Annotated in this window: 111 protein-coding genes, 3 tRNA genes, 14 pseudogenes and 1 riboswitch (2 of these 129 cut by a window edge); of the genes and pseudogenes, 73 read left to right on the forward strand and 55 right to left on the reverse strand. The window is 61.6% G+C overall.

All coding sequences use genetic code 11. From position 1 onward, the window contains the following. The 5 genes and pseudogenes from ACZ1HK_RS21265 to cobO all read right to left on the reverse strand — a co-directional run. A pseudogene (locus ACZ1HK_RS21265) lies at positions 1–1,356 on the reverse strand (cobyric acid synthase) (it extends 94 nt beyond the left edge of the window). Next, positions 1,353–1,568, reverse strand: a complete 216-nt coding sequence (locus ACZ1HK_RS21270) for an HAD-IA family hydrolase (RefSeq protein ID WP_472630373.1) — start codon at positions 1,566–1,568, stop codon at positions 1,353–1,355. Before ACZ1HK_RS21270 ends, ACZ1HK_RS21265 begins: the two are co-directional and overlap by 4 nt. A gap of 17 nt (positions 1,569–1,585) precedes the next feature. Further along, positions 1,586–1,897, reverse strand: coding sequence for a hypothetical protein (locus ACZ1HK_RS21275; RefSeq protein WP_472630374.1), 312 nt, complete (start codon positions 1,895–1,897; stop codon positions 1,586–1,588). Positions 1,898–1,944: 47 nt separating this feature from the next. Further along, on the reverse strand, positions 1,945–2,400 hold the full coding sequence (locus tag ACZ1HK_RS21280; RefSeq protein WP_472630375.1) for a cupin domain-containing protein: 456 nt from the start codon (positions 2,398–2,400) through the stop codon (positions 1,945–1,947). Between the two features lies 1 nt (position 2,401). Beyond that, positions 2,402–3,019 (reverse strand): cob(I)yrinic acid a,c-diamide adenosyltransferase, encoded by a 618-nt coding sequence (gene cobO, locus ACZ1HK_RS21285; RefSeq protein WP_472630376.1) that lies wholly within the window; start codon positions 3,017–3,019, stop codon positions 2,402–2,404. 89 nt (positions 3,020–3,108) lie between these two features. Beyond that, positions 3,109–3,290: riboswitch (cobalamin riboswitch) on the forward strand. 36 nt (positions 3,291–3,326) lie between these two features. Here cobO and ACZ1HK_RS21290 point away from each other — a divergent pair. The 6 genes and pseudogenes from ACZ1HK_RS21290 to cobJ form a co-directional block, all read left to right on the forward strand. Continuing rightward, positions 3,327–3,680: pseudogene (locus ACZ1HK_RS21290) on the forward strand (DUF1636 family protein); the annotation flags it as partial. Between the two features lie 48 nt (positions 3,681–3,728). Then, a pseudogene (gene cobW, locus ACZ1HK_RS21295) lies at positions 3,729–4,783 on the forward strand (cobalamin biosynthesis protein CobW). Positions 4,784–4,789: 6 nt separating this feature from the next. Continuing rightward, a pseudogene (gene cobN, locus ACZ1HK_RS21300) lies at positions 4,790–8,030 on the forward strand (cobaltochelatase subunit CobN); the annotation flags it as partial. An 897-nt stretch (positions 8,031–8,927) separates the two neighbouring features. Beyond that, positions 8,928–9,557: a precorrin-8X methylmutase gene (locus tag ACZ1HK_RS21305; protein WP_472630909.1), complete on the forward strand. Its 630-nt coding sequence runs from the start codon at positions 8,928–8,930 to the stop codon at positions 9,555–9,557. Then, positions 9,554–10,279 (forward strand): precorrin-2 C(20)-methyltransferase, encoded by a 726-nt coding sequence (locus ACZ1HK_RS21310; RefSeq protein ID WP_472630377.1) that lies wholly within the window; start codon positions 9,554–9,556, stop codon positions 10,277–10,279. Before ACZ1HK_RS21305 ends, ACZ1HK_RS21310 begins: the two co-directional genes overlap by 4 nt. Further along, positions 10,276–11,013: a precorrin-3B C(17)-methyltransferase gene (cobJ, locus tag ACZ1HK_RS21315; RefSeq protein ID WP_472630378.1), complete on the forward strand. Its 738-nt coding sequence runs from the start codon at positions 10,276–10,278 to the stop codon at positions 11,011–11,013. The genes ACZ1HK_RS21310 and cobJ overlap by 4 nt, the downstream gene beginning before the upstream one ends. On the opposite strand, the gene ACZ1HK_RS21320 is transcribed toward cobJ, so the two are convergent. Next, positions 10,989–11,738: a cobalt-precorrin-6A reductase gene (locus ACZ1HK_RS21320; RefSeq protein ID WP_472630379.1), complete on the reverse strand. Its 750-nt coding sequence runs from the start codon at positions 11,736–11,738 to the stop codon at positions 10,989–10,991. The two genes, cobJ and ACZ1HK_RS21320, sit on opposite strands and share 25 nt — an antisense overlap. Here ACZ1HK_RS21320 and cbiE point away from each other — a divergent pair. From cbiE to cobF, 7 genes and pseudogenes are all read left to right on the forward strand, one after another. Next, entirely contained in the window at positions 11,737–12,420 is a 684-nt protein-coding gene (gene cbiE, locus ACZ1HK_RS21325; RefSeq protein ID WP_472630380.1) for a precorrin-6y C5,15-methyltransferase (decarboxylating) subunit CbiE, read from the forward strand. The two genes, ACZ1HK_RS21320 and cbiE, sit on opposite strands and share 2 nt — an antisense overlap. Then, positions 12,417–12,926: a precorrin-6Y C5,15-methyltransferase (decarboxylating) subunit CbiT gene (gene cbiT, locus ACZ1HK_RS21330; RefSeq protein WP_472630381.1), complete on the forward strand. Its 510-nt coding sequence runs from the start codon at positions 12,417–12,419 to the stop codon at positions 12,924–12,926. The genes cbiE and cbiT overlap by 4 nt, the downstream gene beginning before the upstream one ends. Then, positions 12,923–13,276, forward strand: a complete 354-nt coding sequence (locus tag ACZ1HK_RS21335; protein ID WP_472630382.1) for a cobalamin biosynthesis protein — start codon at positions 12,923–12,925, stop codon at positions 13,274–13,276. The genes cbiT and ACZ1HK_RS21335 overlap by 4 nt, the downstream gene beginning before the upstream one ends. After that, entirely contained in the window at positions 13,273–14,067 is a 795-nt protein-coding gene (gene cobM / locus ACZ1HK_RS21340) for a precorrin-4 C(11)-methyltransferase (protein ID WP_472630383.1), read from the forward strand. Before ACZ1HK_RS21335 ends, cobM begins: the two co-directional genes overlap by 4 nt. Further along, a pseudogene (locus ACZ1HK_RS21345) lies at positions 14,060–15,364 on the forward strand (cobyrinate a,c-diamide synthase). The gene cobM and the pseudogene ACZ1HK_RS21345 overlap by 8 nt, the downstream one beginning before the upstream one ends. Next, complete coding sequence (cobA, locus tag ACZ1HK_RS21350; protein WP_472630384.1) at positions 15,361–16,083, forward strand: uroporphyrinogen-III C-methyltransferase; 723 nt, start codon at positions 15,361–15,363, stop codon at positions 16,081–16,083. Before ACZ1HK_RS21345 ends, cobA begins: the two are co-directional and overlap by 4 nt. Then, positions 16,080–16,818: pseudogene (cobF, locus tag ACZ1HK_RS21355) on the forward strand (precorrin-6A synthase (deacetylating)). The gene cobA and the pseudogene cobF overlap by 4 nt, the downstream one beginning before the upstream one ends. Here the strand turns inward: cobF and ACZ1HK_RS21360 are convergent. The 3 genes from ACZ1HK_RS21360 to nthA are packed head-to-tail and all read right to left on the reverse strand — an operon-like array spanning position 16,815 to position 18,382. Then, positions 16,815–17,123, reverse strand: coding sequence for a nitrile hydratase accessory protein (locus tag ACZ1HK_RS21360; protein ID WP_472630385.1), 309 nt, complete (start codon positions 17,121–17,123; stop codon positions 16,815–16,817). The pseudogene cobF and the gene ACZ1HK_RS21360 overlap by 4 nt on opposite strands. Beyond that, the gene (nthB, locus tag ACZ1HK_RS21365; RefSeq protein WP_472630386.1) at positions 17,120–17,734 is read right to left on the reverse strand and encodes a nitrile hydratase subunit beta; all 615 of its coding nucleotides are present in this window, start codon (positions 17,732–17,734) and stop codon (positions 17,120–17,122) included. The genes ACZ1HK_RS21360 and nthB overlap by 4 nt, the downstream gene beginning before the upstream one ends. A gap of 45 nt (positions 17,735–17,779) precedes the next feature. Further along, on the reverse strand, positions 17,780–18,382 hold the full coding sequence (gene nthA, locus ACZ1HK_RS21370; RefSeq protein ID WP_472630387.1) for a nitrile hydratase subunit alpha: 603 nt from the start codon (positions 18,380–18,382) through the stop codon (positions 17,780–17,782). Between the two features lie 129 nt (positions 18,383–18,511). Here nthA and ACZ1HK_RS21375 point away from each other — a divergent pair. The 6 genes and pseudogenes from ACZ1HK_RS21375 to ACZ1HK_RS21400 all read left to right on the forward strand — a co-directional run bounded on the left by ACZ1HK_RS21375 (position 18,512) and on the right by ACZ1HK_RS21400 (position 26,534). Next, a pseudogene (locus tag ACZ1HK_RS21375) lies at positions 18,512–20,127 on the forward strand (alpha-glucosidase family protein). Between the two features lie 36 nt (positions 20,128–20,163). After that, positions 20,164–20,237, forward strand: a tRNA-Gly gene (locus ACZ1HK_RS21380). A gap of 90 nt (positions 20,238–20,327) precedes the next feature. Further along, positions 20,328–22,142 (forward strand): ABC transporter transmembrane domain-containing protein, encoded by a 1,815-nt coding sequence (locus ACZ1HK_RS21385; RefSeq protein WP_472630388.1) that lies wholly within the window; start codon positions 20,328–20,330, stop codon positions 22,140–22,142. A 103-nt stretch (positions 22,143–22,245) separates the two neighbouring features. Further along, a pseudogene (locus ACZ1HK_RS21390) lies at positions 22,246–24,138 on the forward strand (acyl-CoA synthetase). Then, a pseudogene (locus tag ACZ1HK_RS21395) lies at positions 24,139–25,346 on the forward strand (winged helix-turn-helix domain-containing protein). It begins immediately after the preceding pseudogene. A gap of 108 nt (positions 25,347–25,454) precedes the next feature. Then, entirely contained in the window at positions 25,455–26,534 is a 1,080-nt protein-coding gene (locus ACZ1HK_RS21400) for a CapA family protein (protein WP_472630389.1), read from the forward strand. Here the strand turns inward: ACZ1HK_RS21400 and ACZ1HK_RS21405 are convergent. From ACZ1HK_RS21405 to ACZ1HK_RS21465, 13 genes and pseudogenes are all read right to left on the reverse strand, one after another. Further along, entirely contained in the window at positions 26,531–27,028 is a 498-nt protein-coding gene (locus tag ACZ1HK_RS21405) for a DinB family protein (RefSeq protein WP_472630390.1), read from the reverse strand. The genes ACZ1HK_RS21400 and ACZ1HK_RS21405 overlap by 4 nt on opposite strands. After that, complete coding sequence (locus ACZ1HK_RS21410) at positions 27,012–27,944, reverse strand: cupin domain-containing protein (protein WP_472630391.1); 933 nt, start codon at positions 27,942–27,944, stop codon at positions 27,012–27,014. Before ACZ1HK_RS21410 ends, ACZ1HK_RS21405 begins: the two co-directional genes overlap by 17 nt. Positions 27,945–28,104: 160 nt before the next feature. Then, on the reverse strand, positions 28,105–29,304 hold the full coding sequence (locus tag ACZ1HK_RS21415) for a 3-hydroxybenzoate 6-monooxygenase (RefSeq protein WP_472630392.1): 1,200 nt from the start codon (positions 29,302–29,304) through the stop codon (positions 28,105–28,107). Positions 29,305–29,407: 103 nt separating this feature from the next. Next, entirely contained in the window at positions 29,408–30,892 is a 1,485-nt protein-coding gene (locus ACZ1HK_RS21420) for a mannitol dehydrogenase family protein (RefSeq protein ID WP_472630393.1), read from the reverse strand. Continuing rightward, positions 30,892–31,672 (reverse strand): annotated as a pseudogene (locus ACZ1HK_RS21425) (L-iditol 2-dehydrogenase). The gene ACZ1HK_RS21420 and the pseudogene ACZ1HK_RS21425 overlap by 1 nt, the downstream one beginning before the upstream one ends. Continuing rightward, positions 31,669–32,673, reverse strand: a complete 1,005-nt coding sequence (locus tag ACZ1HK_RS21430; protein WP_472630394.1) for an ABC transporter ATP-binding protein — start codon at positions 32,671–32,673, stop codon at positions 31,669–31,671. Before ACZ1HK_RS21430 ends, ACZ1HK_RS21425 begins: the two are co-directional and overlap by 4 nt. An 11-nt stretch (positions 32,674–32,684) precedes the next feature. Next, the gene (locus ACZ1HK_RS21435) at positions 32,685–33,515 is read right to left on the reverse strand and encodes a carbohydrate ABC transporter permease (protein WP_368474467.1); all 831 of its coding nucleotides are present in this window, start codon (positions 33,513–33,515) and stop codon (positions 32,685–32,687) included. Positions 33,516–33,528: 13 nt separating this feature from the next. Beyond that, positions 33,529–34,458 carry a carbohydrate ABC transporter permease gene (locus ACZ1HK_RS21440; RefSeq protein ID WP_472630395.1) on the reverse strand — a complete coding sequence of 310 codons (930 nt, stop codon included), beginning with the start codon at positions 34,456–34,458 and terminating at the stop codon, positions 33,529–33,531. Between the two features lie 121 nt (positions 34,459–34,579). Continuing rightward, positions 34,580–35,899: an ABC transporter substrate-binding protein gene (locus tag ACZ1HK_RS21445; RefSeq protein ID WP_472630396.1), complete on the reverse strand. Its 1,320-nt coding sequence runs from the start codon at positions 35,897–35,899 to the stop codon at positions 34,580–34,582. A gap of 95 nt (positions 35,900–35,994) precedes the next feature. Beyond that, the gene (locus ACZ1HK_RS21450) at positions 35,995–37,026 is read right to left on the reverse strand and encodes a LacI family DNA-binding transcriptional regulator (RefSeq protein WP_472630397.1); all 1,032 of its coding nucleotides are present in this window, start codon (positions 37,024–37,026) and stop codon (positions 35,995–35,997) included. Positions 37,027–37,412: 386 nt separating this feature from the next. Further along, positions 37,413–38,030, reverse strand: a complete 618-nt coding sequence (locus ACZ1HK_RS21455; RefSeq protein ID WP_472630398.1) for an NYN domain-containing protein — start codon at positions 38,028–38,030, stop codon at positions 37,413–37,415. A gap of 226 nt (positions 38,031–38,256) precedes the next feature. Further along, a tRNA-Thr gene (locus tag ACZ1HK_RS21460) sits at positions 38,257–38,331 on the reverse strand. 25 nt (positions 38,332–38,356) lie between these two features. After that, on the reverse strand, positions 38,357–38,596 hold the full coding sequence (locus ACZ1HK_RS21465) for a hypothetical protein (RefSeq protein WP_472630934.1): 240 nt from the start codon (positions 38,594–38,596) through the stop codon (positions 38,357–38,359). On the opposite strand from ACZ1HK_RS21465, the gene murA reads away from it, so the two are divergent. The 8 genes and pseudogenes from murA to ACZ1HK_RS21505 all read left to right on the forward strand — a co-directional run bounded on the left by murA (position 38,595) and on the right by ACZ1HK_RS21505 (position 45,913). Beyond that, positions 38,595–39,854 carry a UDP-N-acetylglucosamine 1-carboxyvinyltransferase gene (gene murA, locus ACZ1HK_RS21470; RefSeq protein WP_472630399.1) on the forward strand — a complete coding sequence of 420 codons (1,260 nt, stop codon included), beginning with the start codon at positions 38,595–38,597 and terminating at the stop codon, positions 39,852–39,854. The two genes, ACZ1HK_RS21465 and murA, sit on opposite strands and share 2 nt — an antisense overlap. Then, entirely contained in the window at positions 39,851–40,318 is a 468-nt protein-coding gene (locus ACZ1HK_RS21475) for a DUF2948 family protein (protein WP_472630400.1), read from the forward strand. Before murA ends, ACZ1HK_RS21475 begins: the two co-directional genes overlap by 4 nt. Next, the gene (locus tag ACZ1HK_RS21480; RefSeq protein WP_472630401.1) at positions 40,315–41,463 is read left to right on the forward strand and encodes a GNAT family N-acetyltransferase; all 1,149 of its coding nucleotides are present in this window, start codon (positions 40,315–40,317) and stop codon (positions 41,461–41,463) included. Before ACZ1HK_RS21475 ends, ACZ1HK_RS21480 begins: the two co-directional genes overlap by 4 nt. Then, positions 41,369–42,682 carry a histidinol dehydrogenase gene (gene hisD / locus ACZ1HK_RS21485; RefSeq protein WP_472630402.1) on the forward strand — a complete coding sequence of 438 codons (1,314 nt, stop codon included), beginning with the start codon at positions 41,369–41,371 and terminating at the stop codon, positions 42,680–42,682. Before ACZ1HK_RS21480 ends, hisD begins: the two co-directional genes overlap by 95 nt. Continuing rightward, positions 42,679–43,146 (forward strand): annotated as a pseudogene (locus tag ACZ1HK_RS21490) (UPF0262 family protein); the annotation flags it as partial. The gene hisD and the pseudogene ACZ1HK_RS21490, both read left to right, overlap by 4 nt. A 6-nt stretch (positions 43,147–43,152) precedes the next feature. After that, a complete protein-coding gene (locus tag ACZ1HK_RS21495; protein WP_472630910.1) occupies positions 43,153–43,608 on the forward strand; it encodes an arsenate-mycothiol transferase ArsC in 456 nt (151 codons plus the stop codon). Positions 43,609–43,736: 128 nt separating this feature from the next. After that, positions 43,737–44,423 (forward strand): hypothetical protein, encoded by a 687-nt coding sequence (locus ACZ1HK_RS21500; RefSeq protein ID WP_472630403.1) that lies wholly within the window; start codon positions 43,737–43,739, stop codon positions 44,421–44,423. Further along, a complete protein-coding gene (locus tag ACZ1HK_RS21505; protein ID WP_472630404.1) occupies positions 44,420–45,913 on the forward strand; it encodes a hypothetical protein in 1,494 nt (497 codons plus the stop codon). The genes ACZ1HK_RS21500 and ACZ1HK_RS21505 overlap by 4 nt, the downstream gene beginning before the upstream one ends. Before the next feature lie 116 nt (positions 45,914–46,029). Here the strand turns inward: ACZ1HK_RS21505 and ACZ1HK_RS21510 are convergent. Further along, positions 46,030–47,059, reverse strand: a pseudogene (locus ACZ1HK_RS21510) (zinc ABC transporter substrate-binding protein). A gap of 56 nt (positions 47,060–47,115) precedes the next feature. On the opposite strand from ACZ1HK_RS21510, the gene ACZ1HK_RS21515 reads away from it, so the two are divergent. The 11 genes and pseudogenes from ACZ1HK_RS21515 to ACZ1HK_RS21565 all read left to right on the forward strand — a co-directional run bounded on the left by ACZ1HK_RS21515 (position 47,116) and on the right by ACZ1HK_RS21565 (position 53,556). Continuing rightward, positions 47,116–47,613 carry a transcriptional repressor gene (locus ACZ1HK_RS21515; protein ID WP_472630405.1) on the forward strand — a complete coding sequence of 166 codons (498 nt, stop codon included), beginning with the start codon at positions 47,116–47,118 and terminating at the stop codon, positions 47,611–47,613. Beyond that, positions 47,610–48,356 (forward strand): ATP-binding cassette domain-containing protein, encoded by a 747-nt coding sequence (locus ACZ1HK_RS21520; RefSeq protein WP_472630406.1) that lies wholly within the window; start codon positions 47,610–47,612, stop codon positions 48,354–48,356. The genes ACZ1HK_RS21515 and ACZ1HK_RS21520 overlap by 4 nt, the downstream gene beginning before the upstream one ends. After that, positions 48,356–49,200, forward strand: a pseudogene (locus ACZ1HK_RS21525) (metal ABC transporter permease). Before ACZ1HK_RS21520 ends, ACZ1HK_RS21525 begins: the two are co-directional and overlap by 1 nt. A 53-nt stretch (positions 49,201–49,253) precedes the next feature. Further along, entirely contained in the window at positions 49,254–49,658 is a 405-nt protein-coding gene (locus ACZ1HK_RS21530) for a ketosteroid isomerase-related protein (RefSeq protein WP_472630407.1), read from the forward strand. Continuing rightward, positions 49,655–49,936 carry a hypothetical protein gene (locus tag ACZ1HK_RS21535; protein ID WP_472630408.1) on the forward strand — a complete coding sequence of 94 codons (282 nt, stop codon included), beginning with the start codon at positions 49,655–49,657 and terminating at the stop codon, positions 49,934–49,936. Before ACZ1HK_RS21530 ends, ACZ1HK_RS21535 begins: the two co-directional genes overlap by 4 nt. 52 nt (positions 49,937–49,988) lie before the next feature. Beyond that, a complete protein-coding gene (locus tag ACZ1HK_RS21540) occupies positions 49,989–50,246 on the forward strand; it encodes a hypothetical protein (RefSeq protein WP_472630409.1) in 258 nt (85 codons plus the stop codon). Then, positions 50,237–51,178 carry a carbon-nitrogen hydrolase family protein gene (locus ACZ1HK_RS21545; RefSeq protein WP_472630410.1) on the forward strand — a complete coding sequence of 314 codons (942 nt, stop codon included), beginning with the start codon at positions 50,237–50,239 and terminating at the stop codon, positions 51,176–51,178. The genes ACZ1HK_RS21540 and ACZ1HK_RS21545 overlap by 10 nt, the downstream gene beginning before the upstream one ends. A 2-nt stretch (positions 51,179–51,180) precedes the next feature. Beyond that, entirely contained in the window at positions 51,181–51,399 is a 219-nt protein-coding gene (gene infA / locus ACZ1HK_RS21550; RefSeq protein WP_011455993.1) for a translation initiation factor IF-1, read from the forward strand. Then, a complete protein-coding gene (locus ACZ1HK_RS21555; protein WP_472630411.1) occupies positions 51,396–51,953 on the forward strand; it encodes a hypothetical protein in 558 nt (185 codons plus the stop codon). Before infA ends, ACZ1HK_RS21555 begins: the two co-directional genes overlap by 4 nt. Then, on the forward strand, positions 51,950–52,519 hold the full coding sequence (locus ACZ1HK_RS21560; RefSeq protein WP_472630413.1) for a Maf family protein: 570 nt from the start codon (positions 51,950–51,952) through the stop codon (positions 52,517–52,519). Before ACZ1HK_RS21555 ends, ACZ1HK_RS21560 begins: the two co-directional genes overlap by 4 nt. Next, positions 52,516–53,556 (forward strand): ribonuclease E/G, encoded by a 1,041-nt coding sequence (locus ACZ1HK_RS21565; RefSeq protein WP_472630414.1) that lies wholly within the window; start codon positions 52,516–52,518, stop codon positions 53,554–53,556. Before ACZ1HK_RS21560 ends, ACZ1HK_RS21565 begins: the two co-directional genes overlap by 4 nt. A 35-nt stretch (positions 53,557–53,591) precedes the next feature. Here ACZ1HK_RS21565 and ACZ1HK_RS21570 read toward each other — a convergent pair whose 3' ends face one another. Beyond that, positions 53,592–54,974, reverse strand: a complete 1,383-nt coding sequence (locus tag ACZ1HK_RS21570; RefSeq protein ID WP_472630415.1) for a lytic murein transglycosylase — start codon at positions 54,972–54,974, stop codon at positions 53,592–53,594. A gap of 136 nt (positions 54,975–55,110) precedes the next feature. On the opposite strand from ACZ1HK_RS21570, the gene ACZ1HK_RS21575 reads away from it, so the two are divergent. Both ACZ1HK_RS21575 and ACZ1HK_RS21580 read left to right on the forward strand, forming a co-directional pair. Next, positions 55,111–55,293: a DNA gyrase inhibitor YacG gene (locus ACZ1HK_RS21575; protein ID WP_472630416.1), complete on the forward strand. Its 183-nt coding sequence runs from the start codon at positions 55,111–55,113 to the stop codon at positions 55,291–55,293. 100 nt (positions 55,294–55,393) lie between these two features. Then, positions 55,394–55,468: transfer RNA gene (locus ACZ1HK_RS21580), tRNA-Phe, on the forward strand. 31 nt (positions 55,469–55,499) lie between these two features. Here ACZ1HK_RS21580 and ACZ1HK_RS21585 read toward each other — a convergent pair. Genes ACZ1HK_RS21585 through ACZ1HK_RS21595 form a run of 3 tightly spaced genes read right to left on the reverse strand, consistent with a single transcriptional unit; the run spans position 55,500 to position 57,070 of the window. Then, positions 55,500–56,612, reverse strand: coding sequence for a tyrosine-type recombinase/integrase (locus ACZ1HK_RS21585; RefSeq protein ID WP_472630417.1), 1,113 nt, complete (start codon positions 56,610–56,612; stop codon positions 55,500–55,502). Continuing rightward, complete coding sequence (locus tag ACZ1HK_RS21590; protein WP_472630418.1) at positions 56,612–56,806, reverse strand: hypothetical protein; 195 nt, start codon at positions 56,804–56,806, stop codon at positions 56,612–56,614. The genes ACZ1HK_RS21585 and ACZ1HK_RS21590 overlap by 1 nt, the downstream gene beginning before the upstream one ends. Positions 56,807–56,863: 57 nt before the next feature. Next, positions 56,864–57,070, reverse strand: coding sequence for a hypothetical protein (locus ACZ1HK_RS21595; RefSeq protein WP_472630419.1), 207 nt, complete (start codon positions 57,068–57,070; stop codon positions 56,864–56,866). Between the two features lie 170 nt (positions 57,071–57,240). Here ACZ1HK_RS21595 and ACZ1HK_RS21600 point away from each other — a divergent pair, with 170 nt between their 5' ends. From ACZ1HK_RS21600 to ACZ1HK_RS21645, 10 genes are all read left to right on the forward strand, one after another. Then, a complete protein-coding gene (locus ACZ1HK_RS21600; RefSeq protein ID WP_472630911.1) occupies positions 57,241–57,630 on the forward strand; it encodes a helix-turn-helix domain-containing protein in 390 nt (129 codons plus the stop codon). Between the two features lie 374 nt (positions 57,631–58,004). Further along, positions 58,005–59,726 carry a DNA (cytosine-5-)-methyltransferase gene (gene dcm, locus ACZ1HK_RS21605; RefSeq protein ID WP_472630420.1) on the forward strand — a complete coding sequence of 574 codons (1,722 nt, stop codon included), beginning with the start codon at positions 58,005–58,007 and terminating at the stop codon, positions 59,724–59,726. 29 nt (positions 59,727–59,755) lie between these two features. Beyond that, positions 59,756–60,634, forward strand: coding sequence for a hypothetical protein (locus tag ACZ1HK_RS21610; protein ID WP_472630421.1), 879 nt, complete (start codon positions 59,756–59,758; stop codon positions 60,632–60,634). Then, positions 60,634–61,107: a hypothetical protein gene (locus tag ACZ1HK_RS21615; protein ID WP_472630422.1), complete on the forward strand. Its 474-nt coding sequence runs from the start codon at positions 60,634–60,636 to the stop codon at positions 61,105–61,107. The genes ACZ1HK_RS21610 and ACZ1HK_RS21615 overlap by 1 nt, the downstream gene beginning before the upstream one ends. Before the next feature lie 84 nt (positions 61,108–61,191). Continuing rightward, the gene (locus ACZ1HK_RS21620; protein ID WP_472630935.1) at positions 61,192–61,428 is read left to right on the forward strand and encodes a hypothetical protein; all 237 of its coding nucleotides are present in this window, start codon (positions 61,192–61,194) and stop codon (positions 61,426–61,428) included. Beyond that, the gene (locus tag ACZ1HK_RS21625; RefSeq protein ID WP_472630423.1) at positions 61,379–61,591 is read left to right on the forward strand and encodes a hypothetical protein; all 213 of its coding nucleotides are present in this window, start codon (positions 61,379–61,381) and stop codon (positions 61,589–61,591) included. Before ACZ1HK_RS21620 ends, ACZ1HK_RS21625 begins: the two co-directional genes overlap by 50 nt. Before the next feature lie 207 nt (positions 61,592–61,798). Continuing rightward, on the forward strand, positions 61,799–62,125 hold the full coding sequence (locus ACZ1HK_RS21630; protein ID WP_472630912.1) for an ATP-binding protein: 327 nt from the start codon (positions 61,799–61,801) through the stop codon (positions 62,123–62,125). Then, entirely contained in the window at positions 62,118–62,993 is an 876-nt protein-coding gene (locus ACZ1HK_RS21635; RefSeq protein WP_472630424.1) for a response regulator receiver domain, read from the forward strand. Before ACZ1HK_RS21630 ends, ACZ1HK_RS21635 begins: the two co-directional genes overlap by 8 nt. Positions 62,994–63,060: 67 nt before the next feature. Beyond that, complete coding sequence (locus ACZ1HK_RS21640; RefSeq protein WP_472630425.1) at positions 63,061–63,522, forward strand: hypothetical protein; 462 nt, start codon at positions 63,061–63,063, stop codon at positions 63,520–63,522. Between the two features lie 143 nt (positions 63,523–63,665). Further along, entirely contained in the window at positions 63,666–64,019 is a 354-nt protein-coding gene (locus tag ACZ1HK_RS21645; RefSeq protein WP_472630426.1) for a hypothetical protein, read from the forward strand. A 13-nt stretch (positions 64,020–64,032) separates the two neighbouring features. On the opposite strand, the gene ACZ1HK_RS21650 is transcribed toward ACZ1HK_RS21645, so the two are convergent. The 10 genes from ACZ1HK_RS21650 to otnC all read right to left on the reverse strand — a co-directional run bounded on the left by ACZ1HK_RS21650 (position 64,033) and on the right by otnC (position 72,339). Next, complete coding sequence (locus ACZ1HK_RS21650) at positions 64,033–64,713, reverse strand: hypothetical protein (protein ID WP_472630427.1); 681 nt, start codon at positions 64,711–64,713, stop codon at positions 64,033–64,035. Next, positions 64,710–64,943, reverse strand: coding sequence for a hypothetical protein (locus tag ACZ1HK_RS21655; RefSeq protein ID WP_472630428.1), 234 nt, complete (start codon positions 64,941–64,943; stop codon positions 64,710–64,712). The genes ACZ1HK_RS21650 and ACZ1HK_RS21655 overlap by 4 nt, the downstream gene beginning before the upstream one ends. Positions 64,944–64,960: 17 nt before the next feature. Then, positions 64,961–65,521 (reverse strand): relaxase/mobilization nuclease domain-containing protein, encoded by a 561-nt coding sequence (locus ACZ1HK_RS21660; protein ID WP_472630429.1) that lies wholly within the window; start codon positions 65,519–65,521, stop codon positions 64,961–64,963. A gap of 70 nt (positions 65,522–65,591) precedes the next feature. Beyond that, a complete protein-coding gene (locus ACZ1HK_RS21665) occupies positions 65,592–66,062 on the reverse strand; it encodes a plasmid mobilization protein (protein ID WP_472630430.1) in 471 nt (156 codons plus the stop codon). Next, entirely contained in the window at positions 66,059–66,466 is a 408-nt protein-coding gene (locus ACZ1HK_RS21670) for a hypothetical protein (protein WP_472630431.1), read from the reverse strand. The genes ACZ1HK_RS21665 and ACZ1HK_RS21670 overlap by 4 nt, the downstream gene beginning before the upstream one ends. Then, positions 66,426–66,821: a hypothetical protein gene (locus ACZ1HK_RS21675; RefSeq protein WP_472630432.1), complete on the reverse strand. Its 396-nt coding sequence runs from the start codon at positions 66,819–66,821 to the stop codon at positions 66,426–66,428. The genes ACZ1HK_RS21670 and ACZ1HK_RS21675 overlap by 41 nt, the downstream gene beginning before the upstream one ends. Positions 66,822–67,341: 520 nt before the next feature. Next, entirely contained in the window at positions 67,342–68,472 is a 1,131-nt protein-coding gene (locus ACZ1HK_RS21680; protein ID WP_472630433.1) for an aminotransferase, read from the reverse strand. A gap of 65 nt (positions 68,473–68,537) precedes the next feature. Continuing rightward, on the reverse strand, positions 68,538–69,842 hold the full coding sequence (locus ACZ1HK_RS21685) for an HlyD family type I secretion periplasmic adaptor subunit (RefSeq protein WP_472630434.1): 1,305 nt from the start codon (positions 69,840–69,842) through the stop codon (positions 68,538–68,540). Continuing rightward, the gene (locus tag ACZ1HK_RS21690) at positions 69,839–71,608 is read right to left on the reverse strand and encodes a type I secretion system permease/ATPase (protein ID WP_472630435.1); all 1,770 of its coding nucleotides are present in this window, start codon (positions 71,606–71,608) and stop codon (positions 69,839–69,841) included. Before ACZ1HK_RS21690 ends, ACZ1HK_RS21685 begins: the two co-directional genes overlap by 4 nt. Before the next feature lie 80 nt (positions 71,609–71,688). Next, positions 71,689–72,339, reverse strand: a complete 651-nt coding sequence (gene otnC, locus ACZ1HK_RS21695; RefSeq protein ID WP_472630436.1) for a 3-oxo-tetronate 4-phosphate decarboxylase — start codon at positions 72,337–72,339, stop codon at positions 71,689–71,691. A gap of 43 nt (positions 72,340–72,382) precedes the next feature. Between otnC and ACZ1HK_RS21700 the strand changes: the two genes are divergently transcribed. Next, on the forward strand, positions 72,383–72,697 hold the full coding sequence (locus tag ACZ1HK_RS21700) for a hypothetical protein (RefSeq protein WP_472630437.1): 315 nt from the start codon (positions 72,383–72,385) through the stop codon (positions 72,695–72,697). Between the two features lie 23 nt (positions 72,698–72,720). Here ACZ1HK_RS21700 and denD read toward each other — a convergent pair whose 3' ends face one another. Beyond that, on the reverse strand, positions 72,721–73,686 hold the full coding sequence (gene denD, locus ACZ1HK_RS21705; RefSeq protein WP_472630438.1) for a D-erythronate dehydrogenase: 966 nt from the start codon (positions 73,684–73,686) through the stop codon (positions 72,721–72,723). Then, on the reverse strand, positions 73,686–74,735 hold the full coding sequence (gene ltaE, locus ACZ1HK_RS21710; RefSeq protein ID WP_472630439.1) for a low-specificity L-threonine aldolase: 1,050 nt from the start codon (positions 74,733–74,735) through the stop codon (positions 73,686–73,688). The genes denD and ltaE overlap by 1 nt, the downstream gene beginning before the upstream one ends. Before the next feature lie 131 nt (positions 74,736–74,866). Between ltaE and ACZ1HK_RS21715 the strand changes: the two genes are divergently transcribed. After that, on the forward strand, positions 74,867–75,637 hold the full coding sequence (locus ACZ1HK_RS21715; RefSeq protein ID WP_472630440.1) for a GntR family transcriptional regulator: 771 nt from the start codon (positions 74,867–74,869) through the stop codon (positions 75,635–75,637). After that, positions 75,624–76,343, forward strand: coding sequence for an aminotransferase-like domain-containing protein (locus ACZ1HK_RS21720; RefSeq protein WP_472630441.1), 720 nt, complete (start codon positions 75,624–75,626; stop codon positions 76,341–76,343). Before ACZ1HK_RS21715 ends, ACZ1HK_RS21720 begins: the two co-directional genes overlap by 14 nt. 29 nt (positions 76,344–76,372) lie before the next feature. On the opposite strand, the gene ACZ1HK_RS21725 is transcribed toward ACZ1HK_RS21720, so the two are convergent. The 6 genes and pseudogenes from ACZ1HK_RS21725 to xsc form a co-directional block, all read right to left on the reverse strand. Further along, the gene (locus ACZ1HK_RS21725) at positions 76,373–77,713 is read right to left on the reverse strand and encodes a glycine cleavage T C-terminal barrel domain-containing protein (RefSeq protein WP_472630913.1); all 1,341 of its coding nucleotides are present in this window, start codon (positions 77,711–77,713) and stop codon (positions 76,373–76,375) included. Between the two features lie 60 nt (positions 77,714–77,773). Further along, positions 77,774–78,812, reverse strand: a pseudogene (locus tag ACZ1HK_RS21730) (NAD(P)/FAD-dependent oxidoreductase); the annotation flags it as partial. A 69-nt stretch (positions 78,813–78,881) separates the two neighbouring features. Beyond that, positions 78,882–79,433 carry an aminotransferase class III-fold pyridoxal phosphate-dependent enzyme gene (locus ACZ1HK_RS21735; RefSeq protein WP_472630442.1) on the reverse strand — a complete coding sequence of 184 codons (552 nt, stop codon included), beginning with the start codon at positions 79,431–79,433 and terminating at the stop codon, positions 78,882–78,884. Further along, entirely contained in the window at positions 79,321–80,217 is an 897-nt protein-coding gene (locus ACZ1HK_RS21740) for an aminotransferase class III-fold pyridoxal phosphate-dependent enzyme (RefSeq protein ID WP_472630443.1), read from the reverse strand. The genes ACZ1HK_RS21735 and ACZ1HK_RS21740 overlap by 113 nt, the downstream gene beginning before the upstream one ends. A gap of 211 nt (positions 80,218–80,428) precedes the next feature. After that, a complete protein-coding gene (pta, locus tag ACZ1HK_RS21745) occupies positions 80,429–81,424 on the reverse strand; it encodes a phosphate acetyltransferase (protein ID WP_472630444.1) in 996 nt (331 codons plus the stop codon). 1 nt (position 81,425) lies between these two features. After that, positions 81,426–83,207 (reverse strand): sulfoacetaldehyde acetyltransferase, encoded by a 1,782-nt coding sequence (gene xsc / locus ACZ1HK_RS21750; protein WP_472630445.1) that lies wholly within the window; start codon positions 83,205–83,207, stop codon positions 81,426–81,428. Between the two features lie 363 nt (positions 83,208–83,570). On the opposite strand from xsc, the gene ACZ1HK_RS21755 reads away from it, so the two are divergent. From ACZ1HK_RS21755 to ACZ1HK_RS21790, 8 genes are read left to right on the forward strand one after another with little or no spacing between them, the layout of a single operon-like run. After that, entirely contained in the window at positions 83,571–83,864 is a 294-nt protein-coding gene (locus ACZ1HK_RS21755) for an STAS domain-containing protein (RefSeq protein ID WP_472630446.1), read from the forward strand. Continuing rightward, positions 83,861–84,241, forward strand: coding sequence for a response regulator (locus ACZ1HK_RS21760; protein ID WP_472630447.1), 381 nt, complete (start codon positions 83,861–83,863; stop codon positions 84,239–84,241). The genes ACZ1HK_RS21755 and ACZ1HK_RS21760 overlap by 4 nt, the downstream gene beginning before the upstream one ends. Beyond that, positions 84,238–85,167, forward strand: a complete 930-nt coding sequence (locus tag ACZ1HK_RS21765; RefSeq protein WP_472630448.1) for an Hpt domain-containing protein — start codon at positions 84,238–84,240, stop codon at positions 85,165–85,167. The genes ACZ1HK_RS21760 and ACZ1HK_RS21765 overlap by 4 nt, the downstream gene beginning before the upstream one ends. Positions 85,168–85,178: 11 nt before the next feature. After that, a complete protein-coding gene (locus ACZ1HK_RS21770; protein WP_472630449.1) occupies positions 85,179–86,381 on the forward strand; it encodes a chemotaxis protein CheA in 1,203 nt (400 codons plus the stop codon). Next, a complete protein-coding gene (locus tag ACZ1HK_RS21775; RefSeq protein WP_472630450.1) occupies positions 86,368–86,835 on the forward strand; it encodes a chemotaxis protein CheW in 468 nt (155 codons plus the stop codon). The genes ACZ1HK_RS21770 and ACZ1HK_RS21775 overlap by 14 nt, the downstream gene beginning before the upstream one ends. Next, on the forward strand, positions 86,832–87,683 hold the full coding sequence (locus ACZ1HK_RS21780) for a CheR family methyltransferase (RefSeq protein ID WP_472630451.1): 852 nt from the start codon (positions 86,832–86,834) through the stop codon (positions 87,681–87,683). The genes ACZ1HK_RS21775 and ACZ1HK_RS21780 overlap by 4 nt, the downstream gene beginning before the upstream one ends. A 13-nt stretch (positions 87,684–87,696) precedes the next feature. Beyond that, positions 87,697–88,083, forward strand: coding sequence for a response regulator (locus tag ACZ1HK_RS21785; protein ID WP_472630452.1), 387 nt, complete (start codon positions 87,697–87,699; stop codon positions 88,081–88,083). Continuing rightward, a complete protein-coding gene (locus ACZ1HK_RS21790) occupies positions 88,080–88,424 on the forward strand; it encodes a hypothetical protein (RefSeq protein WP_472630453.1) in 345 nt (114 codons plus the stop codon). Before ACZ1HK_RS21785 ends, ACZ1HK_RS21790 begins: the two co-directional genes overlap by 4 nt. Positions 88,425–88,445: 21 nt before the next feature. Here ACZ1HK_RS21790 and ACZ1HK_RS21795 read toward each other — a convergent pair whose 3' ends face one another. Then, on the reverse strand, positions 88,446–88,868 hold the full coding sequence (locus ACZ1HK_RS21795) for a tetratricopeptide repeat protein (protein WP_472630454.1): 423 nt from the start codon (positions 88,866–88,868) through the stop codon (positions 88,446–88,448). 398 nt (positions 88,869–89,266) lie between these two features. On the opposite strand from ACZ1HK_RS21795, the gene ACZ1HK_RS21800 reads away from it, so the two are divergent. Then, complete coding sequence (locus ACZ1HK_RS21800) at positions 89,267–90,976, forward strand: hypothetical protein (RefSeq protein ID WP_472630455.1); 1,710 nt, start codon at positions 89,267–89,269, stop codon at positions 90,974–90,976. Next, on the forward strand, positions 90,976–91,941 hold the full coding sequence (locus tag ACZ1HK_RS21805) for an SUMF1/EgtB/PvdO family nonheme iron enzyme (protein WP_472630456.1): 966 nt from the start codon (positions 90,976–90,978) through the stop codon (positions 91,939–91,941). Before ACZ1HK_RS21800 ends, ACZ1HK_RS21805 begins: the two co-directional genes overlap by 1 nt. Positions 91,942–92,221: 280 nt before the next feature. Here ACZ1HK_RS21805 and ACZ1HK_RS21810 read toward each other — a convergent pair whose 3' ends face one another. The 7 genes from ACZ1HK_RS21810 to ACZ1HK_RS21840 all read right to left on the reverse strand — a co-directional run bounded on the left by ACZ1HK_RS21810 (position 92,222) and on the right by ACZ1HK_RS21840 (position 97,800). Then, complete coding sequence (locus tag ACZ1HK_RS21810; protein ID WP_472630457.1) at positions 92,222–93,700, reverse strand: hypothetical protein; 1,479 nt, start codon at positions 93,698–93,700, stop codon at positions 92,222–92,224. A 197-nt stretch (positions 93,701–93,897) separates the two neighbouring features. Beyond that, positions 93,898–94,632 carry an SDR family oxidoreductase gene (locus ACZ1HK_RS21815; RefSeq protein ID WP_472630458.1) on the reverse strand — a complete coding sequence of 245 codons (735 nt, stop codon included), beginning with the start codon at positions 94,630–94,632 and terminating at the stop codon, positions 93,898–93,900. Beyond that, positions 94,629–95,930, reverse strand: coding sequence for an FAD-binding protein (locus ACZ1HK_RS21820; protein ID WP_472630459.1), 1,302 nt, complete (start codon positions 95,928–95,930; stop codon positions 94,629–94,631). The genes ACZ1HK_RS21815 and ACZ1HK_RS21820 overlap by 4 nt, the downstream gene beginning before the upstream one ends. Beyond that, positions 95,927–96,337 (reverse strand): GtrA family protein, encoded by a 411-nt coding sequence (locus ACZ1HK_RS21825; RefSeq protein WP_472630460.1) that lies wholly within the window; start codon positions 96,335–96,337, stop codon positions 95,927–95,929. Before ACZ1HK_RS21825 ends, ACZ1HK_RS21820 begins: the two co-directional genes overlap by 4 nt. Further along, a complete protein-coding gene (locus ACZ1HK_RS21830) occupies positions 96,334–96,738 on the reverse strand; it encodes a hypothetical protein (protein WP_472630937.1) in 405 nt (134 codons plus the stop codon). Before ACZ1HK_RS21830 ends, ACZ1HK_RS21825 begins: the two co-directional genes overlap by 4 nt. After that, positions 96,662–96,931, reverse strand: a complete 270-nt coding sequence (locus ACZ1HK_RS21835; RefSeq protein ID WP_472630461.1) for a UbiA family prenyltransferase — start codon at positions 96,929–96,931, stop codon at positions 96,662–96,664. The genes ACZ1HK_RS21830 and ACZ1HK_RS21835 overlap by 77 nt, the downstream gene beginning before the upstream one ends. Next, on the reverse strand, positions 96,814–97,800 hold the full coding sequence (locus ACZ1HK_RS21840; protein WP_472630462.1) for a haloacid dehalogenase-like hydrolase: 987 nt from the start codon (positions 97,798–97,800) through the stop codon (positions 96,814–96,816). Before ACZ1HK_RS21840 ends, ACZ1HK_RS21835 begins: the two co-directional genes overlap by 118 nt. 145 nt (positions 97,801–97,945) lie before the next feature. Here ACZ1HK_RS21840 and ACZ1HK_RS21845 point away from each other — a divergent pair, with 145 nt between their 5' ends. Next, complete coding sequence (locus tag ACZ1HK_RS21845) at positions 97,946–99,553, forward strand: tetratricopeptide repeat protein (protein ID WP_472630463.1); 1,608 nt, start codon at positions 97,946–97,948, stop codon at positions 99,551–99,553. Positions 99,554–99,557: 4 nt separating this feature from the next. Here the strand turns inward: ACZ1HK_RS21845 and ACZ1HK_RS21850 are convergent, their stop codons facing one another. Together ACZ1HK_RS21850 and ACZ1HK_RS21855 are read right to left on the reverse strand one after the other, a co-directional pair. Then, positions 99,558–100,130, reverse strand: coding sequence for a peroxidase-related enzyme (locus tag ACZ1HK_RS21850; protein ID WP_472630464.1), 573 nt, complete (start codon positions 100,128–100,130; stop codon positions 99,558–99,560). A gap of 50 nt (positions 100,131–100,180) precedes the next feature. Next, the gene (locus ACZ1HK_RS21855; RefSeq protein WP_472630465.1) at positions 100,181–101,044 is read right to left on the reverse strand and encodes a helix-turn-helix domain-containing protein; all 864 of its coding nucleotides are present in this window, start codon (positions 101,042–101,044) and stop codon (positions 100,181–100,183) included. Positions 101,045–101,175: 131 nt separating this feature from the next. Between ACZ1HK_RS21855 and ACZ1HK_RS21860 the strand changes: the two genes are divergently transcribed. From ACZ1HK_RS21860 to ACZ1HK_RS21900, 9 genes are all read left to right on the forward strand, one after another. Beyond that, a complete protein-coding gene (locus ACZ1HK_RS21860) occupies positions 101,176–101,805 on the forward strand; it encodes a phytanoyl-CoA dioxygenase family protein (protein ID WP_472630466.1) in 630 nt (209 codons plus the stop codon). After that, positions 101,792–102,013, forward strand: coding sequence for a hypothetical protein (locus ACZ1HK_RS21865; RefSeq protein ID WP_472630467.1), 222 nt, complete (start codon positions 101,792–101,794; stop codon positions 102,011–102,013). The genes ACZ1HK_RS21860 and ACZ1HK_RS21865 overlap by 14 nt, the downstream gene beginning before the upstream one ends. A gap of 148 nt (positions 102,014–102,161) precedes the next feature. Next, positions 102,162–102,842: an MBL fold metallo-hydrolase gene (locus ACZ1HK_RS21870; RefSeq protein WP_472630468.1), complete on the forward strand. Its 681-nt coding sequence runs from the start codon at positions 102,162–102,164 to the stop codon at positions 102,840–102,842. 59 nt (positions 102,843–102,901) lie between these two features. Continuing rightward, positions 102,902–104,641 carry an ABC transporter substrate-binding protein gene (locus ACZ1HK_RS21875; protein ID WP_472630469.1) on the forward strand — a complete coding sequence of 580 codons (1,740 nt, stop codon included), beginning with the start codon at positions 102,902–102,904 and terminating at the stop codon, positions 104,639–104,641. Positions 104,642–104,784: 143 nt separating this feature from the next. Next, positions 104,785–105,963 carry a cytochrome P450 gene (locus tag ACZ1HK_RS21880; RefSeq protein ID WP_472630470.1) on the forward strand — a complete coding sequence of 393 codons (1,179 nt, stop codon included), beginning with the start codon at positions 104,785–104,787 and terminating at the stop codon, positions 105,961–105,963. A 1-nt stretch (position 105,964) separates the two neighbouring features. Then, on the forward strand, positions 105,965–106,972 hold the full coding sequence (locus ACZ1HK_RS21885; protein ID WP_472630471.1) for an ABC transporter permease: 1,008 nt from the start codon (positions 105,965–105,967) through the stop codon (positions 106,970–106,972). Positions 106,973–106,976: 4 nt separating this feature from the next. Next, a complete protein-coding gene (locus tag ACZ1HK_RS21890) occupies positions 106,977–107,930 on the forward strand; it encodes an ABC transporter permease (RefSeq protein WP_472630472.1) in 954 nt (317 codons plus the stop codon). A gap of 94 nt (positions 107,931–108,024) precedes the next feature. Beyond that, the gene (locus ACZ1HK_RS21895) at positions 108,025–109,746 is read left to right on the forward strand and encodes an ABC transporter ATP-binding protein (RefSeq protein WP_472630473.1); all 1,722 of its coding nucleotides are present in this window, start codon (positions 108,025–108,027) and stop codon (positions 109,744–109,746) included. A gap of 3 nt (positions 109,747–109,749) precedes the next feature. Then, positions 109,750–111,633: the 5' portion of an alpha-mannosidase gene (locus tag ACZ1HK_RS21900; RefSeq protein ID WP_472630474.1), read on the forward strand. Its footprint extends 1,230 nt past the window's final position; the window shows 1,884 of its 3,114 coding nt (coding positions 1–1,884); its start codon is at positions 109,750–109,752; the stop codon falls past the right edge of the window.

The following is a 111,633-nucleotide window of genomic DNA, read 5'->3' on the forward strand; positions in this document are numbered from 1 at the left end:
TTGGTTGTGGCTTTCGGTGTTGAACTGGGCGAGCCAGGCGGCGCGGAATTGGTCGTCGCGGAAGAGGCCGTGGAGGTAGCTGCCGGTGATCTTGCCCGAGGCGCTGCGTGCGCCTTCGGGGTGGCCTGTCGATATGGGCGAAGGGGCGGGCGCGGTCGGGGCCTTGGGTCTCGCCGATATGGATCTCGTAGCCGCGCACGGGGAGATTGGTGCCGGCGTAGGTGGCGGTGACTTCGGTGAGGGTTTTCCTGGGTGTCATCGTGGTGGTGACGTCGAGGAGGCCCAGGCCCTGATCGCTGCCGGGCGCGCCTTCGATGCCGTCGGGATCGGCGATAGATTGGCCGAGCATCTGGTAGCCGCCGCAGATGCCGAGGACGTGTCCGCCGCGACGGATATGGGCCTGCGAGGTCGGTGTCCCAGCCTTGGGCACGGAGGAAGGCGAGGTCGCCGCGCGTGGATTTGGAGCCGGGGATCACGACGATGTCGGCGTCGCCGGGGATCGGCTGGCCCGCGTTCAGCATGGTGAGGCGGACGGACGGGCTCCTGGGCGAGCGGGTCCATATCATCGAAATTGGCGATGCGGCTGAGGCGCAGGCAGACGATGTGGAGGCCTTGTGCGCGGTTCGGCGTGGCGATGTCGAGGGCGTCTTCGGCGGGGAGTTTGTGGGCATCTTTGAACCACGGGATCACGCCGAAGCCGGGCCAGTCGGTGTGGGATTTGATGAGGTCGTAGCCGTCATCGAAGAGGCTGGGATCGCCTCGGAACTTGTTGATCATGAAGCCTTTTATGAGGGCAGCGTCAGCGGGGTCGATGACGGCCTGGGTGCCGACGATCTGGGCAATGACGCCGCCACGGTCAATGTCGCCGCAGAGGATGACGGGCGTGTCGGTGGCGCGGGCGAAGCCCATATTGGCGATGTCGCCGGGGCGCAGGTTGACCTCGGCCGGGGAGCCCGCGCCTTCGACGAGGATGAGGTCGTGTTGCGATTTGAGGCGTTTGAAGCTGTCGGTGACGGCTTCGAGGAGTTGGGGTTTGAGCTTGGTATAGTCGCGGGCTTTGACGGTGGTGAGGCGTTTGCCTTGGACGACGACCTGGGAGCCGGTGTCGGTTTCTGGCTTTAGGAGCACGGGGTTCATGTCGGTATGGGGTTCAAGGCCGGAGGCCAGGGCTTGCAGGGCCTGCGCGCGGCCGATTTCGCCGCCGTCGGACGTGACGGCGGCGTTGTTGGACATGTTCTGCGGTTTGAAGGGCGCGACGGAGAGGCCGTTCTGGCGCGCGATCCGGCAGAGGCCCGCGACGAGCATGGACTTGCCGACATTTGAGCCGGTGCCCTGAATCATGAGGGCGCGGGTCATGTGAGGGCCTGCGGCAGGCGGTGCCGAGTTGCGTCGGTGAAGTGGAAGACGCGCCAGCCGAGGGCGTTTGCGGCGTCGCAATTGGGCGCGTTGTCGTCGACGAGGAGGGTGTTTTCTGGGGCGACGCCGGACCATTCGGTGATGGTCTGGAAGTAGGCGGAGTCGGGCTTGGCGCGCTTTGAGGCGGCCCGAGGCGAAGACGTGTTCGACAAGCGCGGAGAAGCCCATTTCAGTCTCTGATATAGGCGGCGCGGCTGGCGGGGTTGTTGGTGCCGATGACGTGCCGCGCGGCGTGGGTTTTTAGGTGCGCGATGACCTCCGCATCGGGGTGGGCGTCTTTGGCGAACCAATAGGCGATGAAGGCGTCGGGCGTGATGTCGGTGGCTTGGGTTGCCAGCCATTCGGCGGAAACATCGACGAGTTCTTCCTCGCCCCGGATCACCGAGCGGATGCGGCCGGATTTGAAGATGTAGTCTTGCAGGCTTTCGAGGCTGAGGCCCAGATCGCGCCTCCAGATCGTCGGCCCAGATGAAGCGTCCATCAACGATGTTGCGGTTCAGGACGCCGTCGAAATCCCAGACGATCAGCTCAGGCGCCATGGTAGGGCTCGACCTTCGTGATATTGCCCTCCGCGTCGCGGTAGACCTTTTCGTCGGCGATGATGGTGACGGTCTCGCCGGTTTTGGAATAGGTCACGGTGTCGTCGTGGGAGCGGGTGCCGATCACGAGGTAGCGGCAGGGCGCCTGCGTTCGGTTTTCCAGATGGTGGCCGATGGGCACGCCCGCCTTGAAGGTGGCTGTATCGCCCTGGATCAGGTCGGTTTCCGCGTCGCCTTCGATCAGCGTTACGGTGCCGGAGAGGACGTGGATCATCTCATCCTCATTGGCGTGCCAATGGGTCTTGGAGGCGGCGGAGCCGGGGTAGAGGGTCTCGATGAAGGCGCCGAATTGGGTGAGGCCGCCGGCATCTGAGAGGAGTTCCGCGCGGTAGCGGCCGATCTCGTCCGCGCCTTCGTCGATTTTCGGGCTTTCGACCTTGGGCATCTTAGAACTCCACGCCTTTCTGCGCCTTCACGCCGTCGCGGAAGGGGTGCTTGATAAGGGTCATTTCGGTGACCAGATCGGCGGCCTCGATCAGTTCGGGCTTGGCGTTGCGGCCCGTGAGGCAGACATGGGTCATTTGCGGTTTCTGGTGGAGGAGGAAATCGACGACCTCGTCGATGTCGAGATAGTCGTAGCGGAGTGCGATGTTGATCTCGTCGAGCAGGACAAAGTCGATCTCGGGGTCGAGGATTTGCTCCTGCGCGATTTTCCATCCGTTCTGGGCGGCGGCGATGTCGCGTTCGCGGTCCTGGGTTTCCCAGGTGAAGCCTTCGCCCGAGACGAAGAAGCGGCATTCATCGGCGAAACGTTCGCGGAGGAAGGATTTCTCGCCGGTGTCCCAATTGCCCTTGATGAACTGGACCACGGCCACGCCCATCTGATGCTGGATCGCGCGCATGACCATGCCGAAGCCGGAGGAGGATTTGCCCTTGCCGGGGCCGGTATGGACCATGATCAGGCCCTTCTCCTCGGTCTTGGTCTCCATCATCTTGTCGCGGGCCGCCTTGATCTTTTTCATCTTCTCATTGTGGCGGGCGTTTTCATCGGCGTGTTCGGTCATGGCATCCTCCGGAGTTGCGCTAGGGGTGGCACCGGCGCGACCCGCCGTCAATGTCCTCGCCTTGTGATTGACAAGCCGGGCGGGGCGTGAGCAGTGTTTTCGCCGATGGTGCGCCGTTTGGCGCCGAAGAGGGAACGGGGTCAGATGCCCCGGCTGCCCCCGCAACTGTGAGTGGTTTGCTTTGTATCACATGGCCACTGGGCACTGCCCGGGAAGGCGATGCAAAGCGCGGGCCACAAGCCAGGAGACCTGCCATCGCATATGGGAACTTTTGATCCGGGCGGGGTGCCTCGGGCTTGGGGGATGGATGGATACCGAAAAGGCTCCGGTCGAGCTGCTGGTCTGCGTGAAATGCTTGCGCGGGGGCGAGGCGACCGAGGATGGCGAGCGGCCCGGCACGCGGCTGTATGAAGGGTTGCGCGCGGGCGGCATGCCTGAGGGCGTGACGCTGACGCCGGTGGAATGCCTACAGAATTGCGATTACGGATGCTCTGCCGTGATGCGGGGCGGGGCGGCGCGCTGGACCTATGTGTACGGAAACCTCGACGAGGGGTCGCAAATCGACCTTCTGCGCGACGGCATCGCGCTATACCGGGACGCGAGCGATGGGGTGATCCCGTGGCGGCAGCGGCCCGAACACTTCAAACGAAATTGCATTGCGCGCATCCCGCCGGTTGCCCCGGCTGCGCCGAAACTGGGGAGTAGAGACATGGGCGATTTGGCGAAACTGCCGGTGACGATTGTGACGGGGTTTCTGGGGTCTGGGAAGACGACGCTGATCGGCCAGCTGATGCAGAACCCCGGCGGGAAACGTCTGGCGATTGTTGTCAACGAGTTTGGCGATGTGGGTGTGGATGGCGAGATCCTGAAAGGGTGCGCCATTCCCGATTGCCCGGCGGAGAACATCATGGAGCTGGCGAACGGCTGCATCTGCTGCACCGTGGCCGATGATTTCATTCCGACGATTGAGGCGCTGATGAAGCTGGAGCCGCGGCCCGAGCATATCGTGATTGAGACGTCGGGTCTGGCGCTGCCGAAGCCGCTTTTGAAGGCGTTTGACTGGCCGGATATCCGCTCGAAGATCACCGTGGATGGCGTGATTGCTTTGGCCGATGCGGAGGCTGTGGCCGCGGGGCGGTTTGCGCCGGATGTGGCGCGTGTGGATGCGCAGCGGTTGGCGGATGAGTCGATTGATCACGAGACGCCTCTGAGCGAGGTGTTCGAGGATCAGATTTCCTGCGCGGATATTGTGTTGCTGACGAAGCCCGATTTGGCAGGGCCGGAGGGCGTAGCAAAGGCGCCGCGCGGTGATCGAGGCCGAAGCGCCCAGGGCTTTGCCGATTGTGGAGGTTGCGGAGGGGAAGGTTGATCCGCGGGTGATCCTTGGGCTGGAAGCGGCGGCGGAAGATGACATGGACGCGCGGCCCTCGCATCACGACGGGCATGACGACCATGAGCATGATGATTTCGAGAGCATCGTGGTGAACATCGCGCCTGTTGAGGATCCGGCGGAGTTGGTTGCGCGGATCGAGCGGCTGGCGAATGAGCAGAATATTCTGCGCGTGAAGGGCTATGCCGATGTCGCAGGCAAGCCGATGCGCCTGCTGGTGCAGGCGGTGGGCGCGCGCGTGCGGCACCAATATGACCAGCCTTGGGGCGAGCGGCCCCGTGATGGGTCGTCTGGTGGTGATTGCCGAGCATGACGACGTCGATGCGGCGGCGATCCGTGCGGTCCTGGCACCGGAACTGGCGGCTGCCGAGTAGCATGACATGCACGTCATCTTCCGCGAAAGCCATGGGTTAGAAGAGACCGAGACCCCACAGGATCTGGCGCAGACGCCCGCCGATCTTGTGGTGCTGTCGCTGTCGGATTCTGATCTGGGGGCCTTTGCGGAGGGGTGGAAGCGGTCTGGCGGGTGCGCTGCCAAGCCTGCGGCTCGCCAATATCGTGGCGCTGAAACATCCTTTGTCTGTCGACACTTACGTGGAGCAGACGCTGGAGGGCGCGAAGGGCATCCTGATCCGTTTGATCGGCGGAGTGCCCTATTGGCCCTATGGGTTGCAACAGATTGAGGCGCTGTGCCGAGCGCGTGGAATTGCGCTGGCCGTGCTGCCCGCCGATGGGCGCGAAGACAAGCGGCTCGGATGAGATCTCGACGCTGCCGGTGAGCACTCTGCGCCGGTTGCAGCATTTGTGTGATGCGGGCGGAGCGGTGGCCGCACAGGCGGCGTTGCAGCAGATGGCGCTGGCCTCGGGGCTTTACGCAGGGCCGGTGCAGGGTGCCAAGGGTGTGGCGCAGGTGGGCGGCTGGACGCCGGAGGACGCGGTGTGCTGCCCGGTGCTGGCGGGGGCTGACAAGCTGGTGCTGGTGACATTTTACCGCTCGTATCTGTTGGCCGCCGATCTCGCCCCGTTTGATGCGCTGTTCGGCGCGTTGCGGGCGCAGGGCTTCACGGTGATGGGCCTGTTTGCGCCGTCGCTGAAAGCGCCGGGCGCGGCGGAGTGGATGGCGCGGATGGTCGCGCATTTGCGGCCCGTGGCCGTGGTGAATGCGACATCGTTTTCGGGCAAGGGGGCGTCGGGGGCCTCTCCGCTTGATGCGGGAGACGTGCCGGTGTTCCAGGTGGCTTTGGCGACCTCGACCGAGGCGGCCTGGGCCGAGGCCGAACGCGGGCTTGTCGCCGGCTGATTTGGCGATGCATGTGGTTTTGCCGGAAGTGGATGGGCGGATTTTCGGTGGTGCTGTCAGCTTCAAGGAACCGCAGGCGCGGGACGAGGATTTGCAATTCGCGCGGTTTGTGCACCGGGCGAATGCGGGCCGGGTTGAGGCCGTGGCAAAGCGGGTTGCGGCTTGGCATCGGTTGGCGGTGTCCGAGCGGCGACGGGTGGCACTGGTTCTGAGCACTTATCCGGGACGGGAGTGGAACCTGGCGCATGCGGTTGGGTCTGGATGCGATTGCCTCGGCTGGGGCGATTTTGGAGGATTTGGGGGAAGACGGGCTGTCCGTCGATGATCTGCGCGGCGCGCGGATGGTCTGGCCGTTTGCGGAGTACAAGACGGCTTTGTCGCGCCTTCCCAAGGCTTTGCGCGATGATCTTGAAGCCGCATGGGGGGCTTGCGAGACGGACGCGGATGCGACCGAGGCGGGGCTGGCCCTACCGATCGTACAGCGTGGAAATGCGTGGGTCGCGCTACAGCCCGAGCGCGGCAATCCAAAGCTGCGCGATGCCGAATATCACGACCTCGCCCGCGTGCCACGCCATGGTTATGTGGCGTTTTACCTGTGGATGCAGGCGCATACCGACGCGCTGATCCATATTGGGGCCCATGGCACGCTGGAATGGTTGCCGGGCAAGTCGGTGGCGTTGTCCGAGGCGTGTTGGCCCGAGGCGCTGACCGGCGATTTGCCGGTGATCTATCCGTTCATCGTGAACGATCCGGGTGAGGCCGCGCAGGCCAAGCGGCGCATCGGGGCGGTAACGTTGGGCCACATCCCGCCGCCTCTGCGGGCGTCCGAGACGCCGACACGGTTGGTGCGGTTGGAGGCGCTCTTGGATGAGTTCTCGAACGCGGACGGGCTGGACCCGAAGCGGCGCGACCGGCTGCAGGAGGATATCCGCGCGGAGGCGCAGGCGCTTGGGGTCGGAGGACGATCTTGGGCTGGACGCGGCGTCGTGTTCAGCCGAAGCGATCACGCGGATCGACCGGTTTGTTTGCGATGTGAAGGACAGCCAGTTCGGCGATGGGCTGCATGTCTGGGGGCGGGAAGAGGCCGGGCAGGAGGCTTTTGACAGTCGCTCCTCGGCGGTTGCGGAACGCGCCAGTATTTTGGATGCATTGGCAGGCAAGCGGATCGCGGCGGGGCCGAGCGGGTCGCCTTACCGGGGGCGGACGGATGTGCTGCCCACGGGGCGGAATTTGTACACGACCGATCCGCGCTCCGTGCCGTCGCGGGCGGCCTATGCGCAGGGGGAGGTGCTGGCGGACGAGCTGATCCGGCGGCACTTGCAGGATGAGGGCGATTATCCCAAGGGGCTGATCGTGGACCTTTGGGGGTCTGCGACGATGCGCACGGCGGGCGAGGAATTCGCGCATGGCGCTGGCGCTGTCTGGGCGTGCGGCCAGTGTGGGATGAGGGCAGCGAGCGGGTCAGCGGCATTGAGGTGTTGCCGATTGCGGAGTTGGAGCGGCCCCGGATTGATGTGACCTTGCGGGTGTCGGGCCTGTTCCGCGATGTGTTCCCGACTTTGTCGGCGTTGTTTCAGCAGGCGGTGCGGGCCTTGGCCGCGCGGGACGAGGCGGCGGATTGGAACCCATTTGTGGGCCGTGAGGGTGCTCGGGTCTACGGGCCTGCGCCGGGGTCGTTTGGGGTTGGGATTGGCCAGCATCTGGGTGACTACAGCGAGGAGGCGAAGCGCGCTGTCGGGGACGCGTGGCTGGCGGCCTCGGCCTATGCGTTGGACGGTGAGAAGGTCGAGAAGAACGCGGAAGGGATTGCCGCACGGGTGGCTGCGGCGGACGCCTTTGTGCACCTGCAGGACCTGCCGGAAACGGATATCCTGCTGGCCGAGGATTACGCCACCCATGAGGCGGGCTTTGCCGCCGCGCAGGGTGTGACGGGCGGGCAGGCGGCGCTCTATCATTTGGACGTGACGGACCCGGATCGCCCCCGCGCGCGGGGTTTGACCGAGGAGGTGGCGCGGGTTGTGCATGCCCGCGCGGCGCATCCGGGATGGATTGTAGGGATGCAGCGGCATGGCTTCCGGGGCGCGGCGGAGATTGCTGCGACGTTGGAAAACATGGCCGCGTTTGCGCAACTGGCCGGTGTCGTGCCCTCACACCTGTTCGATTTGTACTACGATGCAACGCTCGGCGACGACGCGGTCGAGGCGTTTCTGGCCGATGCCAATCCCGAGGCGCTGGCTGCGATGCGGGATCGGTTCGCGGCTTTGCATGCGGCGGGGCTGTGGGTGTCGCGGCGCAACTCGATCCGGGCGGACACTGGAGGCGGCGGAATGAGCGTGGACCGCAAGGCCTGGGGCTGGTGCCCCAGCGTGCTGCGGCCCATGCCGCTGGACGATGGGTTGATGGTGCGCATCCGGGTGCCGGGTGGAGCGTTGTCAGCTCGGAGCAAGCGGACGGACTTGGCGGTTTGGCGGGGCGGTACGGGGCGGGGGTCATCGAGGTCGACGAACCGTGCGAAACCTGCAACTGCGGGGCTTGAGCGCGGTCGGAGCACGCAGCGCTGGTGCCGGAGTTGGATGCGCTGGGGCTGGCCGAAATCGACCACACGCCGAGCGGACGGGTCAACATCGCACAGAGCCCGTTTCGCGATGGACAAGACACCGAGCTATTGCCGGAGCGGTTGGCGGAGAACTTTGGCGCGGGCGGAATTCAAGGCGCTGCCGCAGAAGTTTGGGTTTGTTGTGGATGCTGGGCGCGGCGCGCGTTCTGGCGGACGTGCCGGGGGATGTGCGGATCGAAGCCGCGGGCGCGGCGCTGATCTTGCGGGCCGATGGGGCGGAGACTGGTCTGCGTCGCTGGCGATCCCGTGGCCGCGTCGCTGGACCTGGCGCGATGGTTCATCGGCGATCGGGTCTGATCGGTGCGGATGGCCGCGGGCGGATGTCCGACCATGCGAACGCCATGTGCCGCGAGCACTATGGCGCGGCACGATGCGCGCCCGAACGCGATGCCGTTACGGTGCGCCGACGGACGGGCCGGGCTATGGATTGCTTGGCCGAGCGGCGGGCGCCTGTCAGCCGGATGCGTTGCGCGCGGCGTTGATCGCGATGATCGTGACCGATGCTGCGTGTCGCCATTCTAGGCGCTCTATCTGCCGGAGCTTGCGCTCGGGAACGGCAACGATAAAAGCGCCGAAACGGCTTTGCGGGAGAGCGGCGCACATGCCGTATGAATACGAAAAGAACGGGCAGGCGATTTATGACGAGAGCTTTGCCACGATCCGGGCGGAGGCCGATTTGGGCCGCTTTGATGCCGATAGCGAGCAGGTCGTTGTGCGCATGATCCATGCCGCCGGCATGGTGGGGCTGGAGGCCCATGTGAAGGTCTCGGACGGGATGGTTGCGGCGGCCCGGGCGGCGTTGCAGGCAGGCGCGCCGATCTTTTGCGATGCGTACATGGTCAGCGAAGGGGTGACGCGGAAGCGGTTGCCGGCGGAAAATGACGTGATCTGCACGCTCCGCGATGAACGGGTGCCGGGGATGGCGGCGGAGCTTGGCACGACGCGGTCAGCGGCGGCGCTGGAGTTGTGGCGGGATCGGCTGGACGGTGCGCTGGTTGCCATTGGGAATGCACCGACGGCATTGTTTCACCTGCTCGAGATGCTGGAAGACCCCGATTGCCCGCGTCCGGCGGCGATCATCGGCTGCCCGGTGGGTTTCGTCGGCGCGCGGGAAAGCAAGGATGCCTTGTGGGAGGCGCTGCCTGTGCCGTCGATCATCGTTGAGGGTCGGCTGGGTGGCTCGGCCATCACGGTTGCCGCCATCAACGCCATTGCGAGCCGCGCGGAATGAGTGGGGTGATTTACGGGGTTGGATTGGGGCCGGGGGATCCGGACCTGATGAGCGTGAAGGCGGACCGGCTGTTGCGGAATGCCAAGCATGTGGCGTTCTTCCGCAAGGCGGGTCGGGCGGGGCGTGCGCGCAAGATCGTGGAAGGGATGCTGCGTGCGGATGTCGTTGAATTCGCGATGGAATATCCCGTCACGACCGAAATTCCGCTGAGCGACCCGCGTTACAATGAGGTGCTTTCGGGTTTCTATGCGGAGGTGACGGCGCATCTGTGCAAGCTGGCCTCCGGCGGTGAGGATGTGGTGGTTTTGTGCGAGGGCGATCCGTTCTTTTACGGCTCGTTCATGCATCTCTATGAGCGGCTGAAAGACACCTGCGACGTGCAGGTTGTGCCCGCGATCACCGGCATGTCGGCGGCGTGGACGGCGACGGGCGCGCCGATCACCTGGGGCGACGATATCTTATCGGTTGTTATGGGAACCTTGGGCGAGGACGCGTTGGCAGATGCCATGGCGCGGGCCGATGCGCTGGTGGTGATGAAGATCGGGCGCAATCTGGCGAAGGTGCGCCGCGCGTTGGAGGCAGCGGGCAAGGCAGACCGCGCGGTGCTGGTGCAATACGCGGCGATGGAGGGGGAGAGTGTCTGCCCGTTGTCGGAATATGACGGCGAGACCTTGCCCTATTTCTCGATCATCGTGGTGCACGGGCAGGGGCGCAGGCCGTGAGCGGCTGGGTGGTTGTTGCGGGCCTTGGGCCGGGGGACGAGGCGATGGTGACGCCCGAAGTTTCCGCCGTTTTGGCCGAGGCGACCGATGTGGTGGGCTATATCCCCTACGTGCGGCGGGTTGCGGCGCGCGAGGGGCTGACCTTGCATGAAAGCGACAACCGCGTGGAGTTGGACCGCGCGGCGCACGCTTTGGGCATGGCGGCGGAGGGCAAGCGGGTGGTCGTCGTCTCCTCCGGCGATCCGGGTGTGTTTGCGATGGCGAGCGCCATGTTCGAAGCGCTGGAGGCGGGGCCTGAGGAGTGGCTTGGGTTAGACGTGCGCGTGCTGCCGGGCATCTCGGCGATGTTTGCGGGATCGGCGCGGGCGGGTGCGATCCTGGGTCATGATTTCTGTGCGATCAACTTGAGCGATAACCTGAAACCCTGGGATCTTATAGAGAAACGGTTGCGGCTGGCGGCGGAGGCGGATTTCGCGATGGCGTTCTACAATCCCCGCTCAAAGGCGCGGCCCGAAGGGTTCGGGCGCGTGTTGGAGGTTTTGCGGGAGGCCTGTGAGCCGGAGCGGTTGATCGTCTTCGCGCGGGCGGTCTCGACCGAGGACGAAGCGCTGCAGGTGGTCACGCTGGCCGAGGCGGAGCCTGAGATGGCGGATATGCGGACGGTTGTTCTGGTCGGCTCGTCGCTCACGCGGCGCGTGGGCGATTGGGTTTATACGCCGAGGTTTGTCGAATGAACCCATGCAAGGACATCGCCGGGGGCCGCCAGTTCGAGCCGCTTGGGTTGGGCAGGGCGGTCGATCATGATCACAGGCAGACCCAGCGCGCGGGCGGCGGCGAGTTTGGCATAGGCACCTGTTCCGCCGGAGTTTTTGGAGACGACGAGGTCGATTTTGTGGGTCTGCATCAGGGCTTTGTCGGAGGCTTCGGAAAATGGGCCGCGATCCACAATGATCTCGGTTTGCGGCAGCGGAAGGGGCGCTTTGGGCGGGTCGACAAGGCGCAGAAGGTAGCGGTGCTGCGGGTTTGGCGCGAAGTCGGCCAGATGCATCCGCCCCACGGCGAGCATGACTTTGCAGGCGGGACGGTCGAGGGCCGCGACAGCAGCGGGGATGTCGGAGACGTGGGTCCAGTTATCGCCGGGCTGTGCCTCCCAAGCGGGCCGGGTGAGCGCGACCATGGGCACGGTCGCAGCATCGGCGACGGCGACGGCGTTGCGGCTCATCGCAGAGGCGAAGGGGTGTGTGGCGTCGATGAGATGGGTGATTTTGTGATCGCGCAGGTATGCGGCCAAGCCGTCAATGCCGCCGAAGCCGCCGATGCGTTGGGGCAGGGGCTGTCGCACCGGGCGATCGACGCGGCCCGCGAAGCTGACGGTGCCGTTGAGGCCCGCTTCCGCCACCGCGCGGGCGAGGGCCGTGGCCTCGGTCGTGCCGCCAAGGATCAGGAGGTTGGGGTGCATGGCTGAGCCTTGGATCACGATCATCGGTCTGGGCGAAGATGGACCGGAGGGCTTGCCCTCTGCAAGCCGGGAGGCTCTGGAAAGCGCGGACGTTGTCATGGGGCCGGCGCGGCATCTCGCGCTGGTGGACGCAGGCGAGACGGTGGAATGGCCGGTGCCGTTCGCGGATGGCTATTCGGTGCTGGAGGGGCTGCGCGGACGGCGGGTTGCGGTTCTGGCCTCGGGCGATCCGTTCTGGTTCGGGGCAGGGCGCGGGATTGCGGCGCATTTTCCGGGGCAGTGGCGGGCGTTGCCCGGCGTTTCGATCTTTGGGCTGGTCGCGGCGCGGCTGGGCTGGTCCTTGGAGGATGTGGCCTGTGTCGGGCTGCATGCCGCGCCCTTCGCGCGGATGCGGGCAGAGCTTGCGCCGGGCGCGCGGGTGATTGCGACCTTGCGCGATGGCGCGGCGGTCTCGGCCTTGGCGCGGTACTTGGCTGATCTGGGCTTTGGCGGGTCAGAGATATTCGTTTGCGAAGCCATGGGTGGCCCGCGCGAACACGTCGCCCGTGTCAGCGTGGCGGAGGCAATGAAGGGGGCTTCGCGCATCCGGTGGCCGTTGGGCTTTCCGTGGCCGGGACCGGCGCGGTTGTGCCGAAAGCATCGGGTATTCCAGACGATTTGTTCGAGACCGATGGCGTTATGACGAAGCGGCCCTTGCGGGCCATGACCCTGTCGGCGCTAGCCCCGCGCCATGGAGAGCATCTGTGGGACATTGGCGGTGGGTCCGGGTCGATTGCGGTGGAATGGCTGCTGGCCGATGCGTCGTGCTGGGCGACAATTGTCGAGCCGCGCGAAGAGAGGTGCGCGATGATCCGGGCCAATGCAGCGGCGCTGGGCGTGGAGCATCGGTTGGAGGTTGTCCAAGGCCGCGCGCCGGAGGTGTTTACAGGCCTGGAGGCCCCCGATGCCGTCTTTGTCGGCGGGGGATTGGACGCGCAGATGCGGCTGGCCCTATGGGCGGCCCTGGCCGAGGGCACACGGATTGTGGCCAATGCCGTGACGTTGGAAACCGAGGCGCTGCTGGTTGGCTGGCAGGCGCAATATGGCGGGGACTTGATGAAGGTGGAGATTTCGCAATCGGCGCCAATGGGCCCCAAGCGGGGCTGGAAAGCGGCCTATCCGGTGGTGCAGTGGAGCGTGGTGCGATGATCGTGGCGGGGTTCGGATTTAGAGGCGCGGCGACGGCAGAGAGCCTTGCGGACGCCTATGCGAAGGCTGGTGCGGCGCAGGTTGCGGCGACGGTCGCCGACAAGGTCCCGGGTCTGTTTTCGGACTTTGCCGAGGCGCAGGGGCTGACAGTGACGACGGTGACGGCGGAGGTTTTGGTTGTGCAGGAAACGGCGACGCAATCCTTCACCTCACTGGCCGAACGCGGCACAGGCTCGGTCGCCGAAGCGGCGGCCCTGGCGGCGGCAGGCGCGGGCGCGCGGTTGGTGCAGGCGCGCGTGATCTCGGATGATGGATGCGCGACCTGCGCGCTGGCGGAGTCGGTTCAATGACGGTGCATTTCATCGGGGCAGGTCCAGGAGCAGCGGACCTTCTGACATTGCGCGGGCGCGACCTGATCGCGGCCTGTCCGGTGTGCCTTTACGCAGGCTCGCTGGTGCCGGAGGCGGTGCTGGACCATTGCCCCGAAGGTGCGCAGATCGTGAACACCGCGCCGATGTCGCTCGATGAGATCATCGGCACCATCGCCGTGGCCCATGACGCGGGCAAGGACTTGGCGCGGCTGCATTCCGGCGATCTGTCGGTCTGGTCCGCGATGGGCGAACAGGTTCGGCGGCTGGAGGCGCTGCGCATCCCCTACACTGTGACACCCGGCGTTCCGTCCTTTGCGGCGGCGGCGGCCTCGCTAGGGCAGGAGCTGACGCTTCCGGGCGTGGGGCAGTCGCTGATCCTGACGCGGACGGAAGGCAAGGCAAGCGCGATGCCCGAAGGCGAGAGCCTTGGCAATTTCGGGCGGACGGGGGCGACGCTGGCCCTGCATCTGTCGATTGGCCAGATGGCGAAGGTGGTGGCCGAGCTGATGCCGCATTACGGGGCGGATTGCCCGGTGGCCGTGGTCTACCGCGCGTCCTGGCCGGATGAGCGGGTGATCCGCGCGACGCTTGGCACGCTTGAGGCATCGGTGGACGCCGGGATCGCGCGGACGGCGTTGATCTTTGTGGGACCGGCGATTGGGGCGTCTGACTTCGCCGAGAGCCGCCTTTACGCGGCGGATTATGACAGGCGCTATCGGCCCCAAAGTGCGGATAGCCCGTGGAGTGAATGGCAGCATGGCGATGATTGATCCTGTTGGGCTGATGGTGTCTGCGCCCGCCTCGGGTACCGGCAAGACGACTGTCATGCTTGGCCTGTTGCGCGCCCTGCGCGAGGACGGGCTGGAGGTGCAGCCGTTCAAGAGTGGGCCGGATTATATCGACCCGGCCTTCCATCTGGCCGCAGCTGGCCGCGCCTCGTTCAACCTCGACACCTGGGCGATGGATGGCGGGCTGCTGGACGGCATCGCGGCGCAGGCGGCAGGGGCTGAAATCTGCGTCGCCGAAGGCTCCATGGGTCTCTACGATGGGGTTGCGACGGAGGGGCAGAGCGGGCTTCGGCTCCAGCGCCGAGACGGCGCGGCGGATGGGCTGGCCCGTGGTCCTGGTGATTGACGCAGGCGGGCAGGCGCAATCGGCGGCAGCCACGGCCTTGGGGTTTCAGGCCTATGCACCCGAGGTGCCCTTTGCGGGCGTGATTGTGAACCGCGTGGCTTCCCCCGCCACGAACGGTTGATCCGGCGCGGCATGGACGCAGCGGGGCTGACGGTTTTGGGCGTGCTGCCCCGGCGCGGGGACCTGGCCTTGCCTGAGCGGCATCTGGGATTGATCCAGGCAGTCGAGCATCCGGATCTGGAGGCCGCGATTGCGGGTTATGCGACGTTCCTGCGGGAGAATGTGGACCTCGACGCGATCAAAGCGGCGGCGCGGGGTGGGGCCTTGCCTTCGGGTGCGTTGCCCAAGCCGCCTGCGCAGCGGATCGCCCTGGCCCGCGATGCGGCGTTTTCCTTCACCTATCCGCATTTGCTTGAGGGCTGGCGCGCGGCGGGGGCGGAGATTTTGCCGTTTTCGCCACTGGCCGATGAAGCGGTTCCAGATGCCGATCTGGTTTGGCTGCCGGGTGGGTATCCTGAGCTTCATGCCGGCCGGCTTGCAGCGGCAGAGACCTTCCTATCGAGCCTGCGCCGCCATGCGGAGACGCGCGCGGTGCATGGAGAGTGCGGCGGCTACATGGCGCTTGGCGAAGGCTTGGTCGACAAGGCGGGTGTGCGCCACCAGATGGCCGGGCTTTTGGGCGTCTCCACCTCCTTCGAGAAGCGGAAGTTTCATCTGGGTTATCGGCGTGCTGTGCTGAAGGCCGGGATGATGGGGTTTGATTCGGGCACGGTCCTGCGCGGGCATGAATTTCACTATACCGTTGTGGTGGACGAGCCTGACGCGCCGTTGGCCGACGTGGCGGATGCCGATGGCAATCCGGTGCCCGAGACGGGCGCGATCCGGGGCAATGTGACGGGGACGTTCTTTCATATGATTGCGGAGGAACGGTGAAGGGATTTGTGAGTTTCGTTGGGTCTGGCCCGGGCGATCCCGAGCTTCTGACGCTGAAGGCGGTGGACCGGCTGAAGCGCGCCGACGCGGTGCTGTTTGATGACCTGTCCAGCGGCCCTCTGCTGACCCATGCGCGGGCCGGGGCCGATCTGGTGGGCGTGGGCAAGAGGGCCGGGCGGCCGTCACCCAAGCAGCGGCATGTCTCTCAACTGTTGGTGGAGTATGCGCAGCAAGGCGGGCGCGTGGTGCGCCTCAAGTCCGGCGATAGCGGGCTGTTCGGGCGGCTGGAGGAGGAGCTGGTCGCCCTGCGCGAGGCGGGCATCGCATATGAGATCATCCCCGGCGTGCCGAGCGCGATTGCGGCGGCTGCGGCCCATGGCATCCCGCTGACGCGGCGGCTGACGGCGCGCCGGGTACAGTTTGTGACGGGCCATGATGCGAGCGGTGAGCTGCCCGACGATATCTCGCTTGAGGCCTTGGCCGATCCAAGTGCCTCGACGGTGGTTTTCATGGGCAAGCGGACCTTTCCGAAACTGGCGGCGGCTTTGATTGCGCGGGGGCTGCCGGCTGACACGCCTGCGCTGTTGGCCGAGGGGGTCAGCACGCCCGAGCAGGCCCTGCACCGGATGACCGTGGGCGCGTTGGTCGAACGGCTGTCGGGGGAGTTGGGCAGTGCGCCTGCCTTGATCCTGTACGGCCCGCTGGCGGAGCCGGAGTGATGGATCTGTGGCTGATCGGGATTGGCACGGGCAACCCGGACCATGTCACGCTTGAGGCGCAGCGCGCGCTGCGGCAGGCGGACGTGATCCTTGTGCCGCGCAAGGGTCCGGGCAAGGATGATCTGGCAGAGCTGCGCCATCGCATCCTGGCGGATGCGGCCGCGACGGGCCGCGTCGTGGAATTCGAATACCCCGTTCGGGATGAGGCGCTGCCCTACAAAGACCGTGTGATGGCCTGGCACGACGAGATCGCGCGGCGTTGGCTGCGCGCGGTTGACGGCATTGAGGGCAAGGTAGCCTTGCTCGTCTGGGGCGATCCGTCGCTTTACGACTCCACCCTGCGCATTGCGCAACGGCTGGATCCGGCTCCGCGCATCCGGGTCATTCCAGGGATCACGGCGCTGAGTGCTCTGACGGCAGCCCATGGGATGACCTTCAACACCCTTGCCGGGGCCGTTGTGGTCACGACGGGGCGGCGTTTGCGCGACCATGGCTGGCCGAAGGACGCCGAGACTGTCGTCGTCATGTTGGACGGGTCGTGCAGTTTTCAGAGCCTGGAGCCCGCCGGATTGCGGATCTGGTGGGGCGCCTATCTGGGCATGGACGAGCAGATTATTGAGGCCGGTCCGCTTGGCGGAGGCGGGCCCGCGCATCGTTGCGCGCCGCGCCGAGGCGCGGGCGCAGCATGGGTGGATCATGGACACCTACCTGCTGCGGCCAGACGGGCTGGATTAAGCCTGCGGTTTACCCTCTGAAAGCTGGATGGGTGCGCCATGGGGCGTTCGCGCGGCGGCATCTTTCCACGCCTCTGCGGTGGCGCTCAGGTCTTGGGCCGAGGACAGGCCTTTTTCTGCGATCAACGTCTCCAGCGCCGTCAACCAATGGCCATAGTAGGCGCGCTCAACGCCCGAATGGATCTGAGCAGACAGCGCCTCGGCCCATTCGGACCATGTGAAATGACCCTGTTCGTGCATGTGAACGGTCAGTGCGAAGGCCTGGGCCTGCCACGGCTCCTCAAAGGGTTGATCGGGCGTGGTCATGGCGTAGGCCGCAAATAGGGCTCCCACAGGTCAAGCGTGACCGTGTCGCCGGGCGCGGCGCGCTCGCCCCACAGGGCCTGGGCGGAAAAGCTGACTTTGTAGAGCCATGTAGGCTGCTCCCCTTCGCCACGCGCGTTGGTGTCGGGGAAGACATGGTGGCCGTGCACACGGTCGATCACGCCAACCTTGTCACGGGCATAGCGGGGCAGGCGGGTATGGCTTTCGGGATGAATGTTGAGGGTGCGCACGCTGTCGCCGGGGCTGAAGGCGGGCTGCGTTTGCGCGGGCCGGTCCACGGGGCCACCCTTGGCGAGCGCCGCTGGGACATCGGTGGGCGAAAGGGTGCGCTTGACGGCAATGGGGTCCGTGATCACGCGGCCCTCGGAGAGTTCGGCCTCCGTCACCATGCCACGCTCGACCATCAGCTTGGTCGCGGCCTTGAGCCAGATCTCGTAATAGCTGTTGCTGAGGTAATCGGCAGGCGGAAGGCTTTCGCGGGCAAAGCGGGATTGGTCGAGGTTCCACTGCCCCGCCGCGCCAAGGGCCACGACGATGCCCATCACGCGGGCCTCCCACTCGGCGTGGAAGTTGGGTTCACCTGGTTCGGGCATCGACCGGGCCGAAGCCCATCATGCCGCCAAGATCCGCGCCGCCGTTCATACCGGTGTATCCGCCAGGGCCGTGCCGATCATGCTGTCGCGATTGACCAGCGTGGCGAGCTGGTCCTCGGACCATCTGTCAGTGCCTGCGGGGCGCTCAGGGATCACCAGATAACGCATCTCGGCCGTGGAATCGTGCACGGTGATGGCGGTGCCCTCTGGCAGCGTCAGCCCGAAATCGGCCAAGACGCCGCGCGGGTCGATCACGGCGCGCGATCGGAACGGCGGGGATTTGTACCAGACCGGCGGCAGGCCAAGCACGGACCAGGGGTAGCAGGAGCAGAGCGTGCACACGACAAGGTGGTGCTGGCCGGGGGCGTTGAAGACGGCCTGCATGTGTTCGCCTTGGCGCGAGGCGTAGCCGAGCGAATGGATCGCGGCGGTGGCATCCTCCGCCAGCCAGTCCCGGAACGCCGGGTCGCTCCACGCCTTGGCCACGACACGGGCGCCGTTCCTTGGGCCGATCTCGGTCTCGTAGGTCTGGATGATCGCATCGACGGCCGCAGGGTCGATATACCCTTTCTCGGTCAGCACGGTTTCCAGGGCACGCACGCGGGCCTCGATATCGCTCATATGGGAATGGTCGGCATGGTCGTGCATGGCGGGCCTATGAAGACGTTGCTTTGCCGCTACACTGCCCGGGATCAGGCGGATTGGCCAGCCATTCGCGCCGTGCGGGGGCGGCGCGTGGCTGCTAGGGTCAGCGTTCGAATCTGCAGGAGCTTTCCGATGTCCGACTGGTGGCGCAATGCCGTGATCTATCAGGTCTACCCGCGGTCCTATCAGGACGATAGCGGCGATGGCGTCGGCGATTTGCCCGGTATCACGCGGCGTCTGCCGCATATCGCCTCGCTCGGGGTGGATTGCATCTGGATCAGCCCGGTCTTCACCTCGCCGCAGAAGGATATGGGATATGACGTCTCGGACTATTGTGATGTCGATCCTCTGTTTGGGACGTTGGCGGATTTCGATACCCTGATTGAGGCCGCCCATGGGCTTGGTCTGAAGGTCATCACCGATCAGGTCTTGTCCCACACCTCGGACCAGCACCCATGGTTCAAGGAGAGCCGGGTCAGCCGCGATAACCCGCGCGCCGATTGGTATGTCTGGGCTGATCCGCTGCCCGATGGCAGCCCGCCGACCAACTGGCACAGCCATTTCGGTGGCCCGGCATGGGAGTTCGACCCCCAGCGCGGACAGTATTACCTGCACAACTTTCTGGCCGAGCAGCCGGACCTGAACTTCCACAATCCTGATGTGCAGGATGCGATCCTTGAGACCTGCCGCTTTTGGCTCGACCGGGGGCTGGATGGCTTCCGGCTGGATACGGTGAACTACTATGTTCACGACCAAAAGCTGCGCTCGAACCCGCCGGCGCAGAAGGGGCCGCAGGTGATGGCCACGGACCTCTATGGGATGCAGGACAACATCTACAACAAGAACCGGCCCGAGAACCTTGATTTCATTGAGCGTTTGCGCGCGCTGACCGACGCATATGACGACATCATGATGGTGGGCGAAGTGGGGGATATGGGCGACCGTTCCATCAAGCTGATGGGTGAATACACCGAAGGCAAAACGCGGCTTCACATGGCCTACAGCTTTGCGATGCTCAGCCCCGAATTCAGCGCCGACCACTTTCGCACCTGCATCGAAGGCTTCCAGCAAGGCGCGCCCGAGGGGCATCCGAAATGGTCCTTCTCGAACCATGATGTGCCGCGCCATGTCAGCCGCTGGGCCGATCATGCGGTGTCCGACGATGATATGGCCCGACTGGCGATCACCATGCTGATGTCGTTTGAGGGGGCCATCGGCATCTATCAGGGGGAGGAGCTTGGCCAGACCGAGACCGAGCTGGTCTATGAAGAGCTGACCGACCCACCCGCCTTGCGATTCTGGCCCGGTGTGAAGGGCCGCGACGGGTGCCGTACGCCGATGGTCTGGGAAGCGGAGGCCGACAATGCAGGGTTTTCAACCGGCACACCCTGGCTGCCCGTCAAACCCCCGCAGGCCGCGCGCGCGGTTGATACGCAAGACGCGCCGGACAGCATTCTGGCCTTCTACCGGGAGGCTATTGCCACACGCAAAACCAACCCGGCGCTGCAAAGGGGCGCACGACCTTCCTGACTTTGCCAGAGCCGCTGCTGGCGTTCCGGCGAGAGGCGGACGGCCAGACGATCACGTGTGTCTTCAACCTGTCGCCCGAGCCTCAGACGCTGTCACTCAGCGGAGCGGCGACGCTGATGGGCGCGCACTACGGTGATTTGACGGACAATGTGCTGACCTTGCCGGGCAACGGCTTTGCGCGCCTCGGCCATGCGGGTGAGGTGCGGCTGTCGGCTTGACGGCACGGCGATCATTTCATAGGCACACGGTGCAACGCGGGCGTTGTGTAATGGTAAGACCTCAGCCTTCCAAGCTGATGATACGGGTTCGATTCCCGTCGCCCGCTCCATCCCTTCCTCTGTTGACGCGGCGCCACCGACCCTTGCGGCGGGCACGGGCTGGTTGTACCCCTTTGAAATCTTGAAGCGACCTCAGTGACATGGCCAGCGACCAGACCAATCCAAGCGCGCCGCCGCCCTCCGCCAATGAGGAGCGTGAGCGGTCAAAACGCATCGGCAGCCTGAAGGGGCTTTTGCCGTTCATGGCGCCCTACAAGTTGATGCTGCTGGGCGCGGGTGCGGCGTTGGTGCTGACGGCCATCGTGTCGCTGACCTTGCCGCTGGCCGTGCGCCGCGTGGTCGATGGGTTTGAGACGGAGAGCGTCGAGCTTCTGGATCAGTATTTCCTGGCCGCGCTGGGTATCGCCGGGCTTTTGGCGATTGGCACGGGCCTGCGCTATTACCTGGTGACGCGGCTGGGCGAGCGGGTGATCGCAGATATCCGCAAATCGGTGTTCGACCGCATGATCGGGATGAGCCCCGCGTTTTACGAACGCATCATGACGGGCGAAGTGCTCAGCCGGATCACCACCGACACAACGCTTCTGCTTAGCGTGATCTCGTCCAGCGTGTCGGTCGCCTTGCGCAATGTGTTGATCCTGTTGGGCGGCATTGCCCTGATGCTGTGGACGTCCCCGAAGCTGACAGGGGCGGTTCTGCTGATCGTGCCGGCTGTGATTGTGCCGATCGTGGTTCTTGGGCGCCGGGTGCGCAAGCTGAGCCGCGAGAACCAGGATTGGATCGCAGAAAGCTCAGGCAATGCATCAGAGGCGCTGCTGGCCGCCCAAACGGTGCAGGCCTTTACCCATGAACGCCCCTCCGCCGCGCGGTTTGACGATGTGACGGAAAAGTCTTTTGGCTCGGCCAAGCAGCGGATCGGCGTGCGCGCGGTGATGACCGTCATCGTCATTTCGCTGGTTTTCACCGGCATCGTCGGTGTGCTGTGGGTTGGCGCACGCGATGTGCGGGCTGAAGAGATGTCAATCGGTGCGCTGATCCAGTTCCTGATCTACGCCATCATGGTTGCGGGATCGGTTGGCGCCCTGTCCGAGATCTGGGGCGAGTTGCAGCGCGCCTCGGGCGCGACAGAGCGGTTGATTGAACTTCTCGACACCGATGACAGTGTTGAGGATCCCTTGAACGGTGCCGCCCTGCCGATGGGCGGGCGCGGCGAGATCTCTTTTGACAATGTCGAATTCCGCTACCCCACGCGCCCCGAAACCGCAGCGCTGGATGGGGTGAGCTTTACGATTACGCCGGGGGAAACGGTTGCCCTTGTCGGGCCATCCGGTGCGGGCAAATCCACCGTGTTTCAGCTTCTTATGCGGTTCTACGACCCGGTATCCGGGCAGGTGTCGGTTGACGGGATCGCCCTGCCAGAGATGCAGCGCGAAACCTTCCGCGCCGCCATGGCTCTGGTCCCGCAGGATCCGGTCATCTTCGCCGCCTCGGCCCGCGAAAACATCCGCTTTGGCCGGCCGGATGCGACCGATGCCGAGGTTGAGGCCGCCGCCAAAGCGGCTGCGGCCCATGAATTCCTCAGCGTTCTGCCACAGGGCTATGACACCTATGTCGGCGAGCGCGGCCTGATGCTGTCGGGCGGCCAGAAGCAGCGCATCGCCATTGCGCGCGCGATCCTGCGCGATGCGCCCATCCTGCTGCTGGATGAAGCAACAAGCGCGCTTGACGCGGAATCCGAGCGGGCGGTGCAAGACGCCGTTGGTGAGCTGTCGAAAACCCGCACGACCCTGATCGTGGCGCACCGTCTGGCGACGGTGAAACAGGCCGACCGCATCCTTGTGTTCGACCAGGGCCGCATCGTTGCAGAAGGCACCCATGATGCGCTTGTGGCCCAGGGCGGCCTGTACGCGCGTCTTGCGCGCCTGCAGTTCACCGCCGGGTTGGCAGCAGAATAGCCCCACAACGCCGCGTCATAGTTGCACGCGACACGACTTTCCCCGATGCTCCCCGGACGAGGCGCCGCCCAACGGCGCCCACAGGGAGAGAAGGGAGGACGCGATGGGACGGTTTGCCACGCTGGACGACATCAAGGTGCTTGAGCGCGAGCAGCCTTGGCCACAAAGCCAGCCAGCGACGACGCTGTATGAGCTGTTGACCAAGACGAAGGATGCCCATGGGCCCCTGAACGCGATCACCTTCCAGCTTTTGTCCGGCCCGACCGACCATGCAGAAACGCTGACCTGGAATGAATTCCACGCCCAGGTGACGCAGGCCGCGAACCTGTTCCGGTCGCTGGGTGTCGGACCGAACGACACGATCGCGTATATCCTTCCCAATTGTAACGAGACCGCCGTGACCCTTTTGGGCGGTGCCGTCGCGGGCATCGTCAACCCGATCAACCCGCTGCTGGAGGCCGAGCAGATCGGCTCCATCCTTCGGGAAACAAACGCAAAAGTTGTCGTCACGCTCAAGGCCTTCCCCAAGACGGACGTGGCGCAGAAGGTGGCAGAGGCCCTGACCCACGCGCCAAATGTGCAGACCGTGCTGGAAGTGGATCTGCTGCGTTACCTGACCGGGCCTGAAGAAGTTCATCGTGCCCCTGATCCGGCCCAAGAACCCGGTCGCGCACAGCGCGCGCGTGATGGGGTTCAACGCCGAATGCGCGAAGCAGCCCACCACGCTGGCGTTCGACGATCCCAAGGAGGACCGCGTCGCCTGCTACTTCCACACCGGCGGCACCACGGGCATGCCGAAGGTCGCGCAGCACAAATATTCCGGCATGATCTACAATGGCTGGATCGGCCATACGCTTCTGTTCACCGAGCAGGACAATATCATCTGCCCCCTGCCGCTGTTCCATGTCTTTGCCTGCCATGTGATCCTGATGGCCTCGGTCGCGTCGGGCGCGCATGTCGTCTTCCCGACGCCGCAGGGCTATCGCGGCGACGGCGTGTTCGACAATTTCTGGAAGTTGGTGGAACGCTGGCAGATCAGTTTCATCATCACCGTGCCCACCGCGATCTCGGCCATGATGCAACGCCCGGTGAATGCCGATGTCTCCTCGGTCAAGACGGCATTCTCGGGCTCTGCACCTCTGCCGGTCGAGCTTTTCAACAGGTTTGAGAAAGCCACGGGCGTGACCCTGATCGAGGGCTATGGCTTGACCGAGGCGACCTGCCTTGTGTCGTGCAACCCCGTGGAGGGGAGAAGAAAATCGGCTCCATCGGAGTGCCGTTCCCGCACACGGACGTCAAAATCGTCTGCGAGACGCCGGCTGGACCCACCGAGTGCGGGCCTGACACCGTGGGCGAAATCTGCATCTCGAACCCCGGTGTGTTTGCCGGGAATACCTATACGGAGACCGAAAAGAACAAGGACCTGTTCTACTACGACGACTATCTGCGCACCGGCGATCTGGGCCGGATTGATGAAGACGGCTATCTCTGGATCACGGGCCGCGCCAAGGACCTGATCATCCGCGGGGGCCACAACATTGACCCTGCCGAGATCGAAGAGGCGCTCGCGGGGCATGAGGCCGTGGCCTTCGCCGGGGCCATCGGTCAGCCCGATGCCTTTGCCGGGGAATTGCCGTGTGTCTATGTCGAGCTGGTAGACGGCGCAGATGTGACCGAGGCTGACCTTATGGCCTATGCGTCCGAGCATATCCACGAACGGGCGGCGATCCCCAAGCATCTGGAAGTATTGGATGAATTGCCGAAGACGGCGGTTGGAAAGGTATTCAAGCCAGACCTGCGCAAACGGGCCATCACCCGCATTTACAACGCGGCACTCGACAAGGCCGGGCATTCCGCGCGCGTCGTTTCGGTGACGGAGGACAAGAAGCGTGGGCTGGTGGCGCATATCGCGCGCAACGGCGAGGCGGATGAAGAGGGCGTGAAGACGGTCTTGGGTGAGTTTACGCGCCCCTGGGATTGGCACGACGCCGCTTGAATGGCCCTTACCCTTAGCAATGATCAGGCGCGGCGGCTGTTCCTGCACCGCCATGCCTTGCTGGAGCCGCCCGCAGGTCCGGCCAAGGGGCGGCGCTGGCCGAATTGGTGCACCGATTGGGCTTTGTGCAGGTCGACAGTGTCAACACCTTCGCCCGCGCGCATGACCTGATCCTTTGGTCGCGCCGGCAGACATATCGCCCCGAAAGCCTGCGCTGGATCAACGACCGGGGCCGCGCCACGTTTGAACATTGGACGCACGACGCCTCCAAAATCCCGATGGACTTCTACCCGATGTGGCGGATGCGGTTTGACCGCGATCGCGCCCGCCTGCACGGGCGCTGGAAGGATTGGCATGGGCAGGGATTTCATTCCGAAATCGACAAGGTGCTGGCCCATGTCGCTGACAACGGCCCGTGCTGCACGACGGATCTAGCTGAAGATGAGGCCGAGAAATCAACAGGTTGGTGGGATTGGCGCCCCTCGAAAGTGGCGTTGGAATATCTGTGGCGCGCAGGCGATCTGGCGGTCACCAAACGGCAGGGCTTCCGCAAATTCTATGATCTGTCCGAGCGGGTAATCCCACCGGAACAACTGAATGCGCGCCTGACGGATGAAGAGATCATCGACTGGGGCTGTTCGGCGGCGCTTGACCGTTTGGGCTTCGCCACCAGCGGCGAACTGGCCGCCTTCTTTGACCTTGTCCGCCCGCAGGACGCAAAGGCTTGGGTGGCGCGCGCCTTGGCGGACGGGCGGGTGATCGAGGTGGATGTGACATGTGTGGACGGTCGCTTGCGCCGCTCCATCGCATGGCCGGATGTGGAGGCGCGGCTGGACGATCTGCCAGAGCCAAGCCCGCGTGTTCGGGTGCTTTCGCCCTTCGATCCGGCCTTACGGGACCGTAACCGCGCGGAACGGCTTTTCGGGTTTCACTACCGGATCGAGATCTTCGTGCCCGCCCTCAAACGCCGCTACGGATACTACGTGTTTCCGGTGATGGAAGGCACGCGCCTGATCGGACGGATCGACATGGCGCGCGAAGGCGAGGTGCTGTCGGTGCGCGCGTTCTGGCCCGAGGCCAAGGTCCGGATGGGGCAGGGCAGGGTCGCGCGGCTGACTGCTGAGCTTGAGCGCGCGGCCCGTTTTGGCGGGTGCGGCGCGTTGCGTCTGGGTGACGGCTGGCTGAAAGACCCGCTGCCTGCCGATTGACAGACCACCTGCCGCTCCGCTTTGGTGGATGGGTTATCCACAATCAGGCGAACGGGTTTGCTGTTTCAAAACAGGTGGTTCCAGCGCAGTCTTCATGTGCTTTCGGCTATGCTGATTACGTCCTGCACACCCGCAGGACCAAGCGGCGGGTCGTGCGCACGGCCAGATCTGGCCTTTGCGGGCGACGTGCTGCTGCATTCGCTGATCCAGTCTGACGCGGCCGGGCGGGCCGAAGGGTTCGCACCCGCCTTTGCCCCCATCACCGCGGCCCTGTCGCGCGCCGAGGCGACGGTCGTGAACCTTGAGGGGCCTGCGGCGCGCAATATCGGCCTGGGAAACCGGGCCATCGCCGATCCCGGAACGCTCTACGACGCCCGGGCCCATACCGGGTTTCCCAGGTTCAACTACCATCCCTCCATCGCCGGCGTTCTGCGCAATGCCGGGGTGGATGTGGTCCAGACCGCGAACAATCACGCCCTGGATCGCGGCGCCCTTGGCGTCGATCTGACGCTTCAGGCCTTGGCGGAGGCCGGATTGCCCGCAACGGGCACGATCCAGCGTGGATCAGAGCCTGTTTGGCACATCACGCGGCAGGTTTCGGGCAGGTCGGTTGCTTTTCTGTCTTGCACATACTCAACCAATGGCTTGACGAATGGACGCAATCAGGTGCTCGGATGTTATGGAAATCGCCCGTCTATCCCCAACCTTATCCAAAGTCTGTCCAACACGCCTGGAATTGACGCTGTTATCCTGCTTCCGCATTGGGGAACCGAGTATTCTTCCCGCCCAACAGCACGACAGGGCCGTCTGGCACAGGCCGCAGCGGAGGCCGGGGCCACGGCAATAGTGGGCGCGCATCCACATGTCTTGCAACCTATCGAATTGCTGATCACCCGCGACGGACGGCAGGTGCCGGTCGCCTATTCACTGGGCAATCTGATCTCCAGCCAATGGGCGCTGCCACGGCGCACGGGCGCGATCCTTTATCTCGACCTTTCCCAAGATGAAGCCGGGCGCACGGTCGCGGTGAATGCCCGCCACCTGCCAACCCGGGTCGAACGGTTCGCTCAAAGTGGGGTCGCAGTCTCGCCGGCGGCGGTCTTGCCCAATGGCGGCGCATCCATCGCCCATGCGCGCGCAATCCTTGGCCCGCGCGTGGTTGGCCCGGATGGCTGCCTGTCGGATTAACGCAATTCAGCAGGCAGGTCCCGGCTACGGCCACCGATCCGGATCGCAGCGCGCCACACAAACTCTGCGCGCAGCAATGGCGTCTGAAACGCCTCAACAGCAAAATATGGGACGCGCACGTCCCAAAATGCGCCCGGCAAATCACGCCATTCCACGTCCAGATGCACGGCAGAGTGCTGAAACAGCCCACGCAGCGCCCGCGCTGGCAGGCTTGCCGCGTCTTTTGCCACGCGCGGCGGATCCGGCGGCTGACCTGTGCGCAATCTGGCTAACGCCTCAGCCAACCCACGGGCGTGATAGCCCGTTTCCGCAACGGCCCCTGCACGCTCAGCCACCATCAGCTCATCATCCGTCAAGCCATTCAGAACACGCGCAAAATAGGCCGTGCCACGCCGTGCCAACAGCAAGGTCTCAGACGGGGCTTCCGGCGCGTCATACCGCGCGCCAACGCCTTGCCGCGCCTTCAATGCGGCGCGGTCAGCGTCCGTCGACATGGGTGCGCATGAAGGCAAGCCGCTCCATGATCGGCGCGTCGGAGAAGCGGAAAAGATCGAATTGCGTCTCCGCCTGAAGCTGCCATGGCACCCACGAGGGGATGGTGAACAAATCGCCTTTCTCCAGCCGGTGTTCCACGCCGCCCATCACGACCGCGCCCCGCCCTTCAAAGACCTGGAAGACCGTTGCGCCGACCTCTTGGCGTTGTGGCGTTTCGCATCCTTCGCGCAGGCGGTGGAATTCGCAACGGATCGTCGGCATGACGTCTCCGCCCGTGGTCGGGTTGGTGTAGCGGATCGCGGCATGCCCCTGCTCGACGGTGGCAGGCTGCCCCTCATCCTCCAGCAAAAGCTGCTCGGTCAGGGCGCGGTCCGTATGTTCCCAACGGAAGGCACACAGGGGCGAGGCCACGGTATCCTGCAAGCCTGAAAGCGGCCGCAAGCCGGGATGCGCCCAAAGCCGTTCGCCGCGCGAAAAGTTGGGCGTGGCATAGTCCGTGACCCGCTCGGACCCGAACTCAAAGAACCCAACATCCATCTGTTGGGAAAAGGGAATATCCAGCCCATCGATCCACGCCATGGGCGCGTCGCGGTCATTGTGATGCCCGTGAAAACGCCAGCCGGGCGTCAGCAACAGATCGCCACGGGACATCCGAACCGGATCGCCATCCACAACCGTCCAGACCCCTTCGCCTTCCACGACAAAGCGGAATGCGTTCTGGGCATGGCGGTGTTCCGGCGCCGTCTCACGCGGGCCGAGATATTGGATCGCGCACCAGAGCGTGGGGGAGATGTAGGCGTTCGGTGCCAGCCCCGGATTGGCCAGACCAATGGCGCGGCGTTCCCCGCCACGCCCCACCGGCACCAACGCGCCTGAGGCTTCCGCAAGGGGCAGCAGATCTGCCCATTTCCACACATGCGGCACGGCTTTGGGGCAGGGGACATCGGCATCAGATCCCCCAATTGCGTCCAAAGCGGGATCAGCGATTGGGCGGCGAAGCCTTCATAAAGCGCGCGCAGTTCCGGGCTGTCCTCGGGCTGCATCCCGTGCGCCACGGTGTCGTGCGTTTCCTCTGTCATGGCGCGATCCCTCCCATATCCGCTGGCAATCCGTTTGAGCGGTAGATCCACGTCAGTTGATCATACCAGTCTTGCGGGCCCATGGCTTGCATCACCTCGTTGCGGACGGCGGCCTTGGCGTCATCGGGGTGGTAGATATAGTCGCCGATCAGGCGGGAATTCATCTGCACCCGCGCCGTGCGCGTCGCGCGCATGGACTGATAGTGCAGCAGGGCGGCCTCCACATCCTTGGCGCCGTCCAGTGCCGCGGCCAGCGCGACGCCGTCCTCCATCGCCATGCAGGCGCCTTGTGCGAAGTATTGCAGCATCGGGTGAGCGGCATCGCCCAGAAGCGCCACGCGTCCGTCCGTCCAGCGGCTTACCGGCTCGCGGTCACACAGGACCCACAGCTTCCAATCGCGGCCATGTTCGATGACGGCGCGGGCGGTCGGATGGACATGCTCGAACCCGACGGCGACCTCCTCATGGGTCACCGGGCGGCCCGAGACGGCCTCGTCCACGTCCCGGTGATAGGTGACGACCAGATTGAACACGGTACCACCCTTCAACGGGTAATGCACGATATGGCACTTCGGCCCGGCCCAAAGGGTCGCGGCATTCATCCGCAGATCTTCTGGCATGACCTCCCGCGGGATGACGGAGCGATAGGTGGTGTGGCCGGACACCACGGGTTCCCCATCTGACAACATCTGCGCCCGGATCGGGGATCGCAGCCCCTCAGCCCCGATAAGCGCGGCGCCAGTGACATCCGGCTGGTCGCGGATATGCAGCGTCACGGTTGCGCCATCCTGGGAATAACCCGTCACCGCATGCTGCGTGCGGATATCGACCAGCCCGCTGTCCCGGCAGCGCTCCAGCAAAAGCTGGTGCAGTTCCGCCCGATGCACCACGGCATAGGGGTTGCCGAAATGCGTGCGGAAATCCTCTTCCAGGGGAATGCGCGTGATCTCTTCCGCGGTTTGGGCATCCATCAGGCGCAAGGCGTCGATGAAAACGGCTGTCTTGCGCATCTGCGGGCCAATCCCCAGTGCATCGAAACAGTGAAAACCGTTTGGACCAATCTGGATGCCCGCCCCGATCTCCCCCAATCGGCTGGATTGTTCCACCACGACCGAACGTATCCCTTTGCCAGCCAGCGCTGCCGCAGCCGCCAAGCCGCCAATGCCGCCACCAGCGATCAGTATCGGATCGCGCATGATCTCACCCTTTCGTAAGTATACATACTAAAGGGTGAGACAGGCCGGTCAAGAGAGCGCCAAGCGCCCTCTCTGCGCGAAAATCCGTTCCATCATCAAAGGGTCAGGCGGCAAAAGCCTTCAGCGTGGCGCGGGTGCCATCGGCCCAGATCTTTGCAAGCCAGTGCTCAAACGCGGTTGCGAAATCAGCGTGATCTGCGAGTTCACCGTAGATATTTTGCTGTGCCAGCCAATCCGCAGGGCGGTCTTTTGCGGCAATGGCTGCGGCAGTCAACGCGTCCCAGGCTGGATCGTTCGGCTCAATGGCTGAGCCATCGTCGCGGGTGCCAAAGCACATGCGTGCCCATAGCGCCTCCACCAGCGCCAGCGCCTCAACCGATTGCCCGGCTGCAATTGCTTCGCGCAGGATTGGCAACACGAACCCCGTATGGCGGGAAGATCCGTCAAACGCGACGCGCCGCGTGGTGTCCTTGATGGCAGGGTTCGCAAAGCGGCGCTCAATTAACTCGACATAAGCAGCAGGGGTCATGCCGGGGACGGGGTCGACATATGGTGCGATCCCGTCGGCCTCGACCTTGCGCCAGAAGGGCGCGATATCGGCATCATTCATGCAGTCGGCAATCGTCTCGCACCCGAGCAGCTCACCTGCATTGGCCAGAACCTGATGGCCCGCGTTCAGGATGCGGATCTTCATCGCCTCATAGGCGTGCACCTCCGGGGTAATGGTTGCGCCCACGTCCTCCCAACGGGGGCGCCCCGCGCAGAAGGCATCTTCGATGACCCACTGGCGGTAATTCTCATGGGTGACAGGGGCCGCGTCCTGCACCCCAAAACTCTGCGCCAGCGCCAGTTCGTCCGGGCCGGTGGCCGGCACAATCGAGTCGACCATGGAATTTGGGAAGCTGACATTGGCGTCGATCCAATCCGCCAGGTCCGGATCGGACAGGCGGGCAAGGCCCACAATGGTCTGCCGCAGGATCACGCCATTGCCCTGCAGGTTGTCACAGCTTTGGCCGGTGAAGGGCCCATGGCCTGCGTCACGGCGCAGGCGGAGGGCTTCAACCATAGCCCCAAATGCCGTCACCGGCGCTCGCGGAACGGCGGCATCATGGGCGATGTCCGGATGGGCTGCATCGAACCCGCCGGTGACAGGGTTCAGGTAGTAGCCGCCTTCGGTCACCGTCAGCGATACAATGCGGATCGCGGGGTCGGCCATTTGTGCGATCAGGGCGCCGTTTCCGTCTTTGATCGGCAGATAGTCGATCATCGCCCCCGTGACTTCGGCCTTGGAGGATGTCGGTGACAGCTCAATCAAGGTCGTCAGGCAATCCTGCCCCAAAAGCCGTTCGCGCATCGCGGCATCATAGGGGCGCACGCCTGCGCCGATGATCGCCCAATCCAATGCCTGTCCCTGCTGCATCAAGCGATGCAGATACCAGGCCTGATGCGCCCGGTGAAAATTGCCCAATCCGATATGAACGATCCCCGGCGACAGGTCCGCGCGCGTGTAATTAGGCACGTCGATGTCAGACGGTAAGGCCCCAAGCGTTTCAAGGGACAGGGGAAGGGCAGGGGTCAGGTCTTTCATCAGCTCATCCATTGTCCGCCATCCACGTTAAAGCATTGGCTGACGATATAGTCGGCCTCGGACGTCGCAAGGAAGACGGCCATGCCGGTCAGATCTTCGGCAACCCCCATGCGCCCGAACGGGACCGCTTCGCCCACTTCGCGCTTCTTCTGGCCGGGGGCCTTGTTCTCGTATTTTGCGAAAAATGCGTCGACGCCGTCCCAGTGTTCGCCATCGACCACACCTGGCGCGATGGCGTTCACGTTGATCCCGTGTTCGATCAGGTTCAGGCCCGCCGACTGCGTCACGCTGATGACGGCCGCCTTCGTGGCACAATAGACGCCGACCAATGGCTCGCCGCGGCGGCCCGCCTGGCTGGCCATATTGATGATCTTGCCGCCTTTGCCGCGCGCAATCATGTGCCTGGCGACGGCCTGCATCGTGAAAAGCGTGCCTTTGACGTTGATGTCAAAGCAGCGGGTGTAATCAGTCTCGGTGATCTCGACCAACGGGGCCGCCGTGAAAATGGCGGCATTGTTGATCAGGATATCTATCGGCGCGAAACCGTAGCTTTCCGCGGCACCCAACGCATCCTCGATGCTGGAAATGCTGGTGACGTCCATCTCGACCGACAAGCGCGTTGTCCGGATCCAGCTCCATGGCAGTTTCGGACGCGCGTTTCGCGTCAATGTCCGCGATAATGACGCGCGCGCCTTCGCGCAAATAGGCCTCGGCAAACGCACGTCCGATGCCGCGTGCGGCACCGGTGATCAACGCGCATTTGCCGGCCAGTCTTGTCATGCGATGCGCAGTCCTTGCGTATCGAAACGGTGCAGATGCTCGGCCTGCGGCGTCAGGTAGATCGTGTCGCCATGTTTGACGTCCACATCCCCTCCGGCCCGCACCGTCATCGGGTCACAGCCCGCGACGCCGTGGACGTGGATGAAGGTGTCAGACCCCAGATGCTCGGCCACGCCGACCGTTCCCTGCCATTGTCCGGCAGTTGTCGATACGTCGAGATGTTCCGGCCGGATGCCGATGGTCTGGGCGTTGTGCTCCGCTGCGGCGGCGCCTTCGATGAGGTTCATCTTGGGCGACCCGATGAAGCCCGCAACAAAGGTGTTGCGCGGGGTCCGGTACAGTTCCAGTGGCGATCCGACCTGCTCGATATGGCCCGCCCGCAACACCACGATCTTGTCGGCCATTGTCATGGCTTCAACCTGGTCGTGGGTCACGTAAATCATTGTGGTGTCGAGCTTTTTGTGCAGCTCGCTGATTTCCATCCGCATCCCAACACGCAACGCAGCGTCGAGGTTCGACAGCGGCTCGTCAAACAGGAACGCCGCCGGTTCGCGCACAATCGCGCGGCCAATGGCGACACGCTGGCGCTGACCACCGGACAATTGCCCGGGGCGGCGATCCAGATAGTCGGTCAGGTTCAGGGCGGCGGCCGCATTCTCGATGCGCCGGTTCTGCTCGGCCGGATCCATCTTCGCCATCCGCATCGGAAAGGCGATGTTCTTGCGCACCGTCATATGCGGGTAAAGCGCGTAGCTCTGGAACACCATGGCCAGCTTGCGCTTGGCGGGCGGCACCATCGTGGCATCTTCGCCATCGATGTCGATCTGCCCGTCCGTCACATCCTCCAGCCCGGCAATCAAACGCAGCAGGGTGGATTTACCGCAGCCCGAGGGGCCGACGAAGACGACGAACTCACCGTCATTGATCTCCAGGTCCAGCGGCGGGATGACTTCAACGTCGCCGAACTTCTTTTGTACTTTCTGAAGCGTGATACGTCCCATGGGTCGTCTCCTTACTTAACGGCGCCGAAGGTCAGGCCTCGGACAAGTTGTTTCTGGCTGAACCAGCCAAGGATGAGGATTGGCGCAATGGCCATGGTCGAGGCCGCCGATAGCTTGGCGAAGAACAGACCCTCGGGTGAGGAGTAGCTGGCGATAAAGGCTGTCAGCGGTGCCGCATCGACCGAGGTCAGGTTCAGGGTCCAGAACGCTTCGTTCCAGGCCAGAATGAAGTTCAGCAGCAGGGTCGATGCGATGCCGGGAACGGCCATGGGCGTCAGCACATAAAGCAGCTCGTCCTTCAGGGATGCGCCATCCATCCGCGCGGCTTCCAGGATCTCGCCCGGAATTTCACGGAAGTAGGTGTAAAGCATCCAGACAATGATCGGCAGGTTGATCAGCATCAGGATCACGACCAGCGCATAGCGATTGTCGAGCACGCCCAACTCGATACACAGCAGGTAGATCGGGTAAAGCACACCGACCGCAGGCAGCATCTTCGTCGACAGCATCCACAACAGGATGTCTTTGGTGCGGCGCGAGGGCACGAAGGCCATGGACCACGCCGCAGGCACGGCGATGATGATGCCCAATATGGTCGAGCCACCGGCGATGATGACCGAATTCCACAAGAACCGCATGTAGTTCGAGCGTTCTTGCACCACCCCGTAGTTCTCCAGCGTCCAGTCAAAGAACAGGAAGACCGGCGGGTTGGCGATCGCCTCGGCCTCGGTTTTGAACGAGGTCAGAACGGTCCACAGGATCGGGAAGAAGATCAGGATCCCGATGGTCCAGGCGATGGCCGTGTTCAGGGCCTTGCGTTGTGTCGTGACAGCACGTGCCATGGTCAGTCCCTCCTCAGCGGTCCAGGTTCTTGCCGACGATGCGCATCAGGAAGATGGCAACGATATTGGCAAGGATGATGGCGTAGACACCGCCTGCCGATCCCAGGCCGATGTTCTGGCTTTCCAGAACCCGCTGGTAGATCAGGTAGGTGAGCGTCCGTGTCCCGAAGGCGCCGCCGGTGGTGACAAAGATTTCCGCAAACACAGCCAGCAGGAAGATCGTCTGGATCAGGATCACGATGGTGATCGCGCGGCTCAGGTGCGGAAGGGCGATAAAGAAGAAGCGGGCAAGGGGGCCAGCGCCGTCCATCTCTGCGGCTTCCAACTGTTCGCTATCGAGCGATTGGAACGCGGTCAGAAGGATCAGCGTCGCAAAGGGCAGCCACTGCCACGAGATAATCAGGATCAGCGAGAACATCGGCACGTCACTCAACCAGACCACAGGGTCGGCACCAAAGGCGCGCCACAGATGGGCGAACAATCCGTTGGTGGGATCCATGAACATGTTCTTCCAGACCAGCGCAGAAACGGTGGGCATCACGAAGAATGGTGCGATGACGAGGATACGAACGACGCCCTGACCCCACATCGGTTGGTCCAGCAGCATCGCCAACAGGATGCCGAAGATGACCGAGACCGCGAGGACACCGCCCACAATGACAAGCGTGGTGATAACGGCATCCGTGAAGGCGCCCGAAGATGCAAAGGCACCGAAGTTTTGAAAACCAACCCAGTCAAGGGTCGGGAATCCGGTGATGTAGTCCAGTAGGAAATCGCCGAAGCCATCTCCGCGCTCGCCGATCCGGTCCCCACGCAGGGGCAGGAACCGCTTGAACGACAAGATCAACGTGAGCGAGAGGGGCACCAGCATCCAGACCAAGAGCAGGAAAACTGCCGGGGCCATCATGATGCGTGCCGCTGATCGGGAACTCTGGGTTGCCATGACGCAAATCCTCATCGTTCAGGCGCAAGGCCCGTTGAAACGCTGGGTGAACTTTTATTGGAGTTTTTTGGGGTTGGAAGGCGGCGGCGACCGCCGCCCTCCGATGTATGTCGCCCAGGGCTTACTGGTAACCAGCTGCCGACAGGGCTTCGTTGACGATGTTCTGAGCGTTCGCGAGCGCGTCTTCGACGGACTGCTGGCCGGCGTAAGCGTTCGAGAATTCCTGGCTCACTTCGGTCCAGAAACCAGCGAATTCAGGGATCGCCATGAACTGAACGCCGGTGTACGGCACAGGGTCAACAGTCGGCTCGTTCGGGTTCGCCGAAAGGATCGAGTCGAGTGTCATCTGTGCGAACGGAACGTCCGCGTAGTTCGGGTTGTCGTAGAGCGACTGACGTGCGCCGGGAGGGACGTTGGCCCAACCTTCGTTCTCAGCAACCATTTCGATGTAAGCCGTACCGGTGGCCCACTCGATGAACGCCATTGCTTCGTCCTGCTGCTGCGTACCGGCAGGAACTGCCAGTGCCCAGGCCCAGAGCCAGTTCGAACGCGGGCCGAGGCCGTTGTCGGGTGCCAGCGCGAAGCCAACCGAGTCAGCAACTTCCGAGTCGTCGGGGTTGGTCACGAACGATGCTGCCACCGTTGCGTCGATCCACATGCCGCACAGACCCTGGTTGAACAGCGAGAGGTTCTCGTTGAAGCCATTGGTCGCGAAGCCGGCGGGGCCGGATTCCTGCATCATGTCGTTGAAGAAGTTGATGGTCGTGGCCCAGGCTTCGCTGTCGAGCTGAGCGTTCCACTCTTCGTCAACCACGCGTGCGCCGAAGGAGTTGGCCATCGCGTTGATGAACGCGCCGCCTTCGCCCCAGCCCGGCTTGCCGCGCAGGCAGATGCCGTTGATGTCGTTGTCACGGTCGGTCATTGCCGCAGCCGCTTCACGGATGAATTCCCAAGTGGGGGCAGCGGGCATTTCCAGGCCAGCCGCCTCCATCAGGTCCGTGCGGTACATCACCATCGACGATTCGCCGTAGAAGGGTGCTGCATAGAGCGTGCCGTCGTGGGACAGGCCGCCGCGCATTGCGGGCAGGATGTCATCGACGTTGTACTCTGCGGACAGGTTGTCCAGTGGGACCAGCCAGCCGTTGGAACCCCAGATCGGAGCTTCGTACATGCCGATGGTCATGATGTCGAACTGCCCACCTTCGGTGGTGATGTCGGTCGTAACACGCTGACGCAGAACGTTTTCTTCCAGTGTCACCCACTCGACTGCAATGCCGGTTTCTTCGGTGAACTGATCTGTGTAGCCCTGCATCCGGATCATGTCGCCGTTGTTCACGGTCGCAATGGTGATGGTGGGCGAGTGGCCGTCGGCAAATGCCGCAGTGGCCGAAGCGCACAGCGCAATTGCGCTGGTCGTGCGAAGCACGGTCTTCATAAACATCCGGATCCTCCCTGGTTGGATGTGATGTTCACAAGGTGCGTGAAAAATGTGCGTCGCGTCAAGAAAAAACTTTACGCGCGTAAATTTTTGAGAGGTCAGGCAGAGTCCCGCAAGATCAATCGGGCAGGATAAAGTGTTTCCTCTCGGGCATTTAGATGCCCACCGCTTTCGATCAGCTCGAACATGGATTTCACGGAATGCTCTGCCACGGCGCTGTAATCATGGGCGGCGGTCGTCAGCGACGGGCAGGTGAAGCGCGAAAACGGGTGGTCATCATGGCTGGCGACTCGCAAATCGCACTCTTCCCCGCGCCCCACGCGCAGCGCCCGTTCATACGCCGCCGCCAGAAATCCGATGGCCAGACGGTCGTTGCTGCACAGGACCGTGCCGCTGGTCAGCTCACCCGCGTCGAACGCGGCATGCGCGCCTGCGCGCCCGATCTCCTCAAACCCCCAGCCCTGGCCGCTCACCTTGTGCACGACCGGATCATGCCCCTCCCGCTCCATGGCTTCTATATAGGCGGTGCGGCGCTTGTTGGCGTTGGGGTTGGCGGGCGTACGCATTTCGAAGAAGCAGGGCGGGGTGCCGGACCGGCACAGATATTCCACCGTCTGATTGACGAAACTGGCATTGTCCGAGCCGATGAACGCCTCTCCCATGCCGTCCAGATTACTGTCGAACAGAACGGTCGGGACATTCTTGCAAAACGTCTCGATCGCCAATTTGTCCGACGCCCGCCCAAGCGGTGCGAACAGAACGCCCGCCGGTTTCACCGAGCGAAGCGTTTCGAGATTGTCGATTTCCTGCTCAGACGTCCCGTGTGAGCTGAGCAGGATCGGGCGAAATCCGGCCTCAATGACGAGTGTCTCAATCGTACGTGCGATCTCCGAGAAAAACGGGTCCGACAGGAACGGCACGACGATGCCGATATTCTTGGTCTGCTGCCGGTTCTGGTTTACCGCATAGATGTTCGGACGGTAGTCGTATCGGTCGAGCGCGGCCTCAATCCGTTCACGGGTCTTGGGCCGAACCGAGTCCGGGTTGTTGAAATACTTCGACACCGTCGGCCGGGAAATCCCGCTGACGGATGCAAAGTCTTCCATATTCCTGATCGTCTCGCCCGGCATAACCTTGCTCGATAGTTTCTTGGGGCCGAGCGTAGGGCAGGGCGCGCGATCTGAGAAGTAAAATATCTTTGCGCGCGTAAAGTTTTCGTGCGGATCGTGTCACGCGGATGCGGCTCGCGCTGACTTGAACGGTGCCGGTCTGTGCGGAAGATCCCTGGTGCTGCTGCGGAGATTTGAACTCCGGACCTCTCCCTTACCAAGGAAGACAGATTTCCCGAAAAATGCTTACAATGCAATGACTTAACGATCTTTCAAATCGTCCGCTGTACGTGATTTGTACAAGCCAGAAAAATCAAAGACTTAGGTGGTGTTTGTAGTGGTCGTGCCGCAAGATGTTGTCTTCGAAATCCGCGAAATTGGCGAGGTAACAGGTGCCGGCTGGTGGGTCACCGTCCTTTTGGCACGGTATAGTTCTTTGGCACGGTAACGAGCTTTCCGTTCTCAAGCGGATAGCTATCCTTAAGCCGGCATTTCTTTATCCGGCCTTTCGTGATCTCGAATATCGGATTGAGCGATCTCGCAAAGCGCATCCGTTTCGGAGGAGCGACTACGTCAATTGTCTTGGTTCCACTAATTCCGCGCGCCATCTCAACAGCGCTCTTCATGTCGGTATCGGCCGAAATAATTATCGCTCGATCGTAGGAGTCTTCAAAAGTGTCACGGATCAAATGAATGGCGATGTTCACATCCGTCTCTTTCTCTTCGTGGGTATGATATTGAGTTCCGCAGACCTTGCATCGGAGGTATTTCTTCTTGAATTGACCTTCGATGAACTTCACCCCCTCCGCCTTAAGTGCTGCAACGTAGGCCCGATGGCGCAGCAGTGCGTCCGGTATCCAAGTGGCGTAAGCCGAGAAATATTTCACTGATTGAAGCTCTTCGCCGCTACGGAGCATGCTCTCAGACAAGCTCTTTAGGCAGAGCCACTTGAGACTGTCATCACGCAGATCGTTTATCGCATGGTAGAGGTTGAAGCCGTCAACATACACGATCGTTCGTTTCACGTCGGTCTCCTTCCACTCCCCGAAAAAAAGAGCCGCACCTCACGGCGCGGCCCCTATCTCAGAGGATTTACCTCTTGAGGTGGATGTACCCAATATGGGCGCGGTGGCGCGCCTGTCAATAGCATCTGCCCAACCGTGCGACAACTTGGGTAACCAATGGTTACCTGCCAGACACGCTCAACCACCCAGGATCGCTCACGCGAATTCGAGCGGCGGTTTGAAATCCTGGTGCTGCTACGAGAATTTGAACCTCGGACCTCTCCCTTACCAAGGGAGTGCTCTACCCCTGAGCTACAGCAGCGATCAGGTGGCGGCGGTTTAGTGTCTCAGGTCGCACCTTGCAAGCGCAATCTGGACCCTTCCGGCGCGGCGGGGTAAAGCCATGTTCCATGGCGTCCGACCAAGGCAATAAACAACCTGCCAAGCCCGCCCCAAAGACCCGAGAAGATCGGCTCAAGGCGGCGCTGAAGGCAAACATGGCCCGGCGCAAGGCGCAGACAAAGGCCCGGGCCCGCGCGCAGACGCAGTCCGATGACGGGCAGAGCAAAGAGTAGAGGCAGGCACATGGATAGAATCGTCGTCAAAGGCAGCGGGCCGCTTTCCGGCCAGATCCCGATCGCGGGCGCGAAGAATACCTGCCTCAAGCTGATGTGCGCGGCCTTGCTGAGTGATGAGCCCCTGACGCTGACCAACGTGCCGCGCCTGTCGGATGTCGCCACGCTCAGCGATCTGCTGGAATCGCTCGGCGTCGAAGTGGGCCGCCTGAATGAGGGCCAGACACTCGCATTGTCGGCCACCAACCTGACGTCGCACCTCGCCCACTACGACATCGTCCGCAAACTGCGCGCTTCGTTCAATGTGCTCGGTCCCCTGATCGGCCGCACGGGTGAGGCCATCGTCAGCCTGCCGGGCGGCTGCGCCATCGGCGCGCGCGCCGTCGATTTCCACATCACGGGCCTCGAGAAGATGGGCGCAACCGTCGAACTCAAAGACGGCTATGTCTACGCCTCGGGTGATCTGAAGGGGACGGAAGTGGAATTCCCGTTCCCCTCCGTCGGTGCCACCGAAAACATCATGTGCGCCGCCGTCCGCGCAAAAGGCACCACCGTGATCAAGAACGCGGCGCGCGAGCCAGATACCAAGGCGCTGGCCGATTGCCTCATTGATATGGGGGCCGATATCGAAGGCGCGGGCACGGAACAGATCGTCGTGCGCGGTGTCGACCGCCTGCGCGGCGCCACCCACCGCGTCATCACCGACCGGATCGAGCTTGGGACCTACATGGTTGCCCCCGGTATCGCGGGGGGCGAGGTCGAATGCCTCGGTGGTGAACGCCATCTGGTCGAGGCGCTCTGCGTCAAGATGGAAGAAGCCGGGCTTGAGATCACCCAGACCGACACGGGCCTCAAGGTCCGTCACCCGGGCGGACGGCTGAAGGCCACCGACGTAACGACCGCGCCGTTCCCTGGGTTCGCGACGGACCATCAGGCGCAATTCATGGCGATGATGTGCTTTGCCGAGGGCACGAGCACGCTGCAGGAAACCATTTTTGAAAACCGCTTCATGCACGCGCCGGAGTTGATCCGCATGGGCGCCAATATCGACGTGCAAGGCAACACCGCGCGCGTCACGGGCGTCGAAAGCCTGCGCGGCGCGCCTGTTATGGCCACCGACCTGCGCGCGTCTGTCAGTTTGATTCTGGCCGGTATGGCCGCCGAGGGGGAGACCGTGGTGAACCGCGTCTACCACCTTGATCGCGGGTACGAGCATCTGGTGCGCAAATTGCGCGGCGTGGGTGCCAATGTCGAAAGGCTCTCGGAATGACGGACGACGCCCGATTTGAGGATGGCGGCGAAAAGCCCGTCGCCCTGCGCGCACTGGAAGCGGCGGACGTGCCCGTGCTGTCGGCGCTTGTTCAGGATGCCGTCTTCCCGATCACCGAGATGACATGGGATCGCACCCGTCGCCGTTTTGCCATCCTGCTCAACCGCTTCCGCTGGGAAGATCGCGGCAGCAAAGACGCCCCGCAGCGCACGCAGGCCGTTCTGGCCGTGGAAGACGCGATGAAGGTCTCCACCCAAGGCATCGACCGCGCCGACAAGGACATGATCCTGTCGGCCCTCGCCCTGGAATGGGCACCGGGCGAAGATGGCACCGGTCGCCTGACGCTGACCCTTGCCGGGGACGGTGCCATTGCCGTGGATGTCGAAGCGTTGGAGATCACCCTCAAGGACGTCACGCGCCCCTATCACGCGCCCTCGGGCAAAACACCGGATCACGGGCAATGAAGGCCCGGGCGCTCGCGGCTGAAGACCTGAGCGTCCTGGCAGAGCTTCGCCTCGACGGCATCCGCCGCTTCCCGCAAGCCTTTCTGCTGACCGAGGCTGAGGCCCGCGAAAGCGACGCCAACCTTCTGGGCTGGATCACGTCCGGCAACGCGCTTGGACTGTTCGACGGCAAGCGCCTGATCGGCTTTGCGGGCTTGCGCGCGATGGGGTTCTCCATGGCCGAACATCGCTCCCATCTTGGGCCGTTCTACGTGGCCCCCGACCATCACGGAACCGACGCCGCCGACACGCTTCTCGCCTTCGCCTGCGACCTGGCCCGGTCTCGCGGCGCGCTACAGGTGGAGCTTTACGTGGCCAGCCCCAACCGCCGCGCGCGCAATTTCTACGCCCGCAACGGCTTTGTGGTGCGCGGCCAGGCCCCACGCGCCGTGATCCAGGACGGCGCATATGTCGATGACTTCTTCATGGTGTGTGACCTGACCATCGACAGGCCGGAACCCGGCTCCGACGGGCTGCGCCGCCTTGGACCCGGCGATTGGCGCGTATTTCGCACGATCCGGCTGGAAATGCTGCAAGAGGCCCCTGAATTCTTCGGCTCGACCCATGCGGAATGGGTGGAGAAGACCCCCGATGAAATCATGGCCTGGCTGGATGACATCCATCTTTTCGCGCAGGTCAGCGGGGGCCGTGCACTGGCCACGGCTGGCTGGTATCGCAAGCCCGGTGCCGTGCAGGCCCACCGCGCCGGGGTCATTGCGGTATATACCACGCCCGAGGCGCGGGGCAGGGGCTGGCCGGTGCGCTGCTCTCGGCACTGGAAGACGATGCGCGCACAAACGACATCACGCAGCTGGAACTCAGTGTGGGTGACAACAACCCAGCCGCCCGGGCCGCCTATCAGGCCGCCGGCTTTGCCCATATCGGCACCATCCCCCAGGCGCTCAACTATTCCGGCACGCTGGTCGACCAGCACGAGATGGCAAAGCCACTCACCGCTTGAGGCCCCGTCCCCCCGCGCTATCTGGCCGGGACCAAGTGCCGGAGGGGCCAATGCCACAGTTTCTGAACATCACAGACGCAGATTTCGACAGCCGTTTCGAAGCCCTCCTGCATATGAAGCGCGAGGATGCGCCAGAGGTCGATGACGTGGTCGCTGGCATCATCGCCGATGTCCGCGCGCGCGGCGATGCAGCGGTGATTGAGCTGACGTCGAAGTTCGACCGCCTCGACCTGACGCCCGAGACTCTGGCCTTCACATCTGACGAGATTGCCGAAGCCGTGGCGCAAGTGCCAGCCGAAGAACGCGCAGCGCTTGAGTTGGCCGCAGACCGCATCCGCGCCTACCACGTCCGCCAACTGCCCGAAGATGCCCGCTGGACGGACCCGGATGGCGCAACGCTTGGCTGGCGCTGGGGGCCAGTCTCTGCCGCCGGTCTCTACGTGCCGGGTGGGCTCGCAAGCTACCCGTCCAGCGTTCTGATGAACGCGATCCCCGCCCAGGTCGCGGGCGTCGACCGCCTCGTCATCTGCGCGCCTACGCCCGATGGTGTCGCAAACCCTCTGGTCCTGCTGGCCGCACAGCTTTCCGGCGTCGATACGGTCTACCGCATCGGCGGCGCGCAGGCCGTTGCCGCCATGGCCTACGGCACCGACACGATCCAGCCCGTCGACAAGATCACCGGCCCCGGCAACGCCTTCGTGGCTGCCGCCAAGCGCCGCGTCTTTGGGCGTGTCGGCATCGACATGATCGCCGGTCCTTCTGAGATCCTCGTGATTGCGGACCGCGACAATGACCCGGACTGGATCGCCACCGACCTGCTCAGCCAGGCCGAACACGACGAAAGCGCGCAAAGCATCCTCATCACCGATGATGCCGATTTCGCCCAAGCGGTCGCGCAGGCCGTGGACAATCAACTCGAAACCCTCCCCCGCGCCGCAATCGCGGGCCCAAGCTGGCGCGACTACGGCGCCATCGTTGTGACCGAAACCCTCGATCAGGCCGCCGCCCTCAGCGACCGCATCGCCCCCGAACACCTGGAGCTCTGCGTGGCCGACCCCGAAGCCCTCTTCGCGCAAATCACCCATGCCGGTGCCGTTTTCCTTGGCCAATGGACGCCCGAGGCCATCGGTGATTACATCGGCGGGCCGAACCACGTGCTGCCCACCGCCCGTTCGGCGCGCTTTTCCAGTGGGCTGAATGTGCTCGATTTCATGAAACGCACCACACTTGCCCAAATGTCCCCCGAAGCCCTCAAAGCCATCGGCCCCGCCGCCGTCACGCTGGCCACGTCCGAGGGGCTCGGCGCACACGGCGCGTCCGTTCAGGCGCGGCTGGACCGGCTCAATCGCGGGGAAGGGGAATGACCATGCACATCTGCCACATCGAAATCGACACCCAGGGCCTGCCCGCCCCAACCCCTGAAATCGAACAGGAACGCAAGGTCGCCATCTTCGACCTGCTGGAAGAGAACACCTTTTCCATCCCCCGCGATGATGCCCCCGATGGCCCCTACCGCGTGACGCTTGCGATCCGTGAAAAGCGGCTGGTCTTCGACATCGATACAGAGGACGGTGCGGATGCCACGGAATTCCACCTGTCCCTCGCGCCGTTTCGTCAAACTGTCAAAGACTACTGGCAAATCTGCGAGTCGTACTTCAACGCCGTCAAAACCCTGCCGCCCAACCAGATCGAGACCATCGATATGGCCCGCCGCGGCATCCACAACGAAGGCGCGCGGCTCCTGCAGGAACGCCTTGAGGGCAAGGCCGAGGTCGACAATGACACGGCCCGCCGCCTCTTCACCCTGATCTGCGTGCTGCATTTCGGGGCTGAAGTGACCGACTTCCCCCAATCCGTCCTGTTCTGCTGTGACCACAATTCCACGCGGTCGCCCATGGCAGAGGGTCTGATGAAAAAGTTCTACGGCCACCGCGCCTATGTGCAGTCAGCCGGCGTGAAGCACGAGTTGGAGATTGACGGCTTCGCCGTCGCCGTTTGCGCCGAACTGGGGGTAGAGCTTGAGCGCCACCGCGTCCGCTCCTTCGACGAGATGGAGGAATGGGGCGATGACCTGACTGGCTTCGACCTGATCGTCGCCCTGTCCCCGGCCAGCCAGCGCCGCGCCCTCGACATGACACGCACCTTCCATATCGATGTGGAATACTGGCCCATCCTCGACCCCACGGGCCTGGGTGAGACGCGCGAGGCTAAGCTGGCCTCCTACCGCCAGGCCCGCGACCAGATCGTGGGCCGCATGCAGGACCGTTTCGGCCACGCAACGGAACTCTGAGGACCCCCGGCGGGCCGTCCCGCAGCCTGCTTATTCCGCCCTAACGCATTTCTCACAAATTTCTCACGCACGGAATTGAACGTGAGTGTGATACTTTCCCTAACGTCACGTTGATATTGGGGAATGTCATGGACACTCATTTGATTATCGCCGTTCACGGTATTGGTGAACAACAACCCGGCGAAACAGTAGATGAAATTGTCGGCACAGCAACCACGCAATTAACGGATGGCGATCCGTGCTACCGTCCGGTGACCATCGAAGGCGATGTGATCGAATTAGCGGATCATCGTTTCTGCGAGGAGAAGCGATATGGCGAGTTCTTTCCGGTTCATTTGCGTAATATCCAAGCCGCTCAGCCCACCGAACGTGACGAGCGCGCCGTTTTCGCGGAAGTCTACTGGGCCGACAAAAGCCCTGCGCCCAAGGGGCCATTCTGGACCATATTTGACCTGTTGAAGGTCGTTCTTGGCCTTGGCTACCTTGCTATGGAGAATGCCGAAAGCAATCGGGGTCGCTATAGTGTCTGGCTCGTGCGCTTCTTTATCTGGATCTTCTACGGGTTTCTGGCCCCGATCAACGCCACCCTTCTGACATTCGCTCTTTTCCTCCTGCTTGAGGCCACGCCGATATGGTCAGAGGCAGTCTTCGATCACCTCAATATCGTGTTTTTCGGGCACGCTGTTTTGACATTCGCAATAGGTCTATATGTTCGCTTTCGGGTCGCAACGACGCACCTGATGAGCTTTTTGGAAACGGCCTTATTGCTCTTGGCGGGCTGTTCGGAACGGTCCTTTGGCTCTCAACCTCGATGACTTGGATAAATACCGCCCTGTGCGGGATGCCCGATGCGCAAAGTGCGGATGCAGAAGTCATCGCAGTCACCCAGAATATTGGCTGCTACCTGAGCGCAATCCTACGCCTGATGGAAATCAGCTGGATTGTCATCATTTCGCTGGCTTTTGCGATCGCCGTCATCGGAATGCTCGGATCAATTCTTGGGCTGAGCAGCGCAAAGCCGTCCCACCGGTACGGTGCCGCGGCCCGTATCCGCGACAGCGTCACCGGCATAAGAGTCATCTATCCCTCAATTTGCGCCGCCATGGTCATATTCTGGAGCGTCATCGCAACCAGCCTATGGCTCTTCCTGCTGAACGTCGCCAGCCGGTTGAGTGAGGACGCAAAAGCGGCAACTGGCACACCGCCACCCGTAGTGTCGGAGAACGAACAGGGCCAATCCGAGGCGACACCGTCCCCCGCATCCGCAGAAGCAGATCCTCAGGTTTTGGAAGCAGTCGAGTCGACCAAGGTAACTGGCGTTTTGCAATCCCTTCTTGAAGAGGAATTTGCACTTGTAGATCTTTCCTCCAGCCTAGCGCTCATGGCGGCTGCGATCCTTGCCGTTGTTCTGATGTTTCTTGTTGCGGTACGCAAAACGTGGCCCCATCAGCTTTTCGAGAAAGCCGAATGGCGCAGCCGGCTGATCCTGAACCCGATCATCCGCTACCTGCTTGTCTTCGGTTTGGCACTTGTGGCGCTTGGCTTGCTGCCAGCCCTGTTCGGGTCAGAGGGGGAATGCCCGACGCCCGGTCTCCATTACCGCGTCATGTGCTGGATCAACGGGCTTACACCTGTATTTGCTGCGGTGCTGTTGGTTCTGGGGATCGTCATGCTGCGCTTCTCAAACCAGATTTCGAGCGGGTTGGGCATTTTTCGCGATATTGTCACCTATTCGGTGCAGGAACGATGCGCCTGGCCTTCCGACGAGGTTGAACGTGCACGGAACTTTATGCAGCGCGATCAGATCAACGCCAGGTTTCGCCGCACCATCCACTACGGGCTCGAGGCCTATGAACCGCAGCGTGTGACCATTATCGCGCATTCGCTCGGTTCCATCATCGCGACACGCATGATGCATGATCCAGACGTCAAAGCATTGCTTGCGAAAAACGGCAATCCGGAGGTGGTTCTGATCACCATGGGCTCGCCCGCCACACACATTTATCGCCGCTATTTCAAGGAGTTCTTCCAAGTATCCACCGACGACATGCCATTAGCATTTACGCCAAACGGCGCCGTCAACAAGGCTTGGTACAACATCCACCGCGAAGACGATTTCGTGGGAACCCGGATCGGCGATGACCCGGATGACACTCCCGATCTGGCCCAGAATTTCCCGGTCGAACCGGGCGGGCACACGGGCTACTTCACAGACTATCATGTGTGGAAAGTCCTCCGCGATCAGATCGGCTTCCGCCTGTTCCCATCACAATTCATGAGCAGGCACCGCGAAGCGGCGGAGTAATCTGCGACCATCGCCGCGCCGACTGCCGCCGCACAGGCCCAGCACACCAGGGGCGAGCCGATACCTCAGCCCGCCCATGCGTCGCAGTGAACGGTTTATTGCGTCTCAGGCGGCGCTCAGCTGCATTCCGCCAGGGCCGTGGCCATGTCGCGAATAAGCTGCGGGTACAGCGCCGCGCCAACCTCCAGGTCCGCCCCCAGCGGATCAATGATGGCCGTGGTCGCTTCAGTGCCATCCATAACGGTCTCCACCAGACCTTGGTTGAACTGCGGCTCTGCCAACACGCAATCAATGCCCTGTTCCTGTATGCGCGTCTGGATCTCGGCAAGCCGCGCCGGGCTTGGGTCGGTCGCATCCCCCAAAGAGATTGCGCCAGCCGCACTCAGGCCAAAATCAGCCTCGAAATACTGGAAGGCGTCGTGGAAGACGATGAATTGCAGGTCCTGCACCGGCGCCAGCATGTCGCTGACCTCGGCCGACAAGGCCTCCATCTCGGCAATCGCCTCGGATGCATTGGCGAAAAAGGCGCCCGCATTGTCCGGATCGGTGGCCGACAATTGCGCGGCGATGACGTTCAACCAGACCGAGGCATTGGACGGCGCGAGCCACGCATGGGGATCATGCGCGCCGTGGTCATGCCCTTCATGGCCGTCATGCCCGTGATCATCATGCTCTTCATCCTCAGCGTGCGCCTCATGATCGTGCTCTTCATCCATCAGCGTGCGCCTCATGATCGTGCTCTTCACCCTCGGCATGCTCCTCATGCTCGCCATGGTCATGCGCCTCAAACAACGCCCCTTCGCGGAAGCCGCGCAACTCGATCCCATCCGCCGCCAGCAACTCGGTCACAACCGCACCTTCGGCCAAGGTCTCAATCGCATCCTCTAGCCAGGGGGTCAGATCCTCGCCGATCCAGAACACCAGATCCGCGTCTTGCAAGGCCGCAGCCTCGGACGGGCGCAGGTTATATTCGTGCGGCGAGGCACCCGCCGGGATCACCAGCGCCGGCTCCCCCACACCTGCCATCACACGCGCCACCAGCGAATGAACCGGCGTAATATCAGCCGCCACATTCGGGACATCCGCCATCGCCGTGCCCCCCAGCAATAGGGCTCCAACAGAAAGTGAAACGCGGATTGTGGACATCGGGTACCCCATGTGATTGTATAACATTTCCCGTCGGATAAACGATATACTATAACATGACAACCCCAGGTTCAGCCCCGCTCGGCTTCCAACAGCACGACCATGGTGCCTGCGTCAGCGACGCGTTGGCCGCCGCTGATGCACGCTGCGCGGAAAGCGGGCTGCGCCTGACCCCCGTGCGCCGCAAGGTCCTGGAATTGCTGTTGAAAGAGCATCGCGCGCTCGGCGCCTATGCCATCCTCGATCACTTGCGCGACGCGGGCTTTGGCTCACAACCGCCCGTCGCCTACCGGGCGCTCGATTTCCTGGCGGAGCACGGCTTTGTCCACAAAATCGAACGCCTCAACGCGTTCGTGGCCTGCGCGCACCCCAATGCCACACACTCACCCGCCTTCATGATCTGCCGCGCCTGCGATGCGGTGGCGGAGGCTCAGTCAACGCCCACCAAAGGCAGCCTGGGCGAGGCCGCCCGGGCCGCCGGGTTCCAGATCGAAAAGACCGTGGTGGAGGCCGAGGGCCTGTGCCCCGCCTGTGCCGAAAAGCCCTCTGAATGAGCCTTCTGACCGCCCAGAACGTCACCATCGCCTATGGCGCAAACACCGTGCTCTCGCGGGTGGATATGCATGTGGACGCCGGTGAAATCGTGACCATCGTTGGCCCGAACGGGTCGGGCAAAACCAGCCTTTTGCGCGCGATCATCGGCGCGGTTCAACCCGCCTCCGGCACGATCACGCGGCAGCCCGGCCTCAAGATCGGATATGTCCCGCAAAAGCTGCACATCGACCCGACCCTGCCCATTACGGTCGACCGTTTCATGCGGCTGACCGAACGCGCTTCCCGCGCCACATGTCAGGCCGCGCTTGATCGGGCAGGGGCGCCCGACCTGCTGCACCGCCAGATGTCGCGTCTCTCCGGGGGGCAGTTCCAGCGTGTTCTGCTCGCCCGCGCCCTGATCAACACCCCCGACCTTCTGCTGCTGGATGAAGCGACCCAAGGCCTCGACCAGCCCGGATCGGCGGCGTTCTACCAACAGATTGAAGCCGTACGGCAGCAAACCGGCTGCGCCATCATCATGATCAGCCATGAACTGCATGTGGTGATGAGCGCGTCGGACCGTGTCATTTGCCTCAACGGCCATGTCTGTTGCGAAGGCACGCCCGCGATTGTGGCCTCCGCCCCCGAATACCGCGCGCTGTTCGGCACCGGCACGGGCGGGGCCTTTGCCCTCTACCAGCACGACCATGATCACCACCACCATGACCACGATCATGATCACAGCCATGAGGCAGCCGAGTAATGCTGGATGATTTCATGGCCCGCGCCACGGTGGCAGGCATCGGCGTTGCCCTGGCCGCAGCCCCCTTGGCTGCTTTGTCGTCTGGCGCCGCATGGCCTATTTCGGCGACGCAACGGCCCATGCGGCTATCCTTGGCGTGGCCCTGGCACTGGCGTTGGAAATCTCGGTCTTTGCCGGGGCCGCCGCCGTGGCACTGGCCATGGCGCTCACCGTCACGCTCCTGACACGGCGCGGCTATGCGATGGACACGCTTCTGGGCGTTCTGGCCCATTCGGCGCTGGCCTTCGGGCTGGTGGCGGTGTCCTTTCTGCAAGGCGTGCGCATCGACCTGATGGCCTATCTCTTCGGCGACATCCTGGCCGTATCTCATTGCGATATGGAGGATTTTCGCACCCTTGGCTGGCGCGCGCTGCAGCGATGTGACGTGGGGATCATCTGGGCAGGTGGTGCCTTGGTTGTGGCACTTCTCGCCTGGCGCTGGCGCCCGCTTCTGACCGCCACCCTGAATGAAGAGCTTGCCTATGCCAGTGGCATCACGCCCCGGCGGGAACAGCTGATCCTGACCCTCGCGCTGGCCATCACAGTTGCTGTTGCAATCAAGGTGGTCGGCGCGCTTCTGATCGCCGCGATGCTCATCATCCCCGCCGCAGCCGCCCGCGGCCTGGCCCGCACGCCTGAGGCGATGGCGCTGATTGCCGCTGCGATCGGCACTGTCTCCGTGGTTGCGGGGCTGCAAGGTGCGCTTGTCTTTGACACACCGGCAGGCCCGTCAATCGTGTGTGTCGCCGCACTCCTGTTCGCACTGATCAGCCTTTTCGGCTGGCGGGGGCAGGGGCGGGCATAGACCGCCCAGATCGGTGCTTTCTTCCACCGAACGGCGGGCTTATCCTGCGTGCCATGCAAGACACCATCGCTCTCATCACCCGCTATTACGCCGCCTTCAATGCCTCCGATACCGACGGCATGATCGCCTGCCTCGCACCTGACGTCGCCCACCATGTGAACGAGGGCGCGATCCGCGTGGGCACCGACGCCTTCCGCGCCTTCTGTGCCCATATGGACCACTGCTATGCGGAAAACCTGACCGACATCACCGTGATGGCGACCCAAGATGGCACCCGCGCAGCGGCGGAATTCACCGTGAACGGCACCTATTTGCAAACGGACGAGGGCCTGCCCGAGGCGCGTGGGCAGACCTACAGCCTGCCAGCCGGGGGCTTTTTCGGTGTCGAAAACGGCAAGATCACCCGCGTTGTGACCTACTACAACCTCGCCGACTGGACCGCTCAGGTCAGCGCATGACTCTCACGTTGCGGACCTATCGCGGGGCGGAGGTGGCCGAGGTCATAGAAGACCTCGCTCGCCTGCGGATCGAGGTCTTCCGCGACTGGCCATACCTCTATGATGGCGATCTGGACTATGAACGCCGCTACCTTGCGGACTACAGCCGCCAAAATGCGCTGGTCGTGGCCGCATTTGAGGGCGAGATCATGGTAGGCGCATCAACCGGAATGCCCTTTATCGAACACGCTGACGACTTATCCACAGCCTTCGAGGACACGCCCTACGATCCGATCTGATCTGTATTACTGTGCCGAATCTGTCCTTACTAAAAGGGCAAGAGGGCAGGGCGTGTACCGCCACTTCTTCGCAGAGCGGGAGGCTCACGCCCGCGAAAAGGGTTTCACATATGCCACCTTCTGCGGTGTCATCCGCCCCGATGCGCATCCGTCCCGCCCAAGGGGCCACAAACCCCTCGATTCCGTCTGGCGTCACTTCGGATATGCCCCCGTTCCCGGCGCAATTGGCCAGCTCAGCTGGCGCGACATCGGTGATACCGATGAGACGACCAAACCCCTCCAATTCTGGATCAAAGCCCCATGCGCATAGCCACCGCCGCCTACTCCCTCGACCCGTTCGACAAATGGGAGGACTATGCCGCCAAGCAAATCCATTGGGTGCGGGAGGCGGCCGGCGCGGGCGCCGACCTCCTCGTCTTCCCCGAATATGCCCGCATGGAACTCGCCACCCTACAAAACGCCGCCGGTGAGCTTGAGGCCTCCCTCCACGCCGCCTCCGACCTTGCCCAAGATGCCGACCACCTGATGGCGGATCTCGCGCAAGGCTACGGCGTCCACATCCTCTGCCCCTCCGGCCCCGTTTTCGACGAAGACCGCGACCGCCCCGTCAACCGCGCCTGGCTGGTCGGCCCGGACGGCTTTGTCGATTACACCGACAAACAGGTCATGACCCGCTTCGAGCGTGAGCAATGGGATGTCGTCCCCGGCGACCCGCTCCAAATGATCGACACGCCCCTCGGCAAAATCGGTGTCCTGATCTGCTACGACGCCGAATTCCCGCTCCTTGCCCGCCGCCTGATCGAACAGGGGGCCGAAATCCTTCTCTGCCCCTCCTGCACCGACAGCGCCCATGGCTACAACCGCGTCCGCATCGGGGCCCAGGCCCGCGCGCTCGAAGGGCAGTGCATCACCGTCCAATCCCCCACCGTGGGCGACGCCAAATGGTCCCCCGCCGTCGACGAAAATGTAGGCGCTGCAGGCATTTACGGCCCCCCAGACCTCGGCTTCCCCGAGGACGGCATCCTCGCCCAAGGCGCGCTTAACGACCCCGGATGGGTCCTGGCCGACATCGACATCTCAGCAATCCACAAAGTCCGCGCCGAGGGCCACGTCTTCAACCACGCCCACTGGCCCGAGAGCCACACCACAGCGTCCACGAACCGATTTCCCTTGAAACCCTGCACCTTTAGGCGCATTTACCCGGCACCAAGCCCCACCCACGGGGCGCAACTTATGGAGTGACCATGGCCAAGGAAGAGATGCTCGAATTTCCTGGTGTCGTGAAGGAACTCCTGCCAAACGCGACATTCCGGGTCGAGCTCGAAAACGGCCATGAGATCATCGCACATACGGCAGGAAAAATGCGCAAAAACCGCATCCGGGTTCTGGCAGGCGACAAAGTCCAGGTGGAGATGACCCCCTACGACCTCACAAAGGGTCGTATCAACTACCGCTTCAAGTGACGGACCGCACGATCACGACCCCCGCCGAGATCTCGGACGGGGTGCGTGCCTTTGCAGCGACCTTGGGCGACGGGACACCCGAATTCGTTCCCGTCCAACCCGCTGAAAACGCGGTAGAAGATCAACCCTTCTATAACGTGATCGTCGCGGCCGATGGCGCGAAACCCGTCTTTGGTTGGCTGATCTGGGAACTCACCGGTTTCTGGCTAGAGGCGCAACGCCACGCGGTCCTCGAAACACCAGACGGCCTGAAAGACATCACGCCGCCTATCGACGAGGAAACCCAAATCCTCTTCGTCCGCGACCCCGATTGGGAATTCGACTACCTCGATCCCAAACCGCTGCGCAAACCCGCCCGCCACCTGCTGACCGATGATCGCGACGTCCGCCAATGGGCAAAGCTGGCCGACGATTTTGACATGTTCCAATTCCGCCACACAATCTTCAAGGGCGACAAATCGGAATTCGTGATCCCCGAGGGCAAGGACCATCGCCGCATGGAACGCCTCCAGCGCGATTACAACGCCGCCGCCCGCACGGCACTCGCGAAATGAGGCTCATCCTGGGCTCCGGCAGCCCGCGCCGCCTTGAATTGCTGGCGGTCCTCGGCCTCGAACCGGCTGAGATCCGCCCGCCCGACATCAACGAAGACCCACACAAAGGCGAACTTCCGCGCCCTTACGTCGAACGCATGGCCCGCGAAAAGGCGCAAGCCATCCCCTGCTCCGACGACGAAGTCATCCTTGCCGCCGACACAACGGTTGCCGTCGGCCGACGCATCCTCGGCAAGCCCGAAAACGCTGATGAGGCCCGCGCCTTCCTCGACCTGCTCGGCGGCCGCCGCCACCGCGTCTACACCGCCATCGCCGTGAAAACCGCGGACCAGCTGCGCACCCGCACAGTCGAATCCCGCGTGCAGATGAAACGCCTCAGCCAGACTGAGCGGGAAGGCTACATCGCCACCAACGATTGGCAGGGCAAGGCCGGCGGCTATTCCATCCAAGGCCCCGCAGGCGCGTTCATCCCGTGGATCAGCGGCTCCCACTCCGCCATTGTCGGTCTGCCGCTGACCGAAACCGCGAACCTCCTGCAAGGCGCAGGCGTGGAGGTGTGGTCATGAAAGGCCGCACCGTCCTCCTTGACCATATCGCGGGCCGCGAAGCCGCGGCGCTCATGGTCGATGGCAAACTGCACGACCTGCTGATCGACCCGCCCGAGGATGCCGCCCCCGGCGTCGGTGCCATTGCCTGGGCCGTCGCCGACCGTCCGCTGAAAGGGCAGGGCGGCCTGACCCTGCAACTGGGCGATGGCCTGACGGGCTATCTCCGCCGCGCCAAGGATATCTCGCCCGGCGATGCCTTCTGGGTCCAGGTCTCTGGCGTGGCTGAGGCAGGCAAAGCCATTCCCGTCACGCCCGATCTGATCTTCAAGTCCCGCTACGCCATCATCACGCCGCACAAACCCGGCCTGAACGTCAGCCGCTCCATACGCGACGATGATGAACGCGACCGCCTGCTGGCCATTGCACACGACAGCCGCGCCGCCAGCGACGAATACGGCCTGATCATCCGCTCCTCTGCTGCGGGGGCCGATGCGGATGACATCCACACCGACATCTACGAGCAATGCAAGACGGCCACGATGGTTCTCGAACAGCGCGACGGTCCCGCAGAATGGCTGTTGGGTGCCGACGGTGCGCATATCCTCGCCTGGCGCGAATGGGACAACCCCGATGAGGTTGTGTCGGAGCCTGGATGTTTCGAGTCCCACGGCGCGCTTGAGGCCATCGACGCCGCCCTCGCGCCTCGCCAGCCGCTCGCCGGTGGCGGCCATGCGTATATCGAGGCGACCCGCGCCCTGATCGCCGTCGACGTGAACACCGGCAAGGACCATTCCCTCGCCGCAGGCTTGAAAGCGAACCTCGCGCTGGTCCGCGACCTTCCCCGCCTGCTCCGCATCAAGGGCCTTGGCGGGCAGATCACGCTCGACCTCGCCCCGATGCCCAAACGCGACCGCAAGCAGATCGAGGATGCCGTGAAGAAGAGCTTCCGACAGGATGGCTCGGATGTGGTTGTCGCGGGCTGGACGCCCCTCGGCCATCTGGAGCTGACCCGCAAACGCGACCGGCTGCCACTGTCTCAGGTCTGGCCGCGATAAGCGATCAAATGGTCACAACTCTGAACGCAGTCTGGTCACAGTTTCTGGTGGGGTCGGTCGAGGCCGGTGCAATACAATGACCAAATGGACGCATTTTTCGCGAAATACTCTGACCAGATGAGCACATCTCTGACCAAATGGTCGCTGTTTTGGCCTACCGCAAGCCGCCTCAGCAGCGCCAGCGACGGCTCTCCATCCACCGGCAACCCGTTGGCCGCCTGATAGGCTTCAATCGCGGCTTCCGTGCCCGATCCGATCACGCCATCGGGCGTTCCGGCATCGAACCCGGCCGCGTTCAGAAGCTCCTGCAATTCGCGCCGCTGCGCTTGCGTCAGACCGCTCGTATCGGCGCCAAAGGACTGCCGCAACGGCCCCCCACCGGCCAGCCTGTCCGACATATAGCCCACGCCAATCCCGTAATTGGTGGAGTTGTTGTAGCGCAGTATCACATTGAAATTGTGATATAAAATCCAGGCAGGCGCACCCGCACCGCCCGGCGCATGAATGGCCGCTGACCCATGATCGGGGATTTGGCCACCGCCCGCGCGCCGCACGCCCAGATCGCGCCATGCGCTGACAGAGCGGCGATTGTCGCGGCCTGTCGACGCGCTGAAGCCCGAAGGCAATTGAACTTCCATCCCCCACGGCTCGCCCGGTCGCCAGCCGAACCGGTTGAAGTAAGCCGCGGTCGAGGCCAGCGAGTCCGTCGGATCATTCGACCAGATATCGCGCCGCCCATCGCCCCGGAAATCGACCGCATATTCCTCGTAAGTCGTTGGAATAAATTGCGTATGTCCCATCGCCCCCGCCCAGGAACCCAGCATCTGCTCGGGCGTCGTATCGCCGTTCTGAATGATTTTCAGGGCCGAAACCAACTGCGCCTCAAAGAACCGCCCGCGCCGCCCTTCCCACGCCAAAGTGGCCACGGCCGAGATGACCGGAATGTCGCCAAGCCGCGTTCCAAAGCGACTTTCTACACCCCAAACCGCCGCCGTGACCTCAGGCGGCACCCCATAAGCGCCCTCTATGTCATTGAGAACATTGCGTTGTTGCGCGAAGCGCCCGCGCCCGACCGACAGATCATCGTCACCCGCGACAAGGGCCAGATAGTCCTCGGTCGAGCGGCGGAATTCTGTCTGATTGCGGTCACGCTCCACCACACCAGGCAGGAATCCCACGCCCCGCAGGCCCCGGTTGAGCGCATCCTCACTGATGCCGGCCGCCCGCCCACGCGGCCTAAAGCCTTGAATCCAGGCGTCAAAATCTGCGTTCGGTTGCGGCATGAAGTCCGGATCGGTCGAAGGGCCATCGGCCCCCGCCGCGCCGATTTCAGGCAACGCGAAGCCACCCCCTCTGACACAGCCCGCAAGCGCGAATGCGCCCGATGCCGCCAAAACTGTCCGTCGTGATACGCCCATCTCACCGCTCCACCCGTGTTTTGCCCCAGCTAAAGGCGCATTGCCCGTCCGCGCAATCCCCAAGGCCGTTCTCGCCCCTTGCAGGCAGGTTCAGGCTCCCCCAAATTGGCCCTGATCCCGTTGTTGAGAGACCAAGATGCCTTGTCCGATTTGTGAAAAAGAGCCTGTGGACGCCTATCGCCCCTTCTGTTCGCGCCGCTGTGCCGATGTTGATCTCGGCCGGTGGCTGAACGGCAGTTACGCGGTGCCCTCCACCGATCCCGAGGATATCGAGCAGGCCCTTGAAGAGGCCGCGAAATCCGAGCCGAAACTGCACTGAAACCTCGTGCTGAAAAATCCACATCCCCCTATGGACAGCGCTCCCCGATCCCCCTAGAACGCCGCTACCCACAGCGACGACATCCCGCCGCTGGTCCCGTGCCCGGGTAGCTCAGGGGTAGAGCAGTGGATTGAAAATCCTCGTGTCGGTGGTTCGATTCCGCCCCCGGGCACCATTTAACTCTCTGATATGATTATATTTTCTGCTCATGACTGATCCTCGTTTCGGTCAGGTTTGACGCTTTTCTGCGAAGGTTTGACACTTTCGGCCCGCCTTCGGTTCTCTTCTTCCAGTGTGGCCATGGTCTCGCGGTTCTTGTCGGCAAGGTTGGCTGAGCGCGAATAGTGCCGCGCCATGGACGGTGTTTTCTGCCCCAGAAGGTCTGCGATGCGGCGTTCATCGAGGCCCGCTTCGCGCAAAGTCGTGGCGACCGTGTGCCGCAAGCCCTTGAGGGTCAGGCCTTTTTCGATCAGGCCTTCATTCTCAAGGGCGGATTTGAAACGGTGCCAAACGGTCGAGAAGCCGTTGTACGTCCACGCTTCGCCGCGCGAATTGGAAAGCACGGTCTCGGCGTTATGGTCCGGCATGCGGTCAAGGGCGGCTTGAAGTGTCGGGCTGACCGGAATCGCGACCTCTTCGCCCGTCTTGCCACGCACGCCCCAGATGGTGCCGTCATCAACCTGATCCTTCCGCAAGCGAAGCGCGTCGGACGGATCGAGACCGGTGTTCATCATCAAAGCAAGCGCAACACGAACATGAGGCTTGGCTTTGCTGACGACCGTATCGCGTTCTTCAATAGTCCAGGGACGGTTGGCATAGGCGCGGTCGCGGGGGCGGCGCTTCGGAATGACGTCTTTGGCGAAGTTGGCAGAGATGAGCCCCTTCGGGATGTTATAGCGAAAGACCTCGCTGAGAAGCGTGCGGACCATGTTCGCCCGTCGCCAGCCGATCGTTTTAGCTGCCTTGTCGTGGATTCCTGCGATCAACGGCGTGTCGATCACATGGATTGGCGTGTCGCGGATCGGCTCAAGGAAGTCCGCGCACTTGCGATAGTCGCGCCGGGTGGCTTCGGCCAGGTTCTGATAGTGCTCGGTTTCAAAGTAAGACTGGATCAACCCGCCAAGCGTCCCGGCCTTTGGTGCCTTCGCTCGTTGCGCTTCAGCGATGGCGCGGATCGTCTCGCATTCAGCGAAGAACTCGGCGGAACCAATGGGCGCGTGCGTCAGGTCAACCTTATGGCCGGTCTCGCGGTGATAGCATCGCTGCTTGCCGTGCCGGTCCTTGAAAATCTTGAACCCTTTGACCCGCACCTGTGTCATCAAAGGCGGTCCAGAATGGTTTCACGGGTATCCGTAGCGGACCCAGACTTCACATCATCAATCCAAAGATCGAGGTCACGGCGATCCCAAAGACGTGCACCTCGTATCAACTCCACCGGGCGCACCGGGCAAGCGGCCTTGAAATGCTTGACTGGCAATCCGGCATAGCTCGCGGCCTCGGACTGCTTGAACATGCGCTTATCTACCACGTTAATATTGAGATTTGTCGTCGCCATGACGTGGCACTCCCATCAATTCGCTGCCGAGCCCTCGGCCCCTTTGACCCTTGTCGCGTTCTTCTGAAACCGTTCCCATCCGCTCATCGTCAGCATCTTGGTCTTCGATGAAATCTCCACGAACTCCAATTTCCCGGTGTTCATGAGACCGCGAATTTGCGCAGGACTAAGCCCTACAATCTCGCTGAGTTGTTTGGGAGAGAGAAGACGTTCCTGGGTCAATTTCAGCCTCCACTGCTGGATATGAATGGAATCGCTTGTTCCGCACCTTTTGACATGCTCAGATGGCAATAGGATAGGAATAACGTCATTTTGTGCAGTTTCGCTCGTTATGACGGTTGCGTCAATGGGAACCTCGCATGCCGCAGGACAGTAGGTCAGTTTTCGCTTCTATGGGCGCGCGCCTAGCAATCGCACGAAATGAGGTCGGCCTGACTCAAACAGCCATGGCAGAGGCGATTGGCGTCTCACATCGTGCCTATCACAGCTATGAAAAAGGCCAGCGCGGGTTGCCCGTCGAGGCTCTCGTGGCGATGGCGGATCGGTTCGAAGTCGACGCCGCGTGGATATTGCTTGGAACCAAAGCTGTCCGCGCGGCTCATGACTTCGAGGCGCTGAAGCGGATCGAGACTTCGCTCGATCAGCACCTGAATGAAGAGGACATCAAAATAAAGAGTGAAAAGCGTGGGGCCATCGTCGCGCGTTGGTACCAGTCGCATGTCGAGGGACGGGAAGTAACGGATGATGACGTTCACACTTGGATCGAACTCGTAAGGGAGTAAGCAAATGCAAAAACCTAGTGAAAGTTGGCAGAAGCTACAACGTGCGACAGCTGAACGAGCTTATCGCACTGTGATCGAGCCATTTAAGCTGATCGACGCGACCTTCTTTGCAGCGTGCATCTTATATTTGATTGGCTTTTTCCAGACTCCAGTTTTTTGACTACAGGGAAGGAGTGACCTGGCTCATGGGAGCCCAAATCTTGCTAGTGGCAATCGCCGGGTTGTTGGTGCCAATCTTGATCGGTTCTTTCGTTACAATCCATCTAACGAAGCGGCGTCTCGAGAGCGCGTTGTTGCAGTCAGGCTGATTGAGAAACAAGGCACTTGGTGTCACAGACCATTTCATGCTTTAAATCACTAAAAAACAGGCGAGAATGTTCGATAGTAACCAAATGGGATCACGGCCAACGGCCGTCGACTTGTTCGCTGGCGCGGGTGGGTTCTCTCTTGGCGCGATCAGATCAGGTTTCGAGGTTAAGTTCGCTGTCGAGAACGATAAATTCGCTGTTCAAACGTATAAACGGAATATTTTTAATGAGTCCGGCGTGACCAATCCTGTTGTACTCGACGGCAGTATACTTGAGTACGATCCCACAGAAGTTGCGGACTTTCACTTCCAAGATCGATCATGCGATTTGGTGCTGGGCGGTCCTCCGTGTCAGGGATTTTCTACACACAGAATTCTGAATGCTGGAGTAAACGACCCACGCAATGAGCTAGTTCTTGCATACTTTGATTTCGTCAAAGCACTAAAGCCTAAAGTTTTCCTAATGGAGAACGTTCCTGGTATTTTGTGGGACCGTCACAGGCCTTACCTGGACAAGTTTTATGCCGAAGGCGCAAGGGCTGGCTATGATGTGCGTCAGCCAATTGTCCTCGATGCGCGTGATTTCGGTGTGCCACAAAGGAGAAAACGCGTTTTCGTGCTGGGTGTTCGATGCGATGTGAATGTCCCACAAGAATTTTCTTGGCCGCCACGGCAAACGCACTGCGATCCGGAAAAAGTGATCGATAGTTCTGAGCCTTGGGTATCTTGTAGGCACGTGTTCGATCCGACGTCTGAAAACGATACAAACAACATACACATGAACCATGGGGCCGAGCTTATCCAAGCCTTCAAAAACACACCCATTAATGGTGGTAGCAGAAAAGACTCTGGGAGGCTGCTAGCATGTCACAAGGGCCATGATGGTCATAAGGACGTCTACGGTCGAATAGATCCTAGCAAACCTGCGCCCACGATGACTACCGCGTGCATCAACCCGTCGAAGGGCCGATTTGTCCATCCAACTGAGCATCATGGAATTACCGTAAGGCAGGCCGCGAGAATCCAAACGTTTCCTGATCACTTTGTGTTTGAAGGCGGCCTGACTGCCGCAGGGCGTCAAATTGGCAACGCCGTACCCATCGAACTGGGCAGAGTTCTGACCAGTGAAATCATGAAAAATCTGATTGTGAGCGATTCAAGAAGGCTGGGTGTTGCAGGAACAGATTTCGAGCCGAACTCAGAGAAACGAATTTTAATGATCGAAACACAAGCATTCAGAACCCAAGCACGGACAGTCGACCATTTGGGGCGAGAGCAGATTGCGGATTGCCCCACCGCTGTTTCGGAGTTGTGGAAGAATGCCTATGATGCATATGCTCGGAACGTAAGTCTCCATATATTTGATGACGCTGAACCTGTGGCAGCTATCTTCGATGATGGCCACGGAATGAGCTACGAAGAGTTTCTCGACCGGTGGCTAGTGATTGGCACCGACTCGAAATTTGAGAAAGAGGTGTCTGACGAGAAAGACAGGGACGGCCTAAAAAAACGCTCGAAACAGGGACAGAAAGGCATCGGGCGTTTGTCTTCAGCCAATCTTGGGCCTTTGCTGCTGGTTGTAAGCAAACGGAAAGGCGAGAGCTTTGTCGCAGCGCTTCTAGATTGGAGGATCTTTGAGAACCCGTACTTGGTCCTGTCAGACATTCAAATTCCAGTAACACGGTTCGAAAAAAGAGCGAACTTGGTCAATTGCTTCCTGGGCTGTTTGATAGCCTTACAGACAACCTATGGGGGTCGCCTGCTGAGCCTGAGCGAGCAAAGCGCTTGAAGGTTGCTTGGGAAACATATGACCGGGTTATGCAGGAGTCCGATCCAGAAATTGAGGCTCCATCCAACCGAATAGCCGGTACGATCATCAACGCGGTATTCGAAGATAAGCATTTTGAACCTTGGTCGGTTTGGAAAGGTGAAAAGGAGCACGGAACTGCACTTATCGTCTCTGAGATCAACTACGATCTTGAACCTCAGTTGCCTTCGATCGAGCCTGATGGAAATGTTGACAAAATAAGAGAGGCCTTCTTCTCGACGTTGTCTGCCTTTACCGACCCTTATGTTGATCCAGATTCCAATGAACACAATGCTTTCGACCCTGATTTTACCTATGAGGTGAAAACTTGGGTTGGTGAAATCGCAAAGCCCGTCGTCGAGGACGAGCGAGATGTCATAAACCGGGCCGTTACCGAAGAACTAGAGCATGTCCTATCGGGAAATGTTGATGCTGATGGCGTCTTTCGAGGGCAGGTGAAAGTCTTTGGGGAATGGCGCAAACTCGGTTCCGACTATGTCATCTACCCACCGACAGACTTCAAGCCGCCTAAGGGTCCTACAACTTATGTGGGACCATTTAGCATTCACGTTGCAACATATGAACGGACCAGAACCAACTCGAATTTGTCCGATGCGGACTGGGCTCGGTTCGGGTTGCTTGCAGATCAACATGGTGGATTCCTGCTGTTTCGAAATGGCCTCAGGGTGCTACCTTACGGTCGCACCGACAATGATTTCTTTGAAATCGAAACCAATCGCAGCATCAACGCTGGCCGGGAATACTGGAACGCACGCCGGATGTTTGGTCGGGTGGCGATTTCTAGAGAAAAGAACCCAAACCTTCGAGACAAGGCTGGCCGAGAAGGGTTTATCGACAACCGCAGTGCGAAAGCACTGCGAGCTTTGTAATGAATATTCTCAAGCGTGCGGCCTATGAATATTTCGGGAGCAACTCAAGCCTACGCAAGGAGATATTACCAGAGATACAAGCGAGAAACCTTGCTGAAAAAGCTGAGGCCGAGCGGCGAGAGCTTGCGAAGAAGAACGCTCAGAAGTTTCGTGGCCGGCTAAAGAAGGCCTTGCCGGCTCTCATGGACTTGTATGAGAGCACAAGCCAGGTTGTGACGGAAACATCGATTGAGAGCCAACAACAGCTTGAGGATGCACAAGCAACAATTGATAGGTTGAGCGAGCGCTTGAGCGATCTTAGGTTATCGGGAGCTCCATCTAGGCTTGGGTCGGCAGAAGAGGACTATCGACGTTTCAGAGCTTTGTTTGCCGAAATGCAGGAACGTCTCAAACTGTTAGAGGACAAGCGAGCGGCGGCTATTGCGAAAATTAATCCTGCAAAGCCTGAAGAGCTTGCGCAAAAGCGAACTTGAACAGTCATGCGAGCCGGCTTCAATCGCGACTTAGAAGTTGGCGCAAATCAATAGACGAGTCTGCAAGGTTCAGAACGAGATCGTGTGAACGCTCTCTTCGACGAGCGCAACAAAATCTTTCATTCGCTGGCAATGCCACTTGTGGAGCAAGTTCGATTGAAGCGCCTTGGTTTAGACGAAGCGCTCGAACAAATGAAATTGTCGCAGGCGAAGCTGGACACAGAGAACGAAGACACCTTCCAATCTTACTTGGACACGCTCGAGGTCATGAGTGAGAACATCAACATTGAGGCTCATCGCAAGACAAGGGATAGCGGATAACGCGGCCCTGCGCGACGACCTTAATCAGTTAAATCAGGTAGCACAGTTGGGCGTAACGGTCGAAATTTTGGGGCATGAATTCAGTAGCAATGAGCGCATGGTCCGGGAAGGCATTCGACAAATCAAGGCAAGCTGGAGAAATACCTGGAACTCACTTAGTTGAAGAAGGGTTTGAGGCGCTCAGTCAACAACTCGACTTCCTCTCGCCGCTCAAAGTGTCGGGTTCGCGCACTAGGCGAACTCTAACAGGCCAAGAAATCATAGATTATCTGAAGCGCTTTTTTGGGGTTGTTTCAGAAAGCCGAGGGATCAAAATTCACGCGTCTGAGGGCTTCAAGTCCCTCTCTGGGAGGAGCAACCTTCCAGAATTCTGCCAGTCTTTGTCAATCTGGTGAACAACAGTGTTTATTGGTTGGTAAATTCACATGTTGAGCATCCGGAAGTGTTCCTCTCGGCTGACGATGGAAAGGTTATTGTTTCCGACAATGGGCCGGGTATTGATCCGTTGGATCAAGAGAGCCTTTTCAAGATGTTCTTCACACGCAAATCGAGCGGCGGGCGTGGGATTGGTCTCTATCTATGCCGCGTAAACTTGATGGCAGGTGGCCACTCCATTCGGCACTTGAATGAGCCCAAGCAACAAGTTCTTAGTGGCGCAAATTTCTTAATCGATTTCAAAGGAGTACGCTTTGACTGAAGCGGCCACTTTTTCAAGCTTGATCCACGAAGCATTCATTGAACCATTGCGGTCAGTCCTAATAGTGGATGATCAGTATCCGACTTGGGAAGAAATCCTTAACTCGAAGATGGTAGGCGACGCTCAAAACAATGCCTTGGAGGAGCGTTCAGTTGGCAAGGACTGGGTTAAGAAAAACCCGAGCGAGCCATTAGCGATAATCAAAGAGTTCAGAGACCAGAAGCCAGGGTTTGTCATTGACATACATGATGCTCTGGCCCCTACGCCTGCCGAAGTGGTGTCAGGCACAACCCCTCAAGAGAGTGCGTCTGAACTAGCCAGTCACCTTCACCAGTCAGACCTGCTTGTCTTGGACTATAATCTGGAAGGCGAGGCCGGTGGATTAGGTGGCACGAAAGCAAGAGAAATTCTACGCATGGTGCTCGCGAACAAGCACTTTAATCTAGTTCTTCTGCATACTGGAGAAAATGACCTAGAGAAAGTGATGACGGAGTGCCTTGTTTCATTGATGCAGAATTGCACGTCGCTGTTTGACGCGAAAGTTCAGCAAGAGCTAGCGGGACTAGATGAAAAGCTCGATCAACTCGAAGACGAGGGTACTTTCGATCGTTCCAAGCTGAGTGAATTTTTCCCTGACGATCTATACTTGGCAATCAGAAACCCAAAACGGTCTTCTCGCGAAGTTTTTGGTGAGTTCATGCAGGGGAAAGGTCCGCTTGCCGCTTTGCACGGTTGGGGGGCTGAGATTGGTTTGAAGGGCGGGCAACTGCGCTCATTCCTACATTGGGCAATACGTGAAAGTGAAAAGCGGCGGCTCAAGGAGTTCAACGATGTCACCGTCGATGGGTTGAGCTTGGAATGCAAGTGAAGACCGAAAGTGGCTGCGTACGGCAAAGGGTTTCGTCGCATTTGTTAAGAAGGGACCCGGTGACCTGTTGAAAGAGCTTCAGCATGCGTTGGAAGACTGGCAGCCAACACCGTCCAGGCTGCTCTCTGCTAGGTATCGTTATGCACTTAACAGCATTGGCGTTGCGGCAGAGGACAAATCACTAGCTAAGGCGAGAGTGTTTGCCCAATTCTATGATGGCATCCGGGAGCCAGCGAGAGACGGAATTCTTCCAGAACAAGCAAAGCTGTCCCGCGAGTTTAAGCTGAAAGAGCATGTTGCTCGTCAATCCGAAGCGATAGCTTTCCTCATCGAGGATGAGCTTGTGAGTTTTGGTGAGAAAATCGTCCAGGCTGATGAAGCCGCTGGCGACGCCTTTGCATCCCATTATGGCGTCGATTTGAAAGATGACGGCGTCAAACGCGATGCAGTGAATCAATATAACAGCTACGTTTCAACACTTCCGCAAAAGGCAAGCGATGCCCAGTGTCGGACAGCGGGCATATACTAAAGCAGGCTAATGGGGACTGGTGGATTTGCGCCACCCCCGCATGTGATCTCCAGCCCGGCCAAAACACAATCGCCTTCGGCGGAGATGGCCGAAGCCTTCGCCCCTTTACTGCTATGCGCCTCGTTCCGATCAAAGCGGATGATATGGACAGCGACCACATCAACAGTGGCTCCTATTGCTTCATAGAAGACCCGAAAACTAAAGAAGTCCTTTGTCTGGGGCTACGGTCGACTGCTGATGAGACAAAACCGGCCACGCAGAAAGTTACCTGGCGAACTTTTGTGGCAAAGAACCAAGGCTTGATCACTGACGGCAAATGCACGGTAATTTTGCCACGATTGGGCGATACCACGATTGAATTGCCAGAAGAAGATCTCACTTTGGTGGCAAAGCTCAGATACGAATATGCTCTCAACTTCATTCAACGGGTTGGGTCTAGCGTATCTCGAATAGGCCTTGGTTACGCGGCTTATCCAAATGAATCCGCCGCGGAATAATCCATTCAATGCCTCACCCCCGCTCCGCATGGGCCTCCTGGCTATCTAGCTGTCCCTCAATCTCTCGGCGGCGGCCCTCGCTAAGGTCAAGCTCTGCTGCAAGCTCTCGTTCAGCGTTTTGTAGCTCGCCTCGTCGTTCAGCAATCCGTTCAAGGCCTTCATGGATGCGGCTTGTGAACGAATGAGAAAGGTCACGCAGTCTTTCAAGCCAGCCAACTCCTTCTCGATCCTGCCGGTCGAGCGTGTCTCCAAGGCGGTCAAGTCCTTCGCGGAGGCTTCTGAGGCCGTCACCAACCGCTCGACGCAGGCGAGCAAATCGCGTTCCAAGGCTGTCAGTTGGGTCATTTAGTCCTCCTCGATCCGAATGCAGGTCACGTGTCGTTCGCCCATCGTGCAGGTCCTGAGCCGTGTCTTCGATGGGTCCAGGATCAGCCATGTCCCCTCGGGCCGCTCGATCCGTGTCAGGCCCAGTTCCGTCAGCCTCCGAGCGTGTCAGGTGCACCGTCCAGAAGAAGCTCGCGGCCATCATCGAGGCGATGCCCGTCAGCACCATCGCCGCGATCAGCCAGGGCGAGATCGTCAGCCAAAGGCGGATCGATCTCAGCCGCGTCTCGAACAAGCTCGCGGTCTCGGTCTGAAAGCGGCGCGTATCGCTCGCGATGGTATGCTGCGCGGCGCCCACAATGTTCTTCAAATCGATCCTGAAGCTCCCCAGGCCGGGACGAGATCGAGGCGACGTGTTCCTGTCTGATCTCGTCGAGCTCCGCGTTCAACTTCTCGCTCAACCGGGTCGGCTTGCCAGTCTTCATGGAAAATCTCTCCTTTCAGCCGCCAACGTTCGCCTGTGTCCGGGTCGCGGGCGGTGATGTAGGCCTTGCCGGTGCGCGGCAGGTCGAAGCCTGCGTCGGTGAGGGCGTCGAGCATGGACGCGCGGTCGGTGATCAGGCCGAGGTCGATCTGGTCCTGTATCCACGCGTGCAGGCTTCGTCCCGGCCTTGGGCGCGGGTCGGGGCCTCGACGGTGTCACGAACCTCCTGCGCGCGTTCCACATCCATCGGATCGGCCCAGCCGTGGCGCTGGTTCATCACGTCACGCAGGCTGTCATAGGCGTCCTGATAGCCCGGTGGAGCGATGTTGAGGCTCTTGCCCGTCGTCGCCTCCAGGCGCGGTGTGCAGAAGTGAAGCTCGACCCGGCCTTCGTGGCGATGGCGGACCCAGAGCACCTCATATTGCTCAGGGTCCAGCCCCGCGAAGGCCAGCCGCTCGAACTGGTCCATGACTTCCACCTGCTGGTCCTCGGTCGGGGAGTCGCTGTCGGCAAAGCTGATCACGCCCGCACGGTAGGCCCATTGGTGGCGGCTGGCGCCGATCAGGGCCTCGGTGCGCTCAGGGTTGCCGCGCATGACCTCGGGCAGTGGGTCGCGGGTGACGGTCTTGGGCTGGCCGTCGGCATCGCGGATCAGGTCGCGATTGCCGTCATAGGCCAGCACGCGCTCTGCCAAGAGGTAACCGACCGGCCCCGCGCCCGCGCCTTTGCCATTGGGGAAGAACTCTGATCAGCACCGTCGCGCCTCATCGAGGAGCGCGGCGAGCCTGGCGTTCGATCACCACAAGGCGGCGGGCAACGGTCAGCGTGTCGAGATCGGTGCGCCCGAACTTCATGGCGTGGTTCAGCCAGCGGGCGATCTGGTTGAGGTTGCCGCCGATGCGCCCAACCGCCAGCACAAGCGCTGGATCGACACGCGGAACGGGCTTGCGGCGGCGCGCCTCGGTCAGGCCGAGCGCCTCGCGCAGAAGCATCGAGGCAGGCAGGCCAGCGGCCTCAGCCTTGGCGCGCAGCTGCGCCTTCTCGGACGCGGTGCAGCGGAAGACGAAGGTCTCGGCCAGCGGCTCTTTGGCAGCTTTCTTGGTGGGGGCTTTGCCCGCGCCGGTGGGGTTCGAAGGGGAGGCGTGCCGCCCCTCGCAAGGTCCCGTGTCATCGGCGCAGCCGTATGACATGGGTCGCCTTGCTGTTTGCGCTTCGGTGGGATCGTTGGCACTCATGATCTGAGGCCCGCCGCTTGGATTTGCGCCTTCGTCACAAGCTCTGCGGCCAGGAGCGCATCGATCTGGCCGGGAGTGATGTGTCGGCAAAGCGGATGCTGGTCTGTGACCCAACCCGCCAGACCTGCAAGCATCTCGGCTTCCTTGGCCTTCGCCGCTTCTCGGCTCTTGGCGATGTCCTCGACGTAGGCGCGCCATCTCCCAGACTTGAACCAGTTGTCCGAGAAACAGACCTTGGATCGGGTGAAGCCCGCGCTCTCTGTCGCGTAGGCCTTCACGGCCTGTAACAGGTCCTCGGGCTCTGTCCCGGCGTCCAAGGCCTCCTTGATCCGATTGAGGCACTCCGCCTCCCCACGCAAACGGTCAGGCGGATAGGCGGCCAGAGATCTTCTCAGCCTCTTCATCCACTTCCGCCACGCGCTCGCGCGTAGGAGGTTTATGGATGGTTTTAGGGTGGTTTGGGGGCCGTGGTAGCCCCGGTACCCCGGCCACTATGGCCCCCGTTCCGGGCCCAGTCTGGACGGGGTCCACAGTGGCCCCCGTCTCGATCTCGGGCTCGGCGGTCAGTTCCAGCGCCTCGATCCTGGCAAGGTCGATCCGGTAAACGACCGTAAATCCGTTCTTGCACCCCCGTGCACCAGTCTCGACCAAAATGCCTTCCTTCAGGAAGTCGCGGATCGTCCGCTTGACTGTCGTCTCCCCCAGACTCCGTGTGCCGTTGGATCGTCCCCTTGGAACACCAGATGCCTGAGCCATCATCCGAGGCCTTGTCCGCGAGAAACATGATGATCTGCTTGCGTGTGGCGCTCCCGAACTTCCGCTCGGCACAAGCATTCGCCACGCGCCAGCTCACTGGATCGCCTCGGGGCAAAGGTTTGACAATTCGCCGCTAAGTGTTTGATGCGCCGTGGTGGGTTTGACAGATTTTCCGATCCTAAGCTTTTGGGCAACTTCAATAAGCTTCGGTTTGAAAATCCTCGTGTCGGTGGTTCGATTCCGCCCCCGGGCACCACTTTCCTCGCCAACCTATTGATATCAATCGGTTTGAAGGTTGCGTCAGAAACGTCTTGTTCTCGCGTGCTTGTGCTAAGGGGCGCCTCGCAGGTCAGCTGCATCGACCTCAAGACCGCGCGCCATGAGGTGACTTTCGCTTAAGGTGTAGCGACTGAAACTCTCTTTTCAGGCCGTCAAGATGGCTCAATCCCAAACCGCTTTCCTTGCAGCTGGAAGGTCGGCCTAGCGCGCACATGCCCGACGCCCCCATCACAAACCGGGATGCTCACCCTGATGGAAAGTGATCCCCCAGATATTGGCCGAGTTTTTCCAACCCCGCCCGGAGGATTTTTGGGTCATTGGCAAAGCCGATGCGCGCGTAACCCTCCATGTCGAAGGCATCCCCGGGTGTCAGCATCACGCCAGTATCCTGCACAAGATCGACGCAGAAAGTACGCGACGAAACGGGGATATCGAGCTTCAGCATTGCAGTTGTGCCCGCCAGCGGTTTCACCCAGCTGACCCGGGGCTGCGTTGCAATCCAATCTTCGAGGATCCCGAGATTTTCGCGCGTGATCGCGCGACTGCGCGCAAGCAGTTTGGCGTTATTTTCCAATGCCATGGCTGCAAAATGGTCGTTGATCATGCCAACTGAAATTGTGTCGTGATCCCGGTGAAGCAGAACCTGTTCAGTCACGTCTGTTGGGGCGACGATCCAGCCCACGCGAAGCCCTGCGAGCGAAAAGGCCTTTGAGACACTCGCCGTTGCGATGCCCTTTTCGTACAGGTCCACGATGGAAGGGCCCATGCGGTCGCCGCTTTGCTCGGTGCCGCGATAGACTTCGTCGCACAGAACGTAGGCTCCGACATCCCTAGCAATGCCTGCAATCGCTTCGAGCATGGGGCGATCTATCAGGGCGCCTGTCGGGTTGTTGGGGTTGGTCAACGCAATCAACTTGGTGCCGGGCATGACCAACGCCCGCAATTCCTCCAGGTCCGGCAGAAAGCCATTTTCCTCCCGCAGCGCCAGCGTTTGCACATCAGCGCCAATGCTGGCGGGTATCGAATGATGTTGCTGGTAGGTCGGGATGATCGAGACGACCCGATCGCCGCGCGAGACCAAAGCCTTGTGGACCAGCATATTGGCCGCGATCGTGCCGTGGGTGACTGTGATGCGGTCGACCGTTGCATCGGTATAGAGATCCGAAATTGCAGTGCGCAGCCGGTCCGAGCCTTCAATTGCCCCGTAGGTCATTTTCATGGAAAGCAATTCAGATAGATCGGCGTCATTGCGGCCGGACATGCGCAACAATTCGTCTATGGTGATGCTGGCGACACAGGTTTCTGCAAGGTTGTAGGTGCAGCGGGTCTCCCACTCATTCATCCAGATTTCGACCTTGAACGGTTCGATGTACATTGGCGTGCTCCCGCAGCGGCGGCTGGTTTTTCAAAACCATAGCGGGGGCAGGGCGCGCCAGCCAGTCAGCTCTCGCGCATGGCGTGATTGAAATAAGCCAGAAAGGGCTCCAGCAAATAGGCCAGAGGACTTCGGGCTTCGGTCAGGATGAAAGCATCCACAGGCATGCCCGGCACGAGGCTCCGATCCCCCAAAAGGGCGATTTGGTCGTCGGGCAGGGTGATTTCCGTCTGGTAAAAACGATTGCCTGTTGTGTCGTCGAAAAACGCATCGGCAGAGATCAGGCTGACATGGCCGGTTATCTCCGGCAGTTCGATCTGGTTGAACGATGGAAATACCAGCCGGACCTCCTGGCCGGTCAGGACCTGGTCGACGTGAACGGCCGGAACGCGCGCCGAGATCACAAAAGGCCGTCCATCGGGGACAAGATATGCAAATGGGTCCGCCGGGCGCAGGACGGCGCCTTCCCCGAAAATCGTGAGGCCATGGATACGACCCGAGACAGGCGCGCGAAGGTCGAGTCTGGTGATACGCTGTGACAAGCCATCAATGCGTTCAAGCAACTCCTGCTCCGCCACGCGGACCTCTCTCAGTTCGGTGATCGCGCGTTCGCGCCGCTCTGTTTCGAGCTGAAGAACCGCCAATTCGCCTTCGATGACCCGTTCTGCGGCTTCGGCTTCATTTGCGGCAACTTCGCCGATGGCACCTTGCAGTTGAACCAATTCCTGCTGCAGACGCATCACCGGGTCCTGTGTGCCAGCCCCACGCGCCAGCAAATCCTGCCGCCTTGTGAGTTCGGCCGTGACGAGCTCAATTTGGGCGACTAGGGCATCGCGTTGCGCCTGCAGCGCCTGGATCTGTGCATTGATTTGGGTCACCCGGCCGCGCTGCTGTGCGATTTCCCGTGCAAGCGCTTCGGTGCGGATCGCAAACAGATTTTGCTGTCCGGAGAGGAGGTCTTCAACCTCAGGGTCCTCCTCGGCGCGAAGACGCAGCTCGGCAGGGACGGAGATCGCGTCGGCACCATCGCGTTCGGCCTCTAACCGTGCGCGGCGGGCCTGGAGCTCGGCCAGATTGGTGCGAGCCACGTTCAATTCAGTGACGAGGTCCGACGCGTCGAGCCGCATGAGGAGGTCGGCGGCCTGCACGTGGTCGCCCTCCTCGATCAATAACTCAACGACGCGCCCGCCCTCCGGATGCTGGATGGATTGTCGGTTCTGATCGACGACTATCTGGCCCGGCGCAATGACCGCGCCAGATAGGGTCGCCATCACCGACCATGCCCCGAAGCCGCCCAACAGAAGCGCCAAACCGAGGGCACCCAACCACAGGGGGCGGGCCACAGACCAGCTTTCCACTGCCTCAGTCATGCAAGCGCACCTTTGGTCTGGTTTTCAGCCACAAGCCGTACGTTTCCTGCATTCTGGAGCACTCTTGCCAGCACCTCGTCGCGGGGGCCGAAGGCGATTGCCACCCCGTCCTTGAGCGCCAACAGCTTATCGCAATGCTGTATGGCAGCGGGGCGGTGCGCCATGATGACGACGCCAAGACCCCGGGCTTTCATGGCTTCCACCGCTCTGTTCAGCGCGTCTGAGCCATTGTGATCCAAGGCCGAGTTCGGCTCATCCAATACCAAAAGGACTGGGTCCCCATAGAGGGCTCTTGCCAACCCAATCCTCTGAATCTGGCCGCCCGACAGGCGGGCGCCCGGGCCGGTGATTTGTGTGTCATAGCCTTGCGGCAAGGCGCGGATCATCGTGTCCGCGTCAGCGGACTTTGCGGCAGCTGTGATCGCTGCGGCATCAGGTTCGGAATCAAGGCGACCGATGTTGTCGGCGATCGAACCTTCAAAGAGTGTCACGCTTTGCGGAAGGTATCCAATCAACCGGCCGAGACTGTCTGGGTCGTATTGATCCAGCGTTGCGCGGTCGAGGCGAACGGACCCGGCCGAAGGGGTCCAAACGCCTGCCAGGGCGCGCGCCAGGCTCGATTTCCCCGCACCAGAGGGGCCGATCACGCCAACGGCCTCTCCGGGTTCAACGCGGAACGACACGCCGCGGAGTGTTGGCTTTGTTGCGCCGGGCGGCACAATCGAGAGGCTTGAGACCTCCAGCGCGGCGGCGGGGCGGGGCAAGGGCAGACGCGCCTTCGGCTCTTGTTCGCGGCTCAACAGGTCATTCAGTCGGGCCCACCCACGCAACGCCTCCGCGATCATCGTCCATTGTCCGATGGCCAAATCGATGGGCGCCAATGCACGCCCGAGCAAAACGGCACCGGCTATCATCGCACCCGCCCGCAGTTCCCCGCGCAGTACAAGAAGCGCCGCCAAGCCAAGGATCGCCGATTGAAGGAACAAGCGCAGCGTCTTGGACAGCGTGGCATATCCCCCGACGCCGTCCGCCGCGCGCATCGCGATGGTGAGAGCTTTTTGCCTTTGGCGATGCCAGCGTGAAAAGGCGGCCTCGCGCATGCCAAGCGCGCGAATGGTTTCTGCCTGTGATTGCATCTCACCCGCTAAAAGGTCGGCGGCGTGACCGCTGGCGGCGGCGTTTGACAAAGGCTCTTTCGTTGTCTGGCGGTTCAGAATTGTGATCCCGATCAGGACCGCCATGCCGATCAGCGCCATCCAGCCAAGCCACGGATGGAAACTGAAGAGTGCCAGAATGAAAAGCGGCGCAAAGGGCAGGTCGAACACGGCCATGAAGACCGGCGATGAGGTGAGCCGTTGAACGGCGGCCAAATCGGACAAGGCTGTTTGTGCCTGCCCTGTGCGCTGCGCCCGCGCCAGCGCTGCCCGGAAGACGCGGGCATCGAACGCCGCCTGCAATCGTGCGCCATATCGCGCCGCTATGCGCGCCCGCGCGAAATCGAGGATGCCCATCACGGCGAACAGGAAGGCAACAAGAAGGCTCAGCGCAAGCAGGGTTTCTTCGCTGCCTGCACCCAAAACCCGTTCATAGACCTGCAGCATGTAGAGCGGACCGGTCAGCATCAGAACGTTCACGAACAGGCTGAACAGCAAAACGGAACGCAAGATCCACGCGTTGTTACGGCGGAATGCGTTCAGTTCATCGGAGGTGGATGATGGGTCGGCGCGCAAGCTCAATTCCGTTGTAGCGGTTTTGAGCCGCACCATGCGCCAAGAGTGTTAATTCCATCCCAACGGGATGCAGATCTTCGAACGAAAAGAAGGGGCCTGACCAATAGGCGTCCGGCTCAATCCACCCATTCAATATCGAATTTGGTCACCAAGCCCTGAACCTCCGCCTCACTCAGACCACGCGGGTTCATGCCGCGTGTCATCATCGCCAGACGCGCCGTATCTTCCAGCTCTTCAATGGCGTTGCAGGCGGCTTCAACGTCCTTGCCCGCGACCACAGGTCCGTGATTGGCGAGCATGACGGCACTGCGCTTTCCGGCGAGCCCCCTAACGGCCTCACCCATCGCTGGATCGCCCGGCAAAAAGAAGGGAAGCAATTTGACCTTTCCCAGCTTCATGATCCCGTAAGGCGACAGCGGTGGCAGAAAGTTATCCGCATCCGCATCCGGCATCATCGACAAGGCAACGGAATGGCAGGCGTGCAGATGCACGACCGCGCCTGCGGTGCTTCGTGTGTCGTAGAAGGCCTGATGAAGCGGCATCTCTTTGGTCGGTTGATCCCCGCCAACAAGAAGACCGTTCGCGTCAAACCGGCTGAGCCGGCCCGGATCGAGCCGTCCGAAACTGGTTCCGGTCGGGCTGACCAGCAGCCCTCCATCCTCTGTCCGGGCCGAGATATTGCCAGTGGACCCGCCGGTCAGGCCGCGATCAAACATGGATTTCGCCAGCAAGCAGATTTGTTCTCGAAGGTGGCTTTCGCGGGTCATGGCGCCTCAGATCATTTGTTGCGGGATGTTTACAGGCCAGCCCTTGATCTGGGTAGCGGAAAAGGTGCGGGAAACAGGCACTGGACCCGGCGCGCAAAACACGGCATCGGGGGCCATGGATTTTGGAACTCTTGTGCAGACACTCGTTGATTGGGTCGTCAGTATCGGATCGGGCGTCAATGAGCTTCCGGGCACAGTCGCCTTTGGGCTTGGCCTGTTCACGTGGTTCGCCGTCGAACAAATCCTCCAACGCGTCTTCAACGGGTTGAAGTGGGCAATCCTGATTGGGGTTGTCGTGGCCCTTGGACTGTCCCTACCATACCTGGTGGACACGGTGTTCGGGTCGGGTGGTCCCTGACCCTTATCGCCTAGGCGAGGCCGCTAGCTCGCGGCGCCCATATCCCGAATATGCATTGCGATAATCGCGTCGATACTGTCATCGACTGGAAACCCAAGGTCACTTGCCAGGAGGCAGGCGAACGCCTTGGGCCATCCCCCGACAATGCGGGCGATGATTGGGTCTGGGTTCGGCCTGACCCGTGCGCGAACCTCAGGCCCGGCCGCACGTTCCAAAGCATCCAGCATCTCTTGCACGGAAACGCTTATGCCGCGCCCGGAGACGACAGCGCCGGGCCCCAGCGCGCCAGCGGGCAGGCTTGCGGCATGAAGCAGCGTTTCAACGGCACAGTCGGGTGATGCGATCCAGACCTTCATTGCGCCATCGACGGGCAGGTCGGCCTCCTCACCAGCCAGAGGCTCCCGGATGATCCCCGATATGAAACTGGATGCCGCCGCGTTCGGGCGCCCGGGCCGGACAGTGATTGTGGGCAAGCGCACGCAGCGCCCATCCAGGTGTCCACGCCGTGTGTGATCCGCCAGCAGAAGCTCTGCCATCGCCTTTTGCGTGCCGTAGGAATTCTGTGGTGTAAGGCAGTGGGTGTCGGGAACGACGTCGGGCAAATCGCCCCCAAATGCTGCAACCGAGGAGGTTGCAACGACTTTAGGAGCGGTTCCCAAATTCCTGATGTCATTCAGAAAGGCGGCGGTGGCATCAAGGTTCACCCGATAGCCGAGATCAAAATCGGCCTCAGCCGCGCCCGAGACGACCGCAGCAAGGTTGAAGATCAGATCAGGGTTGTGCTCAAGACAGGCCGCGCGCCCAGGCTCGGTGCCAAGATCGGCGGCAATGGTCCTTGTCGGAAACGGGGCGTCCGGCGCTTTTGGTTCGACCAGATCAGCCAGCACCAGCTCTGACACGCCTGCGCCGCCGATTTCCCCCGTTTGCGCAAGCTTGGCCGCCAAACGTGCACCGATCATGCCGCCCCCGCCCGTGATAAGAACCCGCATCACGCGGCTCTGGAGTTTGCGGCGAGCGCATCAAACGCCCGCAAAACATGCGAAAAGGCGACATCGTCGATGTCTCGGTGCAGCACCATCCGGCATGCAGGTTCCGGCGCCGACATGGCGATGCCGGCTGCAGAAAGACCGGTAAGGCTGACGCCATCCCTTGGGGTCAGGAAAACCATGTTGGTGGCCTGGCTAACGGCCCCGATGTCGAGGTTACGCAAATGGGAAGCCAGCGCGTCGGCCCGTTGGTGATCTTCGGTCAATCTGGCCACGTTCCGTTCCAGCGCGAACAGGGCTGCGGCGGCCAATATGCCGGCCTGACGCATGCCACCGCCAAGCATCTTCCGCATGCGACGGGCTTTCGCGATCAGGTCCTTGGGGCCAACAAGCACGGACCCGACCGGGGCGCCCAATCCTTTGGACAGGCAGACGGACACTGTGTCGAACGGATCGGCAAGATCGGTCTCAGCGCATCCAAGCGCCGTGATCGCGTTAAAGAACCGTGCGCCGTCCAGATGGGTCGACAATCCTGCGAAGCGCCCGGTCGCCGCGGCCTCCTTGATCCGGTGCAGCGGAACAGCCCGTCCATAGTTCGTGTTTTCCAATGACAGAAGGCGAGAGATCGGGTGATGGCTGTCATCCTCCTTCACGGCACCCAAGATCGCGTCCGCGTCCAGCCCGCCATCGTCTGACACCGGCAGCGCATGGAGCGCCACACCGCCAAGTACGGAGGCACCCGCAGCCTCATACCGGATAACATGGTAGCTTTCGCCGGAGATCACTTCTTCGCCACGGCCGCAATGCGCAAGCATACCCAGCAGGTTTGATTGCGTTCCCGATGGCACAAAAAGCCCGGCCTCCTTTCCAAGACGTTCCGCAAGGCCGGCCTCCAACCGATTGATCAGCGGGTCCTCGCCGTACACGTCATCGCCCACTTTCGCCTCCGCCATGGCGGCGCGCATGGCCGCGCACGGCTTTGTGACGGTATCCGAGCGAAGGTCGGCCACGATTGGGCCGGGCGTGTTGGACAAGGGGCTGTATTGCGACATCTCGGATGCTCCTTTCGTGCAAGCGGCACCGCATCATGCAGCAGTCGAAACTGCAACCCCGGCATCGGTCTTGGCCTTGTTGTTCTGCAGAATGCGGTCCATTCTGGCCTTATCAATGTGTATGAGCGACCATGGCCATCATCTCCGAACATCATATCTTTCTGTCCGAAGACGCGAATGTGGGTCTACAGACCAGGTTGAAAGACGCCATCACGCGGGCGATCTGGGACGGAAGGTTTGCTCCGGGCGATCGGTTGCCGGCCACGCGCGCGCTGGCCAAGCACCTTGGTATCAGCCGGATCACGGTCAGCCTTGCCTATGACAGCTTGCTCGCGACCGGCTACATCATTTCCGTTGCGCGATCAGGGTATTTTGTAGCGCCCGATGCCCCGACCCGCATTGAAACGGTCGGCACGGCCGCCAACGGCACGGTAGAGCAGATGGACTGGGCCACGCGGTTGGGTGACCCGCCAGCCGCCCTGGGTGCACAGGCCAATCCGCCGGATTGGCGCCGTTTCAAATACCCGTTCATCTTTGGCGAGCCCGACGTGGCGCGCTTCCCCGTGGACGATTGGCGCGACTGCGTGCGGCGCGCGCTTGGAAAGCGCCATTTTGAGCAGATCGCGTTTGACGCGCGGGACCGAGACGATCCTTTCCTGCTTGAACAGATCGTTCGGCGGTCGGTTTCGGGACGGGGCGTGGCCGCATCCGTTGACGAAGTGTTGGTCACGGCTGGTGCCCAGAACGCGTTGTGGCTGACGGTTCAGGTACTGTTTCCCAAACGCGAAGGTGTTGTCGCGATAGAGGACCCCGGATACCCCGAGATGCGCAATCTGCTGCATCAGCAAGGCTTGACCGATATATCCGATCCCCGTGGATCAAGACGGAATGCGGGTCAGTGACATTCCGCCTGGCGTGCAAGCGGTCTTCACCACCCCGTCCCATCAGGCGCCGACCGGGGCAACCATGTCCATGGCCAGACGCAAAGAGCTGTTGGACCGGGCTGAACAAGACGACTTCGTGGTGATCGAGGACGATTATGACTACGAAATGGCCTATGCGTCGCCGGCCCTGCCAGCCCTGAAATCACTGGATCGCAGGGGGCGTGTTGTTTACGTTGGCAGCTTCTCAAAATCCATATTTCCGGGGCTGCGCTTGGGCTACCTCACGGCGGATACAGCCTTGGTCGAACATGCCCGCGCCATCCGGACGCTGAGCGGGCGACACCTGCCCGGGTTGACGCAAAAGACCGTCGCCTACTTCTTGTCAGAGGGGCACTACAACAGCCATTCGCGCCGAATGCGGATGCGGATGGCACGCCGCAATGAGGTGCTGCGAGAGGCTTTGCTGGCCAAAGGGTTGATGCCGGCCTTGGATCGCGTGACCGGCGGGACGACGCTGTGGCTGAAGGGCCCAGACGGAATGATCGACACGGAAGTCGTGGCCGCTTTGCGCGAAAAGTCGGTATTGGTTGAGGCTGGGTCTGCCTTCTACGCAGATCCCGCGCCGCCGCTAAACCGCCTGCGGCTTGGGTTCGCGACGATCGAAACGGCTCTGATCGAAGAGGGTGTGTCCCTGATCGCCGAAGCGATCAGGGCGCAGGAATAGCGGGCTGGCTGCCCCTCGTGTGGCCGCGCTCAGGCGCGCGCGCGCTCGGATTTCGGGTCGTACATCGGCTTGAGGCTCGCCTCTGCCAAGACGCGCGTTCCGGCAACCTCGATCTCATAGGTTGAGGCCAGCACCTCGTCGGGCTTTTCACCGGGGCAGGGGACGTAGCCCAGGCCAATGGCGCCACCCAGCGTGTGCCCGTAATTGCCCGAGGTGATGTAGCTCACGACCTCTCCGTTCCGCACGATTGGTTCGGCGTGGAACAGCATCGCCTCCGGGTCGGTCAGCTTGAACTGCACCATGCGCATTTGCAGCCCTTCATCGCGCTTTCGCGCCACGGCGTCCGCGCCGATGAAGTTGTTCTTCTGCTTGCTAACGGCAAAGCCCAGGCCCGCTTCCAGAACGTGATCTTCGCCGGTGATGTCGTGGCCGAAATGGCGGAACGCCTTTTCGATGCGCGCGGAGTCCATCATGTGAAGGCCACACAGGCGCAGCCCGTGATCCACCCCGGCCTCGTGCAATGTCTCGAACACATGGGCAGCTTGATCGGCAGAGACGTAAAGCTCCCACCCCAGTTCACCCACGTAAGTCACGCGGTGCGCGCGGGCGAGGCCAAGGCCGATTTCCACCGTTTGTGCCACGCCAAACGGGAAGGCCTCGTTTGACCAATCATGGGGGCTGACCGATTGCATAAGCGCACGGGCATTCGGCCCCATCACGCAGATCACCGCTTCAGATGCGGTCGCGTCCGAGATGATCACCACTTCATCACGCTTGTGCGCCTTGAGCCATGCCATGTCGCGGATCAGCATCGCGGCCGGGGTAACGATGAAGTAGCTGTCGTGGGCGAGGCGCGTGATGGTGACATCGGCCTCGATCCCGGCACGCTCGTTCAGGAACTGCGTGTAGACGATCTTGCCAACGGGAACCGACATGTTGCCGCCCGCCATGCGGTTCAGGAACGCCTCGGCATCGGGCCCATCCACGCGGATCTTGCCGAACGAGGACATGTCGTACATGCCCACTGTATTGCGCACCGCGTCATGTTCCTGGCGCTGATTCCAGAACCAGTTCTGGCCTTTCCAGTCATAGACATATTCCGCGTCCTGACCCGGGTTGGCGAACCAATTGGCCCGTTCCCACCCAGCCAATTCACCGAAAACGGCATTGTTGGCTTTCAAATGTTCATGCAGGGGCGAGCGGCGCACGCTCCGCGCCGTGGCCTTCTGGCGGTAGGGGTAGTGGTCTGCGTAGAGCAGGCCAAGCGTCTCGGACGCGCGTTCTTTCAGGTAACGGCGGTTCTTCTGGAACGGCTGCATCCGGCGGATGTCCACATCGCCGATGTCGAAGGGCGGGATGCCATTTTCCATCCATTCCGCCAACGCCCAACCGGCCCCACCGGCGGACTGAATACCGATGGAGTTGAAGCCTGCGCAGACCCAGTATCCTTCCAATTCCGGTGCGGGTCCCAGGTGGTAGGCATCATCCGGCGTGAAGCTTTCAGGGCCGTTGAAGAAGGTATGGATGCCAGCCTCTGCCAACATCGGCAAACGCTCGCACGCGGCTTCAAGGATCGGCTCGAAATGGTCGAAATCCTCTGGCAGTTGGTCGAATTCGAAATCCTCTGGGATCGGCCCCCACGGCTTAGCCTTGGGCTCGAACGCGCCAAGTAGCATCTTGCCGGCATCTTCCTTGTAATAGGCGCATTCGTCGGGGACGCGCAAAACCGGAAGCTGTTTCAGGCCCTCGATATTCTCCGTCACGATGTAGAAATGCTCACACGCTTGCAGCGGCACGTTCACGCCCGCCATGGCGCCGAAATCACGTGCCCACATGCCTGCGCAATTGACGACCATATCAGCCTGGATTTCGCCAGCCTCGCCGTCTGCTTCCCACGAGACGCCAGTGACCTTGCCGTCCGCTTGAGCTGACGCCCGTGACCTTCACGTTTTCCAGCACCTTCGCGCCGCCCATCCGCGCACCTTTGGCCATGGAAAGCGCGATGTTGGCCGGGTCGCCTTGCCCGTCGAGCGGCAGCCACACGGCTGCCGTCATGCCATCCGTGTTCACATGCGGGTAGTGTTTGAGAACTTCGGCTGCGTCGATTTCTTCAACCTCAACCCCGAACGAGCGCGCCATGGAGGCTTGGCGCCGGATTTCCTCGGCCCGGTGCTCTGTCAAAGCCATCGTGATGGAGCCGCAACGGCGGAAGCCCGTAGCAACACCCGTTTCAGCCTCAAGATTGCCGTAGAGCTCCTGGCTATACTTCGCCAGGCGCGTCATGTTCTTCGTCGCCCGCAGCTGCGCGATAAGACCCGCCGCATGCCATGTCGTGCCCGAGGTCAGCCGCTTGCGTTCCAACAGGACCACATCCGTCCAGCCCAACTTGGTCAGGTGATAGGCAACAGAACAACCAGCAACACCGCCACCGACGATGACAACGCGCGCGTGGGAAGGGACTTTGGACATGTGAGGAACCCGGTCGAAGAGTTAAGATGAAAACCGGGCGGGCCTTTCGCAAAGCCCGCCCGGATCAGATCAGCCGTTGTCGCGCATATCGTCAAGCGTGGCGCGGAAGCGGTCCACGATCTCGTCGACATTTTCGCGTGTCGCGATGAATTGCGGCGCGATGATTGCATTGTCGCCGGTGAACTTCACCGACAGGCCCTGCCAGAACATGCGCTTCTGAAGCTCGGTCCCGCGCATACCCGGCCCGCCATCTGCATGAACTTCGACGCCAGCCATCAAGCCTGCAACGCGGATATCGTTGATCAGCTCGTGATCCTTCAACCCATCCATCAAGGCGGCTTCGAAATAGGGGATCAGATCGGCGGACCGCTGGATCAGATCTTCTTCCACGATGATGTCCATCATCGCATTGCCAGCCGCGCAGGCGGCGGGGTGGCCCGAATAGGTGTAGCCGTGGAAGAACTCGGTGAGACCGCGCTTGGAGGAACCGACCACGGTTTCATAAATGTCATCGCGGCAAGCGACGGCACCCATGGGGATGGAGCCGTTGGTGAGCGCCTTGGCCATCGTGATGATGTCGGGCTCCACGCCGTAGCGCTGCGCCGCAAATGCCGTGCCCATGCGGCCGAAAGCCGGTGATGACCTCATCAAAGACCAGCAGAATTCCGTACTGGTCACAGATTGCGCGCAGACGCTCGAGGTAACCCTTTGGCGGGGGCAGGGCGCCGGTGGAGCCTGCAACGGGTTCAACGAAGACCGCCGCGATGTTGCCGCCGCCATAGGTCTGGGCCATCCGCTCCAGGTCGTTGGCCAGCTCTTCGCCATTGTGCTCGGAATGGCCGCCGGGGATGAACTTCTCAGACGGGTCGTAGGTGTGGCGCAGCATCATCACGCCCGGGACCGTCGCGTGGAAGATGTCGCGGTTCTTTACCATGCCCGACAGGGACACACCGCCGATGTTCACGCCATGATAAGCGCGTTCACGGGACACAAACCGAGGGCGGCTTTCACCGCGCGCGTTCCAGTACGCCATGACGATCTTCATCGCCGTGTCGACGCTTTCAGAGCCGGAGTTGGTGAAGAACACATGGTTCATCTTCTCGGGCAACATGCGGCTGATCTTCTCGGCCAGCGCGAAGGAGCCGGGGTGACCTGCCTGGAAGGGCATGACGTAGGTGTATTCCGTCATCTGCTTGGCGACGGCCTCAGCAATCTTCGGATGGCAATGCCCCGCGGGTGAGCAGAACAGACCAGACGAGCCGTCGATCAGCTGACCGCCCTTATGGTCATAAAGGTGCACGCCCTCAGCCCGGACGACGAGGCGCGGATCTTCCTTGAAACCGCGATTGTCCGAAAACGGCATCCAGTGTGCTTCGAGCGAGTTGTTAGCAGCGTCATAAGCCATGGGGTGTTCCCTCCCAAAGGGCGCGCTTTTGGCGCGCGAATACGATGCGCGAAAATCGCTCCACTCAGAGAGTCGGAGTAGGGCCAGAAGCGACGTTGATTAAGGCCACCTAAAGGGGCGTTGGCTCTATCGTTGACCGCGATTGAACGCGTCCCAAGCCCGCGATCTCCAAGCCGTGCGATCAGCCCTTGCACAGGGTGTGACGGCGGCGTCAGCCCCGCGCTTGCGCCTGAACGGCAGTGACGGCGATGATGTCCACGATGTCCTGGGCGGTTGCCCCGCGGCTCAGGTCATTGGCGGGCTTCGCAAGGCCCTGCAAAACCGGGCCGATTGCAGTCGCCCCGCCGACACGCTGCGCGATCTTGTAGCCGATATTGCCTGCATCGAGGTTTGGGAACACAAACACGTTGGCTGCCCCTGCCACGCTGGAGCCTTCGGCTTTGCGAGCTGCCACCGAAGGCACGAACGCCGCGTCGAATTGCAGCTCTCCATCAATCGCGAGGTCAGGCGCTGCGGCTTTCGCCAGGGCCAATGCGTCTGTGACTTTCGTCACAGCTGCATGGCGTGCACTGCCCATGGTCGAGAAGGATAGCATGGCGACCTTCGCCGGCTCTCCCAGAAGTGCCTCGGCCGAACCGGCCGCTTGCTGCGCAATTCCTGCCAATTCTTCGGTGCTGGGATCAATGACAAGGCCGCAATCGGAAAACACCATGCCGCGCGGCCCTGCGGGGTGGTCGGACGGTAGGGTCATCAGGAAGAAACTCGACACCAGCGGCGCCGACTTGGCCTTGCCGATCACCTGAAGGGCTGCGCGAACGACGTCCGATGTCGTTCGCACGCAGCCACTGACGGTTCCGTCTGCCAATCCTTCATGCACCATGAGTGCTGCAAAAATCAGCGGATCGCGTACGGCGTCTGCGGCTTTTTCAGATGTCATGCCCTTGTGGCCACGTAACTCAACAAGGCGCGCAACGAAGCTGTCGTGATGGGGAGAGTTTTCGGGGTTCAGGACCGACACGCCCGGCGCAATGGTCACCTGCACCTCGGTCGGGCCCAGGATCGTGACATCGGCCAGACCCTGTTCAACGGCAATCCGCGCGGCGTCTTGCACGCGCGGATCATCGCCTTCGCTCAGCACAATGTGCTTCTTGTCCGCCGCCGCACGGGCGGCGATGGCGGCAAGCGGATCACCTGCCGCCGCGCTCATCTTAAGCGACCTGCTGAGGAACCATGTCCTCTTTGCTGATACCAGCCACGGCGACGGGCTTCTTCATCGCGTCGCGGCGGAACGGATCACCAAGCTCCTGGTTGATCATGGCTTCGATCAACGTGGTGATGCCGTTTTCCATCTGATCCTTGATCGCCTGATCAAGGGCTGCGGTCAGCTCCTCCTGGGTGCGGGCCACCACACCCTTCAGACCGCATGCGTCCGCGATGCCGGAGTAGGACACGTCTTCGTCCAGCTCTGTGCCCACGAAGTTGTCGTCGAACCACAGGGTGGAGTTCCGCTTTTCCGCACCCCACTGGTAGTTGCGGAAGACGATCTGCGTGATTGCAGGCCAGTCTCCACGGCCAATGGCCGTCAACTCGTTCACCGCGATGCCGAAGGCGCCATCACCTGCGAAACCGACAACCGGGACGTCCGGCTGGCCGATTTTTGCGCCAACGATAGCAGGCAGGCCGTAGCCACAGGGACCGAACAGGCCGGGCGCCAGATACTTCCGGCCTTCGTTGAACGACGGATAGGCGTTACCGATGGCGCAGTTGTTGCCGATGTCGGACGAAATGATCGCCTCAACGGGCAGGGCGGCCTGAATGGCGCGCCACGCCATACGGGGGCTCATCCAATCGGGTTTGGCGGCGCGGGCGCGCACGTTCCAATCGGTGCCCGGATCGTCTTGCTCTTCCGTCATGGAGGACAGCTCTTGCGCCCAAGCGGATTTGGTCTGAGCGATGTGGTTCTTGCGCGCCTCGCGGCCCGCATCACCTGCATCATCCGCCAGTTGTGCCAGGATGCCGGTGGCAACCTTGGCGGCGTCGCCTACAATGCCGACGGTAACCTTCTTGGTCAGGCCGATGCGGTCAGGGTTGATGTCGACCTGGATGATCTTGGCGTCGGCGGGCCAATACTCAATGCCATAGCCGGGCAGGGTCGAGAACGGGTTCAGACGCGTGCCAAGGCACAGAACAACGTCCGCTTCCTTAATAAGCTGCATCCCAGCCTTGGAGCCGTTGTAACCCAAGGGACCTGCGAACAGCGGGTGGTTGCCCGGGAACGCATCGTTGTGCTGGTAGCCCACACAGACCGGCGCGGTCAGACGTTCGGCCAGGGCTTTGGATGCCTCGATACCGCCCGACGACAGAACCACGCCTGCACCGTTCAGGATGACGGGGTTTTTGGCCGATGACAGCAGGGCCGCCGCTTCGGCGACAGAGTTGGTGCCACCGGGGGAGGCTTCGAATTCGATCGGATCGGGGATCTCGATATCCACGACCTGGGTCCAGAAGTCGCGCGGGATGTTGATTTGCGCAGGGCCGGACAGGCGCTTGGCCTGGCTGATGACGCGGGTCAGAACCTCGGCCACGCGGGTCGGGTCACGGACCTCTTCCTGGTAGGAGACCATGTCTTCGAACAGTTTCATCTGCTCGACTTCCTGGAAGCCGCCCTGACCGATGGTCTTGTTTGCCGCCTGAGGGGTGACCAGCAGAAGCGGCGTGTGGTTCCAGTAGGCAGTTTTCACGGCGGTCACGAAGTTGGTGATGCCAGGACCGTTTTGCGCGATCATCATCGACATCTTGCCGGTGGCGCGCGTGTAGCCGTCCGACATCATGCCTGCTGAACCTTCATGGGCGCAGTCCCAGAACTTGATGCCAGCATCCGGGAAAATATCAGAGATCGGCATCATGGCTGAGCCGATAATGCCAAAGGCATGCTCGATGCCGTGGCGCTGCAACGTTTTGACGAAGGCTTCTTCGGTGGTCATTTTCATGGCGAATCTCCCGAGAGCGGACTCCCCGTGGGTCCGCAATTGCGCGTTATTGAGCCTAGAAGTCTCGTTTTCGGTAGGGCCAGACCCTCGAAATGGATAGGTCCAGAGCACATTTTTTAGGCGTTTCACGATCCGAGACAACGTGGCTTGGCCTTCCTGTGCACAAGCAACGCTTCAAACGCAAGAGGGACGAACCAGCGAAGGCGCGTTCTTTGCCTCACCGATCGTGACGGCCAAACGCATCAAGCTATCCCATGTTAACCGGGCCTTCATTCTCCATGCCCTATGCCCATTCCACCAGTTCAATTGTTCAGGCAGGTGCGCTGCTCTGCTGACTACAGATCAACTTGGGAAGGCCGCGTTTTGGGGAATACCATCGCCTTGGGGAAAAATGTGGGCACTGCCGCAGCACCCGCATTGGCCGCAGAGTTTGCGGCGCTTCGCGGCACTGATGTATCCGTCAACGCGAGCAAGACAAACCATATCGGCGCGCTCGGCCTTCAGGTGATTGTCGCCGCGCGCCGGCAATGGAAACACGATGGGCACGGCTTTTCGCTTTCAGCGTTCAGTGATGCGTTCCGGCACGACGCTCGCACCCTTGGCATCGCACTAACCGATCTTGGGGCCAATGAGGCAGGCTCGGGGGGCGGTACGTGAGCCTATCCGTTCTCGCCATCGACGATTCCAAAACCATGCGTAACTTGCTCGGGGCCGCCCTTGGCCGGGCTGGATATTCCGTAGACTTTGCAGAAGACGGACAGGCTGGACTCGATCGCTTTTCTGCAACCGATCCGGACGTTGTCATCACCGATATCAACATGCCTAGGCTGAACGGGTTTGACTTTATCGAAGGCGCGAGACGCTTGGAGAGGGCGCGCATCGTGCCAATCCTCGTATTGACGACCGAAAGCGCGCCAGAATTCCGCGCAAAGGCTCGGGATGCCGGTGCCACGGGATGGATCGTGAAGCCCTTTGACGCAGCTAAACTGGTCTGGGCGATTGAGCGGGTCACAAACACGGCGGCCTCCCAATGACCTTTGCAGTAAGTGACGAATTCCGCGACTCCTTCTTTGAAGAGTGCAGTGAATTGCTTGAGGCGATGCAGGACGGCTTCAGCCTGATGATTGATGGGCGCGAAGATGTGGAAACGATCCACACCGTCTTTCGCGCGGTGCATTCGATCAAAGGCGGCGCGGGTGCCTTTGACCTGAACGAGTTGGTCGCATTTGCCCACCGGTTTGAAACCGTTCTCGACCAACTTCGCTCCGGGAAAGTACAGCCAGATGCCGAGCTGTATCTGCTCTTTCAGCAATGCGGCGACCATCTGTCTGATCTTGTCTCTGCCGCCCGAAATGGCACCGATGGAAATAGCGAGGCGGGGGCCCTCCTGCTGCAGCGATTGGAGGGCGCCACTCAGATCGATTTGGTCCCATCGACCGCCGCGCAGACATCGGATGATGACGCAGGCTTTGTACCATTGGCATTGGAAATTGCGCCCCTAACCGCCCCGGCGGCGGACACGCAGCACGGTTGGCGCATCACCTTCAATGCCGCATCCGAGCTGTTCACGAGCGGCAATGAGCCATTGCCTCTCATTCGAGCGCTTGAACGGTTTGGCCCTGTGAAAACCACCGCAGATCTTTCCACTGTGCCGTCCTTGGATCGCCTCGATCCAATGGTGTGTTGCATGCAATGGACCATCGATGTGGAAACCTCCGAATCCGAGGACGTCCTCTTGGAGGTCTTCGAATTCGTCATGGATTGCGCTGTGGTTGAGATCCAGCCCCTGACCCGTGCTGATCTCGGCACGTTTGCGACGCCCCCAAGGATGCGGGTTCCACAGGACCGCACGCGGGCCAGGAGGCTCCGATTGCGCCCGACGATCGCGATATTGCGCCGAGCGCGCCCCCAAAGGCTGCCACAACAGCGGGCGGATCTGCCTCCCAAACCATTCGGGTAGATTTCGAAAAGGTGGACAAGCTCATCAACTTGGTCGGCGAACTGGTGATCAAAGAGGCCGCGTTGTCGCAGAAAATCGGACAACAGCAAGTTGCGAACGACAATGCCGTCTTGCTGGAACTTGAAGGTCTGAAACATCTGGCCAGCGAGATCCAGGAAAGCGTCATGGCCATTCGGGCGCAACCGGTCAAACCGCTTTTTCAGCGCATGGCGCGAACAATTCGCGACGCCGCTGCGAGCACCGGGAAAACCGTCAGACTGGTGATGGAAGGAGAGGGGGCCGAGATCGACAAGACGGTTTTGGAACGGTTGGTCGACCCGCTTACCCATATGGTTCGCAATTCAGTCGATCACGGCCTGGAAACGCAAGAAGACCGGATCGCTGCAGGTAAGTCACCCGAAGGTATGATACAGCTGACCGCCGCCCACAGATCTGGCCGCGTTGTGATCGAAATCACGGATGACGGCGCAGGCATAAATCGTGATCGTGTGCGGCAAGTCGCAGAAGAAAAAGGATTGATCGCCCCGGACGACCACCTGACGCCGCCCGAAATCGACGCGCTTTTGTTCCTGCCGGGCTTTTCCTCGAAGCAAGAGGTGTCAGAATTGTCTGGTCGAGGGGTCGGACTCGATGTTGTGCGCAGCGAAATCGAAGCGCTTGGCGGGCGCATGTCCGTCTCGTCCGAGGCTGGATTTGGCTCAACATTTACAATCAGTCTCCCGCTAACACTCGCCGTTCAGGAAGGCATGGTTGTCGACATCGCCGGTCAGACCATGGTTGTTCCGATTAGCGCCATCAAGGAAACACTCTACGCCACCAGTGCCACGACCCATTCCATCGGGCTTGGGGAAAAGATGCTCTCGATCCGCGGCTGTTTGATGCCGGTCGTTGATCTGGGCGTCAAATTCGGGTTTCGCGCCGAAGCAAGCGACCTCAGGGACCGGGTCCTCTTGGTGGTCGAAACCACCGCCAACAAGCAGTGCGCTTTGGTCGTCGACGCCTTGCATGATCAACGCCAGGTCGTGATCAAAAGCCTTGAGACAAACTATTGTAAAATCGAAGGGATTGCGGCCGCAACCATTCTGGGAGACGGGCGGATTGCCTTGATTGTTGACCCCGAGGGCATCGCGAGGGGCGCGACAGATATCTCCCCGGCCAGCGCGTTGATGGCGCAGACAGCCCATTCCGAGGGAGGCGCACTTGAAACAATCTGAATCCCCCGAAGATCAATCCACGCTCGAAATGGTTGCTTTTCGCGTTGCAGAGCAGGATTTCTGTTTCGATATCATGTCGGTCCGTGAAATCCGCGGCTGGACAGAAACGACCACACTTCCGCATGCCGACAGTTTCGTGAAGGGCGTGATCAATTTACGTGGAGCCGTTGTTCCCGTGATCGATCTCTCTGATCGTTTGGGGCTTGGGCGCACCGATCCATGTGATCGCCACGTAATTATCGTCGCTGTCGTAGACGGCCAGACAATCGGCCTGCTCGCCGACATGGTTTCAGACATTTTGTCTGTGGACGACGACGCTGTGCATCCCGTGCCTGAGATGGTTTCGGGCAAGGTTCGAGGGTTTGTTTCCGGCGTTGTCCTTCTGGAAGAGCGCACGTTGCGCCGGCTTGATCTGAACTCTGTCGTCGAACGCTCCAACCCGGTGGCTGCATGATGATGGGCGACCCGTCAATCGAACGCTCGCGAGACCCCGGTCTCGCTGGTGACGCAGCGTTTGCGAAGCTGGCGGGGTTTCTTGAGGACCGGACGGGAATTGTGTTGTCGAACGGAAAACGCCGGATCGCTGCATCCCGGTTGTCCAGACACCTCAAGCGATTGGGACTCTCCGGGTTCGATGCATACCGCGACCTTCTGAATGGACCGGACGGCGCAGACGAACTGCAGCACATGATCACGTCCCTCACGACAAACGTGACGCGCTTTTTCCGAGAGTTGCACCACTTCGATGCGTTGAAAGAGGTCCTTCTCACCCGCATCGCACAATCACCGAGAATTCGGATGTGGTCCGCTGGCTGTTCAAGCGGAGAAGAGGCCTACTCAATGGCAATGGTCGTGCGCGATGCACTTCCTCCATCCGATGACCTGGATGTTAAGATCCTCGGGACCGATATCGACGCCGATGTTTTGCAACGCGCGCGCAGCGCGAGGTATTCGTCCAGTCTTTATGATCAGATCGAGCACCCTTTACTTCAAAAATACACCAGGCCATGCGCGGACGAACCCAACATGTTTGAGGTTTGTCCTGAGGTTCGATCCCTCGTCCAGTTTGCTCAGTTGAACTTGGTCGACCCGTGGCCGATGCAGGGCCAGTTTGATGCAATCTTCTGCCGGAACGTCGTCATCTATTTCTCTGCGCAGACGCAAGCATCGCTTTGGCCCAGATTTGCTACGGCACTTCGGCCCGGCGCGCCTTTGATGATCGGTCACTCGGAACGGGTGACGGGCCCCGGTTCCGAACAGTTGAAATCCAGCGGTGTCACCCAATACCGACGCATCTCCTGAAAGGGTGAATTTCATGAGCACTAAAGACATGCTTCGCGTTCTCGTCGTGGACGATATGTCCACGTCACGAGGGCTAATTATCCAAGCCCTTGAATGGATGGGAGTTGCAACCATCGACCATTGTGCAGACGGTCAGACCGCGCTGCAAAAGCTATCCGCCTCGCCGGTTCATATGGTGATCTCCGACTACAACATGCCTGGCATGGATGGTCTCCAACTGCTTGAGGTCTTGCGAAAACACGAAAGTTTCTCTCGCATCGGGTTCATCTTGATAACGGGCACTACGGATCCAGAGATCGTGGACCGAGGGACGCAGCTTGGTATGAACAATTTCCTCAAGAAGCCGTTCTCACCAACGGCGCTTCGCGCCTGCATCGAACGCGTTGTGGGCCCTTTATGAGCGGTCTTCTGCGTCCGGGAGAGGTGCCGCTGGAAGCTTTGTTCGAAGCCGTTTCAGGCGAGCTTTCGCGTCAGGCAAGGCTGGCGAAGAATTTGGACAGCCAGATCGGTGCCATGGCTGAGAACCTTGATGTTCCGATCGAAGTCCAGGAAATCGACAGGCTTTCTCAAAGCTTAGATGCACTCTCGGTCCTGTGTGAAAATGCAGCGGGTTCCGCTGCGGGCCCACGTCTCACCCTGCCAATCGATGATCTCATCATAGGCGTGGAACTAGAAGCGATACGTGCTCTTTTGCGGCCGAACGAAAGCCGCTCTGACGATGCGATCGTCAGCTTCTTTTAGCGCGCGCCCGAACCCACAGGCCTAGACCGAGTCCTTCGCGGGACCGTCCGCCAACACCCCGCCTAGGTCATCCTGCGGTCCGTGATCACCAATTCGGCCAATATGTTTTAGGACCGGTCGAACATCTGTGGCGCGGCCAGTCGCAAGCATGACTTCCGACATCAAGACACGCAAGGCGCGGTTGCCCGGGTTGGTCTCGATCGCGGCGAGCAAGATGGCATGCGCTGCAGCCCCGTCACCCGCTTTGACAGCAATTCGTGCCTTGGCTGCGGCGACCTGCGCGCGCGCTTCGATGGCCTCGGTCTGGTCCAACTCGTGCAGGCGCCCCTCTTCATCGGCGACAAGATTTCGCGCTTTTTGAAGGTCCACGGCTGCAAGTGCAGACTGCAATTGGCCCAGAAATCCGCTGACGGTTTCCTGTTCCGATTTTTCGGTGCGTGTCACCCGGCGCGCCTCTGCCTGAGGCGCAATAGGATGATTATTCAACACACCCCTGATTCTGTTGCCCATGGCAACTCCCCCAATTCCCCCAAGAGTTTTCAGGTAATGGCGCCAACCCACACGACGCATACCGCCCACAACGATAACCCATTAGGCGGTTAATTGTTGGTTAATGTATACACGAATATTGGGTGCGCCAGAAAATTCGCAGAAAACCGCCCCGTCAACGGCGGGCCCTTGCGCTGCCTCTCGACCGGCGCGCGTCCCGTTTATGGTGGTCAAAACTATCTTTTGTGCCGTTGCGTCACATGTTTGATTGCTGCAAGACTAGGGCCTGCACGCTTCTGCCCGCTCGCATTTTTGAGCGCGTGTTATCTGTATTTTTGACCGGAGCTTGACCCTTGCTGCCCAAAAGCCTTTCTGCACTGTTTTTCACGACCAACGCGGCGCTTTTCGCCGCCAGCGCGACCCTGGCGCAAGGCATTGATTTGCCAGATCAAAGTATCGTTGATGAACAACTTGCCCAACTAAACCAGAACGTTCCCGGCACCATCTTCGCGATGCAGCCCTTCCGCAACGCCCAGACACTGACGGGTGAGGACGGAACGACATACACGCTGACGTCGCTGAACCCGCAGGTGAACTCTTGGTTTGTGCTCGAAATCGCGCCAGAGGGCGGGCGCTCACGCTTCGCACATTTTGAGAATGGGGCGCCTGATACCTGGGACATCTCGCTGATTGACGAGGATGGTCCGACCCTGTTGATTGAAGGTGAAGGGGATAGTTTTGCCTGCGCCCCGTGGGACGATGGCGAATTGGAAGAGGCGCAAACAAGCGCATTGCCATTTGCACCCGTTTGCGATTGGAGCCTTTTTGTTCGCAATCCGGTCAGCGGAAACCGCACGACCCGCGAAGCAGTTGCTGAATTCCTGCGCGACAATATCGTTTTTGGCGAATCCATTGTGAATTTGATCAAGGGCGCCTTCTTTGAAGATGCATTCATGGTGTCCTCCGAAGGGGAAGAGGAAGTCGAGGAAATCGATGGTGTCGAACTTCTGGGGACTGCCCTGCTCGACAGCACTCCGAACATGCGCCCCTATATGGGTTTTGAGCTGAGCGGGACCGACGCGGGCGCGATGACGGCCGGTTCTTGGTACGAGGTTGAAAACAGCCCTGGCATCTACGCGTCCGTCATGCAGCCGTCGATGATCGCGAACGAGGTTTTCCAGGTCTCAGGCGCCAACGGGTTGGATAGCATCGAGCGGCGTGCTGACGTCTATCTGGTTGCGTTCGACATGGCGCGCTTTGAGATCGGTTATGAATTGGGCACCGAACATCCACGCCTTGGCTGGTCGTCGCGCCCCTCCAACAGGCACGGCCAGGGCCGTGGACCGGATGGTTTTGACCGGCCTGATCCACTGGTGCGCACGGGCATGCTGAGCCCGGCCTTTGTCGAGCGCGTCGCGGCAACCTTTACCGGCGGGTTCAAACGGGACCATGGCGCGTGGCGCTTTGGCGACTACGCGACCTTCAACTACGGCCACCATTACGGCTTCATGCAGAATGGTGTGTTGATATCTCGCCTCTGGCCGAACCTTGCCACGATGTACCTGACGCAAGACGGTGAGGTCGATATGCGCACCTGGTCGGAAGAGGATGACGCGCTTTTGTCCGATCTGGTCTTTGCGCGGCAAAACGGCGTACCCATCATCGAGGACGGCGTACCGGGCCCCCGCGTGACCTCATGGGGTGGCGGCAATTGGTCGGGGGATGCGAATGCGACTTTGCGTACCTTGCGGGGCGGGGCGTGCATGCGCACCGTGGAGGGGCGCCAATTCTTGATTTATGCCTATTTCTCCTCCGCCACGCCGTCGGCCATGGCACGCACATTCCAGGCGTACCAGTGCGACTATGCCATGCTGCTCGACATGAATTCGCAGGAGCACACCTACATGGCGCTCTACGTCCACGACGAAGAGGGCGAGGAAGAGATGCAGTGGCAGCATCTCGTCTCTGGCATGGCGGAAGCGGACCCGGACAATGGCCGCATCGCGCGCTTCATCGGCGCACCAGACAACCGTGATTTCTTTTATCTTTTGCGGAGGCAGTGATGGCACTTCAAACGACCTTAAAGGCCGCTTGCGCGGCGCTTGCACTTGCACTGACCGGCGGCGCGGCCGACGCCCAATCGCTGGGGGAGCGCAATGAGCTTTTGTTCCAGCAATTGCAGGAGATCCGCGGGCTTTCGAATTCCGAGATCAATCGCGTGCGCGAGATCTTTGCGGGATCGCCCAATGGCTGGATGGGGCAGGGCAACCCTGCCGTCACACAGCACCCGCTGACGCCGGAAGAGGCCGCTGCACGCCTTGGCGGCACGGTGGAGCAGGTGCAGGCAAGCTACCGCAACCGCGAATATGAACGCATCTGTGGTGGGCCGTATATGGTGCCGCTTTATGATCCCCAGACGCAGTCGCCGCGTGACGCGACGGTGTGTGCGGATATGTTTGAATATCCAAACATTCCAATGGTTTACCCCGTTGTCTGGGTCCGTGCGATCGAAGCGGCGCAGCTGTGCGCAGCGGAAGGCGGGCGGATCGGCGATGCCCATGAATGGGAGGGGGCCGCGGCGGGCCAATTGCTGCCGCCCGATTACCCGTTCGACATGATCCGTGGCATGGGCCTGTCGGCAGCGGTCAACACGATGCGGAACTGGCACAACAACCAGTATGCCAGCACGTCCGGCACATACTCGATCGGCGCCTGGCAGTCGGGCGTCTGCGCGACGGGGTCTTTCAAGAATGCCTCGTGCAACGGCGGCAGTTTTCAGGGGTGTGGATCGAATACTTACCCGGCGGGCAGCTTCCCGTCGTGCCAGTCGCCCTTGGGTGTCTATGACATCGACGGCAATGCGGCTGAGCATATGAACCTGCCGCTGGCCGAAGATCAGATGGCGTCTGCCGGGTCCACGACCCTTGGCGTGACCGAGATGAAGGGGTCGTGGTTCATTTGGGACACGATCCGCGCGCATGAGCATTGGGCGCGCTGGCGCGCCCGTTCTGGCACGGCACCCGCGTGATGAGCGAGGGGAGCCACCGGAACTATCACCTCGGGTTCAGGTGCTTCCGCGACGTGAACTGAACGGCGGCGAAATGTTGCAAAGGGAAAGGCGCGCCGACCGGACGCGCCTTTTCTTTGGTGGCAAACCCCGTTCTGGTGAACGCATCTCCGCTCAGGTGAACGCAAATCTCGCGCAAAACCCGCTCAACTGAACGCAGTTTCCGGGCCCGGATCGCGATGCGTTCAGCGGAACGCATGTCGCGAAAGGGGGCATACCGCGGTTTACAGGCCCGAGTTGATCAAAGAGAGGCGAGCCGGACCGTTGCGCCGGTCAGCGCGCCGTCGGAATTCAGGAAACCGGCATAGCGCTCATCCGTCAGCAATTCGCGCAGATCGACCGCTTCGCCGTTTACATAGGCTGTGCGGCTGACGAGCCGGATACCATGCGAATAGTCCGCGTAATATTCGCCGTGCACGGTCGACAGCGGCTGGATCGCGTTGCCGTTCGTGCGGTGCCATCCATAGATCGCCACCCGTCCGGGATTGCGCGACAGGCGGTTCGCGATCACGAGGTCTTTCTTGTGACCCGCGACCAACATGCCCTGCTGCGCGCCTGCGCGGGCGAATTGCGCGTCGATGGTTTGGTCGTGAGTGACGAAATAGCTGGTCGAGGACATGGACGAGCCCGGCGTCATCGGCGACGGGGCCACACGAACATCGGCCTGCCGGTAGATCGCATCCACCATCGAGGTGGTCGGCAGCATCATGTCAAAGGCGTCAGCCACGCGCAGGGCCGCAGGCAGACCAAGCGGCACGCGCACATGATCACTGTCTGACCCGATGGCGAGGTAATCAGGCGTCACGCAGATCGTCACGGTGATCGAGCGTCCGCCCACCGTTCCATCAAACGTCACGGGGTGAAGATTGCGCATGTAGGTCGGCATGTTGCCGTTCAGCGCTTCTTGCACCAGCCGGTTGTCGCGGCCCGAGCCGGACCCGTTGCCAACTGCGGCCATCACCGCTGATCCGCCAGAGGCGGAGCCCGGGCGGCGCGGCATCTCACGTGCGAGGCGGGGGGAACATTCCCCGGCACTGCCACCAAAGAGGCTGCCGCGCGGGATTTCACCGACTTCGCCACGGGCGACTTCGATTTCAAGGTCATCGGGGCGTGCGGCGACCCGCGTCACGAGATCCTCAGGGCGGAGTGAGGGGCGCGGGCTGGCCGCGGCCAAAAGCTCGGACGTCTGCGGGCCGGTTTCCTGGTCCGGCCAGGCCGGAGTGGTGGTGCCATTCGGGCGCGCCACAGGCTCCGGGAAGGTTCGGGCGCGGGCGATGGTGATATTGCGCGCGACGGTCAGGATATCGGGGCCCTGCGATGGGCGTGGCAAAGGCTCAACAGCCGGGCGGCCTTCGACAATTGTGTAAGGCGCGGGGCCGGATGGGTTGGCTGCGGCCACGACGGGCGCGTCCGCTGGTTCCAACCCCGGTGCGGTGCGCGTGCGCGGGCCCATATCGATGGCGACCGAAACGGTTGTGTCGAAAACCTCAGGCAGCGGATAGGCGCGATCGGGCTGGATATTCGGGGACGGGGCGCTTGCAACCTCCCGCGCCAGATCAACGCGGTGAGCATCAAGCGCATTGGAATAGACGACATAGCCGCAGGCCGACGTCATCACAGTCGACGCCAATACCAGCCCCAGAACGCCGTTGGGGCGTTCAAAGAAGCCGGGCTTGCTGACTGCCGCCTGCACCTTGTCGGCCCGCGCGCGTCCGCGCACGATTCTGGCCGTTACTGTCCCATTCATCTTGAGGCTCTGCCCCTTTGTTATGCCGTCGCGGTGCCTGCCCGCGTCTTGCTGTCCCGTCGATTTATTCGTCCCTATGATGGAAGTGTTAAATTAGCAACAAGGCCAATTCAGTTTGTTCATACCGCTTGAATTTTGCGCGGAATCTTGCCAGCCGCGCATTTTCCCGCTCAGAGCGATGTCTTCTTGAAAACCGGCTCGGGGATGTTGCGGATCACGGCCATCACGATGCGCCAGATGGGGCGCGTGTAGATCACGTTCTTCTGTTTCTCGACCGCCTTCACAACGGCCGCGCCCACTTCGGCGGGGTCCGCCGTGAGTGGCCCGGGCGTCTCCATACCATCGAGCATCGCCGTGCGCACAAAGCCGGGCAGAACCGTCACAACATGCACGCCCTTTTTGGCCAAGCGATTGCGCAGCCCTGACAGGAAGGCGGTGAAGCCCGCCTTGGCAGAGCCGTAGATGTAGTTGGAGGCGCGCCCCCGATCCCCCGCAACCGAGGAGATGCCCACGAGCGTGCCTGATCCGCGGGCCTCCATCGCGTTTGCGAGATGCGCCAATATGCTTGCAGGTCCTTCGAAATTGGAGCGCAGGATATGGGCGGCGGCCTGCGGGTCGGCTTCGCTTTGGCCTTGCTCGCCCATCGCGCCGACGGCGCAGACTGCGACTTCCGGTAGGACGGGCAGCGTGTCGACAAAGGCGGCATGGCTGTCGAGTGTCAGGGCGTCGAAGTCGTGCAAGCTGACCTCAACACCGTAGCGTGTGCGCAAATCTGCGGCGTCGTCTTCCAGCCGTGCGGAGTTGCGCGCGGCCAGCTGGATCGGGTGACCGGCCTCAGCAAAGCTGCGTGCGATGGCGCGCGCGATACCAGAGGCGGCGCCCAGGATCAGAACCGGGCCGCTCATATCCCCAGCCTCTCGGATTGCATGGACACGAACCTGTCCGACAGCCCGGCCTGTTTGCGCATGGCCGCGAAGGCCTCGGCGCGCGGATCGGCCTTGGCCACGGCCTCAGGCATGCGCGCGTCTTTCGCGAGGTAGAAGCGCCCACCATGGGCGAGGGTGATTTCGTCAAGTCTGCTCATCAACTCAAGGCTCCGTTCTGACGCCGGGAAGTCCAGGGCCAAGGTATAGCCGGGCATTGGGAAGGAAAAATGGCCGGATTGCGGCCCGAACCGTTTTAATACGGACAGGACAGATCCCGTTTGGGACGCGGCGATTGTGGCCATCAGCTCGGCCAACCCGGCGGCGGAGCTGTGTTCGGGCAAGGCGCATTGGAATTGCACGAAGCCGTCCCGGCCATAAAGGCGGTTCCAATTCGACAGGGCGTCGAGGGGGTAAAAGTAGCTGTCCCAATCAACAAGGGCATTGCCCGCGCGCCGGGCCCCGCGCCGCCAATAGATGCCATTGAGCGCGCGGAGCCACAGCCCGCGGAACAGGAAGGGCGGTGCGCCGAAGGGCACTGGCAGCTTGCGTTTGCGTTTGACGGCAAAGGGGTGCCACCGGGGCGGCAGATCCTGCGCCGTTGCGTGACGCCCGAGCAAAAGCAGCGAATGGCCATGGTGCGGCCCGTCTGAGCAGTCGATCCACGCGACTGAATAGGGGGCGTCGAGCGTCTGTTCGAACGCCTCCAACGTGTCGCTCAGCGATGTCAGTGCCCGCGTTTCCTGTGCAATGTACATGGTCTCGACCGCGCGCAGGCGGATCTGGGCGCGCAGGATCACGCCGGTCAGGCCCATGCCTCCCAGTGTCCAGTCGAAGAGATCATCGCCCGGGACCGCGCGTGTGACCGATCCATCCGGCCCCATCACGTCCACCCAATCGACGCAGGTGCGAAAGGACCCGTCCAGGTGATGATTTTTGCCATGCACATCCGCCGCGATGGCGCCGCCAAGGCTCACATATTTCGTGCCGGGCGTGACCATGGGAAACCAGCCACGGGGCAGGAAGGTGTAGATGATGTCGGCCAGAAGGACGCCGGCCTCAGCCACCAGAACGCCGTCCTCAAACGACAACATGCGGTCCATGCCGGTCATGGCGAGGGTCTGGCCAGCATTCATCGCCGCATCGCCATAGGCGCGTCCGTTCCCGCGTGCGATCAGGGGCGCGTTCGCAATCGCAGCCGCCACATCCGCCTGGGAGCGGGCGGAAACAAGCGTGCATTCTGCTTTGGGATATCGGCCCCAGCCGCTGAGCAGGCTCATGCAGTGCCCTCGCGGAAGACGAAGCGACGGTCGAGTTGGTACTTGGTGACATAGCCGATGGTCAGGCCGATCACTGCGCCAACCTCACGCGCCAGATCGGTGCCCCAGACCAACCAGAACCCGGTTTCCGTCGCCCAGAAAATCACGGTCGTGGCCACACCCATTAGCGAATAGAGACCGAATTGCTGACCCGTGGCTCCGGCCCCCGCCGTGCGGTCGAAGAAGATCCAGCGCTTGTCGAGCACGTATTTCACCACCAGCCCGGCCAGCGTGCCCGCGCCAAGGGCCAGTGTGAACCAGATGGCGCTGTCTCCGCCCAGAAGGACCACGCGTTGAACCGCCAGGTTCACGATGACGGCGACAATGGCGAAGGCCGTGTAGCGAAGGACCAGCGTGGACCGGGTCATAGGAAAACGGCACCCAGAGTCAGCACGGCGCAGAAGGCGACCACGAGCCGTGAGGTGGAGTTGGTCATTGCAAAGATCATCGGATCATCGTGCATCTCGCCACGATCTGCGACCAGAACCAACCGGCTGACCCAGAAGATCAGCAAGGGGCAGATGCCCCACAACAGCCACGGCGCGCCGAACTTGGCCTGCGTTGCAGGCTCATCAACGTAGAGCGCCAGAACCAGCACGGCGAGGTAACCGGATGTGATTGCCATCTGGCTGACCACCCGGCGATCCTCTGGCTGGTAGCCTCGGCGCGATGCCTCGCGGCCTGCGGTTTCGCTATCGGTCAACTCGGCCAGCCGTTTCACTGCGGCCAGGGCAAAGAAGATGAACATCGAAAACGCCAGGATCCACACGGACAGGGGAGCCCATGGCCACACCGCCTGCAATGATCCTGAGCGTGAACAGAAAGGCCAGGACGCAAATGTCGATCAGCGTGTGCTGCTTGAGGCGCACCGAATAGGCCACCGTCGCCAGGAAGTAGAGCGCCACAACCGCCAACAAGGCGGGTGAGACCAGCAGGGCCAGAACCAGCGCCGCTGCCAGCAATATGGGGATCGCCACGGTTCCAAACGCCGTGGACAGGGCGCCTGAGGCAAAGGTCGGGACCGCTTGCGCGGATGGCTGCGATCATCCTTCAAATCAAGAAGATCGTTGATGAGGTACCCGGCGGATGCCGCAAGGCTGAGCGACAGGAAGGCCGCCAGAACAGGCAGCAAAGCGGGCGCGCCATAGCTGGGATCGGCGACCAGAGGCACGAGCACCAGAAGGTTCTTCAACCATTGCTGCGGACGCATGGCGCGGCTGAGGGCGGCAAAGGCAGGCTCTCGCTCAAGATGCTCAGCGGGGGTTGATCCGCGATCCAGTGCGGCCCGGACGCGCGGGGACGCGCCGACACTGATGGCACGTTCGGCCTGATCCCAAACCATAAGGTCGGCGGCGCTGTCGCCGATATAGGTGTATCCGTCCGGGTAATGGTCGTTGAGGAACGCGGCCTTCTCTACCCCTTTGAGATTGCGCACCCCGTCTGATCCGTGGACCTCATCAAAGATGCCCAGATGCGCGGCGACGGCGTCTGCCAGCTTTTGATCGGTTGCAGTCACCAGCGCCGCTTGCCCGCCTTCCGCCCGCCACGCCTTGATCCGTTCAATGACTTCCGCGTCGTAGGGCAGGGTGGTGACATCAACATCGGCCAGGTCCGAGATGGCGCGCTTGAACGGTGCGCGCCCGTCCAGCAAAGTCCCCGTGGCCCGCACGGTCGCCCACAGATCGTGTCCCATGGCGGACCAGAGGCACTCAAACAGCATGTCCGAGCGGAGCAACGTTCCATCCAGATCAACCGCAAGAACAGCCCCGCCGGGTGCGTCAGTTGGTGCATTGGTACGTGTGTTTTCGGGCGAGGGTGTCAGTGTTTTCAATCCTTTGATGCAATGCAGCGAAGGTGCCTCACTCCTCCGGGCTTGGCTAGCGGTTTCTACGGGTTCTCCGCCCCAAATCTATCGACAGCTTTGAGTGTCATGGCTATCGTTTGCCATGTTGATTTTACTTGGGGAATTGCCTGCCATGAAGCTGCCTGTTGCGTTGCGCTCACTCTCTTTGGTTTCTGCCATCGCGTTGATAAGTGGGGCCGCGCTGGCCCAGGATGATGCGGCCGCCGAGCGTGCCGCAGCCGTCGAAGACGCCCTGGCCGCATTTGAAGCCCTTGCAGGTGGTGCCACGGTGGACGAGGCGGTGGATGTTGCCGCCGGGGACGACGGCGACGGTGCGGTCGAAGAGGCACTTTCGGCCTTTGCCGCGCTTGCCGCAGAAACCGCTGCCCGCGCAGAGGAAGAAGCGGCAGCCGCGCGGCAGGAGGCCGTGGGGCAGGCGCAGGATGCCTTTGCAACATTGGCCGCCGAGAGCGCTGCGCGCGCCGAGGAAGAGGCCGCCGCCGAAAGGGGCGCTGCCGTGGGTGCCGCGCAAGATGCCTTTGCTGCGCTGGCCGCTGAAAGCGCCGCGCGCGTCGAGGAAGAGGCTGCACTTGCGCGGGCCGCAGCCGTGGAGGCCGCGCAATCCGCGTTTGCCGCAATGGCTGCCGAAGCCGAAGCCGCCGCCGCGCGCGAGGCCGCGATTGCCGAGGCGCAATCGGCTTTTGAGGCGCTTGCCGCAGAAAGCGCTGCCCGCGCTGAAGCGCAACTGGCGCTGGAGACCTGCGTGGCGGTCGCAGGTGAGCCGTCGGCCGAGAATTTCGCCACCGAGGAGGCGCAAGCCGCCGCCCTGAATGCTTTGCGGGAGGCCATGCCGGCCTGTCGTGCCGCGGCTGAGGCCTTGCCCGAGGCCGGCGCGCCTTTCTTCCATTTGGCAACGGCTGCGCAGGCCTCTGGCCGCCATCGGCGGGCTGTGCCGCTTTATGAGCAAGCGGCTGAGAATGGAGTGGTCGCGGCGCTGACGCGTTTGGGCGATTACCACAACTTTGGCCTGCGCCCCGTGCGGGAAGATGCGGCGCAAGCGGTGGAGTTCTATCGCAGCGCGGCAGAGGCGGGCGATCCGGCGGGCACGGCCACGCTGGCTTTCATGTACCGTCTGGGCCGTGGCGTAGAGCAAAGCGGCGCGGAGTATTTGCGCCTGATGGAGGAGGCCGCCGCCTCCGGCTATTCCTTTGCACGACAGAACCTGGCTGAGACCTACTTGTCGGGCGAAGGCGTGCCGCGTGGCGAGCTTGAAGAGCTGGGGCTGCCCAATGCGCGCGCCGCGGTGCCGCTTTTGGTGTCGCTTGCGAATGAGGGCAGCGTCGAGGCTGTGCAATCGCTGATCACGCTTTACTCCGATGGGGCCGATGGCGTGGAGCCGAGCGATTTCCTGCGCGGGGGATGGGTTGAAACGCTGGCTGAGACCGGTGATCCGGTTGGGATCGCGGAGCGTGGGTTCCTCTACGAACAGGGCATTGGGCGCCCTGCAAACCCGGAATTGGCAGCCGCCGACTATGTGGCCGCGCTGGAGACCGGCGAGGTCGACATCGACACGATGCGCGGGACCATCGATGGCCAGACGCCGCCCTGGGATCGGGATACGGCGATTGCCTTCCAGACTATCCTGGCCGAACGCGGGTTCTACACGATGCGGATTGACGGCGATGTCGGGCCGGGCACGCGCCGGGCTGCCGATGCGCTGGCCGACGCCGCCGACGAGTAGGCTGTCAGCGGTCCATCGCGTGATATTCCGCGTTCGGCATCATGTCGGAGGCGATGGCAAAGCGGTTGGACATGTTGAAAAAGCCGATGACATCCGAGAGGTCAAAGATGTCCGCCTGGCTCAAGCCCGCATCGCGGAGCGCCTGACGGTCGGGCTCGTCCACCTCCCACGGGGCGGTGGTCAACTTCCATGCAAAATCGAGCATGGCGCGTTGGCGCGGCTCGATCTGGGCGACGCGGTAGTTCATCACCAGCATCTCCCCCAGATGCGGATCGCCTGACAGATTGCGCACAGCCTGACCGTGCGCGACGAGGCAATAGAAGCAGCGGTTGGCGGACGAGACGACGACGGCGACCATCTCACGCTCCAGCTTCGACAGGCCGGACGGGGCCAACATCAGCGTGTTGTAGTATTGCGCAAAGGCGCGAAGCTTGTCCTGGTTGGCCGAGAAGGTGCGCAGCACATTGGGGACCATCCCCAATTTTTCCTGACAGATTTGGTAATACCGCTTCATGTCATCGTCGAGCGTCTCGGGGTCGGGCAGATCGTAGATCGAGACATGATCGGGTTGTGGCATGGCATCCTCCGGCGTTGTTTCGCGACCCTGACGCCAAGCCGGGCGGCTGTCTAGAATGGAGTGTCCGGCAGCTCCGCTTTCGTGTGGCGCTGGCGGTAGCCGCGTGGTGTGGTTCCGTATTGCTCCCGGAACAGTCGATGGAAGTAGCTGAGGTTCTCGAACCCGCAATCCAGCGCGATGTTGGCGATGGGATGGGCCGTTCCGGACAGGATCATCGCAGCGTGTTGGATGCGGATGCGGTTGATGTACTGCGTCGGGCTCAATCCAAGATGGCGACGGGATTCGCGGCACACATGGGCTTGCGAGCGACCTGCGGCCTCGATCATGCCTTCGGCGCCCTGCCGAAAGACGCGCGGGTCCTGTGCGGCATGGGCCGCCTTGATCAGCCAAGCCGGAGCGCGGTCCTGGGCATGTGCGGTCGCGTCGAGGACATGGGTCGTCATCGACAACAGAAAGTGCTCGATCTTCGCGAGGCTTCTGTGGGTCGATTGCAGGGTCAGCATCGCGTTGACCGCACGCTCCCTTTGCGGGCCATCCAACCGGATGGACATCGGGAATTCGGTGCGGGCCCAGAAGAATTTTCCATTCATTTCAGCGGAATAGCGCGAAACGAGATGGTCGGCCGTGGACTGCCGAAACATCACATTCAGAATGCGCCCGCCCGTGCCAGGTGCTGCTTGCAACGCATGGCGGTCGGCGGGGCGTATGAAGGTCAGCTGACCCGCTTCAAGGCGCTCCTCCAAGCCGTTGATCCAGTGAAAAACCTGGCCCTGTTCGACCAGAAAAAGCTCAAAATAATCATGGCTGTGCTCAATCACGGGCGGCGTTTCAGGTAGATCCTTGCGCGTAAAATGATAGGCATCGTCCGCTGCCAGATATGTATCAATTCTGAACACCTTCTGGGGTAATCGCATGGTTTTATACTGTTTTCTGCACCTGCAACATCATGCACAATGTCAAAATAATACATGTTTTTGTCAAGATCGGGTCTGCCCCCGCCAAGCCGACTTGGCTTAGCGTTTTGGTTAACGGGGAGGAATATGGCATGGGGCTTGCGAGCACGTCGCTGGACCTGCGCTTTCAGCCCGCCGTGGCGGCACGCGCCCGGCGGCTGAGCGTATCGGACATAGACCATTACAACAAACAAGGTTTTGTGCAGCCGTTCGACGTGTTCGGCGCGGACGAAATGGCGCGCATCCGGGCCTATTTCGACAAGCTGATGTCCGACCTCGGGCCGGAAGGTGCCTATGGCATCAATTGCTATCAGGCGCGCATGGCGGGGATCTGGGATATTGCCACCGACAGCCGCATCCTGGACCTCGTCCAAGACATAATCGGGCCGGACATCATCTGTTGGGCCAGCGCGATTTTGTCAAAGAAACCAGAGGGATCACGTAGGGTTCCGTGGCATCAGGATGCCTCGTTCTGGCAGCTATCACCGGCGCGGACGGTAACGGTCTGGCTTGCCATTGATGATGCAGACGCAGAGAACGCGGCCATGTGCTTTATCCCCGGTACCCACGCGCAGGGCGTGTTGGAGACGGCGGATATGGGCGCGGACAGCGTGTTTCACAAAGGCATCGCTGATGCGGAGCGCTATGGCGCGCCCGTTTGTCAACTCATTGAAAGCAGGGCAAATTTCGCTTCATGCGGACATGTTGGTGCATGGATCTGACATCAACCGCTCGGACCGGCGGCGCTGTGGGCTGACGCTGCGCTATTGCAGCCCGGAAAGCCAGATTACGGACCCTGATTGGGCCAAAGGTGTTGAGGCGATCATCGCGCGCGGGAGCGATCCAAGCGGCCATTGGCGCCACCATCCGCGACCCGAAAACGACGATATTCTGGCCACCTCCAGCCCGCATGTTGTGGGGAACAATTGATGCAAACAGCGCCCATCTGGTCACAATTGCGGCTATCTGGTCACATTTTTCGTGAAAAAAGCGACCAAATGGTCACTTCTGGCGCGCCGTGCACCGCGACCAATCTGCCTCAACAGAGTGCTCCAACGATTGCGGGGGGTATGGCCCCGTGAAAATCACCTGGTTCGGACATGCGGCGTTCAAACTGACCGATGCACGCGGCTTTTCCGTCATCACCGATCCCTACACACCTGAAGGCGTCGGCTATGCTCCGATCCGCGAGAGCGCGGATGTGGTCATCATCTCGTCCGACGATGACAGCGCCCATTGCCGCGCTGACCTGATTGAGGGCGATCCGCTGGTCCTGAATGCCCTGGATGTCGCGAAGGTTGGTGGCGCGGGCGAGGCGGGCGGGCTGGCCGTTCATGCCATCGAGGCGATGGAGTGGGAATTGCACCCCGAACACGACATTCCCGGACAGAACGGGATGTACCGCTTTGAGATGGACGGGCTGAAGATCGCGCATATGGGCGATGTCGGAAACCCGTTGACCGCGGCGCAGCAGGATTTCTTTGCCGACACCGATGTGCTTCTGGCCTTGGCCGGTGGCTACCTGACCATCGAGCTGCCCGACCTGATGCAGATGATCCACCGGGTGAAGCCCAAGGTGATCATCCCGATGCATTTCCGCACGCTGACCTACAAGCCGCGCAACACGATGTGGATCGAAAGCTTTCTGGCGCATTTCCGCGACACCCATGTGGATTTCGCCTGTTCCCATACCATCGACCTGAACGCTGCCGATCTGCCCGATCATACGCGCGTGATGGTGATGGATTACGCCCGATAACCATACCCCCTCCGGGACGCCGGTGGGGGCACTTACCAAGACCCTAGGGAGGAACCTTGATGAAGACGACAACTCGACTGCTGCTTGGAACGGCCGCGATGACGCTGGCCCTTGCAAGCGGGGCCTATGCCCAGGATGTGGCACGCGAAGATACGGTGATCTTCGATCTCGACCGTACGATCAGTGACCCGGAAAACTTCAACTGGATGACCGATGGAACCGGTATTCGCCGCATGCACGGCGCGCACCAGACCATGTGGGAGCCGCTGTTCATCCTGAACTACAATACCGGTGAGTTGGACCCCTGGCTGGCGCTTGAGGCGAACTCTGATGCGGATGGCGCGGTCTGGACCATTGCGCTCCGCGAGGGTGTGACTTGGTCGGACGGTGAGGCGTTTGATGCCGAGGACGTCGTGTTCACGGTGAACATGGCGCTTGAGAACGAAGAGCTGACGGCGCGCGAAGTGGCGACCCTGCGCGGGCAGGTGGCCAGTGTTGAGGCGCTGGACAGCCATACGGTGCAGTTCACGCTGAACGCGCCCAATCCGCGTTTTGCCGTGGAGAATTTTGGGGTGCGCATCTTCGGCTCATTCCTGATCATGCCGGAACATGTGTGGAGTGCTGCGGAAGATCCCGCGACGTTTGCCTTCTTCCCGCCGATTGGTACGGGGCCTTATGAATATGAGAGCAGCGCGTCGAACCGTGCGATCTGGGACCGCCGCGATAGCTGGTGGGGCGCCGAGACGGGCTTCATGGACATGCCCGAGCCGGACCGCGTGATCTTCCTGGAAAGCGGTGGCGAAGAAAGCCGTGCGCAGCTGATGATCGCGGGCGAATTGGACGCGGCCCAGAATCTGAGCGTGGGCACGTTCGAGGCGATCCAAGCCCAGAATCCCGATGCCATCGCCTGGTATGAAAGCTATCCCTATGCGGTGGCCGATCCATGCGCGCGCCAGATGGAGGTCAACACCACCATCGCCCCTTGGGACAACGCGAATATGCGCCGGGCGGTGTCGATGATCATCGACCGGACCCAGATCGTGAACATCGCGGCCGAGGGCGCAACGACCGCCTCGCAAACGATGTTTGCAGACTTTGGCTCCATGTCGCCCTTTATCGATGCGGTGGTCGAGGCGGGCCACGGCCTGCCTGCAACGGCGGATGTCGAGGGCGCGCAGGCGCTGATCGAGGCCGAAGGATGGGTCCGCGATGGCGACTACTACGTGAAGGACGGTGAGACGCTGTCTGTCGAAATCCACGTCAATTCGGCCTCCACCGAATATACACGGACCATCGACATGGTGGTGGAACAGCTTCAGCGGGCCGGGATCGATGCACGGTCCGTGCCGGTGGAAAACGGTGTGTTCTGGGGTGAAGTGCTTCCATTCGGGGCCTTCACGATGAGCTATTCGTGGCTGTCGTGCGGGTCGGTGAACGAGCCTTGGGCCTCGATGGGCCGCTATACGGTTGCCGATGTGGTGCCGGTGGGTGAACGGTCGCCCGGGTTCAACAACACCTCGCGTTGGGATGGTGAGGCGGCTGAGGCCTATTCGGCCATCGTCAACGAGATGGAGACGATGGCCTTGGGTGATCCGGCGATCCCGGGCATGGTGGCCGAGGCCTATCAGTATCTGGATGCCGAGATGCCGTTCATCCCGCTGGTGCAGGCGTTCAAGCTCATGCCGTTTTCCACAACCTATTGGGAAGGGTGGCCATCGGCCGAGAACTACTACAACCACCCGTTCTTCCATTGGAACAGCGGCCACCAGATCATCCACAACCTGACGCGGGCGGAATGATCTGAGATGGGGTCAGGGCGGATGGCCTGTCTCCCGGGCCTTCAACAGCCCTGATCCCGCAAGACCAGTCACCGGGCGGCCTGATCGCGCCGCCCGGCCTTCCATCGCCCTTACGGGTGATCCAGACCAAAAGAGTCGTCACCATGTTGGACTCCCCGATCAATAGCGTCCCACCTGATCCGTTTCGCGAAGACCGCGAGGGACGCGGTGTTCGGAGGGCGCGGTTGCATGGGGAAGAGATGCTGATGCTGCTGCGCTGGCGCGATGTGCGGCAGGCGGCGCGGGACATCGAGACCTTCGACAGCGGCCAATTGGGGCGCGTGCCGACCCCGCCCGAGACCGAAATCCGCGCGTTTCGGCAATTGCCGATCGAAAGCAATCCGCCCGAGCACACCGAATGGAAGGATCTGGTCCAGCCCTATTTCCGACGGCCGAAGGAGGCGGGCCCGAAGGCTGAGATCGAAACTTTGGTGGCGCAAGCTGTTGACGACGCGGCCCGCGCAGGTGCCTTCGATGTGTTGGGCGATTTTGCTCTGCCACTGCAATCGGCGGCCTTGACGGTGCTGCTGAATACCGACCGGGCCCTGGCGGACGAATGGGTGCAATGGGGCCTTCATGCGTTCCGAACGGAGGGCCAGACGGACCCGGCCAAAGCCGCACGATTCCTGGCGTTCATTGACCGCATGCTGGCCGAGGCCCAGGCAAAGCCCGACGAAAGCCTGTTTTCCTACCTCCACACAGCCAAGTTCCAAGGCCGACCTTTGAGCGGCGACGAAAAGCGTGGGATTTGCCACCTGGCGATGGCTGGGGGCCGGGATACGGTGATCAACGCCTTGAGCGGGACTCTGGCCTTTTTGGCGGAGGCCCCGGACGGGCTTGCGCGCCTGCGGGCGGAGCCGAAACTGATCGACGCGGCCGCGGAAGAGATGTTTCGCGTCCTGTCCCCCTTGCCACAGATCGCTCGGGTCTGTCCTGCGGGCCTTGAGCGCGGCGGCGTGCGGATCGCGCCGGATCAGCGGGCCTCGCTGTGCTGGGCATCGGCCAATCGCGACGCCTTGATCTTCGAGGCCCCGGAAGAGATCCGCCTGGACCGCGCTCCGAACCCACATCTGGCCTTCGGTGCGGGTGCGCATACCTGCCTGGGCGCGCCCCATGCCCGCTTGTTGCTGCGGTCCTTGTTGACCAGCCTGATTGCGCAAGTTGCCCGGATCGAGATTATCGAGACCATCCCGCGGCAAAGCCCTTTTGGCACCCCGTACCTGTACGACAAGCTGGTGCTGCGCTTTGTGCCCGCCAGGACCCTATCCGAAAGGAGCGGCTGACATGGAAAACACGTTTGCCAGATACCTGTTCAACCGGTTTTTCACGCTGTTTCTGACGGTGTTCATCGCCGCGACGCTGATCTGGATCATCCCGCGCCTGTCGCCGGTGAACCCGATTGACGCGATGCTGGGGCGCATGGCCTCGGGCGGGGGCACGATCGAAAACTCGGGCGCGATCATGGAGCAGTTGATGGAGCGCTTTGGCTTCAACGACCCGTGGTACGTGCAATACTGGTTTTATATCCGGAACACGCTGACCTTCGATTTCGGGCTGTCCACGAGTTCTTTCCCCACGCCGGTCGCCCAGATGATCGGCGACGCGCTGCCCTGGACCATCGGGCTGATGATGGTGGCGCTGATCATCACCTTCATCATCGGCAATCTTCTGGGTGCACTGATGGTGTGGGAGCATACGCCGCGTCCGTGGAAGGCGGTGATCCCGGCGATGATGGTGTTCACCTCCATGCCGCCGATCCTGTCGGGTCTGCTGCTGATGTATATCTTTTCCAGCACCTTGCCGTGGTTCCCGCTCAACGGGGCCTATTCCATCCGGGTGGAGCCGGAGTTGAGCCTGTCGTTCATCGGATCGGTGATCCACCACGGCGTGTTGCCGGCCATGTCCATTGTCGTCGTCACCTTTGGCTTTTGGGCCTTGGGGATGCGGGGCTTGATGATTACCGTGCAGGGCGAGGATTACACGGTGCTGGCCAAGGCCAAGGGCCTGAAAAAGCGCTATATCTTGTACAAGTACATGATCCGCAATGCGATCCTGCCGCAGATCACGGCATTCGCGCTGAAGATCGGGATGCTGGTGGCGGGGCAGGTTCTGGTGGAGCGCATCTTTGCCTATCCGGGCATGGGCAAGCTGCTCTACGACGCGATCCTGACGCAGGACTATCCGGTGATCCAGGGGGTGAGTTTCGTCGTCATCCTGATGACGGCTTTGGCGGTGTTCCTTGTCGATTTGCTTTACCCGCTGATCGACCCGCGCATCCGGTTGGGAGGGTAACGGTATGGCTGACAAGACAAATGCCGCTGCACCCGAGACCGCGGCCCCCGACATGGCAGGGCTGAGCAAGCGTCAGCTCAAGCGCATGAAGCGGTTCGATAATCCGTGGAACAATCCGAAGCTGATCTGGGGCATCACGCTGCTGATGGGGATCATTGCGCTTGGGATTTTCGGGCGGATCTTCTGGGACACGGACCTTGTGTTCACGGGCGCGGTCATGCCGAGCCAGGCGCCGGTGGGGTTTGAGAACCTGCGCGGGCAGGTTGGCCTCGCCTCCAGCCCCTTGGGCACGGATGTGGCGGGCAAGGATCTGTTGGCTCTGTTGATCGTGGGCGCGCCCAACTCGCTTTATGTGGGTGTGCTGGCCTCGCTGATTGGCATGTCTTTGGGGATCTTTCTGGGGTTCACGGCCGGGTATACGGGCGGGCGCGTCGATGACGTGATCCGGGTTGGGTCGGACGTGATGATCACAATCCCACCCCTGCTGATTTTGGTCGTGGTGCAGGCGAGTTTCGGGGACATCACGTTGACGATGATGTCGCTGTTGATTGCCGCCTTTGTCTGGCAATCGCCCACGCGCCTGATCCGGGCGCAGGTGCTTTCGATGCGTGAGAGCGGTTATGTGCAGATGGCGCGGCTATCGGGGGCCTCCAACAGGCACATCATGTTCCGTGAGATGTTGCCGAACCTGGTGCCGTATTTGTTTGGCTCGTTCATTGCGAATGTCACGACGTCGATTGTGACCGCCGTGGGGTTGGAGGTTCTGGGCCTTGGGCCGCAACGGGTGCCGACGCTGGGCCGGGTGATCTATGACGCCATCGATTCCGCCGCGTTGACCCGTGACATGTGGTGGTGGTGGGGCTTTCCGACCGTGCTGCTGATGGTGATGTTCATCGGGCTGTTGCTGATCAATCTGGGGCTTGATGAAGTGTCCAACCCGCGGTTGAGGAGGCTGTGATGGAGAGGTTTGCGGAAGAGGCGGTTTCGAAACCGCTTGAGCACGCGATTTCGAAATCGCGTTGTCCGGCCACCTTCGGGGAAGGGTCCAAGCTGTGAGCGTCCTCGACATCAAGAACATCCATATCGACTTCCCGACCTCCAAGGGCGTGGTGCATGCTGTCACAGATGTAACGCTGTCAGTCGAGAAGGGCCGCCGGATCGGGTTTATCGGCGAGTCCGGCTCAGGCAAGACAACGACTGCGCTGGCGGCGATGCGGATGCTGGCCAATCCCGGTTTTGTCGCGTCCGGCGAAGTGCATTTGAATTCGTTGGAGGGGGACACGAACGTCCTGCACCTTGATGAGGAGGGGATGCGCAGGGTGCGCCTGCGCAAGATCAGCTACATCCCGCAAGGTGCGATGAATTCGCTGAACCCGGTGATGCGGGTGGAGGCGCAGATTTGGGACGCGGTGGTGGCCCATGATGGCGCGGTTGAGGATTTACAAGCCCGGTCGGACACGGCGCTTGAGGGCGTCGGGCTCGACCCCAAGGTCGTTGGGCGGCTTTATCCGCATGAGCTGAGCGGCGGCATGAAGCAGCGGGTCTGTATCGCCATTGGCACCTGCCTGACGCCGGACCTGATCGTTGCGGACGAGCCAACCAGCGCGCTCGACGTTATCACGCAACGGCACGTTATGCAGACCCTGCGGGAGATGCAGGCCAAAATCGGCGCGGGGCTGATCCTGATCGGGCACGATATGGGCCTGATGGCGCAGTCGGTGGATGACATCGCTGTTCTGAAGAAGGGCGTGCTGGTGGAGTTTGGCCCGGTGCGGCAGATCATCGAAAACCCGGAGCATCCCTATACGAAGGAACTGATTTCGAGCGTTCCTCTGGTGGGGGGCGAGAGTTTCCTGCACGCGCAGGCCGCGCCGCCCAAGGGCGAGAAACTGGACGTGCCGCTGTTGGAGCTGGACGGCGTCAGCAAGGTCTATGGCTCGGTCACGGCCCTGCACCCGATGAGTTTCGCGCTGGATGGGGAGGAGCCCAAGATCATCTCCATCGTTGGGCAATCGGGCTCGGGTAAGTCGACCATGGGATCGCTCATGCTGGGGTTCAACGACCCGACGGCGGGGGCGGTGCGATTCAAGGGCGAAGATATCAACCGGATGACCGCGGGTGAGCGGCTGGAATTTCGCAAGCAGGTGCAGGCGGTGTTCCAGGACCCCTATGCCTGCTTCAACCCGTTTTATCGTGTCAACCACGCGCTGAAATTTCCGTTTGAAAACTTTGGGATGCAGGGCGACGTTGAGGTTGAAATGCACAAGGCCTGTGAGGCCGTTGGGCTGGACCCCGCGCTGGTTCTGGGCCGCTATCCGCATCAGCTTTCCGGCGGGCAGAGGCAACGGCTGATTGTGGCCCGCGCCTTGATGTTGTCGCCGAAGCTGCTGATTGCCGATGAGCCTGTGTCGATGGTCGATGCGTCGCTGCGCGCCACGATCCTGGCCAACATCCACGACCTGAAGGACAAGCACGGCATCTCGATCATATACATCACCCATGATCTGGCCACGGCCTATCATGTGAGTGACTATGTGATGGTTCTGTACCATGGCCATGTGGTGGAGGCCGGGCCGCCGAAAGAAGTGATCGGCGATCCGCAGCATGCCTATACGCGGCTGCTGATCGACTCGATCCCTTGGCCGGATCTGGACCGCGATTGGGGCGATGCGGGTGATGCACGCGCCGCACTGGAGGCTTTGGCCGAGATTGGCGGGACGCCCGAGACGGTCTATCGCGGCGATATTCCCGGCTTCACATTGAGGCAGGGCTAGGGGATGCCGTCGCACCGGATGCGATTGACAGCCGAGAAGGTGGCGCAGCGCTTGCGCCTGATCGCGCCAATGGTTGCGGTGCGCCGGGCGCCCATTGATCAATTCGTTCTGGAGGAATTGCCGGATGCGACAGCGCGCCCGGATCTGCGCCTGTTTGCCTGCAACGCTCCCGGCCCGCGATTGGAGTGGAACGCCTATTGGGGCGGGCAGGACATGCATTTCGTGCTGCGCTCGCGCTTTACTGTGCCCAAGGGCTGGCGGCATCCAGCGCTGCACCTGCCGCTGGGGGTGGCGGGTGATATCTTCACCCATCCTGAGGGGCTCTTGTATATCGATGGCGACGTGATTGCCTCGGCCGACCGCTATCATCACTCCATCGAAATTCCGGCACGCTTTGCCGATGGTCTGCCCCATGATCTGCTGATCCACGGCTGGACCGGCCTGTCGGGCTGGCCGCCCGATCCGAACAACCGCACACAGCTTTTGATGAAGGAATGCTCCGTCATCGAGATTGATCGCGCGCTGGAGGGGTTTCAGACGATGGCGGAGGTGGCGCTCGATCTCTGCTCGGAGCTCAACGACAACCGGCCCGAAAAGCATGCCATTCTGACGGCGTTGGATCAGGCGTTCCTGACACTCGATACGCGTGACCCGATGGGCGAGGATTTCCGCCGCTCCGTCGCGCCGGCCACCGACAAGCTGTTGGAAGGGTTGGAGAAAGCGGGCCCATCGCTGGACATCCAACTCCATGCCGCGGGCCACGCGCATATGGATGTGGCCTATCTTTGGCCCATAGCCCAGATCCGGCAGAAGAACGCGCGGACCTATTCCAACGTGCTGCGCCTGATGGAGAAGCACCCGGAATTCCGGTTCAGCCATTCCCAGCCGCAACTCTACGATTGGACGGCAGAGGATTTCCCCGAGATTTTCGACGGCATCAAGACCCGCGTGGCGCAAGGCCGGTGGGAGGTTCTGGGCGGTATGTGGGTGGAGCCCGATGCCAATATGCCGGGGCCCGAGGCGCTGGTGCGCCAGATCGCGCTGGCCCGGCGCTATTGTGACGAGACGTTTGGGGAAGGGGCGGAGACGCCGGTTCTGTGGTTGCCCGATACGTTCGGGTTCCCCGGTTGCCTACCGCAATTAATGCAGCAGGCGGGCTTGCGGTGGTTCGTGACCAACAAGGTGAATTGGAACCAGTACAATCAGATGCCAGCCTCCACCACGATGTGGGAGGGGATCGACGGCTCGCGCGTGATGGCGCAGTTCCTGACCACCCCGCGTGAGGTGCAGCATCTGCCGTTTCCGACCAACTACAAATCGGACCTGACGGCGGAGGAGGTGGTGGGCACGTGGTCCCGCTCAACCGTCAAGGACCGGGTGCGCGATCTGCTGATCTGCTATGGCTATGGCGATGGCGGCGGGGGACCGACGGATGAATTGATCCGCAAGGCCAAGGTCTGGGCGCAAATGCCCGGTGCGCCGCAACTGCGCCCGTCCACCGTGCGCGCGTTTTTCGAAGCGCTTGAGGATAAGGCGCAAAACCTGCCCGTCTGGCAGGGCGAATTTTACCTCGAAGGGCATCGCGGGGTGCTGACCAGCCAGGGCTGGATCAAGCGTGCAAACCGCAAGGCGGAGGTCACGCTGCACGATGCGGAGCTGGCCATGGCGCTGGCGATGGAGCGCGGCCATGTGCCCGAGGATCTGACAGCCGTGTGGCAGCGGCTGTGCACCAACCAGTTCCACGACATCCTCACGGGCACCTCCATCGGCGAAGTGTTTGAGGATGCGCGCACCGATTTTGAGTGGATCATGGGCGAAGTCGAGGGCGTCTTGGAGCGGGCCGGGGTCGCGCTGATGCCTGAAGGGGCTGATTGGCTGGTTCTGGAT

The sequence above is a fragment of the Gymnodinialimonas sp. JB5-7 genome (genome assembly GCF_055693405.1).

Excerpts from the sequence above, each read along its gene's own strand:
- ACZ1HK_RS21275 (WP_472630374.1), bottom strand. The coding sequence starts at position 1,897 with ATGGACGCTTCATCTGGGCCGACGATCTGGAGGCGCGATCTGGGCCTC.
- ACZ1HK_RS21280 (WP_472630375.1), bottom strand. The coding sequence starts at position 2,400 with ATGCCCAAGGTCGAAAGCCCGAAAATCGACGAAGGCGCGGACGAGATC.
- cobO (WP_472630376.1), bottom strand. The coding sequence starts at position 3,019 with ATGACCGAACACGCCGATGAAAACGCCCGCCACAATGAGAAGATGAAA.
- ACZ1HK_RS21305 (WP_472630909.1), top strand. The coding sequence starts at position 8,928 with ATGCCGTATGAATACGAAAAGAACGGGCAGGCGATTTATGACGAGAGC.
- ACZ1HK_RS21310 (WP_472630377.1), top strand. The coding sequence starts at position 9,554 with ATGAGTGGGGTGATTTACGGGGTTGGATTGGGGCCGGGGGATCCGGAC.
- cbiE (WP_472630380.1), top strand. The coding sequence starts at position 11,737 with ATGGCTGAGCCTTGGATCACGATCATCGGTCTGGGCGAAGATGGACCG.
- ACZ1HK_RS21320 (WP_472630379.1), bottom strand. The coding sequence starts at position 11,738 with ATGCACCCCAACCTCCTGATCCTTGGCGGCACGACCGAGGCCACGGCC.
- cbiT (WP_472630381.1), top strand. The coding sequence starts at position 12,417 with ATGACGAAGCGGCCCTTGCGGGCCATGACCCTGTCGGCGCTAGCCCCG.
- ACZ1HK_RS21335 (WP_472630382.1), top strand. The coding sequence starts at position 12,923 with ATGATCGTGGCGGGGTTCGGATTTAGAGGCGCGGCGACGGCAGAGAGC.
- cobM (WP_472630383.1), top strand. The coding sequence starts at position 13,273 with ATGACGGTGCATTTCATCGGGGCAGGTCCAGGAGCAGCGGACCTTCTG.
- ACZ1HK_RS21360 (WP_472630385.1), bottom strand. The coding sequence starts at position 17,123 with ATGACCACGCCCGATCAACCCTTTGAGGAGCCGTGGCAGGCCCAGGCC.
- nthB (WP_472630386.1), bottom strand. The coding sequence starts at position 17,734 with ATGCCCGAACCAGGTGAACCCAACTTCCACGCCGAGTGGGAGGCCCGC.
- nthA (WP_472630387.1), bottom strand. The coding sequence starts at position 18,382 with ATGCACGACCATGCCGACCATTCCCATATGAGCGATATCGAGGCCCGC.
- ACZ1HK_RS21385 (WP_472630388.1), top strand. The coding sequence starts at position 20,328 with ATGGCCAGCGACCAGACCAATCCAAGCGCGCCGCCGCCCTCCGCCAAT.
- ACZ1HK_RS21400 (WP_472630389.1), top strand. The coding sequence starts at position 25,455 with ATGCTGATTACGTCCTGCACACCCGCAGGACCAAGCGGCGGGTCGTGC.
- ACZ1HK_RS21405 (WP_472630390.1), bottom strand. The coding sequence starts at position 27,028 with ATGTCGACGGACGCTGACCGCGCCGCATTGAAGGCGCGGCAAGGCGTT.
- ACZ1HK_RS21415 (WP_472630392.1), bottom strand. The coding sequence starts at position 29,304 with ATGCGCGATCCGATACTGATCGCTGGTGGCGGCATTGGCGGCTTGGCG.
- ACZ1HK_RS21420 (WP_472630393.1), bottom strand. The coding sequence starts at position 30,892 with ATGAAAGACCTGACCCCTGCCCTTCCCCTGTCCCTTGAAACGCTTGGG.
- ACZ1HK_RS21430 (WP_472630394.1), bottom strand. The coding sequence starts at position 32,673 with ATGGGACGTATCACGCTTCAGAAAGTACAAAAGAAGTTCGGCGACGTT.
- ACZ1HK_RS21435 (WP_368474467.1), bottom strand. The coding sequence starts at position 33,515 with ATGGCACGTGCTGTCACGACACAACGCAAGGCCCTGAACACGGCCATC.
- ACZ1HK_RS21440 (WP_472630395.1), bottom strand. The coding sequence starts at position 34,458 with ATGGCAACCCAGAGTTCCCGATCAGCGGCACGCATCATGATGGCCCCG.
- ACZ1HK_RS21445 (WP_472630396.1), bottom strand. The coding sequence starts at position 35,899 with ATGTTTATGAAGACCGTGCTTCGCACGACCAGCGCAATTGCGCTGTGC.
- ACZ1HK_RS21450 (WP_472630397.1), bottom strand. The coding sequence starts at position 37,026 with ATGCCGGGCGAGACGATCAGGAATATGGAAGACTTTGCATCCGTCAGC.
- murA (WP_472630399.1), top strand. The coding sequence starts at position 38,595 with ATGGATAGAATCGTCGTCAAAGGCAGCGGGCCGCTTTCCGGCCAGATC.
- ACZ1HK_RS21465 (WP_472630934.1), bottom strand. The coding sequence starts at position 38,596 with ATGTGCCTGCCTCTACTCTTTGCTCTGCCCGTCATCGGACTGCGTCTG.
- ACZ1HK_RS21475 (WP_472630400.1), top strand. The coding sequence starts at position 39,851 with ATGACGGACGACGCCCGATTTGAGGATGGCGGCGAAAAGCCCGTCGCC.
- ACZ1HK_RS21480 (WP_472630401.1), top strand. The coding sequence starts at position 40,315 with ATGAAGGCCCGGGCGCTCGCGGCTGAAGACCTGAGCGTCCTGGCAGAG.
- hisD (WP_472630402.1), top strand. The coding sequence starts at position 41,369 with ATGCCACAGTTTCTGAACATCACAGACGCAGATTTCGACAGCCGTTTC.
- ACZ1HK_RS21500 (WP_472630403.1), top strand. The coding sequence starts at position 43,737 with ATGGACACTCATTTGATTATCGCCGTTCACGGTATTGGTGAACAACAA.
- ACZ1HK_RS21505 (WP_472630404.1), top strand. The coding sequence starts at position 44,420 with ATGACTTGGATAAATACCGCCCTGTGCGGGATGCCCGATGCGCAAAGT.
- ACZ1HK_RS21515 (WP_472630405.1), top strand. The coding sequence starts at position 47,116 with ATGACAACCCCAGGTTCAGCCCCGCTCGGCTTCCAACAGCACGACCAT.
- ACZ1HK_RS21520 (WP_472630406.1), top strand. The coding sequence starts at position 47,610 with ATGAGCCTTCTGACCGCCCAGAACGTCACCATCGCCTATGGCGCAAAC.
- ACZ1HK_RS21530 (WP_472630407.1), top strand. The coding sequence starts at position 49,254 with ATGCAAGACACCATCGCTCTCATCACCCGCTATTACGCCGCCTTCAAT.
- ACZ1HK_RS21535 (WP_472630408.1), top strand. The coding sequence starts at position 49,655 with ATGACTCTCACGTTGCGGACCTATCGCGGGGCGGAGGTGGCCGAGGTC.
- ACZ1HK_RS21545 (WP_472630410.1), top strand. The coding sequence starts at position 50,237 with ATGCGCATAGCCACCGCCGCCTACTCCCTCGACCCGTTCGACAAATGG.
- infA (WP_011455993.1), top strand. The coding sequence starts at position 51,181 with ATGGCCAAGGAAGAGATGCTCGAATTTCCTGGTGTCGTGAAGGAACTC.
- ACZ1HK_RS21560 (WP_472630413.1), top strand. The coding sequence starts at position 51,950 with ATGAGGCTCATCCTGGGCTCCGGCAGCCCGCGCCGCCTTGAATTGCTG.
- ACZ1HK_RS21565 (WP_472630414.1), top strand. The coding sequence starts at position 52,516 with ATGAAAGGCCGCACCGTCCTCCTTGACCATATCGCGGGCCGCGAAGCC.
- ACZ1HK_RS21570 (WP_472630415.1), bottom strand. The coding sequence starts at position 54,974 with ATGGGCGTATCACGACGGACAGTTTTGGCGGCATCGGGCGCATTCGCG.
- ACZ1HK_RS21575 (WP_472630416.1), top strand. The coding sequence starts at position 55,111 with ATGCCTTGTCCGATTTGTGAAAAAGAGCCTGTGGACGCCTATCGCCCC.
- ACZ1HK_RS21585 (WP_472630417.1), bottom strand. The coding sequence starts at position 56,612 with ATGACACAGGTGCGGGTCAAAGGGTTCAAGATTTTCAAGGACCGGCAC.
- ACZ1HK_RS21590 (WP_472630418.1), bottom strand. The coding sequence starts at position 56,806 with ATGTTCAAGCAGTCCGAGGCCGCGAGCTATGCCGGATTGCCAGTCAAG.
- ACZ1HK_RS21600 (WP_472630911.1), top strand. The coding sequence starts at position 57,241 with ATGGGCGCGCGCCTAGCAATCGCACGAAATGAGGTCGGCCTGACTCAA.
- dcm (WP_472630420.1), top strand. The coding sequence starts at position 58,005 with ATGTTCGATAGTAACCAAATGGGATCACGGCCAACGGCCGTCGACTTG.
- ACZ1HK_RS21610 (WP_472630421.1), top strand. The coding sequence starts at position 59,756 with ATGCAGGAGTCCGATCCAGAAATTGAGGCTCCATCCAACCGAATAGCC.
- ACZ1HK_RS21615 (WP_472630422.1), top strand. The coding sequence starts at position 60,634 with ATGAATATTCTCAAGCGTGCGGCCTATGAATATTTCGGGAGCAACTCA.
- ACZ1HK_RS21645 (WP_472630426.1), top strand. The coding sequence starts at position 63,666 with ATGGACAGCGACCACATCAACAGTGGCTCCTATTGCTTCATAGAAGAC.
- ACZ1HK_RS21655 (WP_472630428.1), bottom strand. The coding sequence starts at position 64,943 with ATGCTCGACGCCCTCACCGACGCAGGCTTCGACCTGCCGCGCACCGGC.
- ACZ1HK_RS21665 (WP_472630430.1), bottom strand. The coding sequence starts at position 66,062 with ATGAGTGCCAACGATCCCACCGAAGCGCAAACAGCAAGGCGACCCATG.
- ACZ1HK_RS21670 (WP_472630431.1), bottom strand. The coding sequence starts at position 66,466 with ATGAAGAGGCTGAGAAGATCTCTGGCCGCCTATCCGCCTGACCGTTTG.
- ACZ1HK_RS21675 (WP_472630432.1), bottom strand. The coding sequence starts at position 66,821 with ATGATGGCTCAGGCATCTGGTGTTCCAAGGGGACGATCCAACGGCACA.
- ACZ1HK_RS21680 (WP_472630433.1), bottom strand. The coding sequence starts at position 68,472 with ATGTACATCGAACCGTTCAAGGTCGAAATCTGGATGAATGAGTGGGAG.
- ACZ1HK_RS21685 (WP_472630434.1), bottom strand. The coding sequence starts at position 69,842 with ATGACTGAGGCAGTGGAAAGCTGGTCTGTGGCCCGCCCCCTGTGGTTG.
- ACZ1HK_RS21690 (WP_472630435.1), bottom strand. The coding sequence starts at position 71,608 with ATGGTGCGGCTCAAAACCGCTACAACGGAATTGAGCTTGCGCGCCGAC.
- otnC (WP_472630436.1), bottom strand. The coding sequence starts at position 72,339 with ATGACCCGCGAAAGCCACCTTCGAGAACAAATCTGCTTGCTGGCGAAA.
- denD (WP_472630438.1), bottom strand. The coding sequence starts at position 73,686 with ATGCGGGTTCTTATCACGGGCGGGGGCGGCATGATCGGTGCACGTTTG.
- ltaE (WP_472630439.1), bottom strand. The coding sequence starts at position 74,735 with ATGTCGCAATACAGCCCCTTGTCCAACACGCCCGGCCCAATCGTGGCC.
- ACZ1HK_RS21715 (WP_472630440.1), top strand. The coding sequence starts at position 74,867 with ATGGCCATCATCTCCGAACATCATATCTTTCTGTCCGAAGACGCGAAT.
- ACZ1HK_RS21720 (WP_472630441.1), top strand. The coding sequence starts at position 75,624 with ATGCGGGTCAGTGACATTCCGCCTGGCGTGCAAGCGGTCTTCACCACC.
- ACZ1HK_RS21725 (WP_472630913.1), bottom strand. The coding sequence starts at position 77,713 with ATGGAAAATGGCATCCCGCCCTTCGACATCGGCGATGTGGACATCCGC.
- ACZ1HK_RS21735 (WP_472630442.1), bottom strand. The coding sequence starts at position 79,433 with ATGGGCACGGCATTTGCGGCGCAGCGCTACGGCGTGGAGCCCGACATC.
- ACZ1HK_RS21740 (WP_472630443.1), bottom strand. The coding sequence starts at position 80,217 with ATGGCTTATGACGCTGCTAACAACTCGCTCGAAGCACACTGGATGCCG.
- pta (WP_472630444.1), bottom strand. The coding sequence starts at position 81,424 with ATGAGCGCGGCGGCAGGTGATCCGCTTGCCGCCATCGCCGCCCGTGCG.
- xsc (WP_472630445.1), bottom strand. The coding sequence starts at position 83,207 with ATGAAAATGACCACCGAAGAAGCCTTCGTCAAAACGTTGCAGCGCCAC.
- ACZ1HK_RS21765 (WP_472630448.1), top strand. The coding sequence starts at position 84,238 with ATGACCTTTGCAGTAAGTGACGAATTCCGCGACTCCTTCTTTGAAGAG.
- ACZ1HK_RS21780 (WP_472630451.1), top strand. The coding sequence starts at position 86,832 with ATGATGATGGGCGACCCGTCAATCGAACGCTCGCGAGACCCCGGTCTC.
- ACZ1HK_RS21785 (WP_472630452.1), top strand. The coding sequence starts at position 87,697 with ATGAGCACTAAAGACATGCTTCGCGTTCTCGTCGTGGACGATATGTCC.
- ACZ1HK_RS21790 (WP_472630453.1), top strand. The coding sequence starts at position 88,080 with ATGAGCGGTCTTCTGCGTCCGGGAGAGGTGCCGCTGGAAGCTTTGTTC.
- ACZ1HK_RS21805 (WP_472630456.1), top strand. The coding sequence starts at position 90,976 with ATGGCACTTCAAACGACCTTAAAGGCCGCTTGCGCGGCGCTTGCACTT.
- ACZ1HK_RS21815 (WP_472630458.1), bottom strand. The coding sequence starts at position 94,632 with ATGAGCGGCCCGGTTCTGATCCTGGGCGCCGCCTCTGGTATCGCGCGC.
- ACZ1HK_RS21820 (WP_472630459.1), bottom strand. The coding sequence starts at position 95,930 with ATGAGCCTGCTCAGCGGCTGGGGCCGATATCCCAAAGCAGAATGCACG.
- ACZ1HK_RS21825 (WP_472630460.1), bottom strand. The coding sequence starts at position 96,337 with ATGACCCGGTCCACGCTGGTCCTTCGCTACACGGCCTTCGCCATTGTC.
- ACZ1HK_RS21845 (WP_472630463.1), top strand. The coding sequence starts at position 97,946 with ATGAAGCTGCCTGTTGCGTTGCGCTCACTCTCTTTGGTTTCTGCCATC.
- ACZ1HK_RS21850 (WP_472630464.1), bottom strand. The coding sequence starts at position 100,130 with ATGCCACAACCCGATCATGTCTCGATCTACGATCTGCCCGACCCCGAG.
- ACZ1HK_RS21855 (WP_472630465.1), bottom strand. The coding sequence starts at position 101,044 with ATGCGATTACCCCAGAAGGTGTTCAGAATTGATACATATCTGGCAGCG.
- ACZ1HK_RS21860 (WP_472630466.1), top strand. The coding sequence starts at position 101,176 with ATGGGGCTTGCGAGCACGTCGCTGGACCTGCGCTTTCAGCCCGCCGTG.
- ACZ1HK_RS21875 (WP_472630469.1), top strand. The coding sequence starts at position 102,902 with ATGAAGACGACAACTCGACTGCTGCTTGGAACGGCCGCGATGACGCTG.
- ACZ1HK_RS21880 (WP_472630470.1), top strand. The coding sequence starts at position 104,785 with ATGTTGGACTCCCCGATCAATAGCGTCCCACCTGATCCGTTTCGCGAA.
- ACZ1HK_RS21885 (WP_472630471.1), top strand. The coding sequence starts at position 105,965 with ATGGAAAACACGTTTGCCAGATACCTGTTCAACCGGTTTTTCACGCTG.
- ACZ1HK_RS21890 (WP_472630472.1), top strand. The coding sequence starts at position 106,977 with ATGGCTGACAAGACAAATGCCGCTGCACCCGAGACCGCGGCCCCCGAC.